86 protein-coding genes and 2 pseudogenes (2 of these 88 running past the window's edge) are annotated in these 115,343 nt (G+C 38.4%); 20 read left to right on the top strand and 68 right to left on the bottom strand.

Annotation, left to right across the window (positions count from 1 at the left end; translation table 11 throughout):
* From AC1TO5_RS08350 to AC1TO5_RS08285, 14 genes are all read right to left on the bottom strand, one after another.
* Positions 1-394 carry the start of a sensor histidine kinase gene (locus AC1TO5_RS08350; RefSeq protein WP_482062330.1) on the bottom strand. The gene continues 1,790 nt to the left of window position 1, outside the view, so the window shows 394 of its 2,184 coding nt (coding positions 1-394); it begins with the start codon at positions 392-394; the stop codon falls past the left edge of the window.
* Positions 372-1,064, bottom strand: coding sequence for a response regulator transcription factor (locus tag AC1TO5_RS08345; RefSeq protein ID WP_482062329.1), 693 nt, complete (start codon positions 1,062-1,064; stop codon positions 372-374). Before AC1TO5_RS08345 ends, AC1TO5_RS08350 begins: the two co-directional genes overlap by 23 nt.
* 226 nt (positions 1,065-1,290) lie before the next feature.
* Positions 1,291-2,313, bottom strand: a complete 1,023-nt coding sequence (locus AC1TO5_RS08340) for an HD domain-containing phosphohydrolase (RefSeq protein ID WP_482062328.1) — start codon at positions 2,311-2,313, stop codon at positions 1,291-1,293.
* Positions 2,314-2,390: 77 nt separating this feature from the next.
* On the bottom strand, positions 2,391-3,098 hold the full coding sequence (locus tag AC1TO5_RS08335) for an HAD family hydrolase (RefSeq protein WP_482062327.1): 708 nt from the start codon (positions 3,096-3,098) through the stop codon (positions 2,391-2,393).
* A 193-nt stretch (positions 3,099-3,291) separates the two neighbouring features.
* Complete coding sequence (locus tag AC1TO5_RS08330; RefSeq protein WP_482062326.1) at positions 3,292-5,853, bottom strand: beta-mannosidase; 2,562 nt, start codon at positions 5,851-5,853, stop codon at positions 3,292-3,294.
* Positions 5,854-5,940: 87 nt separating this feature from the next.
* Positions 5,941-6,933 (bottom strand): carbohydrate ABC transporter permease, encoded by a 993-nt coding sequence (locus tag AC1TO5_RS08325; RefSeq protein ID WP_482062325.1) that lies wholly within the window; start codon positions 6,931-6,933, stop codon positions 5,941-5,943.
* A 35-nt stretch (positions 6,934-6,968) separates the two neighbouring features.
* On the bottom strand, positions 6,969-7,868 hold the full coding sequence (locus AC1TO5_RS08320) for a carbohydrate ABC transporter permease (RefSeq protein WP_482062324.1): 900 nt from the start codon (positions 7,866-7,868) through the stop codon (positions 6,969-6,971).
* Positions 7,865-10,438 (bottom strand): DUF5696 domain-containing protein, encoded by a 2,574-nt coding sequence (locus tag AC1TO5_RS08315; RefSeq protein WP_482062323.1) that lies wholly within the window; start codon positions 10,436-10,438, stop codon positions 7,865-7,867. Before AC1TO5_RS08315 ends, AC1TO5_RS08320 begins: the two co-directional genes overlap by 4 nt.
* 13 nt (positions 10,439-10,451) lie before the next feature.
* On the bottom strand, positions 10,452-11,072 hold the full coding sequence (locus tag AC1TO5_RS08310) for a Yip1 family protein (RefSeq protein WP_482062322.1): 621 nt from the start codon (positions 11,070-11,072) through the stop codon (positions 10,452-10,454).
* Positions 11,069-12,553 (bottom strand): gluconolactonase, encoded by a 1,485-nt coding sequence (locus AC1TO5_RS08305; RefSeq protein WP_482062321.1) that lies wholly within the window; start codon positions 12,551-12,553, stop codon positions 11,069-11,071. The genes AC1TO5_RS08310 and AC1TO5_RS08305 overlap by 4 nt, the downstream gene beginning before the upstream one ends.
* Before the next feature lie 10 nt (positions 12,554-12,563).
* Positions 12,564-13,436 carry a carbohydrate ABC transporter permease gene (locus tag AC1TO5_RS08300; RefSeq protein WP_482062320.1) on the bottom strand — a complete coding sequence of 291 codons (873 nt, stop codon included), beginning with the start codon at positions 13,434-13,436 and terminating at the stop codon, positions 12,564-12,566.
* Positions 13,433-14,305, bottom strand: a complete 873-nt coding sequence (locus AC1TO5_RS08295; protein WP_482062499.1) for a carbohydrate ABC transporter permease — start codon at positions 14,303-14,305, stop codon at positions 13,433-13,435. The genes AC1TO5_RS08300 and AC1TO5_RS08295 overlap by 4 nt, the downstream gene beginning before the upstream one ends.
* Before the next feature lie 48 nt (positions 14,306-14,353).
* Positions 14,354-17,281: an extracellular solute-binding protein gene (locus AC1TO5_RS08290; protein ID WP_482062319.1), complete on the bottom strand. Its 2,928-nt coding sequence runs from the start codon at positions 17,279-17,281 to the stop codon at positions 14,354-14,356.
* Between the two features lie 98 nt (positions 17,282-17,379).
* A complete protein-coding gene (locus AC1TO5_RS08285; RefSeq protein WP_482062318.1) occupies positions 17,380-18,735 on the bottom strand; it encodes an ABC transporter substrate-binding protein in 1,356 nt (451 codons plus the stop codon).
* 311 nt (positions 18,736-19,046) lie between these two features.
* Between AC1TO5_RS08285 and AC1TO5_RS08280 the strand changes: the two genes are divergently transcribed.
* Positions 19,047-20,759 carry a sensor histidine kinase gene (locus tag AC1TO5_RS08280; RefSeq protein WP_482062317.1) on the top strand — a complete coding sequence of 571 codons (1,713 nt, stop codon included), beginning with the start codon at positions 19,047-19,049 and terminating at the stop codon, positions 20,757-20,759.
* 106 nt (positions 20,760-20,865) lie between these two features.
* Here AC1TO5_RS08280 and AC1TO5_RS08275 read toward each other — a convergent pair whose 3' ends face one another.
* Together AC1TO5_RS08275 and AC1TO5_RS08270 are read right to left on the bottom strand one after the other, a co-directional pair.
* Complete coding sequence (locus tag AC1TO5_RS08275) at positions 20,866-22,563, bottom strand: extracellular solute-binding protein (protein WP_482062316.1); 1,698 nt, start codon at positions 22,561-22,563, stop codon at positions 20,866-20,868.
* Between the two features lie 20 nt (positions 22,564-22,583).
* Positions 22,584-23,828 carry a glycoside hydrolase family 5 protein gene (locus AC1TO5_RS08270; protein WP_482062315.1) on the bottom strand — a complete coding sequence of 415 codons (1,245 nt, stop codon included), beginning with the start codon at positions 23,826-23,828 and terminating at the stop codon, positions 22,584-22,586.
* 325 nt (positions 23,829-24,153) lie between these two features.
* Here AC1TO5_RS08270 and AC1TO5_RS08265 point away from each other — a divergent pair, with 325 nt between their 5' ends.
* Positions 24,154-25,779 (top strand): response regulator, encoded by a 1,626-nt coding sequence (locus tag AC1TO5_RS08265; protein ID WP_482062314.1) that lies wholly within the window; start codon positions 24,154-24,156, stop codon positions 25,777-25,779.
* A gap of 155 nt (positions 25,780-25,934) precedes the next feature.
* Here the strand turns inward: AC1TO5_RS08265 and AC1TO5_RS08260 are convergent, their stop codons facing one another.
* The 14 genes from AC1TO5_RS08260 to AC1TO5_RS08195 all read right to left on the bottom strand — a co-directional run bounded on the left by AC1TO5_RS08260 (position 25,935) and on the right by AC1TO5_RS08195 (position 49,800).
* Positions 25,935-30,260: a carbohydrate binding domain-containing protein gene (locus tag AC1TO5_RS08260; RefSeq protein ID WP_482062313.1), complete on the bottom strand. Its 4,326-nt coding sequence runs from the start codon at positions 30,258-30,260 to the stop codon at positions 25,935-25,937.
* A gap of 392 nt (positions 30,261-30,652) precedes the next feature.
* Entirely contained in the window at positions 30,653-33,208 is a 2,556-nt protein-coding gene (locus AC1TO5_RS08255; protein WP_482062312.1) for a beta-mannosidase, read from the bottom strand.
* Between the two features lie 24 nt (positions 33,209-33,232).
* A complete protein-coding gene (locus AC1TO5_RS08250) occupies positions 33,233-34,702 on the bottom strand; it encodes a glycosyl hydrolase (protein ID WP_482062311.1) in 1,470 nt (489 codons plus the stop codon).
* Complete coding sequence (locus AC1TO5_RS08245) at positions 34,699-35,808, bottom strand: SGNH/GDSL hydrolase family protein (RefSeq protein WP_482062310.1); 1,110 nt, start codon at positions 35,806-35,808, stop codon at positions 34,699-34,701. The genes AC1TO5_RS08250 and AC1TO5_RS08245 overlap by 4 nt, the downstream gene beginning before the upstream one ends.
* 108 nt (positions 35,809-35,916) lie before the next feature.
* Positions 35,917-36,942: a glycosyl hydrolase gene (locus AC1TO5_RS08240; RefSeq protein ID WP_482062309.1), complete on the bottom strand. Its 1,026-nt coding sequence runs from the start codon at positions 36,940-36,942 to the stop codon at positions 35,917-35,919.
* Positions 36,943-37,022: 80 nt separating this feature from the next.
* The gene (locus tag AC1TO5_RS08235; protein ID WP_482062308.1) at positions 37,023-38,015 is read right to left on the bottom strand and encodes a carbohydrate ABC transporter permease; all 993 of its coding nucleotides are present in this window, start codon (positions 38,013-38,015) and stop codon (positions 37,023-37,025) included.
* 35 nt (positions 38,016-38,050) lie between these two features.
* Positions 38,051-38,950: a carbohydrate ABC transporter permease gene (locus AC1TO5_RS08230; RefSeq protein WP_482062307.1), complete on the bottom strand. Its 900-nt coding sequence runs from the start codon at positions 38,948-38,950 to the stop codon at positions 38,051-38,053.
* Entirely contained in the window at positions 38,947-41,520 is a 2,574-nt protein-coding gene (locus AC1TO5_RS08225; RefSeq protein ID WP_482062306.1) for a DUF5696 domain-containing protein, read from the bottom strand. Before AC1TO5_RS08225 ends, AC1TO5_RS08230 begins: the two co-directional genes overlap by 4 nt.
* Positions 41,521-41,535: 15 nt before the next feature.
* Entirely contained in the window at positions 41,536-42,156 is a 621-nt protein-coding gene (locus AC1TO5_RS08220; RefSeq protein ID WP_482062305.1) for a Yip1 family protein, read from the bottom strand.
* Positions 42,153-43,625: a gluconolactonase gene (locus tag AC1TO5_RS08215; protein WP_482062304.1), complete on the bottom strand. Its 1,473-nt coding sequence runs from the start codon at positions 43,623-43,625 to the stop codon at positions 42,153-42,155. The genes AC1TO5_RS08220 and AC1TO5_RS08215 overlap by 4 nt, the downstream gene beginning before the upstream one ends.
* A 10-nt stretch (positions 43,626-43,635) precedes the next feature.
* Positions 43,636-44,508: a carbohydrate ABC transporter permease gene (locus tag AC1TO5_RS08210; protein WP_482062303.1), complete on the bottom strand. Its 873-nt coding sequence runs from the start codon at positions 44,506-44,508 to the stop codon at positions 43,636-43,638.
* Positions 44,505-45,410: a carbohydrate ABC transporter permease gene (locus tag AC1TO5_RS08205; protein ID WP_482062302.1), complete on the bottom strand. Its 906-nt coding sequence runs from the start codon at positions 45,408-45,410 to the stop codon at positions 44,505-44,507. Before AC1TO5_RS08205 ends, AC1TO5_RS08210 begins: the two co-directional genes overlap by 4 nt.
* A gap of 15 nt (positions 45,411-45,425) precedes the next feature.
* Positions 45,426-48,332, bottom strand: a complete 2,907-nt coding sequence (locus AC1TO5_RS08200; RefSeq protein WP_482062498.1) for an extracellular solute-binding protein — start codon at positions 48,330-48,332, stop codon at positions 45,426-45,428.
* Between the two features lie 115 nt (positions 48,333-48,447).
* The gene (locus tag AC1TO5_RS08195; protein WP_482062301.1) at positions 48,448-49,800 is read right to left on the bottom strand and encodes an ABC transporter substrate-binding protein; all 1,353 of its coding nucleotides are present in this window, start codon (positions 49,798-49,800) and stop codon (positions 48,448-48,450) included.
* A 307-nt stretch (positions 49,801-50,107) separates the two neighbouring features.
* Between AC1TO5_RS08195 and AC1TO5_RS08190 the strand changes: the two genes are divergently transcribed.
* Positions 50,108-51,139, top strand: coding sequence for a LacI family DNA-binding transcriptional regulator (locus AC1TO5_RS08190; protein ID WP_482062300.1), 1,032 nt, complete (start codon positions 50,108-50,110; stop codon positions 51,137-51,139).
* 102 nt (positions 51,140-51,241) lie between these two features.
* Here AC1TO5_RS08190 and htpG read toward each other — a convergent pair whose 3' ends face one another.
* The 8 genes from htpG to AC1TO5_RS08150 form a co-directional block, all read right to left on the bottom strand.
* On the bottom strand, positions 51,242-53,122 hold the full coding sequence (gene htpG, locus AC1TO5_RS08185; protein ID WP_482062299.1) for a molecular chaperone HtpG: 1,881 nt from the start codon (positions 53,120-53,122) through the stop codon (positions 51,242-51,244).
* 121 nt (positions 53,123-53,243) lie between these two features.
* Positions 53,244-54,425 (bottom strand): sn-glycerol-1-phosphate dehydrogenase, encoded by a 1,182-nt coding sequence (locus AC1TO5_RS08180; RefSeq protein ID WP_482062298.1) that lies wholly within the window; start codon positions 54,423-54,425, stop codon positions 53,244-53,246.
* A gap of 133 nt (positions 54,426-54,558) precedes the next feature.
* Entirely contained in the window at positions 54,559-56,550 is a 1,992-nt protein-coding gene (locus tag AC1TO5_RS08175) for a FecR family protein (RefSeq protein ID WP_482062297.1), read from the bottom strand.
* Between the two features lie 20 nt (positions 56,551-56,570).
* Complete coding sequence (locus AC1TO5_RS08170) at positions 56,571-58,154, bottom strand: stalk domain-containing protein (RefSeq protein WP_482062296.1); 1,584 nt, start codon at positions 58,152-58,154, stop codon at positions 56,571-56,573.
* Between the two features lie 135 nt (positions 58,155-58,289).
* Positions 58,290-60,113: a CHASE2 domain-containing protein gene (locus AC1TO5_RS08165; RefSeq protein ID WP_482062295.1), complete on the bottom strand. Its 1,824-nt coding sequence runs from the start codon at positions 60,111-60,113 to the stop codon at positions 58,290-58,292.
* A gap of 188 nt (positions 60,114-60,301) precedes the next feature.
* Positions 60,302-60,676 (bottom strand): RidA family protein, encoded by a 375-nt coding sequence (locus AC1TO5_RS08160; protein WP_482062294.1) that lies wholly within the window; start codon positions 60,674-60,676, stop codon positions 60,302-60,304.
* An 83-nt stretch (positions 60,677-60,759) separates the two neighbouring features.
* On the bottom strand, positions 60,760-62,028 hold the full coding sequence (locus AC1TO5_RS08155) for an MFS transporter (RefSeq protein WP_482062293.1): 1,269 nt from the start codon (positions 62,026-62,028) through the stop codon (positions 60,760-60,762).
* 25 nt (positions 62,029-62,053) lie between these two features.
* Positions 62,054-62,512 (bottom strand): GNAT family N-acetyltransferase, encoded by a 459-nt coding sequence (locus tag AC1TO5_RS08150; RefSeq protein ID WP_482062292.1) that lies wholly within the window; start codon positions 62,510-62,512, stop codon positions 62,054-62,056.
* 216 nt (positions 62,513-62,728) lie between these two features.
* Here AC1TO5_RS08150 and AC1TO5_RS08145 point away from each other — a divergent pair, with 216 nt between their 5' ends.
* Together AC1TO5_RS08145 and AC1TO5_RS08140 are read left to right on the top strand one after the other, a co-directional pair.
* Entirely contained in the window at positions 62,729-63,196 is a 468-nt protein-coding gene (locus tag AC1TO5_RS08145; protein WP_482062291.1) for a ribonuclease domain-containing protein, read from the top strand.
* Between the two features lie 2 nt (positions 63,197-63,198).
* Positions 63,199-63,480: a barstar family protein gene (locus AC1TO5_RS08140; protein WP_482062497.1), complete on the top strand. Its 282-nt coding sequence runs from the start codon at positions 63,199-63,201 to the stop codon at positions 63,478-63,480.
* 59 nt (positions 63,481-63,539) lie between these two features.
* On the opposite strand, the gene AC1TO5_RS08135 is transcribed toward AC1TO5_RS08140, so the two are convergent.
* Positions 63,540-63,938, bottom strand: coding sequence for a helix-turn-helix domain-containing protein (locus tag AC1TO5_RS08135; RefSeq protein WP_482062290.1), 399 nt, complete (start codon positions 63,936-63,938; stop codon positions 63,540-63,542).
* A gap of 160 nt (positions 63,939-64,098) precedes the next feature.
* Here AC1TO5_RS08135 and AC1TO5_RS08130 point away from each other — a divergent pair, with 160 nt between their 5' ends.
* The 7 genes from AC1TO5_RS08130 to AC1TO5_RS08100 all read left to right on the top strand — a co-directional run bounded on the left by AC1TO5_RS08130 (position 64,099) and on the right by AC1TO5_RS08100 (position 72,423).
* Entirely contained in the window at positions 64,099-66,162 is a 2,064-nt protein-coding gene (locus AC1TO5_RS08130; protein WP_482062289.1) for a chemotaxis protein CheA, read from the top strand.
* A 64-nt stretch (positions 66,163-66,226) separates the two neighbouring features.
* The gene (locus AC1TO5_RS08125) at positions 66,227-66,712 is read left to right on the top strand and encodes a chemotaxis protein CheW (protein WP_482062288.1); all 486 of its coding nucleotides are present in this window, start codon (positions 66,227-66,229) and stop codon (positions 66,710-66,712) included.
* 87 nt (positions 66,713-66,799) lie between these two features.
* Positions 66,800-68,485 (top strand): methyl-accepting chemotaxis protein, encoded by a 1,686-nt coding sequence (locus tag AC1TO5_RS08120; RefSeq protein ID WP_482062287.1) that lies wholly within the window; start codon positions 66,800-66,802, stop codon positions 68,483-68,485.
* Positions 68,482-69,303 (top strand): CheR family methyltransferase, encoded by an 822-nt coding sequence (locus tag AC1TO5_RS08115; RefSeq protein ID WP_482062286.1) that lies wholly within the window; start codon positions 68,482-68,484, stop codon positions 69,301-69,303. The genes AC1TO5_RS08120 and AC1TO5_RS08115 overlap by 4 nt, the downstream gene beginning before the upstream one ends.
* An 18-nt stretch (positions 69,304-69,321) precedes the next feature.
* A complete protein-coding gene (gene cheB, locus AC1TO5_RS08110; protein ID WP_482062285.1) occupies positions 69,322-70,326 on the top strand; it encodes a chemotaxis-specific protein-glutamate methyltransferase CheB in 1,005 nt (334 codons plus the stop codon).
* A gap of 130 nt (positions 70,327-70,456) precedes the next feature.
* Positions 70,457-71,509, top strand: coding sequence for an LLM class flavin-dependent oxidoreductase (locus tag AC1TO5_RS08105; RefSeq protein ID WP_482062284.1), 1,053 nt, complete (start codon positions 70,457-70,459; stop codon positions 71,507-71,509).
* A 152-nt stretch (positions 71,510-71,661) separates the two neighbouring features.
* A complete protein-coding gene (locus AC1TO5_RS08100) occupies positions 71,662-72,423 on the top strand; it encodes a GNAT family N-acetyltransferase (RefSeq protein ID WP_482062283.1) in 762 nt (253 codons plus the stop codon).
* 107 nt (positions 72,424-72,530) lie between these two features.
* On the opposite strand, the gene AC1TO5_RS08095 is transcribed toward AC1TO5_RS08100, so the two are convergent.
* Positions 72,531-73,403, bottom strand: a complete 873-nt coding sequence (locus tag AC1TO5_RS08095; protein WP_482062282.1) for a TetR/AcrR family transcriptional regulator — start codon at positions 73,401-73,403, stop codon at positions 72,531-72,533.
* A gap of 234 nt (positions 73,404-73,637) precedes the next feature.
* Here AC1TO5_RS08095 and AC1TO5_RS08090 point away from each other — a divergent pair, with 234 nt between their 5' ends.
* Complete coding sequence (locus AC1TO5_RS08090; protein ID WP_482062281.1) at positions 73,638-75,140, top strand: DHA2 family efflux MFS transporter permease subunit; 1,503 nt, start codon at positions 73,638-73,640, stop codon at positions 75,138-75,140.
* Between the two features lie 139 nt (positions 75,141-75,279).
* Here the strand turns inward: AC1TO5_RS08090 and AC1TO5_RS08085 are convergent, their stop codons facing one another.
* The 4 genes from AC1TO5_RS08085 to AC1TO5_RS08070 all read right to left on the bottom strand — a co-directional run bounded on the left by AC1TO5_RS08085 (position 75,280) and on the right by AC1TO5_RS08070 (position 79,107).
* Entirely contained in the window at positions 75,280-75,711 is a 432-nt protein-coding gene (locus AC1TO5_RS08085) for a DUF1801 domain-containing protein (RefSeq protein WP_482062280.1), read from the bottom strand.
* 13 nt (positions 75,712-75,724) lie between these two features.
* Positions 75,725-76,699, bottom strand: a complete 975-nt coding sequence (locus AC1TO5_RS08080; RefSeq protein ID WP_482062279.1) for a cation diffusion facilitator family transporter — start codon at positions 76,697-76,699, stop codon at positions 75,725-75,727.
* A 281-nt stretch (positions 76,700-76,980) separates the two neighbouring features.
* Positions 76,981-78,252: a stalk domain-containing protein gene (locus tag AC1TO5_RS08075; protein WP_482062278.1), complete on the bottom strand. Its 1,272-nt coding sequence runs from the start codon at positions 78,250-78,252 to the stop codon at positions 76,981-76,983.
* Between the two features lie 378 nt (positions 78,253-78,630).
* The gene (locus AC1TO5_RS08070) at positions 78,631-79,107 is read right to left on the bottom strand and encodes a GNAT family N-acetyltransferase (protein ID WP_482062277.1); all 477 of its coding nucleotides are present in this window, start codon (positions 79,105-79,107) and stop codon (positions 78,631-78,633) included.
* Between the two features lie 153 nt (positions 79,108-79,260).
* On the opposite strand from AC1TO5_RS08070, the gene AC1TO5_RS08065 reads away from it, so the two are divergent.
* Positions 79,261-79,836 (top strand): TetR/AcrR family transcriptional regulator, encoded by a 576-nt coding sequence (locus tag AC1TO5_RS08065; RefSeq protein WP_482062276.1) that lies wholly within the window; start codon positions 79,261-79,263, stop codon positions 79,834-79,836.
* A 103-nt stretch (positions 79,837-79,939) separates the two neighbouring features.
* Positions 79,940-81,370, top strand: a complete 1,431-nt coding sequence (locus AC1TO5_RS08060) for a DHA2 family efflux MFS transporter permease subunit (RefSeq protein ID WP_482062496.1) — start codon at positions 79,940-79,942, stop codon at positions 81,368-81,370.
* A gap of 116 nt (positions 81,371-81,486) precedes the next feature.
* Here the strand turns inward: AC1TO5_RS08060 and AC1TO5_RS08055 are convergent, their stop codons facing one another.
* Positions 81,487-81,966: a DinB family protein gene (locus AC1TO5_RS08055; RefSeq protein ID WP_482062275.1), complete on the bottom strand. Its 480-nt coding sequence runs from the start codon at positions 81,964-81,966 to the stop codon at positions 81,487-81,489.
* Between the two features lie 111 nt (positions 81,967-82,077).
* On the bottom strand, positions 82,078-82,224 hold the full coding sequence (locus tag AC1TO5_RS08050) for a DUF3934 family protein (protein WP_482062274.1): 147 nt from the start codon (positions 82,222-82,224) through the stop codon (positions 82,078-82,080).
* A 248-nt stretch (positions 82,225-82,472) separates the two neighbouring features.
* Here AC1TO5_RS08050 and AC1TO5_RS08045 point away from each other — a divergent pair, with 248 nt between their 5' ends.
* A complete protein-coding gene (locus AC1TO5_RS08045) occupies positions 82,473-83,858 on the top strand; it encodes an MATE family efflux transporter (protein WP_482062273.1) in 1,386 nt (461 codons plus the stop codon).
* 172 nt (positions 83,859-84,030) lie between these two features.
* Complete coding sequence (locus tag AC1TO5_RS08040) at positions 84,031-84,894, top strand: lipoate--protein ligase family protein (RefSeq protein ID WP_482062272.1); 864 nt, start codon at positions 84,031-84,033, stop codon at positions 84,892-84,894.
* Positions 84,895-85,003: 109 nt separating this feature from the next.
* Here AC1TO5_RS08040 and AC1TO5_RS08035 read toward each other — a convergent pair whose 3' ends face one another.
* The 4 genes and pseudogenes from AC1TO5_RS08035 to AC1TO5_RS08020 all read right to left on the bottom strand — a co-directional run bounded on the left by AC1TO5_RS08035 (position 85,004) and on the right by AC1TO5_RS08020 (position 89,537).
* Complete coding sequence (locus AC1TO5_RS08035; protein WP_482062271.1) at positions 85,004-85,225, bottom strand: helix-turn-helix domain-containing protein; 222 nt, start codon at positions 85,223-85,225, stop codon at positions 85,004-85,006.
* A gap of 9 nt (positions 85,226-85,234) precedes the next feature.
* Positions 85,235-85,717, bottom strand: coding sequence for a DUF2975 domain-containing protein (locus AC1TO5_RS08030; protein ID WP_482062270.1), 483 nt, complete (start codon positions 85,715-85,717; stop codon positions 85,235-85,237).
* 142 nt (positions 85,718-85,859) lie between these two features.
* Positions 85,860-86,276: pseudogene (locus AC1TO5_RS08025) on the bottom strand (M48 family metallopeptidase); the annotation flags it as partial.
* A gap of 315 nt (positions 86,277-86,591) precedes the next feature.
* Entirely contained in the window at positions 86,592-89,537 is a 2,946-nt protein-coding gene (locus AC1TO5_RS08020) for a glycosyl hydrolase 115 family protein (RefSeq protein ID WP_482062269.1), read from the bottom strand.
* A gap of 149 nt (positions 89,538-89,686) precedes the next feature.
* Between AC1TO5_RS08020 and AC1TO5_RS08015 the strand changes: the two genes are divergently transcribed.
* Positions 89,687-91,387 carry an SGNH/GDSL hydrolase family protein gene (locus AC1TO5_RS08015; protein WP_482062268.1) on the top strand — a complete coding sequence of 567 codons (1,701 nt, stop codon included), beginning with the start codon at positions 89,687-89,689 and terminating at the stop codon, positions 91,385-91,387.
* A 219-nt stretch (positions 91,388-91,606) separates the two neighbouring features.
* Here AC1TO5_RS08015 and AC1TO5_RS08010 read toward each other — a convergent pair whose 3' ends face one another.
* From AC1TO5_RS08010 to AC1TO5_RS07980, 7 genes and pseudogenes are all read right to left on the bottom strand, one after another.
* Complete coding sequence (locus tag AC1TO5_RS08010) at positions 91,607-92,323, bottom strand: hypothetical protein (protein ID WP_482062267.1); 717 nt, start codon at positions 92,321-92,323, stop codon at positions 91,607-91,609.
* Between the two features lie 127 nt (positions 92,324-92,450).
* Entirely contained in the window at positions 92,451-93,533 is a 1,083-nt protein-coding gene (locus AC1TO5_RS08005; RefSeq protein ID WP_482062266.1) for an alpha/beta hydrolase, read from the bottom strand.
* 204 nt (positions 93,534-93,737) lie between these two features.
* Entirely contained in the window at positions 93,738-94,007 is a 270-nt protein-coding gene (locus AC1TO5_RS08000; RefSeq protein WP_482062265.1) for a CD3324 family protein, read from the bottom strand.
* Between the two features lie 13 nt (positions 94,008-94,020).
* Positions 94,021-94,959, bottom strand: coding sequence for a hypothetical protein (locus AC1TO5_RS07995; RefSeq protein WP_482062264.1), 939 nt, complete (start codon positions 94,957-94,959; stop codon positions 94,021-94,023).
* A 394-nt stretch (positions 94,960-95,353) separates the two neighbouring features.
* Positions 95,354-96,175: an acyltransferase domain-containing protein gene (locus AC1TO5_RS07990; protein WP_482062263.1), complete on the bottom strand. Its 822-nt coding sequence runs from the start codon at positions 96,173-96,175 to the stop codon at positions 95,354-95,356.
* Positions 96,176-96,359: 184 nt separating this feature from the next.
* Entirely contained in the window at positions 96,360-96,806 is a 447-nt protein-coding gene (locus AC1TO5_RS07985; protein WP_482062495.1) for a methyl-accepting chemotaxis protein, read from the bottom strand.
* Positions 96,807-96,899: 93 nt separating this feature from the next.
* Positions 96,900-97,358, bottom strand: a pseudogene (locus AC1TO5_RS07980) (protoglobin domain-containing protein); the annotation flags it as partial.
* A gap of 449 nt (positions 97,359-97,807) precedes the next feature.
* Between AC1TO5_RS07980 and AC1TO5_RS07975 the strand changes: the two are divergent.
* Positions 97,808-98,578: a helix-turn-helix domain-containing protein gene (locus AC1TO5_RS07975; RefSeq protein WP_482062262.1), complete on the top strand. Its 771-nt coding sequence runs from the start codon at positions 97,808-97,810 to the stop codon at positions 98,576-98,578.
* Positions 98,579-98,624: 46 nt separating this feature from the next.
* Here the strand turns inward: AC1TO5_RS07975 and AC1TO5_RS07970 are convergent, their stop codons facing one another.
* The 8 genes from AC1TO5_RS07970 to AC1TO5_RS07935 form a co-directional block, all read right to left on the bottom strand.
* Entirely contained in the window at positions 98,625-100,154 is a 1,530-nt protein-coding gene (locus tag AC1TO5_RS07970) for a glycoside hydrolase family 43 protein (protein WP_482062261.1), read from the bottom strand.
* A 113-nt stretch (positions 100,155-100,267) separates the two neighbouring features.
* Positions 100,268-101,278, bottom strand: a complete 1,011-nt coding sequence (locus AC1TO5_RS07965) for an endo-1,4-beta-xylanase (RefSeq protein ID WP_482062260.1) — start codon at positions 101,276-101,278, stop codon at positions 100,268-100,270.
* Positions 101,279-101,357: 79 nt separating this feature from the next.
* Positions 101,358-102,893 (bottom strand): glycoside hydrolase family 43 protein, encoded by a 1,536-nt coding sequence (locus tag AC1TO5_RS07960; protein WP_482062259.1) that lies wholly within the window; start codon positions 102,891-102,893, stop codon positions 101,358-101,360.
* A gap of 234 nt (positions 102,894-103,127) precedes the next feature.
* A complete protein-coding gene (locus AC1TO5_RS07955; RefSeq protein ID WP_482062258.1) occupies positions 103,128-104,843 on the bottom strand; it encodes a response regulator transcription factor in 1,716 nt (571 codons plus the stop codon).
* Between the two features lie 2 nt (positions 104,844-104,845).
* Positions 104,846-106,480 (bottom strand): sensor histidine kinase, encoded by a 1,635-nt coding sequence (locus AC1TO5_RS07950; protein WP_482062257.1) that lies wholly within the window; start codon positions 106,478-106,480, stop codon positions 104,846-104,848.
* A gap of 215 nt (positions 106,481-106,695) precedes the next feature.
* Entirely contained in the window at positions 106,696-107,574 is an 879-nt protein-coding gene (locus AC1TO5_RS07945) for a carbohydrate ABC transporter permease (RefSeq protein WP_482062256.1), read from the bottom strand.
* A gap of 12 nt (positions 107,575-107,586) precedes the next feature.
* A complete protein-coding gene (locus AC1TO5_RS07940) occupies positions 107,587-108,489 on the bottom strand; it encodes an ABC transporter permease (RefSeq protein ID WP_482062255.1) in 903 nt (300 codons plus the stop codon).
* Positions 108,490-108,581: 92 nt separating this feature from the next.
* Complete coding sequence (locus tag AC1TO5_RS07935) at positions 108,582-110,297, bottom strand: extracellular solute-binding protein (RefSeq protein WP_482062254.1); 1,716 nt, start codon at positions 110,295-110,297, stop codon at positions 108,582-108,584.
* A gap of 375 nt (positions 110,298-110,672) precedes the next feature.
* Here AC1TO5_RS07935 and AC1TO5_RS07930 point away from each other — a divergent pair, with 375 nt between their 5' ends.
* Positions 110,673-112,160 carry an alpha-N-arabinofuranosidase gene (locus tag AC1TO5_RS07930; protein ID WP_482062253.1) on the top strand — a complete coding sequence of 496 codons (1,488 nt, stop codon included), beginning with the start codon at positions 110,673-110,675 and terminating at the stop codon, positions 112,158-112,160.
* 75 nt (positions 112,161-112,235) lie between these two features.
* On the opposite strand, the gene AC1TO5_RS07925 is transcribed toward AC1TO5_RS07930, so the two are convergent.
* From AC1TO5_RS07925 to AC1TO5_RS07915, 3 genes are all read right to left on the bottom strand, one after another.
* A complete protein-coding gene (locus AC1TO5_RS07925) occupies positions 112,236-113,528 on the bottom strand; it encodes an endo-1,4-beta-xylanase (RefSeq protein ID WP_482062252.1) in 1,293 nt (430 codons plus the stop codon).
* Between the two features lie 91 nt (positions 113,529-113,619).
* The gene (locus tag AC1TO5_RS07920; RefSeq protein WP_482062251.1) at positions 113,620-114,582 is read right to left on the bottom strand and encodes a carbohydrate ABC transporter permease; all 963 of its coding nucleotides are present in this window, start codon (positions 114,580-114,582) and stop codon (positions 113,620-113,622) included.
* A 7-nt stretch (positions 114,583-114,589) separates the two neighbouring features.
* Positions 114,590-115,343, bottom strand: the 3' portion of a protein-coding gene (locus tag AC1TO5_RS07915; RefSeq protein ID WP_482062250.1) for a carbohydrate ABC transporter permease. The gene runs 149 nt beyond the window's last position; 754 of the gene's 903 nt are visible here — the last part of the coding sequence; the start codon falls outside the window, past its right edge; it ends in the stop codon at positions 114,590-114,592.

The raw sequence follows: 115,343 nt of genomic DNA, 5'->3' as shown, positions 1-115,343 counted from the left end.
TCCGTTCTTTGTCAGCTATTATCTGCGCTTTTATATCATCATCATTGGTAATCGTTTTCTTTATATCCTCTATTTTAATGAGAAATTCAAACTCAGCATTTAAGTTATCGATTTGGTACGTTAGATCTCCAACCTGATTTCGGTAATTATTAATTTCATATTCCGAAACAGTGATCGACCTTTTCGCTTGTTCCAATGTAATACTGTTTAACTCAAACCTATTTAAATTGTTTGCGAATTGAGCGAGCTCATATCTAAATTCAGGAGTCTGAAAATAATCCTTATGTACATAGCTACTACCTAAAGTAAAAAATGATAATATCCCACTTAGACCAAAAGTAAGTAAAACGATCCAAACAACTAAAGTAACTCTACTTTTCCATTTTGTACCCAATTCCCCATACCACCTTTAAGTATCTTGGATTTTTTGGATCAATTTCAATTTTCTCGCGAATTTTTCTAATATGGACGGCTACTGTATTTTCAGCGTTATAGCAAGGCTCCTTCCATACTTTTTCATAGATTTCAGTGATCGAGAATACCCGCCCTGCGTTAGTCATAAGTAATTCAACGATTTTATATTCAATGGGAGTAAGCTTCACGTGCTCACCATGAACCTTTACTTCTTTTGCTGGTTGATCTAACGTAAGTCCATTGAGATCAATCATTTTATTAATCCCTTCATAAGTACCTAAAGTAACATACCTTCTCAGCTGGGACTTCACCCTTGCAACGAGTTCCATTGGATTAAATGGTTTTGTGACATAGTCATCCGCTCCCATATGTAGACCTAGTATCTTATCCGCGTCCTCACTTTTTGCACTCAAAATAATGATAGGAATATTTTTGTTCTCGCGAATTTTATATGTAGTGGAGATCCCATCCAGCTTGGGCATCATAATGTCTAATATAATGAGATGGATTTGCTGTTCATTTATTATTTCTAGAGCTTCAATCCCATCCTTTGCTTTTAATACGGTAACTCCTTCATTTTTCAAGTAAATTTCAATAACGTCACGGATTTCCTTATCGTCATCAACAACTAGCACATAAAAATGATCCATATTTCACCCTCCATTCCAGCAGATATCTTTCATTATCTTCATTGTAAACGGAAAATCTTAACATTAGTTAACGTTAATTATGAAGACATTCTTAATATTTTCAACTTTTTTTCTAATCTGATAGTAAAGAGTTCATGAAAAACAAAAGGAGTATCACATCGTCTAATAGCAGACGATACAATACCCCTCTTCATTTATCCGTTCATTGGCTTGCTCATTTATCGATTTATTCATCCGCATCTAGCGAGCCATCTTCATATAAAGTTATAAATGATTCCACAATCGCAGGATCAAAATGCTTGCCACTTTGTTCAATGATTAATTCAATGGCAGCTTTTTGTGTCCATTTTTCTTTGTAAGGACGCTTCGTTGTTAATGCATCGTATACATCGACAACACTTACAATTCTTGCTTCAAACGGAATATCTTCACCGATTAAATGAAATGGATATCCTTCACCATTCCATTTCTCGTGATGATGCAATATTACGTTCTTCGCGACTGAAAACTCATTTTCAAATAACTCATCATCTAATTCGCCATAAATCTTCGTTAAAATATCAACACCGATTTGCGGATGCATTTCTATTATGATTCGTTCATACGGTGCCAATGAACCTGGCTTATAAAGAATACCTTCAGGAATAGCAGATTTACCGATATCATGCATAATACTTGCATTAACAATTTGCGATGTGTAGTGATAATCTAGCTGTGAATCGATTCTTTCATTATGTCGCTCTACAAGTAACTCTGTAAGATTTTGAACACGAATTAGATGATTTTCAATACCAGGATCACGAATTTCACAAGATATCGCTAGCACCTTTAACAGCGAGCCTTGTAGTTGGCGAACTCTCTTCTCATCTAAATAATGTCCACGCTCTAAATCCTCTAATACACGAAATACGCCAGCAAAATAAACTTCATCATCGATTAAATATGGAGTAATAGTAATAGACGAATGCCATAGAGCACCATTAGTTTTCCGATTGGTGAACACACCTGACCACGGCTGATGCTTCTCTAATGATGCTTTCATCTGTACATACGTCTCGACAGGCGTTAGCTTCGTTTTCAATATTCCAGCTTTTTTCCCGATGATGTCTCTTTCCTTAAATCCTGTAATCTGCTCATAGGCATCATTCACAAGGCAAATTCTATGAGTACTGTCTGTCACAATAACTGCATCTGCTAGAGTTAAAATTTGGTTAAAATGGCATATTAAACTCTCGTTCCTACTGCTCATCTATATCACTCTCACTGTTGTAATTTCTATCAATTGTCGTTTCAAACTATTAGATGATATGAACCTAAAGCGATAGTTCAAAGCACTAAATATTTCAAATCATTAAAGCTTGTCACTTCACCTTGTAGAGTAAGATTACTTTCTCGTTCTAGATTGCGATGATTGAACCATATCATGCTCCACCCTGCACTTGTTGCACCAATGACATCATTACGCCAGGAATCACCTACATATGTGCATTGCTCAGGTAATGTTCCTGTCCGTTCATTAATATACTGAAACATTCTAATGTCAGGTTTATCCCATTGATAGCTTCCTGAAACAAAGATACGCTCTACTGGAATAAGTTCATCTATTTTTAATGCTTTAATTTTACGCCATTGATGCGCTTCTGCACCATTCGTTAACACACCAACAATGAAACCTCGTTGTTGCAGCTCGACGATAAGCTCACGCGCATTAGGGAATAGCTCGATCTCAAATTGACATTCAAAATAGGTCAACTGAATACTTTCAGCCTGACCCGCATCAATGTCTATACCAAATTCTTGTAACGCAAATTGAAATCTATCCCTCTTCATCGCTTCAGTTGCCGAGCCTTCTTCCATTTTCCCCGCTCCACCAAGCTCAACTGAAATTTTATCGCTATAATATCGCATACGATGATAAGCTTCTTCATAGGGAAAGGACTCTATATGATCCACATATGGCTGTACTGCTTTTTGGAAAGGGATAAGATGATCGTATAGTGTGTCGTCTACATCAAAAAATATCGCTTTTGTCATAATAATCTCCTATTAACTAGTTCTCACTTTATTGTAGCAGAATATAACAAATTTAACGAACGTATCAACAGGAGTGCTAATAAGGAAAGTAACTATGAAGAAGAAAATGGAAATAATAGTTAATTCCATAAATAAGCCCGTAAGCTCCCACAGTTCAAGGGGCTTACGGGCTGTTAAATCCCATTCAATTTCGCTACACTTGCGCAGTTACAGCAGCATCTTGCACAATAAAATCGATCATTGATTTCACTTCTACTTTACCAGCATAATGACTAGCTCGATCCAATGTAGTAAAGGTTACTGTATAAGGTTCACCTGGAATAAGATCGAAATAATTATCAGACCATATGCCATCAACCTCCGATGTCAAGACAACTTGTTTGGCTAGTGACTTCGATTGCAATGTAACAATTGTTGCCCCGCTTTCGACCGTCTCGCTCACTTCAATCTCTGGTTGCTGCAACAGTAGATTTTGATTTTTCACGAAATAATAGATTGTTTGTGCTGTTTCTCCGCTATCAGCTGACCACGACGCACTGACAAACACCTCATCTTCATTATATCCATTCAGTAATTGCGAGATCGTAAGGCGCTTAACGACTTCTGACGTATTTACCGGATGATCAGCCTTAGATTGTTCCTCCCATAACACTTCACCTGATAGATCGCGCAATTGAACTAGTAATGTTCCACTAACAGATTGGAGCTTATCTGACACAAGGTAGATAGCTAGCTCCGTTTCCTCAACTTGTGCAGATAGTAATATACTCGCAAAACTGCGACGCGCATAATAGTTAAGTGCCTTCCAGCGACCATAGTAGTCAATTCCCGCCCATGAAGCAACCGGCCAACAATCATTCATTTGCCAATATAGTGAGCCCATGCAGTATGGCATTTTTCTGCGATGTGCTTCAATTGCCATTTGCATAGCATCTGCTTGAAGCACTTGACTTAGATATAAGAATCCTTTGAAATCAGTAGGTTGTGACATATACATATCCATATATTCTTTAATAAGACGATTTCCATCACCATTTTTCTGATGGGCCATCATTACCTTTGTATCGATTGCCAGATCAGATTCTTCGGCAAAGCTACGAATCGTACGATACTCTGGGAATGATTGGAACCCATATTCACTCATAAAGCGTCCTAGCTTAATTTGATAATTTTCAAATGGCTCTACATTATGCCATACTCCCCAGTAATGCACATCACCTTCATTGGTCAACGGATGTGCATGCTGCGCTTGATCGTGACTAACAGATACAATCGGAGATGACGGCCAATAATCAATTGTAGCGTGTAATTCTGCTACAACATCAGGTAATAGTTCATGAAAAATTTTCTCGTAATCTGCCCATATCTTTTCACGAATTGCTGGCTCGTAATCCTTCTTCCAGCCCCAGCCACCATGCTCATCATAATGCGCCCATGCAGAGTCGATCTCATTATTGCCACACCATAGTACGAGTGATGGATGATTACGAAGACGCTTCACATTATCTACTGCTTCTGCACGAACATTTTGTAAGAACTCTTCATCACCTGGATACATGCTACATGCAAACATAAAGTCTTGCCATACCATAATGCCATACTCATCACATAAATCATAAAATGCATCGGCTTCATAGATGCCGCCCCCCCATACACGGAGCATGTTCATATTCGCTTCTACAGCAGACATGATCTCAGCACGATAGCGATCCTCCGTAACTTCCGAGATAAAGCTATCATTAGGGATATGATTGGCTCCTTTGGCAAATACAGCAACTCCATTAAGCTCAAAGTGGAATGTTGCACCTGAGCCATCAGCATCTCGATCACGGACTAATTTAACGGTGCGTAGTCCTGTAGTAATCGTAGCTTGTGTCGAATGCGAAATACCTTCGTCCTGTAAAGTAACCACCGCATTAAACTGATAACGATTCGGTTCACCAAGGCCGTTACTCCACCATAACTTTGGCTCATTAATTGCCATCGGGAGAGTGAGAATATGCTCACCTGCTTCGACATCAGTAAGTAATTCCCAACTTTTACACTCTGACTGGACTTGTAATTGCAGCGAACCACTTTTCGCTACCGATACCGTTACTTTAGCTGCAAGCTGAGCTGATTGCGACGTAACTGATAATTGATCAATAAACAGATCTCTAACGATAACGCCTGACCAACTAACCAATTCCACTTCACGCCAAATCCCACTTGTAACAAAGCGTGGACCCCAATCCCAACCATAATGATAAGGTGCTTTACGAGCAAAAATACTAAGCTTCTGCTCACCTAATCCACCTAATTCAGATTGATCATTTGTTGCTGGTAAAGCATAGCCTAAAGCTTTCAATTTCGGTAAATCCTCTTGGATAGGAGAACGGAATAATATTCGAATGTGATTCTCTTGTTCGTGTAGTAAACCAGTTACATCAACTTTCCAAGTTCGGAACATATTATCCGCTAAAAGCACTAGCTTTTCATTAACGAATACATCTGCATACGTATCCAAACCTTTGAAATGAAGTTCTTGATGTTCTTCTTGTAAAAATTCAGCTGATGGTGTGAAATACGTCTCGTATTCCCAATCAAGCTTATCAATCCATTGTAGATCATGCTCATTCGTAGCATAGAAAGGATTCGGAATACGATCATTGTGCAATAGATCAGTATGCACACAACCTGGAACCGTAGCAGGCAACCAATCATTATCCTTCGCAGATTTGAAACGCCATGTATCTAATAACATCGTTTGGTCCATGATACATCCTCCAGTTTTTAGCTATTGTTGTTGTTTGTATGAAAACTTGCATCGTAAGCATTATCCAAACTTTTCATAACCGCTTATTTAACCGACAATACCGCTTCTTTCAATACTTTCGACAAAGTAACGTTGAACGACTAGATACAAGGCTAGTAAAGGTAAGATTGCTAGTAATATCCCTGTATCTACAACCATCGCTACGTGATTGGGATCAGCCTTGAATCCAGAACTATGCGAGTAGCCCATAAGCACTGGAATGAATTGATCAGCCTGTGATGGTAATGTAGCTACTTTCAAAGACATTAATTCCATTCCGCTCATAAACAGCGTCGTATAGAATGTATCATTGTACTGCCAAACGAAGCAGAACAACACAACTGTGATGATTGGTGGAATAGCATTAGGTAGCATAATCCGGAAGAAGGTTTGAATGCCACCCGCTCCATCGATGAAGGCCGCTTCCTCAATTTCCTTAGGTAAACCCTTGAAAAACTGTCGGAAAATATAGATGAACAAACCAGCCTTCAAACCTATCGCTGTTGCCGATGTAATAATCGATGGCCAATAGGTGTTAATCAGATTCACCCCTGGTTTCCCAGTAAACAATCCGATAATTCCAAGAAAATCAAAATTTTTGAAGTGTAAGTAATACGGAAGCATTAAGGTTGTCGTTGGCACGAGTATCGTAATAATAACTACACCAAACAAGATCCTATTACCTGGAAAATTAAATCTAGCAAATCCATATCCGGCTAATGCACAGCTTGCGGCCGTAAATAATGTCGTTACTACAACAAATACTAGTGTTTTCCCAAGCATCGGAAAGTAATCTAAGATTTGCATCGCCATTGTAAGGTTATCCCAGGTGAAATTTACCGGGATCATATAAATAGTAGGATTGTAGATATCTACTTTATCCTTAAAGGCTACCGCTATCTTTTGTATGATGGGATAAATAATGATGAAGGATATCCCAGTAATGAGTAAGCTTCGAAAGATGACGTAACATAAATCAAATAGTTTCTGTTGTTCGCGTTTTTTACGATAATAACGTGCCTCTGCAATTTCTTTGCTCATTACGATCACGCTCCTTTCATTGCGTCATTGAAGTATCAGTTATAGTGAATTCTCTTGGCCAAGACTACACCAATGATAGCCAGGAATCCAGCTACAACGACAGTGTATATCCAAGACATCGCTGCGCTCAGGCCGAAGTTTTGTGTTGTAAACGCAGTGGAGTATATAAGCGTCGTAATCGGACTGCCACTGAATGAATCGATTACTGTATAAATAATATTAGTCAAAATTAACGGGCTAATCATCGGAAATGTGATCTTCCAGAACGATTCATAGGCTGTGGCACCTTCCATTTTTGCAACCTCGTACATCGTATTTGGTACCGATTGTAGCGCAGCTAGGAAGATTAAGATTTGCACGCCAGAACTTGTAATAATCGAATAGATCGACAGAATAGCCGTAACAATATAATCTGCAAACGTTAACGGAATACCTATATCGAGCAAAGTGTATACGATAGAGGTTACGTTATACGAAGAAGTCGCACCTTGCATTTCTTCTAGATAAGTCGCGCTGCCGATTAGATTAATTAATCCACTTTTTTCCGCTGCTTCAATCGCATTGGAGGCCAAAATAACTGGCAAGAAAAAGATGGCACGAGTTAAGGTACGACCACGAAACTTTTGATTCAGTAACGTTGCCGAAAACAAACTGAAAAATAGTATCATCGGTACAGATAATATCATTTCCCAGACTGAACTCGTAAGAATACGATTGAAATTCGCGTCTACAAACAATGCGTTTCGAAAGTTTTCCCAACCAACTGATAGCAAGGAATAACCTTCTGGTTGAATTTGCAACTTCGTAAAACTGAATTTTACCGATTGAATGAGTGGCGTTAAATATAAGAATAGAAATCCAATAAGCCACGGTCCAATGAAGAAAAAGCCTAGCATGGAGCGCTTACGATATAGAGATATTCCTTTTAGCTTCATGAGCGCCCACCACCTACACTGTAATTTCTCGCTGCAACCTGTACACCATTCACTGCAACCGCTTGATCCGAATAATTGACAAAGATGCGAATTCCATTATTATAATGAACTTCAACTACATCTGGCTCATGAACGATGCGTTCAATAATCGTAGCATTACTAACTTCTACTAATACTTGATTAACTTCCTTATACATCGCTACAGCCTCTTCTAACCAAATTTCATATTGTGTAGAGAAATACTGATCATAATTTGTAAATTTCAATTCAGAGGAATCGTCATAACTCCATACGAAATGCGGATATGCCCCTTGCTCGATCGCAACTAATAGCTGTTCTTGTACACCTTGTTCATCAGCCAAGTTAATGGCTTTACTAGCATATGGAATATATCCATGAAGAACCATTTGATAGAAGGGAACCGTCTCATCCGCAATATTGAATTGACTGGATGAAGCTGGCGCATCCACAATATGATCTGCGTATGCCCAAGCATAAGCATGACCACCAATAATTAACGTTTCCTTCTCATCAGCTATTGTCCGTAAAGAACGCTGAGTAATTTGCTTTGCTGTTTCACGATGTACAACACGAGATACGCGATAATCGCCGCCAACTACATCTCCAAGATCTCGTAATGAAATACCTGTAAGCTGATAGCGATTATAGCTATCAAGAAACTCATCTACGAAATATGGAAGCTTTGAAGCTGACAACAAATAATAGTTGCCTAGATATGGACTCATACGATTAAGCGCGAGATTGATCGGATGCAGCTTTACAACCTCTCTTGTTACAAAGCGAGCAGCATCTGAAGATGGTGTAAATTTAATGTCCTCACCGTAAACGTATTGGAAAGCTACGTCTGGGAACAAGTTACCACCGCTATCTTGTAACTGAGCTGCTAACTTCTCAATATCCTTTTTATTACCTAAACTGTAATCCAACTTAATGTTTGTCGGTGTACTATGTCGTATCCCTTTATTAAACCAACCGATATAACGCATATTAATATTCTGAATACCCTGCTGATTTAGCTTTTCAGCTATTTCACCAGCTTCATTAAAGGTGGTCAAAGACTGAACATCACGATAGGGAACACCAAGCACAGTTTCACGCTTATCATAAGCTCCCAAAACATCCAGATAGAATGGTACATTGGATTGTTCTGCAAGTTGTTGCAAAGTCCCTGCCTCAACCAAATGTTCACGATAGCGCTCTGCCATACCACTATAATTCGCAGTATCTCCACTTAAGAAGCTATAGCGAACCTCAAGGTTACCGTTATAGCGCTCTTCATTCAAAATTTGAATTTCTTGATAAAGGGCGCCCGTATACAGCTCGAGCCAATCTTCACCGCGTAAACTGAATGAAGGATAGACATTATTATACGAATTTTTCATACCACTGATAGAGCCAGTAATGCTACCAATGCCTTCGCCAGCAGTCATCTCCGCAAACCATGCTGCGTTATTCTTTTTCATACCGAATACAGGCATTCTTGCGCTTTCACTGACCATTCCGCGTAACCAACGTGTATTATTCGGGTCCTCTCCGTATACGCGTTGTACATATTGTTCTTCCTTCACCTTACCGTTGTTCAAATAGATCAAACTGCCTGAGCCATCTGGTGTTAGAATATAGCCCTCATCTTCTTTGCCCGCAGCACCAAAGAAAGGTAACACATCAATGCTTCGAATGAGATACCCTGTCGCTTCTTGCACAGTTGCGACAGGAACCATAGCGACGAGTTGATCCCCATCAAGTGTATACTCAATGGCTACGGTAAATGTCGGATTTCCCGACCCATTACCTGCTCCTGCACCATTCTCTGCTTCGTCAAATGCCAAATCTTCCTCTGTATACCCTGCTTCCGCAAAAGCTTTGACCATCTTATTTAGTACAAGTTGCTTCCCTATCTGAGCATCCATACGTTCCATCAACTCTGGATTACCCTTCATTTCCATATAACGAACCTTCACATAATTTGCTGTAACTTCTGGCAAATTTGCTATGATCTTTGTTTCTAATCTTTCTTTGCTTATATATTTGGGTAGGGCATCGATTCCTTTAGACATATCTCCTAAAGTGTAGGTAACACGGACCCCATCCGTAATTTCCTCTGCCGTAAATTGTCCATTTTCAATACTTTTTTCAAAATTAGTGAACGTGAACAAATTACCGACTAGATCACGAAATTGCACGATAAGCTGTGAAGCTAGCAATGTCTTTTCATATGCTGAAGCAATACTATCTTCCTCTAAATCTTGCGGATTACTATACCATGTCTCCCTAGAAGCAAGATTTACTACCGCGATTTCTGTTGATTTTGTATTGTAGAATAATGCTAATTCACCGTTATCTGCCATAAGTTTCATGCCCTCTACCTGTGCAGTGCTTTTGGCTGAATTTGTATCTAGCTCTTGCCCTACCTCTAGTGCTTGGTCATGAGAAAAAGCCGTCAGATCTGTTACTGGGGCCCCTTTATTAATGATAAATACTGTGCCGATGATCAATCCTGCTACGAAGAGAACACCTAGCACCACGTATAATGCTTTTTTATTTTTCATGGTCGCCTCTCCTTTACGTACGGAACAAGATTTCTCGATAAACGTTATAGATGAACTCATAAATTTGCTGAATCATACTTAGTACAAGTGCGCCTAAAAAGACGATAATCCCCATAACTACGATAGTTAATCCAATTGTGACAATGGTCTTCAGCACAGTATATTGATGCACGGTCATAATCCCAATAAAGAGCAACCATACAAACCATATTGATGCTATAGAAATAAGGAGATAGTAAAAAGCAGTTTCCTCTTTCGCCATAAAACGACTAATGAATGTCATGGGCAAGTAGACAATAATAAGTGGAGTTAACGAGTAACCCGTTGCCATAACAATCTCCGTAAATTTCCCTTCACCGCCCATGAGAGTAGTAATAGACCAATTGGCAATACACCATAATAAAAAAGGGAAAATAATTGTAATAATGTCCATCACACTATTTAGGTATCTCGGATCGGAATAATTAACGAGAAATCCTGCATATTTCTTCTGTAAAATAATCGCCATAATGGTTAAAATGACGAGTAGATAGACGACTTTCATCTTACCTTTGTTGTCATATTTCAAATCCCAGAAGCTATCGAAAGGCTTGAAGATAACTTGTAGTGGGAAGTTTATGAAATCCTGTTTCATAATACTTGATCCCTCCCTACAGAATGACTGTTACTAGACTTTGCACTTTTCCCTCGTAGCTTGCGCCAAATGAGTAAGCATATCGCTGCAATTGCACCAGTAACAATGGTTGTCATAATGACACTAAAATATTCTTTCATCTCTTCACGACGGAAACGCTTGAAGGCTACCGAATATTGTTCGCGCTCCATACCTTGTTTGAAATAGAAGATCGCTTCTTCATTCTGCTTAGCCATAACAAGTGAACGTCCAATTCCAATGTAGGCCACATCATAATTACTATTTAGAGTAAGTATCTCTTTCCAAAGCGGAACTGCCTCTTTACTGTATCCGTTATAATGTAATCGAGAAGCCTCATTTACAAGACTACCGAATTTTGTAGGTTTGAATATCGAAATATTCGCTTTGGCACGATCCAGCACATAGTGATTTTTCCCATCGAATTCAAGCGCTACCGGTGTTTTGAATGTCCCTACCTGATTTCCATTTTTTCCGAAGATGTAGAGTAAATTCCCTTCCGCATCATAAGTAAATATTTTTCCTTGGTTACTATCTAGTCCACTATATAAGCCATCACCCAAATATTTAATATCGACAAATCGTGATGGACCTATGGAGCCACGGAAGTATATATCACCCATCACATCAAAGTATCCGTAACGCTTTAGTACATCTACTCCTGATGGATTCAGGCGTTTAATTGGCGTTTTCGAACTCAAATCAATATTTGTTGCATACACAAATCCCTTTTCATCCAGATCTAGGTTAGAAAATTCCGTTGGTATGAATAGCACCGACTTACTAAGTTGCTCTTTTGTGGAAAACATCCGCCACATAATCTCGTAATAGTCGCGCTTTACTTCATTCGTTCCGATATATCCTAAAAATGATCCATCCGAATCGAACTGCATAATTCCCTCAAACACACCACTCGCTACAACATAGATTCGTTTTGCTTCATCTACTGCGATTTTTTGTGGCACGAATTTGAAGCTCGCAGCAATAATATCAGATTGTGGGTGTTCAATTACTAGCGTTATTTGATATTGCTCATCAAACGCAATGACTTGACCAAGCACAGAATCTGCAACATAAAGTAAATTATCATGATCTACGAACAAAGCTGTAGGATTCTGAAAGTTGGTCATTACTCCTGCTGCGGACATATAACCCTCAATGACTTGTTCAACTTTCCAATCTTGATTCACAACAATAATTCGCTTGTTGCCTGTATCCGCAATGTACTTGCGCCCATCACTACCTAAAGCCAAATCACTCGGTTCATGCAACGGACCTATGTCTAAATCTAACCCAGTGATTACGTAATCAGGTACATAGGCCGCTGGTGAAGCCACTGCTTCTTCCCAGTAATTATAGTTATAAGCTTCATATGGCGTACTTGCCTTCACTGTATCGATCAGACTACTCGAGAAGAGAAGGGACGCCATGACGATAGCTGATATGGATCTCTTAATGAACATCGTTTCCCTCCTACTCTTTCATACCTGAAGATGCCATCGTCTCAATAATTTTACTTTGTGAGAAGACGAATAACGTAATTGGCACACTCATAAGAATTAGCGCTACTGCCGCAGCTGCTCCAGCCCGTGCAATACCACCATAAATAATCTGATTGGCCGCAAAGTGAAGACTTTTCAGCTGTTCACTGTAAATGAAGCCGTTACCGTCACTGCCCCAAAGAATTTGGAACTGTAAAATAATTAGAGTCAGCCACGCTGGCTTTACATTCGGCATAACAATCGTCCAAAAAATACGATATTCACTTGCCCCATCAATTTTTGCTGCTTCTAGTAGGGCATCTGGCATTTGCTCCATAAATTGCTTCATCAGATATAGACCCAGTGAATACGCGAATGCTGGGATAATCACTGCCCAATAGGAATCAATTAATCCTAACCAACTCATTACCATATAGTTCGGAATAGCTGTAACGGCTGGTGTAAACATTAAAGATAGAACAACAATTTGGAACAAGATTATTTTGCCTGGGAAGCGATGCTTTGCTAGTGGATATGCAGCTGCCGAAGCAAAAATAACATGACCGACAACACCCATTAACGTAATGAATATCGTATTGAAAATATAACGGCTAAATGGTACCCAAGATTCCCCTAATAGATTAAGTAAATCACTAAAGTTGTTCATCGTCGGGTTACGAACGAACAAGGTCGGTGGAAACAGGAATATTTCATCTAGTGGCTTAAATGCGTTATTGATCGCATACACCAACGGTAAAATCATAAATGCTCCAAAGAAGGCTAACACTGTAAATAAACTAAAGCTTCCCCAGAACGAGCGATTTACCCTCTTAGTGCGTAGCTTAAAGGAGAAGGGCATGCTCATTCACCTACCTTACGTAATAATTTTTGTACGATGAGGTTCGTACTTAACATGATGATAAATAGTACGGTAGCAATGGACGAAGCATAGCCCATCTCAAATCGTGTTGTACCATAATCTATTAGATGCGTTACGATCGTTTCGGCGGCGTAGTTCACACTTGGGAACCCTGCTAATGCTATCGAAACCTCAGCTACGGCCAGTGATGTCGTTAACTGGATAACCGCACCAAACATTAATTGTGGGCGCATGGACGGTAAAGTAATATACCATAGTTCCTGCCAACGATTTCGAATTCCATCAACTGCTCCTGCTTCATACAGCGTACGATCTACCGTTTGTAGACCAGCAATAAATGCTAGGAAACCTGTTCCAAGCGATAACCAAAGCTGTACGATAATAATAATTGCTAAAACATATTGTTCCTCTTTGAGCCATTGAATAGGCTCCATCAGAATGCCAAATTTAATAAGTAAACCGTTAGCAATACCGTAGCGATCCCCTGAGAAGATCATTAACCAAATAAAGAATACATTACCTGAAATCGAGGGCGCGTAGAATACTAGAGTCATTAATGCTCGCATCTTAGGCGACAACTCATTAATAATCCAAGCAAAAACGAAACAGGCAATATAACTTATCGGCCCTGTGATCACCGCAAATAAAATCGTATTTTTAATAGCGATCAAAAAAATATCATCCTCTAAAAATAGTCTGGAGTAGTTATGCCATCCAATAAATTTAGGGAATTCTAGCATATTGAAATACGTAAAGCTTAGAAACATTGAGATCATGACAGGTAGTATCGTAAATACTGCAAATAAGATCATATAAGGCGCAAGCAGTACATAGGATTGTTTATTTTTTTTCATTTCTTGCACTTTATAACTCCACCAATTTGACACGCTGTTCTCCCCTCCCTATTGTGGCAATCCAAACTCTTCTCGTTTGTTCACAATTTCATCTTGAATGTATTCGGTGTAGTCCATCAATGCTTCTCTCGCTTCTACTTGCCCGATCACAGTCTTATAGAAGGCATTGAATAGATGACGACCTGTGAAATAACCACCTGGAACTTCTGGAATTCCTACCACGTATTGGAATTGTTCTTTCAATTGTTTATAATCTTCAACTGGCCAAGGTAGGCTATCTAGCGCATTAATGTTCGCTGTTGGATAACGTGCTGCTGCGCCCATCAATCCTTCCATCTCACGACCGAATTTCGCTTGTGTATCGTCACTTGTCCACCATTTCATAAATTGCCATGCGGCATCTTTATCTTCCGCTTTTTCTAGCATCATGACGGCAGAACCACCGCTTGGGACTTGACGATTCGTTGCCCCATCCTCTTGTAATGTACCTGGCATCGGTGCAAATCCCCATAGTCCGCGAATTTCTGGTGCAAAGACCGTCAGCTGATTATATAAGGTGTAATCTGCGATTCCGATCGGCATCTGCCCCGTACGGAAGCGGTTTGCAAAATCATACTCACGCTCTAATTTGTAGTCGGTATAATACTCCGTCCATTGCTTGAACGTCTCGATCGCTACACGCGAATCCAGATCCGATTCTTTACCATCATTACGATAGAATTTCCCGCCATTTTGAAATAGTAATGCTGCATACAGAGAGTTAGGAGGAATGTTTTGCCCTTGAACAGCCGCTTGCTGGACTTGAGGCAATCCAAATTCCATATGATTTTTGCTTAATACAGCTAATAAAGCAGATACCTCATCCCATGTCGTTGGAACTGCTAGCCCCAGTTCTTCGAGCACATCCTTACGATAAAACATCATATTAAAGGTCTGTTGCTCAGGCAGAGCATATGCGCCATCTGAATATTGATATGGAACAACTGCACTAGAACGGAAACGATTCGCTACCTCATTAAAATCTGCAAATTGAGTCAAGTCCACTGAAGCGTTACGCATAGCGAAGTTTACCGGAATATCATTATCAATTTGCATAGCCACGTCAGGACCTTGCCCTGCTAATGTTGCAGGTAGGAGCGTATGCATCTGTACAAGCTTTAAATTCACGTTTATTCCTGTTTCTGATGTGAATGTTTCGTCGATCATCGCCTTCATCGTGTTAGCTTGATCGCGGCCACTACCAATCCAAACCGTTATCGTTCGTTGATCTTTGGAATCGGATACGTTACCGATACTGTTATAATCAATAAAGAATGAATTTGTGAATGTTTTCACTTCATGGATGGAGTTTGCCAAAAATCCTAACCCTTTTGCCTTCAAGTTCATATCAGGCGAGGATAAAATAACAGCGTCAATCTCGAGCGGATGTTCTCTAGCTTGTTGCACCCATGTACCTAGACCACCCGTATTCGTTTTATACTCGTTTAACTTACGGTGAGTATTTTCAGGTTTTTTGATCATTTCATCAAGTTGAACCGTCATCGATTTTAAGAGAGCTTCTTGATCACTAGAACCATCTGCAAGTGTTTTCAATTGCGCGGCAATAGCTGAAAGTCGATCTCTCTCGAACGTAAACGTCTCAATTAGATTGGGAATTTTTTCAGTGAGCTGATAGTCTCGATATTCATCTGGTTTTGTACCTGTAATCATAAGAATATTACGATACATCGAGTTAAGCTCATATAAGGAATCCTCAACCTGTGAAATAAGGTCGGCAAATGGTCCCAGTGTTACTTCCATGCGAAGCGTATGTTTACCCGCTGTGAAATGATACAAGTACGCATCATTATCCTGTGCAAGTGTTTCCAACCGATATCCACTCTTATAATTGAACCCAACTGCATTCATTTCTTGGAATGGTACTACGCCATCAATGGATAATTTTCTAGTAGAATAAATCCCTCTAACCCAATTTTGTTGGGTAATAAAAGATAAGTTGTACAAACCATCTGTTGGTACATCAATTTCCCATTCCACCCATTGACCTGGCATACGCCAATTAAATCCACCAATCGTATTTATCTTAATTAGAGAAGCGCTATATGGTAATACCGCTGCACTAGTACGTTCACTCACTGGATAGAGCGTAGGCGATGACTTTACAACAGCAGATTCCCCTTCGAAACGAAGCTCCAAGCCCGTTGTCTTAGCAATGCCTTCTTGCTCATACTTTTGTACTAACGTTTCATAGGTCGGCACCATCTGTTGTTGCTTCAATCTGAGCTCTTTCAAAATCATCGGTTCACGCGAAGCCTGGAAAGAAAGAGTATGAGTGCCTTTACTAAAGTAAAATTGGAACGGCTCTGTTATGTAGCCATTAGAATCTTGGACGATCTTTGTCGTCCATCTTGGAACTTCTATTTGCCTTGGGCGTAATTCATTCCCTTGATTGTCTACTTGAATTTCCGTTAATTCGTTGTTCCATAATCGATCAAATTGAATAAATTGTGCTTCTTCAAACGGAATCACACCATCTACTGCTACAATTCTTTCAATAGCAGAACTTTTGCCTTCTACAGGATAATACATTACTTCTAATTGATATAACCCTTCTTGCTCTACTTGAAACTTCCACTGCACAGTTCCTGTCTCACCAGTAAACAATGATAATCCTTCCATGCCTTCATACCGGTCTAACACTTCAAATTCTGTTCCAGTAACATGATCATATTGTGCGGCATCAATGACAATCGTACTGTCAGATTTTGATGTCGTCTCATAGTGAGATAAGTAGGTTGCGTAACTGTTAGGACCACCAAGAGACTTACTTAGAATATCTTTGTCATTTATTGATTGTTGATCATTTTGCTTTGAGAACACATTTACAATAAGGATGATTGCCACTAGTATTAGCACACATGCTCCTAATGTAACGGTTGCTTTAGCCTTATATAGCTTCCGATGCTGACTACTCACCAAGTTTCCTCCTCACTCCAGCTATTGCTATGCACAATTAGTGATATAAGAAAAGGGAAGGCATAAATGACTCCCCTTTTCTTCATTAGCTATTTCAATTAATTACTAAGCATTTTTATTGCAGCTTCTGCCTGTGCTTTGTATGTCTCAGCTGCTACAGCTGGAGATACTTTGTTAACAATAATATCGTTAACAAACGGCCATACTGGGAAGTCAGGGAATGCTGTGTCAAGTATAATTAATCCAGTACCAGCAATATGTTCACGAAGCATTGCTACATCATCTTCAAAACCATAGATACTTTCCAAGTAATCTTGACCTGAAAATTCTTCAAGCATTGGGATATCTAATGTTTCTTCATAGATTTTGTATATTAGAGCTGCATCTTTTACACCTTTACCGATAAATTTCGCATTTCTTAAAGAATCAGCATATGTGTAGTTAGGTAATTGATTAGGGCCTGCTGGAATTGGTACAATACCAAAATCGAAACTCAAATCTTTAAGATTCCATTCAGCAGTAGTGAACATTGCTACATCACCATCTTTGAATGTATGGTATTCATTCCAATCCAATGGATCACCAGTGCCAATTTTCACAACTTTGTCAACGTTATACAATTTATTTAAGAGTTCACCTGTTTCAATAGAACCTGCACTAGAAAGCTCTTCAACTAAATTTTCATCGTCAGCAATACGTACTCCGTTAGACGCTGCGAACTGTCTGTACGCATCAAGACCCCAAGTTGAGAAGCCATATATATCAGTTTTACCGTCGTTATCCGTATCTCTAGTAGCTAGTTTGGCAATTTCTAAAAATTTATCCCATGTCCATTCGCCATTTGCATACAATTCCTTTGGATCTGGAAGACCAAGTTGTTTGAACAAATCACGATTATAGTGAACGCCTGCACCTAAAGAGTTTGGACTTTCAAATGCATAGTAGTCACCAGCAATCGGTGGATATTTTTCAACTAAATTCCCCTCATTGTTAATATTGTTAGTAGAATCCGTAAATTCACTAACTGGAAGAATTAGACCTTGCTTAATAAGTGGTAATGCTCCAGCGTACTCCAGCTGCAAAATGTCGACGAATGGCTCGCCACTAAGAGTACTATTTGTAAAGTTAGGAATCATTTCTTCATATGGAACTGTTACAAATTCAATTTTCACATTGTATTTCTTCTCTACTTCTGCGATTTTTTCCAATCTGTTAATTTCTGATTGCGTTTCTCCTTGTGGTGTTAGATCCCACCAAGCTGCAATCTTAATAACACGACCATCAAGATTAGGTACATCCTCTAGTTGTTCGGTTGGATCCGTTGTTGCATCTACAACATTAGCAGGTGTTAACGTTGGAGTTATATTCGTTGAACCACCATTTCCACCACTACAAGCTGTAAGTACCATTACTAGACATAGCAATAACAATGAGAACCCTTTCAATTGACGCATTATTTTACCCCCCATTTTTTTTGTGCACTAGCAAAATAGACAAATGATGTTACTTACTTGAAGTGTACTCTCATAACATGTAACTTATTGTTATGCTTTGCAATATCATTAGTGCGTTTTGATATTTCATGTATTAACAATATTAATCGTACACTAACGAATAGCGGTGCTACTATAACAACTATTTAAACTCCATAACAATAAATAAACATTTGCTATTTTAGAGTTGTTTGCTTATTTACATATTGCGAATGAGTATGTAAGCTCAAAACAAGAGATACTCACACTAGATTTTCTGGAGGAGTTTGAAAATGAAAAAGGGAATATCAATTTTTAGGAAGTTGCTATTAGGTGTATTACTCATGTTCTTATTAATAATTGTTGTTTTTTGGATTATCTTTCGACTTAATGTTAATGACATTCAAAATGAACTTAAAAAAAATAAAATGTCTGAAATTAAATTTATGACATTTCAACTTTCAACTCAATTTGAGCAAGTACTAATGAATACTATTACAATGTCTGAGGATCCGTCGGTTAGAAAGTATCCTTATGCATTGCAGTTCGGTGACCAATATTCCAAATATGAAATAAAGTTAGCTATTATTGACAAGCTGACGCTGAACAGAGCATCTACTTTTTGGAATAATATAATTACTTTGTACTACCCTGATTTTTTGGAAACGATTTCATCTGATTCTTCGGATAGCGTTACCCACTATAACCTTCCAGATCAGCCATTTAACAAGTGGATTTTGAACATGAATGAGGATGGTATTGGTTATTATTCGAATTTAACGCAAAGTCATATTGCCCCGCTATTTATCGAAACGAGAGTATCATTAGATAATCTCCGTAAAATGATGCAGCAATATACGTCAGGGACACCGATGCTTTATGATTCTAACAGTAATGTGATCATCCAAGTTGAGACACGTGCACCACTGGATGATAGTATTAGCAGAATCATTCCACTAATAAAAGACGATAATGGTTTTTTGACAGTAAACGAGAACGGTACGGAGTATTTGCTTAGTTATATGAAATCCAACATGCTAGATTTGTATTTTATTGATTATCATCCTAAAAGACAATTTGTTAAAACGATTTCTCAAAATAATACTCTTTTCATTGTTGCGATCATTGTTTTACTAATGATTTCACTTATTTACAGCCTTCTACTAAAAAGGCAAGTTAAAACTCCGATTGTTACATTAAGAAAAGCTATAGGTCGATTTGAACGCGGCGACTTTTCAAGTCGTGTAAGTAATTCCAACACTGAAGAATTCAGAATGCTAGGTATTTCCTTTAACCGAATGGCGGAAAATACACAAAAGCTTATTGAACAGGTTCTATTTGGTGAATTAGAGGTGAAAGAAGCTCGATTAAAGCAATATCAAGCTCAAATCAACCCTCATTTTCTATACAACAGCTTACATTACATACAAAGCAAGGCTGCCATGGAGGATTATGAATCGATATCTGCCATGACGCTTCATCTCGGAGCTTATTATCGCTATAGCCATAAAATAGATTGTATAGATTCAACGATTAAGGATGAGCTCAATTTCGTTGAACATTACTTATCTGTCATAAAACTTCGAAAGCGTGCTTTGTCCTTTTCGATAGATATTCCAAGCGATATAAGCAATTATCCGCTTCCTAAGATGATTATTCAGCCGCTTGTTGAAAATTGTATTCAACATGGTATTGAGACATCCATCAATCCCGGACATATCGAGATAAAAGTCGAAAAAGTTGAGCAGGCTCTACACATTTTAATTATTGATAATGGGGTAGGTATGGATGATGAAAAGCTATCTTTAGTTAAGCAACGTATGGCCGAATCCGTAATCTCAGAAAATATCTCTGGAGTAGGGATTCGTAATGTTCATCAACGTCTTAAGCTCTATTTTGACATGCAGGCCGGACTCTCCATTACATCTGGATTATTAGAAGGAACATGTTATACGATTACAATTCAATTGCATGAGGAGCAATATGCTACAGATCTCATTAGTTGATAATCAATCATATGTGGTCGTTGACTTAGAGGAAACTAACTAACTCTCTTAAATTCGCAAATGCTAGCAAAAAAAGAGCGGCCTGATTGGCCGCTCTTCAAGTAGACTAGTCATATAATTTAATAGAGTCATACCATTCGTTTACTTCCTTCGTAATCTGCTCTCCTCCAAAAGCATTGTATTTTTCAACAAAAGAATCAAATTCATCGATAGAGGCCTCTCCGTAAATAATTTTATTTAATATGTCTTCCTCAAACTTTTTCAGTATATCACCTTTTGAAATCTGAGTCGGAGTAGGTGAACCTGAAAACATATTCATGATGACTGAATCCTTTTGATCGATGACAATCTTCGCAGCCTGCATTTGTTCAGGTAATGTATAAACTAATGTCTGCTCATACGGAGTTGATGGCTGTTCCCCATTAGCTAGTTTCGCAAGTCCATTAATACGCAAGGAAGGAATAATGGCTCCATCAAAGGTTAGTGTATAGCGGATTGCATCGACCCATCCTCCGGGGATCAAATCCCTTTCTTGTTCACTGAGTACTTCTCCATTAGGACCAATAGTGTAATCATATCCTTCTGCAAAACCAATGGAGAATGGACCTTCTCCATCTGGATTTGCCCAATGATCATAAAAATAATTTTGATAAACAAAAAATGCATCTTTATTTTTCATATTTTTATTGATTAAAACAGCACCAGCACTGATTGCTGTACCATGACGCCCAATCTTACCTTCAGGACCAGCCGGTAGTGGATATGGCTTATACTCGGAATTAGAAACATTAGCCTTAAGCTGCGAGATTGGCCAGCCTGTCATCCAATAGGGGCCAACTATAATTCCTGCAGTTCCTTCTGTGAATAACTCTGTAGCCTTTACTTCATCGTACAAACCCGCTTCTGCGGAAATATACCCCTTCGCCATCCATTCTTGCAGTTTCAGAAGAGCAGGCTTCATCTCTGGTTGAATAGAACCATATTGTAAACTACCATCGATCCCTACATTCCATTGGTTAGGCATTGTACCGAACATTCCAAACAACCAGCCTGTATCTGACATCCATGTATTTAAATTGTTTTTGAAGCCTATCGAGAGCCCTATCGTATCATTCATATTGTTCCCATCAGGATCCCCATTAGTAAAAGCCTCTAATACAATTTCAAGCTCCTCAAGAGTTTTTGGCGCCTTTAATTCCAACTTATTGAGCCAATCCTCTCGTATATACATAAGAGGATCACTATTATAGGCATTCTCCAAAATAGGAATCCCCATTTTTACACCATCACGAATATACGGGTTCCAAACCGTTGAATCTTCTGCCATCGCCGCCTTGTAAGTATCCGATGCATATTTATCGAACAACTCTCCAACATCGCTAAACTGACCGCTATCGATTAAATCATTAATAAGCTTATTATCTCCCCGAAAAACAATCATATCTGGAAACTCCTGCCCAGAGGATAACATCAGACGAATTTTTGTTGCATATGCATCATTCTGTTCACCTACTGTCCACAAATATTTAATATCAATTCCTAGCGTTTCTTTTGCCCATTTCGTGTGAACATTATTTTCAAGATTTTCACCATTTTTGAATTTCATATTCGTTGCGATTGGAAAAACCGTCGTAATCGTAACAGGCTCAACATATTTACCGTCCTCAAACTTAGCTGAATAAAAGGAAGCGTCAGTGCTATTCAACTCATTTTTATTCCTTCCACCTTCACAGGCTACAAGAGATGTAATAAACAATGCAGCTGTCAAAACAATAGCTAAAGGTTTCTTCAATATCATAATCATCCTTTCTTCCCCCACTGTGTTTATTGAGATGAGAAAATTGCCTCTATTAATTCCTCATTCCACTTAGCTGCTGAGCGATCATACACTCCGTAACCAGCGCCAAACTCCCAATAAGCCCAAGAGATCCCAAGTCGTTCTGCTTCCAAACGTACCGTTTTTGTCCAGGCCACTCGGGAAGCAAGATCCGCTGTTCGATAAGCACCAAATTCCCCCATAAACAATGGACGATCTTGTGTTTTTCCCCACTCTGCTGCACGTTCTAAATCTCGAATTAGTGCTTCCTTGCTCGCTGGATTATCGCCTGCAGTTTTTGTATTATAATCATTGAAGAAATTGTTAACCCAATCGATCTGCTTAGCAGCTTCATTAGGTTCAACCGGAGTTTCCGGAGGTCCCGGCCATACTAGCCCAGTAGTACCATATTCAGCCGTCATCCACTCAGCTCCTTGATGAGTGAAAAACATCGGACCATAATAATGGAATGTAGCAATAATATTTCGATCTTCTTCTGGAAGCTTAAGTTTATAAAGTCCATCAATACCATTCCACTCCACGCCACCGATAATTAAAGTACGTTGAGGATCATGCTCACGAATTACCTCTACCACCTCCAACAAATATTCATTCCATAAACTCGCTGTTATCAATCCATTTGGCTCATTAAGGATCTCGTAATATACATTTTCTGGTTGACTACTATATCTGCTAGAAATCTGACTCCAAATTGAGAGAAAACGATCCTTATTAGCAAAAGGGTCAGCTAACATTTCGTCAAAGTGATGTAAATCTACGATGACATTTAACCCCTGCATTAAGCTTTGTTCTATAACCCAGTCAACACGCTTCATGAAGGTCTCGTCCACTGTGTAGGGAGATTCCTGTGTCGTTTTATTTGAAAATCGTATAGGAACTCGAACAGAATCGAAACCTTTCTCCTTGATCAGCTCAAAATATTCTTCCTTAATCACCATATCCCATGCACCTTCATAAGGTGCCTCAAGTGCATTACCGAGGTTGACTGCTTTTCCAATCATTTTTGCCTTTTCATAAACATCCACGTTCATATTTGTATTAGCCTCCACTTCCATCGTCTCATTCTCCTTATTAGCATTAGATTCCGCGTTCAAATTTACGGAATCTACCTGATTAGCATCTTTATTTCTTACAGTATTATTTTCTTCAGAACTAGTACTGCAAGCCATTAATGCAAATCCGAAAATAATAATCATTAGCATTGCAACTTGAAACAACTTCTGCTTCTTCATATATTCAGCCCCCTATAAATAACTCCTTCTTCTACAATAGAAAAAGGGTCGCTCGTTGAATTATAGCCTCTAATAATTTGCACATAAATAACAAAAGTATTTACCCTATAACAATTTAACAACTTTCCAAATGACTATTCAAATTAAGATTTGACAAATAAGGGCACCACCTATAATGTTCAGTGTAAGCTCTTTCATTATTCTACTTATTATATAAAATCAATTTATTATTATTTAGTGACTCTATCGAATATATCTTACCATCTAAACATCCGATCTAGGTAACATATTGATGACGCTCCAAATAGAGAGAAAGAGGTAAAGGATGCTACAAATATTGCTCGTAGATGATGAACCCTATGTTGTGGATGACCTATCCATTACAATACCTTGGCAAGAACTCGGATTTGACCAAGTACATATCGCATATTCAGGAATGGCAGCACTCGAAATTCTTCAAAAACATCCAATCGATATTGTCATTACGGACATTAACATGCCGCAAATGTCCGGCATACAATTAATCGAGCAGATTCGCAGTAGTTGGAAAAATATTAAGTTCCTTTTACTGACAGGCTATGCCGATTTTTATTATGCAAAGCAGGCAATTGAACGTCAGGCAAGTGGCTATCTGCTAAAACCAATCACTACTGAACAACTTATTCATTCATTACTCGAGCTACAACAGGAAATACATCAGGAATGGGAGAGTTTGGCTTCATATCAACGATCTATGCAAACACTACATGAGCAACTACCGCTACTACGGGATAAGTTTTTGAATGATTTACTGCGAGGCAGAAAAATTTCAGATTCCCAGTTTGCGGAAAACACCGACAAATTTGATCTTCCTTTTTCTATTGGCGATACGACCGCGTTGCTTGTCGTTCGGCTTGAAGATTTCTTTCAAAGACAGGATTTGAATAGTCTTTTGTTGTTTGAATACGCTATCGTAAATATTGCAAATGAATTACTTCAGGAACACTTCCATTTTTGGTCTTGCAAGGATAGTCATGATTATCTTGTATTTCTAATTTCACCTAAACCTTCTATAAATGCTGGTAACGAGGATAATCTTCTGAAAAATGCTGCTTATCAGCTTCAAAAAAACGTAAGTAGCATTATTGGTGGAGAAATTTCAGTCGTTACGACTGGCTGGGGACCAATTCCGTTAAAAACTCGTACACTTTATCAGTCGGCTGTCACCACGGTCCATCAACGCATCGGTCCAGAGACAGGTGTTTATTTGTCCAGCGTAGCGGAAGAAGTAAACCTGCCCGACACACCAACATTACAATCTTTATACGAACCACCTACGCTGTTTCATTTATTTGAAACGAATAACTGGGATGCTCTTGAAGAAAAAATAGTAGCCATTTCCTTAGAATTAGGTAGCCGTGAAGAACTTTCACACGAGCATGTTCAAGAATCTAAATATTTACTAGAGGCTGCTTTCTTTTATTTCGCTCACCGGAACAACAAGCTGCTTGGAGAGATAATAGGACTACCTCATCTTGAGAACCGTACTATACATACACCAGAGCAACTTAAAGACTGGGCTTTAGGGGTCTTAACGCAGCTAAAAAAACATTTTGACTCCGACCGTAAAGATCGGCGCTCATCGATCATAGCCGGGGTAAAAGGGTTTGTAGACGATAACCTCCACTATGTATCACTTCATTCTATAGCAGATCATGTAAATCTACACCCTGTCTATTTATCGAAAATCTTCAAATCTGAGACAGGTAAACGTATCAGTGATTATATATTTTCAGCGAAAATGGAAAGGGCTACCTATCTTCTCACTCATACATCGTTCAAAATCTATGAAATATCTGAGCAGTTGGGTTATTCTAACGCGCACTACTTTATTAAGCTATTCAAAGAATATAGTGGACTTACCCCTCAGGAATTTAAAGACGTTAGGAAAACTCGAGGAAGTTTGTCATAAGCCTAAAAAATTCAATTATTATATGCTCTCCACCTAGTACAACACTAACCAATAAAACATGTGAATTCCGTCTTTCCAAGTGCCTGCATGAAAACAAGGCGATCTTTCCTCGAAATAACACGAGAATCGATCGCCTATTGGAAAATAACACTAGTTTAACTACCCGGTATAGGTCCCTCATTAACTAAGTTAATGTTATCGATATATACCGATGCAGCCCCGTCAAGTTCATCGATTTTTCCTAACTCAAAAGTAATTCTTCCGATACTCGTACCATCTGGCTCTACATCGAAGTAGAAAGTGTAAGTCTCATACTCGGTACCCAAATCAATAATTTCACTGCCATACCCATTCCAAGTATAATTATTCACTTCATCCAACCAACCTACACTAATATTCATTTTGCGGTCAATCGTGGACTTTGATGTAAACGTCAATTTGTATCTATCCCCCTTGTTATAGGGCAAACCCTCATAGTAAATTTGACGATCCCAACTATTCGAACCTGCCATGGCTACGTCAATTCGTAGTACGCCATCCTCATGCTGAATAGATAATTCATCATTTTCCGTCGAATAGCTATTCCAGCCTTTTATTCCAGTCGTAAAATCACCATTGGGAATTAGATTACCATCATCTACTATACCTACGCTTACCGGATTAACTTGAATCAGAGAAATATTATCCAGAGTAACGGTATGTTCACCCTCAATGCTGCCCAGCTTCCCCATACTGAATTGTAGTACGGCGGCAGACTCGTCGGAAGGCATAACAAAATAGTATTCAAATTCGGTCATATCGGAAGTCAACTCTATTTGGTTTTCCAGATACGTCGCCCAATTTCCATCATGTGTACCATCATGCTGCACTAGGGCAACAATATCTCGTGATACATCAGTTGCTGCTTCAAAATACAGTCTGTATACCTTTCCTGACTGCATCGGAATACCAGGTTGCTTCAACTGTACATGCCATGGTTCAGTTCCTGGGCCGCCTAGTTTAACCTTTAATTGCCCGTCTTCTACTTGCATAACTGTGCTTTTAACAGGATCTGTCTGTTCCCAATCCATCTTAAACAATTCCCAGTCATTAGAATTTTCTTGGAAACTACCGTTAACAGTCAAGTCCTCTGACAGCTCAAGCCATGCAAGGTCAAAGTCAGTTCCTTCTACTTTAAAAATATGAACGCCTTCAAGCAATTCAAGCTTTGGAAATATTATTGTCTTATATACTCCATCTAGATTATTGTCATCAATATTTTCGTTAACAACAGCTATTTGCTCTTCGTCTTCATTCCAAATACTTAAAGTGATTTTTGATCCAACATCATTACCTTTCACTCGAACCATCGGAATATAAGTACCACTGTTTACTTTTTGTTTGTATTTCACATAATCATCTGCATCGAAATCGGTTACATTCATACCTCCTTCACTACCAGCTATAAGTGTTACTCCATCCATAGCCCAATATGAATGGGCAGCCGTATGCAAATAGCTTTTGCCTTCATGCTCGGAAGGAGAATATCGTAGAATTAATCTAACATTATCGATGGCTACAGTACCTGCATGTTCTCCTAGCAGAAACTCAAGATTGGATGAAGATCCATTAGCTCCCTCCAAAATTTTCATATCGATCGTATAGGATTGCATTTCCGTTGTTAACTTGATCTCTGATCCGCTTATATACTCTACGCCCTCAGTCGTACCAGCATCTAATGCAATGTGGATCGGTCGATTTGTATCTGCCTTAGCGTCAAAAGTAAGCATATAAGACGCACCTTCCTTAAGTGGAAGATCCTTATGAACGAGCTTCACGTCATTAAGTGATGATCCACCATTTGCAATATTCACCTTCAATATCCGTTGCATATATGGTAATGCCAAATCATTTGTCACAGATGCTAGCGCTTCCGCTTCATTCAATGTTGAAAACTCCCAAAATGCTAATCGTTCTTGTCCTAAATCAAAGTTACCATTATAGATCAAGTTACCGTCTTTAAGAGGTTTACGCGGTTGTTTAACCCCATCTGTTTCTGTCACCTTTACATTCGTAAAGTAAGACGCAATCGTGTTTAATCCTAGATTGAACTCAAATCGAGCGTTATTGTCAGTCATGTCTTCCATTTTAAATGTGTATTCATAACTCTGCCATTGATCAGTTAACTCGAATGTACGTTCCTCCGAATAAGCTTTCCATTCGCCACCGAACTCAGTTAGCTTAGTCATAATGGAACGATCTGCATCCGCCTTAGCATCGAATGTTACCTTATAGGTCTTACCTTTTTTTAAGAAGATCGGTTGCTGCGTCAATTGTATCGAATAGAGTTGATCTCCTGCGGACGTTACTTCGACTTTTGCAGCCTTACCTTTGACTTGATCATCAACAATTGAAATACTTCCATCACCGTTTTCATTTACTATAAACTCCCAGTCGTTAGGCACATTATTATTATTCGCGCCCTCATTGAAAATTCCATTATAAATCTGATTGCCATCAGCAAGTGGCTCGCGCTGTGCTGTAATACCATTTGATGGATCTGGTCTATTCCCTGTCACATCAGGCCATAGTTCAAGGTTTTTATACTCATAGACACGAACATAATCGATATACATCTGATCACTCTCAAAGTCATCCCCTGGATCTCCTGGCCAATCTCCCCCTACAGCAAGATTCATAATCATGTAAAACGGACGATCGAACGGCGCTGGATATGTGTAGTACTCCGGCTGCCCTTCCCTTTTCGTTCCCCAGTCACTGCTCTCAAAAAATAAGTGTCCATCTACATAATATCGAATCAGCCCTGGTAGCCATTCCATTGTGAATTCATGATAATCGTCATTGAATGTCTGTCCCTCAGGTAGTACATATTCTTTTGTTTGCATAGTATGAGGGCTATCATAATGAATAGAGCCATGAACAGTACGAGGGTACTTATCTGCATGATCTGCATCACTCGCAACCGGTCCCGTTAACTCCATAATATCCATCTCACCGCTTCCAGGCCAAGGTCCGTACTGCTCAAACTCGTCTGTCGGCATCATCCAAATTGCTGGCCACATACCTTGTTGCACTGGTAGTTTTGCTTTAACTACAAATTTCCCGTATGTCCAATCACCTTTCAGCTTTGAAGTGACTTTACCAGAAGTGTAGTTACGTCCACCATACTCCTGTTTAAGTGCTGTTAGCTGTAATACGCCTTTATCTCCATCCTTTGCTAGCCTTACATTGTCTGAATGATAATATTCAAGTTCATTGTTGTAGACAGTTCCAGTATGCTCCACATTCCATTTTGTTGTATCTATCGCATTTCCATTAAACTCGTCATTCCATACTAGATTCCAATCGTCCACTTCATTATCAGGAACGGAAGGTTTAGTACTTGGAACAGAAGATGTATCTATAGAATTATTGTCGTTCACCTCGTTCGGTTGAAAATCTGCCCCTTTCACCAGCACTTTACCATTCAAAGTTACACCATCAGCATTGACACGAAGCCGACCAATAAATCCAGTGTTACTTATTACCGAACCATAGCCTTCATCAGCAATCTGCACATCGTCAACTTTTGAGCCTACTAATACATCGATTAGAGCTTTTCTTGCCATCAATATCCATTTCACGGAGGAGCCCGTATCTAACACCAAACGAACTCCATTCCCTTTTTTGTTCAACACGACACTATCTAGATGCGATTCACTGAAATGAATGGAATTAATGCCGCCTCCCTCAATGATTGTAGCTCCTTTAACTGTAACCCGATCGAAGAAGACATCTCCTTCTCCAACACCTTCAGTGATATAAAGATTACCATGGATAACTGTATTACTAAGTCTAATATCCGCACTCTGAATAACTGCATTACCTTGAATCTCTACTACATTGTAATTGTCTGCTTTGTATCCAAACCAACGAAATGCTCGATCCAAGAGGATAACAGCCTCGCCCCTTGTTAACGCGGCTATAGGATTAAGCATGCTGTTGACATCTCCATGCAAATATCCTTCAGATACTGCTTTCTTAACAGCAAATTGCGCATAATCTCCTATCGTATTGGCGTCCAAGAAGCCTCCAAGATCTGCATTACTGGAATAATCGTCCAGATGCATGGCACGTACAATCATAATTGCCGCATCCTGTCTTATGATGTTATCCTTAGGTCGAAAGCTCCCATCCAAATATCCGGTAATAATGCCAGCTTCGTGTACTTTAGCTACTTCATCAGCATACCAATCTGAAGTGTTAACATCCGTAAATGGCTCGACGCCTTCTTCACCATAACCAAATATGCGGTAAAGCATCACCGCGAATTCAGCTCGACTTATCGGTTGATCTGGATGAAACTCTCCATTAGGTAAGCCTTTAATTATACCTACCTTTCCGAGATTACTTACAGCTTCAGAAGCCCAGTGATCCGACATGTCTGAATAGCTAACTTGTGCTACACCCATATTCTCTTCGCTATGAAGTAACTTTGACACATTCACCTCGCTATTCGCATATGTTCCCGCTGAAAATAAAGAGACTCCCATGCATACCAACAAAATAACAGATATTATACGATACAAGCTGATCACCCCCATTTAGTGCGACGACTAATGCCAACGCTTATCTATTAGTATAAATTGGCTTAATATGACTCTATATACCAATTCATTAGTATTGATACCAAATTTCAAACTCAGACCTATAAAGAGATGTTTCTATGTAACCGTTGGGTTGATTCCATAAAAAAAGGCTACTGCAGACAGAATTCCCCCATAGTTATTGATGAGAACGGAAAGAGTTAATTTTACAAATAAGCGACTAATAGCCCGAAGCTCCTGTATATCAGAGCTTTCGGGCTGTTAATTTTCATTCGATTTCATTACATTTAAACAATTACCGTAGCATCCTGCACAATAAAATCAACCATCGATTTCACTTCTACTTTGCCAGCGTAATGACTATCACGATTAAGCGTAGTAAATGTTACCGTATACGGTTCGCCTGGTATAAGATCAAAGTAATTATCTGACCATATGCCATCAATCTCCGACGTCAAGACAACTTGTTTGGCTAGCGCCTTGGATTGCAATGTAACAATTGTTGCACCGCTTTCTACCGTCTCGCTCACTTCAATCTCTGGTTGCTGCAACAGTAGGTTTTGATTTCTCATGAAATAATAGATCGCTTGTGCTGTTTCTCCACTATTAGCTGACCATGACGCACTGACAAATACTTCCGCTTCATTGTATCCTTTCAGTAAATGTGAGATCGTTAGGCGCTTAACCACTTCTGACGTATTTACTGGAAGAGCGACCTCAGCTTGCTCTTCATATAACACCTGACCTGACATATGGCGCAATTGAACTTGTAATGTTCCACTAACCGATTGTAGCTTGTCAGAAACAAGATAGATCTCTAACTCTTCATCCTCAACTTGTGCAGATAGTAATATACTCGCAAAACTGCGGCGAGCATAATAGTTAAGTGCTTTCCAACGACCATAGTAGTCAATTCCCGACCATGAAGCAACCGGCCAACAATCATTCATTTGCCAATATAGTGAGCCCATGCAGTATGGCATTTTTCTGCGATGTGCTTCAATTGCCATTTGCATAGCATCTGCTTGAAGAACTTGACTTAGATATAAGAATCCTTTGAAATCAGTAGGTTGTGACATATACATATCCATATATTCTTTAATAAGACGATTTCCATCACCATTTTTCTGATGGGCCATCATTACCTTTGTATCGATTGCCAGATCAGATTCTTCGGCAAAGCTACGAATCGTACGATACTCTGGGAATGATTGGAACCCATATTCACTCATAAAGCGTCCTAGCTTAATTTGATAATTTTCAAATGGCTCTACATTATGCCATACTCCCCAGTAATGCACATCACCTTCATTGGTCAACGGATGTGCATGCTGCGCTTGATCGTGACTAACAGATACAATCGGAGATGACGGCCAATAATCAATTGTAGCGTGTAATTCTGCTACAACATCAGGTAATAGTTCATGGAAGATTTTCTCGTAATCTGCCCATATCTTTTCACGAATTGCTGGCTCGTAATCCTTCTTCCAGCCCCAGCCACCATGCTCATCATAATGCGCCCATGCAGAGTCGATCTCATTATTGCCACACCATAGTACGAGTGATGGATGATTACGAAGACGCTTCACATTATCTACTGCTTCTGCACGTACATTTTGTAAGAACTCTTCATCACCTGGATACATGCTACATGCAAACATAAAGTCTTGCCATACCATAATGCCATACTCATCACATAAATCATAAAATGCATCGGCTTCATAGATGCCGCCCCCCCACACACGGAGCATGTTCATATTTGCTTCTACAGCAGACATGATCTCAGCACGATAGCGATCCTCCGTAACTTCCGAGATAAAGCTATCATTAGGAATATGATTGGCTCCTTTGGCAAATACAGCAACTCCATTAAGCTCAAAGTGGAATGTTGCACCTGATCCATCAGCATCTCGATCACGGACTAATTTAACGGTGCGTAGTCCTGTAGTAATCGTAGCTTGTGTCGAATGCGAAATACCTTCGTCCTGTAAAGTAACCACCGCATTAAACTGATAACGATTCGGTTCACCAAGGCCGTTACTCCACCATAACTTTGGCTGATCTATTGCGATTGGTAAAGTTAAAACATGTTCACCTGCTTCGACGTCTGTTACCAATTCCCAGCTTTTATCATCTGATTGAACTTGTAATTGCAGCGAACCACTTTTCTCTACGGATACTGTTACTTTAGCTGCAAGCTGAGCTGATTGAGCTGTAACTGATAATTGATCAATAAACAGATCTCTGACAATAACTCCCGACCAACTGATCAATTCGACTTCACGCCAAATTCCACTTGTAACAAAGCGTGGACCCCAATCCCACCCATAATGATAAGGCGCTTTACGAGCAAAGATACTAAGCTTCTGTTCACCTAATCCACCTAATTCAGATTGATCGTTCGTTGCAGGTAAAGGATAGCCTAGCGCATGTAATTTGGGTAAATCTTCTTGAATCGGTGAACGGAATAAGATTCGAATGTGATTCTCTTGTCCGTGTAGTAAACCAGTTACATCAATTTTCCAAGATCGGAACATATTATTCGCTGAAAGCACTAGCTTTTCATTAACGAACACATCTGCATACGTATCCAAACCTTTGAAATGAAGTTCTTGATGTTCTTCTTGTAAAAATTCAGCTGATGGTGTGAAATACGTCTCGTATTCCCAATCAAGCTTATCAATCCATTGTAGATTATGCTCATTCGTAGCATAGAAAGGATTCGGAATACGATCATTGTGCAATAGATCAGTATGCACACAACCTGGAACCGTAGCAGGCAACCAATCATTATCCTTCGCAGATTTGAAACGCCATGTATCTAATAATATTGTTTGGTCCATGATACATCCTCCAGTAATTCGCTATTATTTTTGTTTAAATGGTAAATTTTCTAAAGTTATTACTCTAGGATCATTGTATACTTTATTGAGAAAACCCTTGCTGTTATGCTTACCATCCATAAGGAAATCACCGTTCCAAGTAATAAACAACCCCCAATTAGCTCCGTATTGTACCATAGCATCAGGATCAGGAATTGATCCATTTTCCATCATAGCAATGTATTTCGTACCGCTCGTTAGCTCGACAAGTTTGTCATAATAAGATGAAATGGCGCTGTGATCGCCCGCTACAGGATAGCTATCATAACTAACAATATCAACGACATCATCACCAGGATACCAGCTCGGACTTACTGAATTCCATACCCAGATAAGATTGTTCAGTTCATGCACATTGACAAAGCGATCATACATGATGCGATACAACTCAACAGCTGCTTCTGGGCCACTCGCTCCCCACCAGAACCAACCTCCATCAGCTTCATGCAATGGTCTAAATAGTATCGGTATATCATTAATTTTAAGAATTTTAATCTTCTCAGCAATGACATCCATATCTGATAGCAATAACTGATATTGCTCACTATTTTTATCTGCTAACGCATCTGTCAAATTGAAAGTAACAGAGTCAGTATAGAAACCTCTCCACCACTCTTTACCTGGTTCATTAATAAGACCTGTCGGTGCATTCCAATGCCATAAGAAGGAAACAATTCCCCCTTGCTTATGCCATGCAATAGCGGATTCAACCTCTGATGATCGTGAACCAAAAGCAGCTCTAGTAGGGGAATATTCAATAAAGTCAAAACCTACAATAGCAGGACGCTTACCCGTCATATTTTCTATATCAATAATATGAGTGTAGTTTTGTTGTCCAGATAATAGGTACTTTCCTGCCTGTTCATTCATGTACTCCATTAATTGTACTGCTTCTGGCGTAGCATTGGAATTGCTTAGTTGCTCAGTAATAGGAGCAGCCGCTAAGTCTGCTACATCAATACTTTGTAGCGCTACGTAATCAATATCAAAGTATCCCCAGCCTCTACGTATCGTTATCGTATTATCGCCAGCTTTCAGAAACAGACGAGTAGCCTTTACTTCAGTAAACGCCGAGCTTTCTTCAAAAATAACTTTACCGAACGGTTCATCATTCACATAAAGCTCAGACTCTTTATAACCACCCGAAGCACGATATCCAATCGTTAATTGATACATTTGTTCTTGATCAACATGTATAGGTATAACGAGGTGATCATCCTCATCGGTAAATGATGTTACATAACCATCACCCGAATAACCTGATGCAGATGTCGTCAATTCGGTACCACTTGTTTCACCCGTTTCCGCTTCAAAAATTAAGATTGGTGCGGTATTTCCTTCGGGCACCAGTTCTACTTTAACGACGACAGGTGTCACGATAACAAGGATTAGCGTCAAACATAATATTGCAATAAGAGCGATGCCTAGCTTCTTCTCATTTTTCGGTTGAGTCACGTAATAATCCCTACTTTCCCTAATCGAAAATAAGTTTCTTGAGTTCTTTCAGAATCTCTGTGCTGCACGACTAACTCAAATCGATGTTCACCCGGCTGAAGATCATCACCACAATCGAACAGTCTATACCATCCACTTGCGCCTACCCAATCTGGGCAATCACGATTCGATTGTAACCATGCACCACCATCTATTCGATAATGAAATTCTGCAGACTGATAACCGAAATCAAAAGCAAGCACTAGTCCCCTTCCTTCAAATACGAAGGCTAGAGAAGCACCTATCTCCGTAGTTTCTAGAATAGTATCAATCCATTCATAATCATGCCAGCGTTGTTCCAACCAACGTCCATTGGTAACTATTTGCGAGAAAGGTAATTCATACACCTGTTCCCAGCATAATGAATCTATTGGATGAATTAATCTATCATGTCGAATTTCATGACTAGTTAGCCTCGATATTTTGTCGCTAGCTTGAAGTTGCTTATGTAAAAAAGAAATGACGCACTCTGCATATATACGACTACCGAACTTCGATGGATGAATTCCATCCGGCAGCCATTCTTCCATTGATAGTCTACCTGACTTAACTTGATCTAGTCCGTACTTTCCTACCCAAATTGATGGTAATTGATAATACTTTGCTAACTGCTCAAACTCTTCAATAGATGGTGGATACAGTCCATTTTCCATCGGATCTAACATCGTATGACAGAATGTATATACTAGAATTAAATCTCTATCATCAGCTTGCAGTAGTTTTCTAATTAGTCCTTCTCTACTTCTATGACGCTTCTCCTTGGATGTGTCATCATCGTTAACAGCATACTCAATAAAGACTACATCACAGCCACGATCAATTAAATCACGTTGAACTCTAAATACGCCAAAATTACTACCTGTAGCTCCTATAGCCGCATTCTCTATCCGAAATCGTACATTAGGATACTTTGCTACTAACCATTTGACTACATACTCTGGCCAATTGGAACGTGGCCTACCATCTGTAATTGATCCACCTATAAACCCTAGAGTAACCGTACCGGAAGCAATCCCATGTTGAAAGGAAGTTAATGGTTCTCTCTCTATCCAATACGGAAGTGTCATCTCTAAATCTCCTTCAACTTTACATTAACAATTCATTACTTCATAAGAAAATGAAAAGTACATTAGAAGTAATTACTTTAAGAGGTTGTTCAGAAAGTAATCTTTCACTTATATCATTTCTTTCAGATTAGGTAATAAATCTCTAGTTACCGTTCTATTATCATTATAAAAATCTATCAGCGCTTTTCGCTGCGTATACTTTTCACTATAGCGCGCATGATCACCTTGCTGTTGATAGACATATTCACCGTACCATGTACAGTTCCAAAGCCATAATGCATCATCTTTCATCATTTCTGAAACAGATGGAATGACTCCATTTTCTGAGAGAGTAATTATTTTATTACCTTTTGAATATGAACGAGCTTGTAGAAAACGATCTAACTGAGCACGATAATCATGCTTTTCCGCATAGATATCTTCACCAATAATATCTACATACTCATCGCCTGGATACCAATCGTCATGTTGACCATTCCAAACCCAAATTAAATTATTCAATCCATGATGATCCGTTAGTCGATGGTACATATATTTCCATAGTTCAACACATGGTGCTGCTCCTTGAGCTCCCCACCAAAACCATTCACCTGATGCTTCATGCAAAGGACGCCATAATACAGGAATATCCTCCGCTTGAAGACGTAATAATTGCTGCGCTATCGCATCCATATCTCTGATCATTAATTGAAACAACTCAGATTCTTTGTCTGCCATAGCTTCGGCAAAATTGAATGTTGTAGCTTCAGTATAAAAACCGCGATCCCAGCTACGTTTAGGTGGAATATCAATTAAGCCAACTGGAGCATTCCAATGCCAACAGAAAGTGACAATACCTCCATCGTTCCACCATTGAATCGCTATATCCGTATCTTCACAGGTTGAACCGCGCTCAACCCGTGAAGGAGTGTAATTCATAAAATCAAATCCATATACCGCGGGATACTTCCCAGTCGTTTCCCGAATAACTTCAATCTCAGGATGACCAATAACACCGATCTGCTGACCAGAAAGTATCTTTTCACCGTATATGCTACAGAGATAATCCATTAACCTTCTTGCCGAAGCAGAAGCCTTTTCATTAATAAGAGTAGGCTGCACATCATAATGCATTGATTTGTTGTTAGTGTTCATTACCATCTCTCCTAAAACTTTTCATGGTTTTTATGAAAAGTTGCATCGTAAGCATAATCTAAACTTTTCATGTGCACAAATTATCCAACAATACCGCTTCTTTCAATACTTTCAACGAAATATCGTTGTACAACAAGATACAATGCTAGCAATGGTAGAATCGCAAGTAATATCCCTGTATCTATAATCATTGCCACATGGTTCTGATCAGCTTTAAAACCTGAACTAGGCGAATATCCCATTAATACGGGTATAAATTGATTGGCTTGAGACGGTAATGTCGCTACTTTCAAAGACATCAATTCCATGCCATTCATAAACAAAGTCGTATAGAATGTATCGTTGTACTGCCATACAAAGCAGAACAACACAACCGTAATAATTGGTGGAATAGCATTAGGTAGCATAATTCGGAAAAAGGTTTGTATTCCTCCTGCCCCATCAATAAGTGAAGCCTCCTCAATTTCCTTTGGCAAACCTTTGAAAAATTGACGGAATATATAGATGAATAATCCTGCCTTCAAACCAATTGCAGTTGCTGAGGTAATGATTGACGGCCAATAACTATTCAACAGATTAATACCTGGCTTCCCGGTAATCATTTCAACAATACCAAAAATATCAAAGCTTTTGAAATGTAAGTAATAAGGAAGCATAAGAGTCGTCGTCGGAACTAGTATCGTTACAATAACGAGCCCGAATAATATTCCATTGCCGGGAAAATTGAATCTAGCAAACCCATATCCAGCTAATGCACAACTAGCTACTGTACATAGGGTCATTACAATTACAAATAATAATGTTTTACCTAGCATTGGAAAGTAATCAAGAATCCCCATTGCTAACGTAATATTTTCCCAAGTGAAATTTACAGGTACCATGTAGATCGTAGGATTATAAATATCTACTTTATCCTTAAAGGCAACAGCGATTTTCTGCAATATTGGATAGATAATGATGAATGATATACCTGTAACAAGTAAAGTACGAAATGCTACATAAAGTAGATCAAATACTTTTTGTAATATTCGTTGATTACGATAATATCGTTCATCTGTATTTTCTTTGCTCATTACGATCACGCTCCTTTCATCGCTTTAAAGTATGATCAGTTGTAATGTATTCGTTTGGCAAGTACTACGCCGACAATTGCTAAAAATATTGTTACTACCAATGTATAGATCCAAGACATCGCTGCACTCAAACCGTAATTGTGTGTGTCGAATGCGGTAGAGTATATTAGGTTGGTTATTGGGCTACCACTGAAAGAGTCAATAATGGTATAGATAATATTCGTTAATATTAACGGACTCACCATGGGGAATGTAATCTTCCAGAACGATTCATATGAAGTAGCACCTTCCATCTTCGCTACCTCATACATGGAACTTGGTACAGATTGTAACGCAGCTAGAAATATTAAGATTTGAACGCCTGAGCTTGTAATAATGCTATATATTTGCAAAATGGCTGTAACAATATAATCTGCAAATGATGACGGTATACCAATATCAAGTAGCATATAGACGATCGATGTTACGTTATAGCTAGATGTAGCTCCTTGCATTTCTTCAACATAAGTTGCACTACCTATTAAGCCAATTAAGCCACTTTGCTCTGCAGATGCAATCGCATTAGAAGCTAATATTACGGGTAGGAAGAAGATGGCACGAGATAATGTCCGACCACGAAATTTCTGATTCAATAATGTCGCAGAGAACAAACTGAAAAATAAAATCATTGGAACAGATAATATCATTTCCCACACTGAACTTGTAATAATCCGATTAAAAGTAGCATCTACAAATAATGCAGTACGAAAGTTTTCAAAGCCGACCGGAAGTAAGGAATAACCCTCGGATTGAATTTGCATTTTTGAAAAGCTGAATTTAATGGATTGAATTAGAGGAGACATATAGAAAAATATTATCCCGATTAACCATGGACCGATGAAGAAAAAACCTAGCATCGAGCGCTTACGGTGCAGAGACATTTTGTTAAATTTCATGAGCGCTCTCCTCCTACACTGTAATTTCTTGGTGCGATTTGCACACCGTTCACCGTCACTGCTTGATCGTTATAATTGACCATAATGACTTGACCATTATCATATTGCACTTCCACTACTCCTGGCTCATGAACAATACGTTTGCTAATTGTCGCACTACTTACTGTTGCTAACACATCATTAACTTCGCTATACATCGTTACAGCATCCTCCAGCCATATTTCATACTGCGTAGAGAAATACTCATCGTAACTAGTAAATTTCAATTCTGAGGAATCGTCATAGCTCCATATAAAATGTGGATATGCTCCTTGTTCGATAGCAACTAGCGTCTGATATTGTGCATCTTGCTCATCAGATAAGTTAATAGACTTACTTGTATATGGAATGTATCCATGTAATACCATTTGATAGAATGGTACTGCTTCATCCGTAATATTAAAATTGCTAGATGAAGATGGCGCATCGATAATATGATCTGCGTATGCCCAAGCGTATGCATGACCACCAACAATTAATGTTTCTTGCTGCTCAGATATGTGCTGTAGTGATTGCTTTACAACTTCTTTCGCTGTTTCACGATGAACAACTCTTGATACTCGATAATCTGCACCTAGAACATTGCCTAGATCACGTAAAGAGACCCCCGTTACATTATACCGACTATAGCTATCAAGATACTCATCTACGAAATATGATAATTTGGATGGTGATAGTAAGTATTGACTCCCTAGCATTGGACTCATCGAATTAAACGACCGATTAATGGGATGTAATTCCACAACTTCTCTCGTAACAAAGCGTGAAGCATCAGATGATGGTGTGAAGCTCAGATCATCTTTATACATCAACTGAAATGCAACATCAGGGAACAAATTACCACCATTTTGTTGTAATTGTGCAGCTAATTGTTGAAAATCGTCTTTATTACCTAACACGGAATCAATCTTTGTACTAGTTGGTGTTCCGTGTCTAATGCCTTTGTCGAACCAGCCGACGTAACGCATATTCACATTATTAATTCCTTGGCTACTTAATTGCTTTGCAATCGTACCGGCTTGTTGGAAAGTAGTCAGTGAATCGATGGCACGATATGGTACACCAAGAAACGACTCACGTCTATCATATGATCCAATGATATCAAGGTAGAATGGAACATTCACTTCTGATGCTAGCTGCTGTAATACACCTGCCTCAATAAGATGTTCCCGATAACGTTCTGCCATGCCACTGTAATTTGCATTCTCTCCACTTAAGAAGCTATAGCGAACTTCAAGATCACCATTATATCGCTCTTCATTCAAGATTTGAATGTCTTGATATACGGTCCCTGTATATAGTTCTAGCCAATCTTCACCACGCAGGCTGAATGATGCATATACATTATTATAAGAGTTTTTCATTCCGCTAATGGAGCTAGTAATACTACCTATAGCTTCACCATTCGTCATTTCTGCTATCCAACCTGCATCATTGCGTGCCAATCCAAACACAGGCATTCTTGCACTCTCACTAACCATACCGCGCGACCAACGACTATTATTCGGATCATTACCGTAAACACGTTGTACATATTGTTCTTCTCTCACTTTACCGTTGTTCAAGTAGATCAAACTTCCTGAACCATCTGGTACGAACATATACCCTTCATCCTGCATACCTGCAGCACCAAAGAATGGCAATATATCAATACTACGGATTAGATAACCAGGAGACTCTTCAATCGTTGCTACAGGAACTTTGGCAACTAATTGATCCCCATCAAGTCGATATTCAAGAGAAATCGTAAACTTCGGCTTTTCTGCAGTAGGACCTGCTCCTGCACCATTCTCTGCCTCGTCGAATGCCAAATCCTCCTCGGTATAGCCGGACTCTTCAAATGCTTTGATCATTTTATTAAGTACAAGTTGCTTTTGCACTTGCGCATCTAATCGTTCCATTACACCCGACTTATCTTTCCTCTCTATATAACGTGCTTTTACGTAATTAACTGAACCCTCAGGCAAGTTAGCAAGAACTTTTGTTTCAAATCTTTCTTTACTAATATATTTGGGCAGTGCATCTATTCCTTTAGATACATCGCCTAATGTGTAAGTGATACGTACACCATCAGTAATCGACTCTACAATAAATTGCTCGCTTTCAATGCTTTTATCATAATTAGATGAAGTGTATAAATTCCCTACCATATCTCGGAACTGCAAGATAAGTTGTGAAGATAATATTGCTTTTTCATAAGTCGAAGCTAGACTATCATCGGCTCGATCCTGCGGATTACTATACCAAGTTTCGCTAGTGACAAGATTGACCACAGCTATTTCCGTTGACTGTTCGTTGATGAATAGTGCTAACTCACCATTGTCCGAAACAAGCTTCATACCATCTACTTTTGCTGAGCTTTTGGCAGTAATTGAGCTCAGTTCTTGCCCTTCTTCAAGTTGTTCACCCAGTGCAAATGCAGTTAAATCTGACGTAGGTGCTCCTTTATTAACTATCAATAGTGTGCCGATGATCAATCCTGTAAGAAGGAGAGCACCGAGCACCACATATAAAACTTTTCTATTTTTCATGGTTGCCTCCCCTTTTTACGTTCGGAACAGCATTTCACGGTATACGTTATAAATAAATTCATAGATTTGTTGAACCATACTTAATACAAGTGCGCCAAGGAAAACGATAATCCCCATCACAATGATCGTTAGTCCAATTGTGATGATTGTTTTCAATACGGTGTATTGATGTACTGTCATTATTCCAATAAAGAGCAGCCATAGGAACCACAATGATGCAATCGAAATAAGCAAGTAGTAGAATGCCGTCTCCTCTTCTGCCATAAACCGACTTATAAAGGTCATTGGTATATAAACAAGAATAATCGGAGTTAGCGAGTATCCTGTCGCCTTTACAATCTCTAAAAATTTCCCTTCACCACCCATTAGCGTTGTAATGGACCAGTTGGCAACACACCATAGTAAAAATGGTAAGATTACGGTAACGATATCCATAATACTATTGAGTGTACGAGGATCGGAATAGTTAACAAGAAAACCTGCATACTTCTTCTGTAGAATGAAAGCAAGAATTGTTAGACCGATAAGAGTATAAACAACTTTTAACTTACCTTTGTTTTCATACTTCATATCCCAGAAGCTATCGAACGGCTTGAAGATAACTTGTAGTGGGAAGTTGATGAAATCATGCTTCATAACGCTTGATCCCTCCCAACGGAATGACTGTTATTATTTCTACGCAACTTGCGCCATATAAACAAGCCAAATGCTGCAATGGCAATGATAAGAATCGTTGTCATCATTACACTAAAATGTTCTTTCAGTTCTTCACGACGATAACGCTTGAATGCAACAGAATATTGTTCACGCTCCATACCTTGCTTGAAGTAGAAAATTGCCTCCTCATTCTGCTTCGCCATAACTAATGAACGTCCAATTCCGATATATGCTACATCATAATTACTATTCAGTGTAAGTATCTCTTCCCAAAGCGGAACAGCTTCTTGACTATATCCGTTATAATGCAAACGAGATGCCCTATTAACGAGACTTCCAAACTTTGTAGGTTTAAGTATTGTAATATTAGCTTTGGCCCGATCCAATATATATTGCTTCTCTCCATCAAATTCAACCGCGACAGGAGTTTTGAATGTTCCCATCTGATTGCCAAGTGCACCATAGATATAAAGTAAATTGCCTTCTGCGTCATATGTAAATACTTTACCTTGACGTCTATCTAATGCACTATAAAGACCATCACCTAAATATTTAATATCAACAAAAACAGATGGTCCTACTGAGAATCGAAATAAAATATCTCCTCTTACATCGAAATAACCGAATCTTTTCAATACATCTTCTCCAGAAGGATTCAATCGTTTAATCGGTGTTTGTGTGTTCAAATCAATATTAGTCGCATAAACAAACCCCTTATGATCGACATCAAGATTAGAAAATTCAGTAGGTATAAATAACACCATCTGACTGCGTTGTTCCTTCGTAGAAAGTGATCTCCATAAAATTTCGTAATAATCACGCTGAACTTCATTTTTTCCGATATACCCTAAAAATGATCCATCAATATCGAATTGCATAATTCCTTCAAACACACCATTCGCTACGACATACATACGTTTTGCTTCGTCTACGGCTATTTTTTGTGGAACGAATTTGAACCCGGCAGCAATAATATCTGATTGCGGATTTTCAATAACAAGTCTCATATTATACTGGTCATCGAACGCAATAACTTGACCTAATAAGGAATCTGTCACGTACAGTAAATTATCGCTATCTACATATAAACCTGTTGGATTTTGAAAATTCGTCTTCATTCCCGCCAAAGTTGTATACCCTTCAATAATCTGCTCAACTTGCCATTGTTCATTAATAACAACAATTCGCTTATTTCCTGTATCCGCAATATAAATTGTACCGTCACTACCTATTGCCATATCATTAGGCTCTAATAATGTGCCTATCCCTAAATCCATCCCATATATCGTTTTCTCAGGTATATAAGCTGCTGGAGAAGCAACGGCCTCTTTCCAAAAGTTATAGTTATAAGCTTCATAGGGTGTGCTTGCCTTCGCCACATCGATCAAACTACTCGAGAAGAGAAGGGAAGCCATTACGATAGCTGATATCCATTTCTTAATGAACATAATTTCCCTCCTATTCCTTCATACCAGATGATGCCATCGTCTCAATGATTTTACTTTGTGAAAATATGAATAATGTGATCGGTACGCTCATCAGAATTAGCGCTACTGCCGCTGCCGCACCTGCCCTAGCTATTCCACCATATATAATTTGATTCGCTGCAAAATGTAGACTTTTTAGTTGTTCACTATAAATAAATCCATTTCCATCACTACCCCATAAAATTTGGAATTGTAAGATGATTAACGTTAACCACGCAGGCTTTACATTTGGCATAACAATTGTCCAAAAAATACGATATTCGCTTGCTCCATCAATTTTGGCAGCTTCCAGTAGTGCATCTGGCATTTGCTCCATAAATTGCTTCATTAGATATAGGCCAAGCGAATATGCGAATGCGGGAATGATAACAGCCCAGTATGAATCAATAAGTCCTAGCCAGCTCATTACCATATAATTCGGAATTGCTGTAACTGCTGGTGTAAACATTAGAGATAAAACAACAATTTGGAACATGATTTTTTTGCCTGGAAAGCGATGCTTTGCGAGCGGGTATGCTGCCGCCGAAGCAAATATAACATGACCGACAACACCCATTAATGTAATGAATACCGTATTAAAGATGTAACGACTGAACGGTACCCAAGATTCTCCTAATAAATTAAGTAAATCGCTAAAGTTGTTAAAGGTCGGATTACGTACGAACAACGTCGGTGGGAACAAAAATATTTCATCTAATGGCTTAAATGCATTATTAACCGCATACACCAAAGGCAAAATCATAAATGCTCCAAAGAAAGCTAGTATGGTAAATAAACTAAAGCTCCCCCAGAACGAGCGATTTACCCTTTTTGTGCGTAATTTGAAAGAGAAGGGCATGCTCATTCACCTACCTTACGTAATAATTTTTGTACGATGAGGTTTGTACCTAGCATAATAATAAATAGTACGGTAGCAATGGAGGAGGCATAACCCATCTCAAATCGCGTTGTACCATAATCAATTAAATGGGTAACGATTGTTTCTGCTGCATAGTTCACACTCGGGAACCCAGCTAATGCGATCGATACCTCGGCGACGGCCAGTGAGGTCGTTAACTGGATAACCGCACCAAACATTAATTGTGGACGCATCGAAGGCAACGTAATGAACCATAATTCTTGCCAACGATTACGAATCCCATCTACTGCGCCCGCCTCATAAAGCGTACGATCTACCGTTTGTAGACCAGCAATAAATGCTAGGAAACCCGTTCCCAGAGATAACCATAATTGAACGATAATAATAATTGCTAGAATGTATTGTTCCTGCTTCAGCCATTGAATGGGTTCCATCAGTATGCCTAATTTAATAAGAAAACCATTAGCAATACCGTAGCGATCACCTGAGAAGATCATTAGCCAGATGAAAAACACATTACCTGAAATTGAAGGCGCATAGAATACTAGCGTCATAAAAGCTCGTAGCTTAGGAGATAGCTCATTAATAATCCAAGCAAATACAAAACACGCAATATAACTTATCGGACCTGTAATCACTGCAAATAGAATGGTATTTTTGATCGCAACTAAGAAAATATCATCCTCTAAAAACAGTCTGGAATAATTATGCCAGCCAATAAATTTAGGGAATTCTAGCATATTGAAATATGTAAAGCTTAAGATCATCGAGATCATTACAGGTAATATTGTAAATACTGCAAATAAAATCATATACGGCGCTAATAGGATATAGGATTGTTTGCTGCGTTTCATTGCTTCCCATTTCGTGCTCCACCAGTTGGACATGCTGTTCTTCCCTCCTTATTGTGGCAATCCAAACTCTTCTCGTTTGTTGTCAATCTCATCTTGAATATATTCGGTATAATCCATTAAAGCTTCCCTAGCTTCTACTTCACCAATAACCGATTTGTAGAATGCATTGAATAGATGACGACCAGTGAAATAACCACCTGGCACTTCAGGAATACCAACTACGTATTGGAATTGCTCTTTCAATTGCTTGTAATCTTCAACCGGCCAAGGTAAACTATCAAGCGCATTAATGTTAGCCGTTGGATAACGAGCTGCTGCACCCATTAATCCTTCCATCTCACGACCGAATTTCGCTTGCGTATCGTCGCTAGTCCACCATTTCATAAATTGCCATGCGGCATCTTTGTCGTCAGCTTTTTCTAACATCATTACAGATGAGCCACCACTTGGTACCCGGCGGTTAATTGATCCGTCCTCTTGCACTGTACCTGGCATTGGTGCAAATCCCCATAGACCACGAATTTCTGGTGCAAATACAGTGAGCTGATTATAAAGCGTGTAATCTGCAATTCCGATTGGCATTTGACCTGTGCGGAAACGGTTTGCAAAATCATATTCACGTTCTAATTTATAATCAGTATAATATTCTGTCCATGTCTTAAATGTTTCAATAGCTAGACGTGAATCAAGAGCCGATTCCCTGCCATCGTTTCGATAGAATTGACCACCGTTTTGGAATAATAACGCTGCAAAGAGTGAGTTAGGTGGAATATTCTGACCTTGAACTGCCGCTTGTATCACTTGTGGCATCCCAAACTCCATATGATTTTTACTTAATACTGCTAGTAAAGAAGATACCTCATCCCAAGTCGTTGGAACTTCTAATCCCAGCTCCTCCAACACATCTTTACGATAGAACAACATATTAAATGTTTGCTGCTCAGGTAAAGCATATACTCCATCAGAGTATTGATATGGGACAATTGCGCTTGAGCGGAAGCGTGTCGCTACCTCAGCGAAATCTTCAAATTGCGTTAAATCAACCGATGAATTACGCATGGCAAAGTTAACTGGAATATCATTTTCAATTTGCATTGCAACATCTGGACCTTGCCCTGCTAACGTTGCAGGTAATAGCGTATGCATTTGGACAAGCTTCAGATTGACGTTAATCCCTGTCTCCGATGTGAACGTCTCATCAATCATTGCTTTCATCGTATTCGCTTGGTCACGACCGCTACCAATCCATACAGTAATTGTCCGTTGATCTGCAGTATCAGATACGTTGCCGATACTGTTGTAATCAATAAAGAAGGAATTAGCAAACGTCTTTACTTCATGCGTAGCTTTAGCCATCAAACCTAATCCATCTACTTTAATCTTCTCATCTGGTGAAGTTAGTAGAATGGCATCGATCTCAAGTGGATGTTCTCTAGCTTGTTGAACCCATGTACCTAGACCACCCGTATTCGTCTTATATTCCGTTAACTTACGATGAATATTTTCAGGTTTTTTGATCATTTCATCAAGTTGGACAGTCATTGTTTTCAATAATGCCTCTTGATCGCTGGAACCATCAGCTAACAGTTTCAATTGAGCTGCTACAGCTTTTAATCGATCACGTTCGTTCGTTAAATTCTCGATTAAATTAGGGATTTTATCCGTAAGTTGATAATCACGAAATTCATCAGGCTTCGTTCCTGTAATCATAAGAATACTACGATAGGTCGAGTTTAGTTCGTATAAAGAGTCTTCAACCTCTGAGATTAGTTCGGCAAATGGACCTAGTGTAACTTCCATACGAATCGTATGTTTACCCTCAGTGAAATGATATAAATACGGATTGTCATCTATACCGAGTGTTTCGAGACGATAACCACTCTTGTATTTGAAGCCCACTGCATTCATTTCTTGGAATGGAACTTGACCATCAATATAAAGTTTTCTAGTAGAATAAATTCCTCTAACCCAGTTCTGCTGAGTTACAAATGATAGATTGTACAAACCATCAGTAGGAACATCTACTTCCCATTCCACCCATTGTCCTGGCATGCGCCAGTTAAATCCGCCAATTGTATTTATTTTTATTAGTGAAGCGCTATATGGTGATACCGCTGCACTAGTACGTTCACTAACGGGATAGAGTGTAGGAGAAGATTTTACAAGAGCAGATTCACCTTCGAGTCGAATCTGTATTCCTGTTGTCTCTTTTATTCCTGCTTGCTCATATTGTTGCAATAACGATTCATAGGTTGGTACAGCTTGTTGCTGCTTCAAGCGTAATTCTTTCAGTACCATAGGCTCGCGAGAAGCTTGGAACGAAAGGCTATGTGTACCTTTACTAAAGTAAAATTGGAATGGCTCTGTTATGTAGCCATTAGAATCTTGAACGAGCTTCGTTGTCCATCGCGGAGCTTCGACTTGCCTTGGGCGTAACTCATTCCCTTGATTATCTACTTTAATTTCGGATAATTCGTTATTCCACAATCGATCGAATTGGATAAATTGTGCTTCATCAAAAGGAATTACGCCATCAATAGCAATTATTCTTTCGATGGACGAGCTCTTTCCCTCAATAGGATAGTAAAGCACTTCTAATTGATATAGTCCTGCTTGCTCTACCTCAAAATCCCATTGCACAGTACCTGTCTCACCTGTGTAGAGTGCTGAACCTTCTATCCCTTCAACCTGCACTAGTTCAAACTCAGTTCCAGCCACTTGAGCGTACTCTGTTGCATCAATGACGATCATTGAGTCAGGTTGTACTGTAGATTTATGCTGAGAAAGGTATGATGCATAGCTATTATCTCCGCTTAGAGACGTTGCCAAAAAATCATTAGTAGTCGGTATGACTTGATTGTCTTTATTTGAAAACGTATTCACAATAAGGATGGTTGTCGTTATTATGAGCAAGCATGCCCCTAATATAACGATCGCTGTAGCCTTATTTGGCATCCTATGCTGACGGCTCACCCAGTTTCCTCCTCACTTCAGCTATTGCTATGTACAATTATTGGTATAAGAAAAGGGAAGGCATAATACACTTCCCTTTCTTAATTAATTCATTCAATTAATTACCAAGTTTTAGTACTGCAGCTTCTGCTGGACCTTTATGAGTCTCCGCAGCGGCAGAAGCACTAACTTTATTAACAACAACATCATTTACAAATGCCCAAGTAGGGAACTCAGGGAAAGCGTCATCAAGAGTGATTAAGCCAGTGCCAGCAATGTGATTACGTAACATATCAACATCATCTTCGAAGCCATACATACCCTCTAAATAATCTTGACCTGGATAATCTTCAAGCATTGGAATATCAAAAGTTTCTTCGTAGATTTGATATACTAATTTTGCATCTTTAACACCTTTACCAATAAACTTTGTAGCAGCAGCTGAATTGGCATATGTGTATTCTGTTGTTTGGCTCGGACCTTTAGGAATTGGCACAATTCCAAAATCAAAAGTCAATCCGCCTAGATTCCATTCAGCTACTGTAAACATTGCTACATCGCCGTCTTTGAAAGTGTTAGATTCATTCCAATCCATTGGATCACCGGTACTAACTTTTACGACTTTATCTACATTATATAGTTGGTTCAAGAACTCGCCTGTCTCAATAGAACCTGCACTAGACAGCCCTTCAACTAAATTTTCCTCATCAGCGATACGTACACCGTTAGATACGGCGAAATGTTTATACACATCTAGACTCCATCCAGCGAATCCAAATACATCATTTTTACCGTCATTGTTCGTATCTTTTGTTGCTAGCTTAGCAATCTCTAGGAATTTATCCCATGTCCACTCACCATTTGCATACAACTCTTTCGGGTCTGGAAGACCAAGTTGCTCGAATATAGCACGATTATAGTGCATACCCGCACCAAGTGATGTTGGATTGTCGAATCCATAGTAATCACCAGCGATTGGTGAATACTTCGTTAACAAGTTACCTTCGTTATTAATGTTGCTTTCTGAATCGGTAAATTCACTAATAGGTTGAATTAGTCCTTGCTTAATAAGTGGTAATGCTGCTTTATACTCCAGTTGTACGATATCAGCGAATGGTTCGCCGCTAAGTACACTATTCGTAAAGTTTGCAACAATTTCTTCAAATGGAACGTTCACGAATTCGATCTTCACCTTATATTTTTCCTCTACTGCTTTAATCTTTTCTAGTCTGTTAATATCTGATTGTGTTTCACCTAGTGGAGTTAGATCCCACCAAGCAGCAATTTTAATGACACGTCCATCAAGATCGTATGTTTCTTCTGGCTCAGGTGCTGGAGTTGGTGTTGTTTCTTCTACTGGATTAGGTGTTGGAGTTGGTGTAGCATTAGCTGGACTTTTACCACCACCACAAGCTGTAAGTACCATTACTAGACAAAGAAGCAAAAATGAAAACCCTTTCAATTTACGCATTGTCGAACCTCCCATTTTTATTATGTTTAGGTCACACCAACAAAACTGGACAAATGATGTAAAATAAATTGTTGCACTCTCACATAACGCATCTAAATTTGTTATGAGTTGTTATTTTGTTAGTGTTTCTTTACATAACAAATATTAACATAACCCTAACAGTTTGGTCAATATAATAATTTCCACGAATGAAATTAGTATATCGCATAATTATTTACATTTCATATATAATATCGTTGCAAAACGATAGCTACCATGCTATGTTTGAAATAACAAAAATAACAAACGAAGCGAAGTGATCCATTGCATGAGAAATAAGATAACGATACAAGATATAGCGAATGAAGTTGGCATGTCCAAATACGCAGTCTCTCGAGCTTTATCTGGAAAATCCGGTGTTAGCCCTGAAACAAGACAATATATTGTTCAAAGTGCGGAACAATTAGGTTATTTTAAAGATAAGCCTTTAAAGAAAGTTTATTCTCCTATTGTAGAAATCCCATCTGAAACATGGACTGGTACCATACTTGTTCTGTTCCCTAACATTCCATATCAAGATACGGAATCTTTATATTGGGGACCTCTTTTCAATGGTATTTCTACTCGTTTGAATCAAAAAGGGGTTAACATTCTTACATTAACTGAACCTCCTAATGATTCTATTTTTTCCTTATTGAATCCCGATGCCATTAAGGGCATTATTACACTTGGTTCAATCGCTGCTTCGATATTGCTAGATATACAGAGTCTCAATATACCGATCATAATGGTAGATCACCTTGATTCGAATTTGCAATGCGATACCATTTTTTCAGATAACATGATAGCTGTTCAACAAATTATGAAACAACTGATAAGTGATGGATACCGTAAGTATCAATTTATTGGAAAGATTCACGATGCACACAGCTTCAATGAACGCTGGTTAGCTTATCGTACTGCTTTAGAAGATCACAATATCGAGCTGAATCAGAATCCAATACTAATCTCGCCCACTTTAGAGCATATACAAGATGCAATTCTAGAAGCTGTTCAACAGGATGGAATTCCTGAAGTGTTTGTATGCGCAAACGATACTACCGCAATGTTCACTATCGAGGCACTAAATGGCATTGGCATACAAGTGCCTCGTGATTGTATCCTTACAGGCTTTGACTATACCTATCCTGAATTACCTTTATATGCAACCGCTAATGTGAATAAAGAGATTATAGGTAGTCGTGCTGTAGATCAATTGTTCTGGCGTATTATCAACCCGAATCAACCCTATGAACGCAAACTATTAAGTGCGGAACTAATCTTAAATAGACAATACAGCAAACCTTTGCAAAAAATATAATCAACAAAAAGAGGAAGTAGAGACCAGCCCAACGGGGCCATCCCTGCTTCCTCTTTCTATATATTGAACGTCAGCATAATCATCGTGATCACAAGCGAACCCCTAGACCATTACGCGACAGATATTATTGCTCAGCTCAACAGGATCCTCAATCGATAATCCTTCAATCAGTAGAGCTTGGCTATACAACAACTGTGTATATAGAGCGAATTTCTCTTGATCACTACCGTACGCTTGTTGTAGCGCGCGGAACACATCATGATTAATATTGATTTCCAATACTTTATCCGCTTGAACACCATTAGCATCAGGCATTGCTTTCAAGATTTTCTCCATTTCGATGGACAACTCGCCTTCGGAAGAAAGACATACGGGATGACTTTTCAAACGTTTCGAAGCTTTAACCGTTTTGATTTTGCCATCAAGTAAAGATTGCATACCAGCAAATAATTCTTTTGTTTCCTCAGAATCTGCTTGCTCCTGATCTTCGCTGCTATTCACATCGAAGCCCAGATCTCCACTAGAGATCGAACGGAATTCTTTCTCCTTGTAGCTTTGGATTACTTTAAGAGCAAACTCATCAATATCATCCGTTAAATACAATACTTCGTAGCCTTGATCTATTACAACTTCAAGCTGTGGCGATTTTTCGATTCTCGCTACAGATTCACCTGTTGCATAGTAAATATATTTTTGATCTTCTGGCATACGTTCAACATATTCCGCAAGACTAACAAGCTGGTTTTCTTTGGAAGATGTGAACAATAGTAGATCCTGCAAGTCGTCTTTATGCATACCATAATCATTGTATACGCCAAATTTCAATTGACGACCGAATGATGCATAGAATTTCTCATATGACTCACGTTCGTCTTTCAATAAGCTTTGTAGCATAGATTTGATTTTGTTTTTAATGTTCTTCGCAATTAGTTTCAATTGACGATCATGTTGTAATAACTCACGAGAAATATTAAGCGATAAATCCTCTGAATCAACCATACCTTTCACAAATCCGAAATAGTCTGGAAGTAGATCAGCGCATTTCTCCATAATTAGTACGCCATTAGAATATAACTCTAACCCTTTTTCATATTCCTTCGTGTAGAAATCATATGGTGGGCTTTCAGGTAAAAATAGAATGGCATTATATACAACAGCCCCATCTGCGCTAATATGAATATGCTTCAACGGCTTATCGAAGCCATAACGCTTGTCCATATAGAAGAGATTGTAATCATCATCTGTTAGTTCATTTTTGTTGCGACGCCATAGAGGTACCATACTGTTAAGTACTTCTTCTTCCACAACCTCTTCAAATTCACCTTCAGCATCCGCTTTTGGTTGTTGTGAAGCAATATCCATCTTAATCGGATAACGAATAAAATCAGAGTACTTTTTAACAATAGCTTTCAAGCGATATTGTTCCAGATACTCATCATATTGTTCATCTTCCGTGTTTTCTTTAATATGCATAACAATTTCAGTACCAATTGTTGCTTTTTCAGCCGCCTCGATCACATAACCGTCTGCACCATCAGAAACCCAGCGATATGCTTCATCACTGCCTAGTGCACGCGATGTTACAACTAACTGATCAGCAACCATGAATGAAGAATAGAAACCAACACCGAATTGACCGATAATGTTATGTCCATCTTGAGCTTCATTTTCTGATTTGAATGCAAGCGAGCCACTCTTAGCAATTACGCCTAAATTATTATCTAGCTCTTCCTTCGTCATCCCGATACCTGTATCCGTAATCGTTACTGTACGAGCACTTTTATCGATTGAAATTTTGATGAAATAGTCCTCTTTATTGAATACTAATTGATCATCAGTTAACGCCTTATAATAAATTTTATCCATAGCATCACTTGCATTAGAAAGTAATTCTCTAAGGAAAATTTCCTTTTGTGTGTAAATGGAGTTAATCATCATCTCCAATAGTCGTTTGGATTCTGCTTTAAATTGCTGTTTAGCCATCGTGATTCCAATCTCCCTTCAACTACAATCATTAATTTGTATTAGCACTCTGTCTACTTGAGTGCTAATACTAGTTATATACCATATATCAATTTCCAATGTCAATATTTAAGCGATTAATTTACTTTCTCGTATTGTGGGCATGCAGAAGCGTATAACGCTCAATCCGAATATGATGTGCTTGCTCTAAACTTAATTTACAAAGCTCTGGTGAAATACCAAGCTCAGCAATCGTTGTAGGTCCACCCACTTTTTCAAGTAAATCAGTTAATACTTGCGCACTTGGAAGCTCATTCAATAATCGCTTAATTTCTCCCCAATGCTGCGTGACAGCTGGATTAACATCTGACTGTAGACCGAAATCCTGCTCAGCCAATTGATGGTATAGCGAAGCGATGACAATACAGCTTACGCCAACCTTCGCCCCATGCAATAACTGCTTGTAACCTTGCTTAATAAATTCCATCTCCCAATAGTGTGAAAGATGATGTTCTGCTCCAGAAGCTGGATGCGACTTCCCGAATATTAACATTGCAATGCCTGATTCGATAAGCGCACTCATCAGATGTGCAACACCCGCTTCTTCTCCAGCAGCAATACTATCCGCTGCTCGTACACATTTATGAAGTGCGTTAACCGTAATTTCATCTGAAATAGGCAGATACGGCTCATTATTCGTAAGACTGCCGAATTTCCAATCGAATAACGATGTATATTTGCCTAGAATATCACCAAAGCCTGCGGCGATAAGTGACTTAGGTGCTTTAATTAATATAGCTAGATCCGCAAATACAGCATCCGGACCAATCGCTACGATTGTTTTTTTGAATCCTCTAATAATGATTGGTGCACCTTTGGAGTTAAAGCCATCAACAGACGGTGCTGTTGGTACTGATATGAACGGTAATGATACCGTATGCGCTGCATAACGCACGACATCATGAATCGTACCGCTTCCTACAGCAATCACAACTTCTGGACCATGCTGTTGGATCGCTAATATAAGCTCTACGATAGTCTGCTCGTCTGCAATGACATCGCCAACTTTATTTGCAGTAAGTATTGTAGTTGTAGCCTCGATAGTACCATCTTCATTAAAGTTTCGCTCTAATTGCTTTGCTGCTACTTCATAGGTTTTACTATCCGCAACAAGCATAACCCGCTTCATCCCGCGTTGTTTCACATAGGGAACAAGCTTCGACAATGCACCTGTTTCAATCATAATAGTATCCATGCCAATACTTTCACGCATCTTGGCATCTAGCTGCTCCATAATAGAGTTAATGTCTTGTACATAGTTCATCCTGATCTCTCCCAGCACATATGTAATGTATAAAAGGAGACGTCCCCTTACTCGAGTGTCGAGCAGGGAGTTGTCTCCTTCATTATAGCTATTTCTTGTTTATTCGTCTAAACAACTACATTACAAATCCGAATCAATACCATTGAATGGACATGATATTGATTAGATATGTCTCTGTAATGCCATCTCTTTCATGTTCTAATTCATATTGGATAGAATTCACACCAAGAGATAGAGAGTTCCTATAATTATTTTCGTCTATTCTTTCAAAATCCGAACTACTCACTCCTCCATCTTTCACTGCTAGCTGTATCTCATCGAAATAGTTTATTTTTTCAATTCGTAAATAAGGATTCGACAGACCAGTAATATCGAGGTTGTCTATCGTAATAAAATAATTATAATCTGGAGAACCTTCAGTAATTGTATAGCCGATAAGAAGATCATCAGCATAATCTTGACCGTCATCGCTTTGATAAATATTAATTGGCACGTCGTATACAATCGGTACAATGGTAGATACATTCAGCTTGAACACCTGTGGTTCTGCTATTTGATTGTGCTTAACGGTTACTAAGAACTCCAGTTCAGTTTCATGGACCTCCAAGCCCTGTCTGAATTTACCATCCCCGAAACCGTGATCGTCTAACGGTGCACCATCAAAAGTAACCTCTACTATTTCCAATGATGGGTTTGTTGATCCAAACTGAAGATACATCATATCTCCAGCTACTTGAATCGGTTCATCAATAGATAGTTCCTTAAAAAGATCGCCATCTCCGCGAGTGTAGCTCAATTCCGTAGGACTTTCATCATTAACAACAAACTCAACTTCGAACGGCTTCTCTATTTGTGGCCATGTTGGTGGCTCTATAGGCCCTGGAGTTTCTGTCGGCCCTGGAGTCTCTGTAGGTCTCGGAGATCCCGATGAACCGCTATTAGAGTTCCCCTGATCCGGTTGTTGCTCATCTAATCTCTCTTGTTTCTCACGTTCATATTTATCTCTTTCAGCTTGGCTAAGCTTCTCAAGCCATAGTTTTTCTAATGCATCAAGTCGATCCTGCTTCAATTTATCCTCTTTAGCTTTTTGTTGGCTAGCTAAAAAGTCTTTTTTTAATGCATCTTGTTTTGCTTTCTCAGCCTTTAATTTTTCTAGACGCTGTTGCTCACTTAATTTCTTAGCTTCAAATTCCCAGTCAACATCGTCTTGATTTTGATGCAATTCATTATTAGCCAATTGCTGCTCTTTGATTTTTTGTTGTAATTCTAATAGATGATTTCCTTCTATTTTATTCTGCTTAGATGCCTCTTCTGCTAATGCAAGCAATAAATTATATACATTATCAGTATATTGATTTTCTGATAGCGGCAATTGCTGAACTTCCGTTGGAAAAGCTGTCGTTGTAAATGATCCCATTAGCTCTTGGTTTTCATTTATAATTTTTTGTGCGCTTTCCAAGATCATTTGCATCACTTCAGAACTCGTTGATGCTAACATTTGCGCTAATACTTGATTATCGATCGGAATAATTCCTAATCCAGCTTGATTATCTACAGTCAATGCTGACGCTGGATAGACATAAAACTGATCCGTATTATTATCGCTTCCTGTAACATTAACATTTCCCGACAATACCGCAAGCGATGGTAATCCTGTATTAGGATCTACACCTACAAAGAAGTTTGTGCCTCGCACACCCATAATGGCAGTCGGAGTTTCCAATACAAATTCATCATCTTTATTTTTAATCGATTTTACATCGACCCATGCTTTTCCTTGGAGCATACTTACTTTTGTTGTTGTACCACTTTTATTAGACAACTTACTAAAAGTTACCTTTGTACTGCTCTCTAATATGAATGTATCGTCTTCTGATGTTCCATTAGAAAATTTCAATACAACTGAACTTTTCTTACCAGTAGTTACGATATCACCTTGATTCAAGCTCATTCCTTTGAATCCTTTAAGTGTCTTTTTACCACCAGATTTTTGAACCTCAACTGTGCCTTCCATCTTTGATATGATTGCCACTCTTGAAGTGGCCGCTTCAGCTGTTCCAATATGGCTAAATATCGATACCGTCAAAAATATAGCCATAAGCGTTACTATACTCCATCTTTTCAAAGTAATTCCTCCTTCGCACATTATGGGTTGAATATTTTATGTCTTATAACAACGTTACTGTTCGCTTGATCCCATTGCACATCATATCCAAGCTGCTCTGCAAAGAATCTCACTGGTATTAATAATCGACCTTCCGTTAACATAACGGAATTATCCATAAGTAATTCACTGCTCACACCATTTTCCAGCTTTATCACGCGATTACTTGATGAAGAGAATGTATAGGTCAAGTTCTCATCAACGATGACTTCATATTGCTTTGACTCTGCCAAATAGTTGACATTCAAACCGAGCTTCGTAACGATCGCTCTCAATGGCACATACGTGCGATTTTTTTCGATCATTGGAGCAACATCGGTTTCTAGCAGTTCGTTATTTACAATAATATGAATGAGGCCAGCTTGATCTACTGTTTCTGGAATAATATAAGATTGAACGACTCTTATTCTATTGTTAGATGAATCAGTAATCGCGATATCTCCATTGGCTAATTCGATGACATCGGTAGGCTCATTCAATGCTGCCGAAGATAGTATGCCATCAGCGAAGCCATATTCCTCACCAATACCAGCCACCGTAGTTACATTTCCATTATGAATGGCACGAACGACATGATTAAGTGTATCTGCAACAAGCACTACACCTGATTGTGTTACCGTAATACCCGCTGGAGAGGATAGACGCGCAACGGATACTGCTCCGTCAACATAAGCTCCTTCCATGTACAGCTCGTTGCTATCATATATGCCATTGCCCGCTACTGTCGATACCGTATTCGTAGCAAAATTGATATAGCGTATACGTTGATTCCCCTTATCACTAACATATAGATTATCTTGATCATCTATAGCTAGACCAGTAGGCTCATTGAACATAGCTTCAGCCAAAGAACCATCTGCAAAATCGCCACCATACTCTAGTACACCAGGATAATATTCAACTACTCTGTCCGATGCCTTATTCAAAGTTGTAACATTGCCCTTCGTATCTATTTTACGAATAAGATGATTAAGCGTATCTGCAACATAGACGTTACCTTGACTATCAACAGCAACATCCGATGGATAATAGAAGCCTGCTGCTGAACCTTGCCCATCTTGATCACCAGGCTCCCATGAACCAGCAATGGTTGTAACCGTACCTTCCTTAGTTATAAGACGAATACTATGATTATCCGTATCAGCAACATAGATTTGACCTTGTGCATCCATCGCAAGTCCACCAGGTGATTGATACATAGCTACATCAATAGCACCATCTCCATAGCTTCCTACCGGCATCGAGGATTCATCAAAATCTACAATATGACCACTTAAAGTTGTCAACTGATCGTTAGCTAGTAATCTAATTTTATGATTTTTGCTATCACTAATTAGTAAACTACCATCTGGCTGCTGCAGTAATGAAGTAGGATAGAATAGTGACGCATCTGCAGTGGTACCGTCGTTAAAATCAGCCTTTGATTGCCCTACCTTTGTACGTAATTCTAGTAATCCGCGCTTACTATCGAGCGCACCCTCAGCTTGCACAACGAATGGTGTTGCCACAGCCATCAGGCATGCAGATGCGATCACGATATATTTTTTCAAAATCTGATGTTTCATCTCATTCACCAACCTTATATTTTTTCAATTTTATTACTCTTCCTAATGATATTTTTCATGGTATAAGCTTACTCTACTAGTAACTATACAGATTCACATACTGCATTTCAGTAATCTAGCTCTCATTTCTCAAACTTATTTCAGCTTCAATAATTCATAAATGGCGATTGGCTGTGATTTTCCTTTGAACATTTTCTCAACTCCATCGCCATATTCGAAGCTATTACTGGTCGCCTTGTAAACCTCCTCTGATACCATGATCTGGCCTGCAACAGTACCAGACTCAATCCGAGAAGCAATATTAACGCTATCACCAATGGCTGTATAATCCATTCGTAAATAAGAGCCGATGTTACCAATAACGACATTACCAGTATGAATCCCAATACCAATATTAACTTCAACGCCGTATTTTTCTAGTAATTGCTCACGTATCGGATTCATATTTTGTTGGATTTGATATGCCGTTAACACAGCCATTTTTTCATGATCAGCGACATCAAGTGGAGCATTGAACAGAATCATGGCGGCATCACCGATAAATTTATCAATCGTACCGTTGTTCTCTAATGCAGTTTTTGTAATCATCGTAAATTTCGTATTCAATACATCAACAACTTCAGCAGGAGTTAATTGCTCAGAAAGTGAAGTAAAGCCGCGAATATCAAGGAATAAAATTGTAATTCGCTTTGATATCCCACCAATTTGAATATCCATTCCTTGTTTCACAATATCCTTTACTAGATCAGGCGAGATGTATCTTCCAAACTGCCTTGTAACAAAGTTTTTCTGAGATTGTTCCATATATGACTTCAAGGATACATTAAAAACATAAGCAATCAGCATCGCTTCCAACAAATATACGATACTAATGTGATAGTTCAATTGTTGATAGCTATATTGCTGAGCAAAATAAATGATAACTATACTCAGTATGACCATACTAAATGTGTATAGGTTCTTGAAGCGCCAAGGCAATAACATGAACAATATGTAGGCAATCGCGATTAAAATTAGTTCCACTACGTTAGGAGCATATTGAATATAACTGCCTTGCAGCAATTGATTAGCAATATTCGCATGAACATAGACTAGCTTTGTATCACGTTCAAGTGGTATTGGTCCGGAATCTTGTCCGCTATCACCTGAAACACCCGTTGCCGTGGCACCCACAAATACAATTGCATTTTGGAATGTTTCCGGAGGTATGTCGCCATAAAGGACATTAACAAATGGCACGGTTAAATAATCATCCGTAACCAAATCATAAGCAATCGTCATCGTATTTTTCGCAATAGGATCACTTGTTTTCTGACGATCTGTATATTCATCGTAGAAAGAGAGATCCGCACCTGTCATTTCTACCGCCTTGTAGGCTAATGAAGGAATTATCGTTCCATCAGGGGCTTGAATCTTCAGCCAAGCTTGTCTTATGACCCCGTCATGGCTAACGACACGATTAATGTGAGCATGATGTGTGTATTGTGCTAACAGATCAAATGGATAAAATACATGAGTCGTTTGTAAATATTGATCTTTATGAACTACCGATGTTTGAAATACATCCCCTGTCGTAACACCGACCATCGGCAAGATGACATTATCATATGAAGCGAGAGCTTCTGCAAATATGGTATCGCTTTCTTCATTACTCGCATCACTAAATGTAATATCAAATGCGATAGCTGCTGGTTCAAAGCCATCTTGATTCACCATTTCGAGAAACGAAGCATATACAGCGCGATCCCAAGGAAATTGTCCCAAAGCTTCAATAGATTCATTATCAACGGCAACGACAACAATATGAGGATCAGGATCATGACTTGCGGATTGCTTCATATTAATATCTAACAGTATCGTTTCTACTTTTTGAAAACCATGGAGTTGATAACTGAAAAAAACGATGAGTAGCAGTATAGTATTGACAATAATAAATGTTCTTCTAATTGTTGATTTCAAACCATCCCCACTTCCTGTAAATAGGCTATATAACTATAGTAAACTAACTATAGTTCACGTCAATAGCAATGATAGATTTATATGCATTTAATGCAAAAAAAATCCTTATAATCCAATGTCACCATCTAGTGATAACACATTGATCTATAAGGATTTCTAGAGCTTCGAATAGTGCATAAGCCGATCGATTATAATTGAACGATAACTTCAATTTCTACAAGTGCATCTTTCGGTAATCTTGCAACTTCAACAGCACTGCGTGCCGGATAAGGCTGTTCGAAAAAGCTTGCGTAAACTTCATTAACAGAAGCAAAGTCGTTCATATCTTTCAAGAATACTGTAGTCTTAACAATTCCACTCATTGTAGCTCCAGCAGCTTCAACGATCGCTTGCACATTTTCAAGAGATTGCTTCGCTTGCTGGGCAGCAGTAGCTGGGAAAATATTGTTAACAGGGTCCATTCCTAATTGACCAGACGTGAACAGTAGATTACCTACCTGTACCGCCTGTGAGTATGGTCCAATCGCTTGTGGCGCTTGCTCCGTATGTATTGCTTTTTTCATCTTCATTCTCCCTTTCGCTTTTGCACATATCTCGATACATATTCATTCATTATATTTTATCTATTTTTATCATATATAGCAAATTAGTGCTGTTTATGAGGCCTATGAAATGCTAATGGAGCTACGACTGTTCCGAGTACAAGCAGTACCATTCCGAGCATGAGAAATAAGCCATACTGTTGAATCCAAAGCGGAAAAACCTTCAACTCTTTGAAAATGGTTCCGCCAATTGTTGGTCCAAGAAAACCAGCTAAGCCAGTAATTGCGGAGAAAACTGCAATATAAATAGGACGCTCAGCTTTCGGCGAGGAGCCGATCATAAAAATAAAAATTTGTTGGTTATAGCTGCCTAGACCAAATCCAAGACAAATAAAAATAAATATTAGTACAAGCAATTGTGGCAAAAATGCGAGTAACCCCCATAATAATGCCGCTGCTGCAAGAAACGGTAATGACGATAATAGTAATGTCCGTTCGCTATATTTTCGCGATAATTGCCCACAAATATAGAAGCCCAACATAGAAGCAACCGTTTGCAAAATAACTAGATTAGCTACCGTCTGATAACGTACTCCCAACATATCAAGCATCACATATGAGAAAAAAGGATGCGTCATCGTAATGATAAATGTCCAAATGGTTAGAAATATTAGTCCTTTAAAAAAGATTTTATCTAGAAAAGGTCTTAATACAAACGTTCCTACCTTCATTTCTCGCGGCTTTTCAAATTCTGGATTTGGATATCTAGTAAAATATATAATATTCATAACAACTGTTATACCTGCAAGTATGAACATGATGTTGAATCCAAGCGCACCTTCATATCGATCGATAATGACTCCTGTAATATATAATCCAACACTATTCACGGCGCTCGTAATCACATTGCGAATTCCGAAGTATTTTCCACGCAATTGACCTGGTACCATATCGGAAATTAACGAAGTCCAGATAACGCCTGCAAACGCGTTTATAGAGGAGTAAAGCAAGAAAATAACAATAAATACCGTTAGCCAAATTTCCTTAGGAAACACAAATGGAATTAGCCCTGTCATCATCCCGATTACACGATGAGCTGAAGCAAATAGTACAAAGGAACGTTTGCGATTTTTCAGCCTTTGCATATACATCGCGGACAATATTTGCAATAGATTAGCGATAGCTGGCACAGCAAGCACAAGACCAATTTGTTGAGAGTTTGCCCCAAGATATAGTAAATACGCTGTTAAAAACGGGCCTGAAAGCATTGTAAGCAATAGCATTGCCCATATCCCTTCAATTACTGCCATTTCCATCCCTTGTCGGTATGGAGATTTAAATTTAGCTGCTTGCGGTTTCAATGAAAAGCGCATGTGCAAACCCTCCTGGGTAGGTCAATTATGATTGGTTATTAAGCTCCAAACGCATTTGTATATGATAGATTCCATCTTCTATATATGGCTGGGACTCTACCGCAAAGCCAACTCGCTCATAAAAGCGTGTTAATTGTTGCTGGGCTGAAATCGTAATGACGTCTCCGTGCCAATGAGACGTGACAAATGCGATGGCTCGCTGTAGCATTTGTTCTCCGAAACCTGATCCTCTTAGCGCTGTAGTAATAATGACGCGACCAATCGAATAAGTTGGATAGCTTACACCTTGATTCAGTATTCTCAAATATCCCACCAGCCGTCCCGCTGCATCTCTTAGCTGCAAATGATAGGCCTCAAGATCCTTATTATCACAATCTGAATATATGCTTTGTTGTTCAACAACGAATACATCCGTACGCAATTTTATTATTTCATATACTTCCACATTTGATAATTGTAAAAATTGCTTTATACTCCACTCCATAATCATTAGCTCCTTTGACCGCTAAACCTTGTTGTATTATTGAACTTATACTGTAATTGGACCCTTTTTCTCTGCGTGCTATTGATAACATCATACTATGGAACTCGCAAAAAAAATATGGCTTTATCGGTATAATTTATATCCTTTTTTGCCTTGCTTGAAACGATCGCTTATACTTAACTTGACCATACAATACTGATCGGAGCGATAACTTTTATGTTGACAAAATTATTACAAACAATAGGCAACAAACTACTATTTTCACTCTCATTGCTCTTCTTCACATCATGTCTGTTACTAGCTGGCTGCAGTGAATTATTAGTTAATGAAGATTCAACTACTTCGCCCTTAACTAGCTTCGAAGATGTTGCTGCTTATATACGAGATAATGGAGAACTGCCTTCTAACTTTATCAAGAAAAAAGATGCGGAAGCATTAGGTTGGGTCGCTTCTAAAGGTAATCTGCAAGAGGTTGCTCCTCATATGAGCATTGGTGGCGACAAGTTTGGAAATCGAGAAAGGTTATTACCAAAAGCGGATGGACGAATATGGGTTGAAGCAGATATCAATTATGCAGGCGGTCGTCGTAATGCCGATCGCATTGTATTCTCTAATGATGGACTCATCTACATGACAACCGATCATTATGCTAGCTTTACCAATATTACTGAGGAGGACAAATAGTGATGCGTGGCGTTATTGAATTGCGAACGAGTGATGCTAAGCGCTATGATGACGTTCATGTCTGGTTAGCAGAGAAGTTAGATTTACCCACTACATATGGACGTAATCTTGATGCTCTTTGGGACTGCTTAACAGGCTATATTGAGCTTCCATTAACGATTATTTGGATCAATGATGATGAAAGTACTATAGATTATTGTGCATTTACCGATTTATTGGAAGAAGCGTCTCTTGAATGCGAAGAATTAAGCTTCAATTATGGACTAGACGCTCTCAGCGAATAAGTAATAGCTCACACCCATTCCATTGTGGAATGGGTGTTTTTTATAAAGGAAGTTCAATATTACGAATCCTTCGCATAAGGAATTTCAGTTCGTTGAATTGCCTCAGCAAACTTAAGTAACTCTAACAAATCTTGTTCATTCATGCGGAATGCAACATCCATTAAGCTTGCAAATAATTCGGGATTCGCAGCATATTCTGCTCGTATATGCTCGCTATAGCCTTTTTCATTACTAGCCTCTTCTTGATTCGCTTCTACCCCCATCAACAGCCAATCAATAGATACATCGTATGTTTGGGCAATCGTTATTAACGCTTGCGCACCTGGTACAGAGTTACGTGTTTCTGATTCCCAATCCCCTACATTACCTGCCGAAACTCCAATTTCTTTGGCAAATCCCGCCATCGTATAACCCTTATCTTTCCTAAATTGTCTAATCCTCTTTTTGATCTCTTTCATATTTGCACCTCCATTTTACTATGTTGTAAAAATAGAATATGGTTTACATATTGTGTATAATCGTATTTACGATTATACTAAATGAAACTTGGACATTGCAACTATACTACATTATTCCATTTGTAGATACTTTTATGTGAAAGGATGTTATGTTTTCAATATGAGAGAAACAGACCCCATATTTGAAATGTATATTCATGAATCAACACAAATGATAGAGCTTACTGAGGCTATCGTTCTTGATAATGAACAACAAAACACTTTGACCGATGATGCGATTAATGAGATTTTTCGCAATATGCATACGTTAAAGGGCTCGTCTGCCATGATGGGCTTTACAGGAATTACGAATACTGCACATGCGCTTGAAGATCTATTTCATCTTCTAAGGGTAGATCGTCAATTCGAATATAGTTTCACTGATCTTTCTAATATTATTTTGCAATGTGTAGATTATTTCAAAGAAGAAATTTTAACTATTGCTAATTCTACAAATTCATTTGAAGAATCCACTACTTCGCTCACAATGATTGCTATCATTCAGCAATTTATTCAACACTTGCAGGCGGATTCGGTAAGTACGCTAACTGAGAGTACTACTTTTATAGAAGAAAACAATGTTTTAACGACTTACTTGGCCCAGTTAAAATTTACTGATGACTGTCAAATGGAAAATATTCGTGCCTATCAGACAGTACACCAGCTTGAAGCTCATATGATTGACTACTCACACATACCCGAACTGTTAATCGAAGATGAAGGTAGTCAGCAATATATTCGTGAGCATGGATTTCAGCTTACTTTCCGCTCGACCCTTACCCGAAGCGAGCTAGAGCAAAGCATTCAACAAACGGCTTACTTAGCTAGTGCAGAATTAACGATCCTAGATGTTGAAGCAATAACTAGCGAAAGTAATACACCTTCATTAACGACTACAGCTAGATTACCTTCAGTAGAACAATCCAATAGCTCCACTCAAGAACAGTCATTGAATCCATCTACCGCTCCACAAGCAACTGTCAGTGTGAAATCATCTGTTATAAGTGTTAATGTACAAAAGCTAGATCGATTGATGGATTTGGTTGGTGAGCTAGTAATATCGGAAGCTATGCTTAATACTGAGCTAACTCGCGAAGATGGCCCTATTGAAGCAAGACAAGCTTCACAAGCTGCACAGCGCAATCAACTACGCAAAATTACAGGTGAATTACAAGATACTATAATGGCCATACGGATGATTCCATTATCACCAAGCTTTCATCGGATGCGCCGCTTAACACGAGATATGTCGCAAAAGCTGGACAAAGAAGTACATATTGAATTGATAGGGGAAGAAACAGAAATTGATAAGTCTGTTATCGATCAGATCACTGACCCGCTTATGCATATTGTGAGAAATGCTATCGATCATGGAATCGAGCAACAAGAGGCTAGAATAGCTAAAGGTAAGGCTCCCATCGGTAAAATTACGTTAGAGGCTCGCAACATCGGTAGTGATGTGTTACTTCTCATTACAGATGATGGACAAGGAATCGATCGTGAGCGTCTCGTCCAAAAAGCAATGAGCGCTGGCTTAATTTCCCCACATCAGGTTGAACTAAGTGATCGTGAAGCATATCATCTTATTTTCCACCCCGGGCTATCAACGAAAGAGGTCATAACTGAATTCAGTGGTCGAGGCGTTGGTATGGATGTTGTCGCCAAAAATATCGAACAAATCGGTGGAACGATCTATATCGATAGCGTACTAGGAGAGGGTACATGCATTACGATCAAGATCCCATTAACACTAGCGATCATCGATGGAATGACTGTACGCGTAGGCGATTCCCAGTATACATTGCCTACAACTTCTATTAAAGAATCATTTCGACCTAGCGAGCGTGACCTGCTTTCCGATCCTGACGGCAATCTAATGGTCATGGTGCGCGGCGAATGTTATTCGATCATTAATTTAGCGCAATATTTGAATCAGCCTAGTCAATATAATCATCCGACAGAAGGCATCTTAATTATGATTGAAAATGAATCTCGAACGATTTGTCTGCTCGTTGATGAGCTTATCGGTCAACAACAGGTCGTTATTAAGCCATTACCTACTTATTTCAAACAATTCAAGCGACTTAATGCTTTCTCAGGCTGTACACTGCTTGGCAATGGGAAAATAAGTATCATTCTGAATATGGCTGAGCTTGTCTCAAGCAACCATACGAGTAGTGTCTAAGCACTCGTTTCATTCTATATATTCACATTTATTATAGATTCACTTTGAAGGAGGTTTATCGGATATGTCACAGCTTCATACACAACATGTGGAAGAGGATGAGCAGAAGGACAAGTATCTCGCATTTAATCTAGGTGAGGAGAGCTACGGTATTGAAATACGCTATGTAACTGAGATTGTTGGTATTCAAAATATTACTGTTGTTCCTGAGGTTCCTCAATACATTAAAGGTATTATTAATTTGCGCGGCCAAATTATTCCGGTAATGGATGTACGTTTACGATTTAAGAAGCCTTTCCAGCCCTACAATGATCGTACCTGCATTATCGTCGTTCAAATCGGGCAGATCGATATCGGACTAATTGTAGATAGGGTCGCAGAAGTAGTTTCTATACCTAATGCAAATATAGTCCCGCCACCAGAATTTACGCAATTAAGCAATCAATATATTCAAGGTATTGGTAAGCTTGATGATGAAGTAAAGCTACTGTTAGATTGTAATAAACTAATTCATGAGCAGGATACCGAATTAATCGAGCAAATCCTGTAGTATAAAGATTCAAATATGAGATTAACTATTTGAAATGCAGTCATTCAAACTATTATAAATATTGACACATCAATGGAGGTATTACATATGAATTGGTTTAACAATATAAAAATCGGAAACAAACTAATTAGTTCATTCGTATTGGTTGCGATTATTGCGGGTGTTATCGGTACAGTATCAGCTTTAAATTTGAATAAAATTAATAATGGTTATATTGATATGTACACAACTGACGGGTATCCAGTCGGTCAATTCGGGAAAGTCGGTATTGCTTTCCACGAGAATCGTGCTCTCCTTCGAAGTATTATAATGACAACTGATCAGAATAAGCAACAGCAATATCTCGATCAAATTGACAATAATGATGTTATAAATGAGAATGCTATAAAATCTATCGCTGCTACATTAAGCTCTACTACTCATCATGAAAACTTTAATGAATTAAAAACTATTGATGCTGAATACAAACTAGCTCGTAATGAAATTATCGCAGAAGCGAAAGCAGGTAACATCGAAAAAGCAACAATACTTTTAGAAGATGCTAGTGCTATTATTACCAAAATGAATGAAGTTATTAATAGTTCTTTCGAGGATAGACAGACCTCTGCTATAGCAACGACAGGGATACTTACTAAACAAGCTAAAACAACGATTTTCACTTTAATTATTATTGTAGCTATTGCTGTAATATTTGCTATTTTACTTGGTGTATTCATCTCTCGTAATATTAGCCGTCCTGTTAATCGTCTTGTTGATACTGCTAACCAAATTGCTGATGGTAATTTGCATGTTGAAGTTAGTATCAGTTCGAAGGATGAAATTGGCCAATTAGCTGTCGCTTTCCAAAAAATGATTAATAACTTGAATGATGTGATGAACAATGTCCGCTCTGCTTCTGATCAAGTGGCAACAGGAGCCAAGCAAATGTCTGAATCCAGCATAATGCTTTCACAAGGAGCTACCGAGCAAGCAAGTTCAGTTGAGCAGCTTACCGCTTCATTAGAAGAGGTTTCAAGTCAGATCAACTCCAATGCGAGCAATGCACAGGAAGCTAACCAATTAACACAGCAATCAAAAACAAATGCATTACAAGGGAATAATCGGATGCAAGAGATGCTTGTAGCAATGGACGATATTAATGCATCTTCATCCAGCATTTCAAAAATTATTAAAGTCATTGATGAAATTGCCTTCCAAACAAATATTCTTGCACTTAATGCCGCCGTTGAAGCTGCTCGTGCTGGTCAACATGGTAAAGGTTTTGCGGTCGTTGCAGAAGAAGTTCGTAATCTAGCAGCTCGCTCAGCTAATGCCGCAAAAGAAACGACAGAGATGATTGAAGGCTCTATTCAAAAAGTAAATAACGGGATGAAAATTGCTAATGACACTGCTAGCGCTTTGAATCATATCGTCGAGGATATTACGAGAGTAGCTGAGCTAGTCGGAGAAATTACTGATGCGTCTGGCAATCAAGCTTCCGGTATTTCACAAATTAATCAAGGATTGTTCCAAGTATCTCAAGTTATTCAGACGAACTCTGCAACCTCTGAAGAAAGCGCCGCTGCAAGTGAAGAACTTAGTGGACAAGCTAATATGATGAAGGAACAAATTAGCCGCTTCAAAACTCGAGAGGTCAATAACTATAATTACAATCAATCTTATCAGCAGTACAATTATCCATCGAACTCTTCCCAACTAGATCAAGCCTTTGCCAATACTGCAGCGGAATTAGCGCCAATCAGTATAAGCGATAAGGAGTTTGGAAAGTATTGACTACAATCAATATTAGCAATCAAGAATTTCAGCAACTCGCTCAATATATTCATACCCATTATGGCATTCACCTGAAGGAAGAGAAGAAAACATTACTTGTAGGTCGATTGCAGCAAGTACTCCATAAGCTTGAAATGAAAACTTTTTCAGAATATTACTATTATCTCGTAACCGATCGTACCGGTAATGCCGCGAAATCACTTATTAATCATATTTCGACAAACCATACCTTTTATATGCGAGAATCTGATCATTTCTTTTTCCTGCGAGATCACTGTCTACCGAATATCTCGCCGCAGCAAAGTAATCGAGATATTCGGATATGGTGTGCAGGCTGCTCTTCAGGTGAAGAAGCCTATACACTGGCAATGATACTTGAAGATTTCTATGGCTCGCAAACGCCTAGTTGGGATAAAAAGCTACTCGCTACAGATATTTCAACTCAGGTGTTGGAAAAAGCTATAACAGGTATGTATAGTGCTGATGCGATTGAATCATTACCCGCATTATGGCGCACCAAATATTTTCGTAAAATATCCAATCTACAATATGAGATATTACCAAAAATTAAAGAAGAGATACTATTCCGTAAATTTAACCTTATGGCTCCCACTCTTCCTTTCAAAAAAAAGTTTCACGCCATTTTTTGTCGTAATGTTATGATCTATTTTGACGGTCCAACGAAGGACAAGCTCATTCAGCAGTTTTACGAAGCAACAGAGCCTGGGGGATATTTATTTCTTGGTCTTTCTGAGTCCATTGATCGCAACTTGTTCGGATATAAATATATTCAGCCGTCAATATATCGCAAAGTATAACAAAGAAAGGGTAATCGAATGAATACACCAATCCGTTTACTCATCGTAGATGATTCTATCGTATTTCGTGAAGCTTTGGCTAAAGGCTTATCGCATGAGCCACTGATTCATATACTTCCAACAGCAGCTGATCCCTTTGATGCCATTGCGAAGATTAAGCAATATCAGCCTAATGTAATTGTAAGTGATATTGAAATGCCAGGTATGAATGGTATTGAATTTATTAAAAATCATGTACGACCTATGAACATTCCCACGATTACATTATCGGGTCTACATGATCTCAAGGATTTATCGTTGCGTGCAGGTGCATCAGCTTTTCTAGCAAAACCGAAATCGATTACGAATGATGAAGTCACGAAATTTATTAAAGAGCTTTTAATGTTAATTCTTAATCTTGGTAAAGTACAAAATCCACAAGATGGCGTGCAAATTCAAGACTCAGAACATCGAGATATGAAAGGGAAGCTCATTGTCATTGGTGCTTCCACAGGCGGAACAGAAGCTATCCACCATGTACTAACGAATCTGCCAAGTAATTGTCCGCCAATTCTAATTGTACAGCATATTCCCCATGGCTTCTCTCGCATGTTTGCGCAGCGATTAAATGATGCCGCACCAATGCAAGTAAAAGAAGCTGTTCATGGCGATCGATTGCGACCTGGATTAGCACTTGTTGCACCAGGTGATAAGCATATGCGACTTAAAAGACATCAGCAGCACTACTTCGTAGATTGTCGTGAAGGTGAAAAGGTGAATGGTCATACACCATCTGTTGACGTACTGTTTCATTCTGTTGCGCACACAATAGGGTCACAAACGATTGGAGTTATATTAACTGGTATGGGCCGAGATGGTGCAGAAGGTTTGCTACAGCTTCGTCGTGTAGGTGCTAGAACATTGGCACAGGATGAGGAAAGTTCCATTGTATATGGAATGCCCAAAGCCGCAGTTGATATTGGGGCTGTAGAAAAGCAAGTTGCACTCGGCCGGATAGCGCAGGAAATATTACTTGCACTTTAGCTACTCACCACTAATACAAAGACGCTGTTTTCGGCAGCGTCTTTTTGGCGTTACTTGAGTGCAAGTTGCTTCTTCTTATTAATTATGTTTTTATTAATAAGAGAAATGTAAGGGAAGACGGAGGTACATAATGACACATCAACCATTTCAATTTGGCATTTATACTTTAGCTGACCTAGGTCAAGATCCACATACCGGTGAGATGATTAGTGCTAGAACAAGAGTTGCTGAAATTATAAAGTTAGCACAATTAGCGGACGAGCTAGGGTTGGATGTGTTTGGGCTTGGCGAACATCATCGACTAGATTACGCCATATCATCAACTGCCGTTACACTTGGAGCGATTGCCCAAGCAACGAATAAAATCCGTCTCACAAGCGCCACAACCGTTATTAGTACGGTTGACCCGGTTCGTTTATATGAGGATTATGCTACTCTCGATTTGATTTCTAATGGACGAGCTGAAATAATTGCAGGTCGTGGCGCATTTTTCGAATCTTTTCCACTGTTCGGCTACAATCCAGACGATTATGATGAACTATTTGCAGAGAATACAGAACTGTTTCTTCTACTCAATAAGAATGAACGTATAGATTGGGAGGGGCATTTCCGTCCTTCCCTACATAATGCTGAAATTGCTCCGCGTCCTCTGCAGGCAGAAATACCTTTATGGATTGGTGTTGGAGGTAGTATCTCAAGTGCACAGCGTGCTGCAAAATATGGTTATGGTATGACGCTCGCCATCCTTGGCGGTGAAGTCACTTCTTTCCAACCACTTGTAGATACCTATCGAGACACTGCTTTACAATTAGGAAAAACGAACGATGAGATGCGAATTGCTGTAACTGGGCATACATTCATTGCAGCAAATGGTGAAGAGGCGAAAGAACAATATTTTCCCTACTACGCGAATTACAAAAACTATGTTAATGCACAGCTAGGTAAAAGCAATTCGTTTACACGCCAGCAATACGAGGATATGACCTCGGCACAAGCTCCACTCTTTGTTGGCAGTCCAGAACAAATTGCTAATAAAATATTATATCAGCACAAACTGTTTGGTCATACTAGATTTATGGCTCAGCTTGATATTGGTGGCTTACCATACGATCTTGCTGCGACAAGCCTTGAATTATTAGCAACTAAAGTAATTCCTCTCGTTCGCGCACAATTAGAGTATTAACACTTTACTTAGCCAGGAACATTTGCAGAGTTGGAGAAAACTATAATAAATGTGCATCCTTTCATGATGATTGGATGCATATTTATTATGCCTATTGAATACTTATACATAATATTGTATGATTATACATGGATAGAAGGAGCGTGACCTATATGGTTTTACAATTAGAACATATTGAATCGTTAAGCCTTAATCATTGGCCTGCACTGCATACGAAAGAAATCGATGGTTGGAAACTTCGTACAGCTAATGGATTTACCAAGCGAGCTAACTGTGTAAGTACATTGCCTGGCGGTAATGAAAATATATCTGAGAAAATCGCTCAGTGTGAACAGTATTATGATGCGATCCAGCAGCCGACAATATTTAAGCTAACTCCATTTTCTGAGCCTAATCTTGATGATGCATTGGAGCAGCTTAACTATATCAAGCAAGATGCTTCATTAGTGATGGCGATGTCATTAGATGATTTTCAACCGCTTGATATGCCCAATCTGCAAACATCTGATAATGTATATTTCTCTTTGCTTCAACATATCTCTATTAAATGGATCGAGCAATATTGTCAGCTCAGCGGCACATCGGAGCACTTAATTCCAACTATTATTGATATGATGGCAGCCATACAAGGTGATATTATATGTAGTAGCTGCATCTTGAACGATGAGGTCGTAGCTGTTGGATTAGCAGTTGTTGATAACCAATATATAAGCTTGTATAACGTCGTTACAGCCGAGCATCATCGCAATAAAGGAATTGCTGGAGCACTTATTACAAAGCTATTGAACACTGGTATGCAAAATGGTGCACTTACAAGCTATATACAAGTGCTATTAGACAATCCCTCTGCACTTCATTTGTATAAGAAGCTAGGTTATCTTGAACAATATCCGTACTGGTACAGAATCAAATAAAGATTAAACAATACAATAAAAGCATCTTTCGAATGATCGCGAAATTGTTCGATCATCGGAAGGATGCTTTTATCGAGTTTACATTTATAGTCGCTTTCATTCATTGCTTACCGTTTTTGAAAATGCCAAGTTTCACTCATAATTTCTCTTGCTTGGTTATATAATACGCTTCCTTTGAAGGAATCGAGAAATGGCTGTAGCAATGCACTAATAACTGCATCTCGTAATGGCTCTTGTTCAATTTCAAATCGTAAAGAAGAAGCTAAATCTAATTGTGGTTTAGTTAATTTGAAATTTTGTATCAAATCATCATAAAGTAATAATACTTCTTCACGCTGAATTTTATCTTGGTTCATCGATACTTTCAACAATACTAATTTTTCAGTATCGAGTACTGCAGTATTTTCATTTATTAAGCAATTAATAATAATCTTCATATATTGGTATACTGATACAGCAACTGTATTAACATTTAATCCACGTTGATTGATGAATTTCCCAGTGAATAATAAGTGCTGCTGCATACCATTGCAAATAACAGCAGCTTCGAATGCATGGGGTCTTAATCCCTCTCCAAATATTTCTACTAATCGATTAGCTAACCACTCTAGTTCAACCATTTTGTAATTAAGGACAAGCTTTTTCAATTCACTATCTCCAGAATGAAGAAGTTCTTCGAACATGGCACTTAAACCACGCTTTTCATTAATACGAATAATAATGGAAGTCTGTTCGATAAGTAAATTAATATCCTTTGGATCCTTACCTAGTTGAAGTTCGCTTTGAAGCAAGCTTGCTTCACTTCTAATTTGTTGTAAAATGGCACTTACACATTCATTTTTGGAAGAAAAATAATTATAGAACGTTCCTTTAGAAATACCTGCGCGCTCTATAATATCTTGGATGGACGTCATTTGAATGCCTTTTTCTAAAAAAAGCGCCTGAGCATGCTCGACTACCATTTTCTTTCGCTTATTCATGTAGTGCCTCCTAATTTTTTTCGCTAACCTGCCGAAATAGTGCCTACGAGCTTAATATAGCCTCGAAAGCATATGCAAAGTTTAACTGTATTACGATAAGTATAACCTTTATATCGTTCGTTGCACAAGGATTTTGAACCACGAGTACAAAAAACTTGTAATTATTGTACCCATGATATAAAATCGTTAAGTAACTAAAAATTTTAGATCTAAAAGATAGGAGAAAACAATAAGATGAGTCAACATTTACAACAGTTAAAGAAACCCCCTTATTTTATGCTTGCTATATTGTTTTTTGGAGCTTTCGTTTCTTTTCTGAATAACTCATTAATGAACGTTGCATTACCAACAATAATGGTCGACTTTGGAATGGAAAATTACACCACCGTACAATGGCTTACAACTGGCTATATGCTAGTCAGTGGTGTACTTATTCCAGTATCTGCATTCTTACTTACAAGATTTACCAACCGTGCTCTATTCATTACCGCAATGACGTTATTTACACTTGGTACGGCTGTTTCTGCAATCGCACCTAACTTCGGAATATTATTAACAGGTCGTATGATCCAAGCTGCGGGTTCATCTGTTATGTCACCATTATTAATGAATGTCATGTTAATAAGCTTCCCGCGTGAGAAGCGTGGTGCCGCTATGGGCGTGTTCGGTCTTGTAATGTTCGTTGCCCCTGCTCTTGGACCAACATTGTCAGGATATATCGTTGAATATTACGATTGGCGTGTTCTGTTCGGGATGATTTTACCATTTTCTGTTATTGCCCTTGTTCTTGCCATCTTCAAACTGCAAAATGTTATGCCAACGAGAAAAGCTTCACTCGATTACTTATCGGTTGTACTTTCTACGCTAGGCTTTGGTAGTTTACTTTATGGTTTCAGTTCTGTAAGTTCAAGTGCTGATGGTTGGAAAGATCCAATCGTTATTACAACGATTGTCGCTGGTGCCGTAATGATTATATTGTTCGTACTACGACAAGTGAAATCTGATAAACCGCTATTGAATTTATCCGTGTACAAATATCCAATGTTTGCACTAGGTAACGTTATCTCAGTTGTGAACGCTGCTGCTTTATTCGCTGGCATGATCCTTACTCCAGCCTATATGCAAACAGTTAAAGGTATCGCACCACTTGATTCTGGATTAATGATGCTGCCAGGTGCCATTATTATGGGGATTATGTCTCCTATTACTGGTAAATTATTCGATAAATTCGGACCACGGTTGCTTGGTATTATAGGTCTTGGTATTACTACTATCGGAACATATCAAATGACATTCTTTGATCTTGATACATCAAACGCATATATTATTTTAGTCTACTCTGTGCGTATGCTTGGTATTTCAATGATCATGATGCCGATTATGACCAATGGTTTGAATCAATTACCAACACGTCTCAATCCACATGGTACAGCTGTGAATAATACGATTCAACAAGTAGCTGGTGCAATTGGGACTGCTATCTTCGTAAGTATTATGAACTCACACTCAAAACAAAGTGTAACTGAACAACTAGCTGGTATTGATCCATCTACACTGGCTCAAGAAGAAATGGCTCATATTACTAAGCTTGGAATGCTTGAAGGTATTCAATATACATTCTTGATCGCAACATTCACTACTCTTGTTGCCTTTGCTCTTACGTTCTTCATAAAACGTGTTGATGTTAGTAAAGAAGCTCTTGCCAAAATTGAAGGCGAAGAAAATGCAACTTCATAACATTAATTACTAATACTTCGGAATATTTATAGCCGTTGCAGCATACACTATTAATGGACACGGAAGTAAACTAATAGAAGGCACCTTACTCATTTCAATTATGAAATGAGTAAGGTGCCTCTTTGTATTGAAGCATCCCTTATTTGTTATTGCTGCGGTACGTTGTCCGTAAATAACTAACCGATTCCTTAATAAATTGTTGTAGCACTTCGATATCAATATCAGCTACTTTATTAATGTAAACACAGCCTTTACCTGCGGTATGCTTGCCAAGCTGCTGTAGAAGTTCATCTCTTACTGTTGCTTCTGTAGTAAAGTAGAGACTAGTTTTCGCTTTACGCGGAGAAAATCCGACTAATGGAGCCGTTCCCGAATGACCCGTCGCATAAGTATAATGATATTCACCGAAGCCAATAATAGTTGGTCCCCATAGCTTTGCTTCATATCCTGTCACTTCTGTAAATAAATCTAGTAAGCGATAAGCATCCTCTTTCTTTGGTACACTTTCGACATTTTCAATAAATTCAATTACACTATCGTCCGTCTGTTTTGTTTTCTGCTCATATGCCATGCAAATCCCTCCATTACTTCGCAGGAATCGTATTCGTCCATGACACGACACCGTCATGTTCTTCGAATTCAATAATAACATCTGATATACCATTCATTGCATGTATTTTATTTTCTATTCGATTTTTAATTGCAATCGCTTCGGCTAAAGTAATGGTTAAATCTATCTCAAGTTTCATTTCAATATGATAATCTTCGCCTTCTTTCATTGCGAATAAAGCACGGATATTTTTGATTTCTGGATTAGTGAAAATATATTCAGCTATAATAGCCTCCATCTCATCATCCGCTTCACTTAGAACACCTTTGGCATTATCTAAGAATACTTTACCAACAACATAGAACATCATTAACCCGATAATAATGGATGCGACACCTTCTGATGTATGCCATCCAGCGAAATAAGAAAGCAATATACCGATAATCGCTATAATACCACCAATTGTAGCAACTAGATCCTCCATAAATACCAGCTTAGTTGCAGGCTTTGAACGACCTACATTAGCAAAGCTTTTCGAAACAATACCGAATAATCCTTTCGCTTCCACATTGACTTCATGTAATACTTCCTTCATTGCTTTATACATAACGATCGCTTCTAATATTACAGCGATGCCTAGTACGATTAGATTAATAACGATCGATTTCCCGGTAGACGCTACAGGATGGAGAATATGATGATAACCTTCTTTAATTGCTTCATAACTCATAATTCCAACAATAAGAACTGCTCCGAGTAATACCAAATTAACTAATCGTCCAAAACCATTCGGATATCGATCTGTCGGCATTTTTTTACTTAATGCACTACCAATGTATACAAAAAATTGATTTGCTGCATCGCCAATTGAATGCATCGTTTCGGCAAACATCGCTACATTTCCAGTCATCGTGAATGCAATACCTTTAATAATCGAAATAATTGTATTAACAATTGCAGCAGTTAATGCTGATTTATTCCCTTTTTTTAATAAGCCTTCTTTTTTCATAAACCCTCCCGCAATAACTATTACACGCTCACATTAATATGATTAGCATTTGCATCTCTTAGTAAATTTATGAGCAGAATATGCAGATCATGTTCTCATAATTAAGCATGCTTCATTATCTTTCTTTTTTATACATTTTTTCACTTTATAACTTTTAATATATACTTATTTTCAAAATTTGACTATGAAAATTTTCCAATAAAAAACACGAAGGTTCTCTTCATAAAGAACCATCGTGTCCGAGCGAATATTAGAGTTAAATAGTTGTATCAACATACAAACTATTGAGTAGTAATTATAATAGTTTGTGTATCACCGTTCCATTTGACCTCAGCACCTAATGCCTCGCTAATAAAACGAAGAGGTACCATCGTATAGGAATTCGTCGTTTGCGCTGGAACAGCAAGCTTAATCTCTTGGCCGTTTTTCAGAACGAGAGTACTTCCGATCTTCAAATTGATCGTCGTATCCCCTTTCGTTGCCAGTACGGACTGCTGCTTCTGATTCCATTCAATTGTTGCTCCTAGTCGCTCGAAAATTGCTCTCATAGGAACTAACGTATTTCCTTTTATAATAATTGGCGATTGCTCGAATTGCTGCAGCTCCCCATCGATGAATACTTTGATCGAGTTAAAGCTGATGTATAATGGCTTTAACTGAATCCCGCTTCCAAATAAGCTGTCCCTTAGAGAAGAAATATCTTCCAAGCTTGTTGTGCGCTGCTTTATAAGTTTATTCACTGTTTCATCGCGCAATTCCTCGACATCACTAATTGTACGATTTCTTAGCTTCTGGATTGTATTTATCGCAGAATTGCGTGCTTCTTGCAATTCCTCGTCACCCGTCTTTAAAATGCTTTCGATACTCTTCTTCGTGTTTTCAAGGGTGGTGTATTCACGCTTATAGCTCCACATCGTGCCCGTTGAATAATCAGGGTTGCTTTCATTGCGAAGCTTCCACATTAAACTAGTTGAGTAGCTCGGATTAACAGTATTAGCATATTTCCACATTGTGCTAGTGGAATAACTTGGGTTAACCTCATTTTTATATTTCCACATTAAACTCGTACTGTAATCAGGATTGATCTGAGTTTTTAATTTCCAGTGCAAGCTAGTGGAATAGTCTTTATCGCTTGCCTTACTATACTTCCACATAGCTCCCGTAGAATAATCAGGATTAATTTGATTTTTATATTGCTTAAGCTTTGTCTTATAAGAATTTCCTGCTCCATATTTAGCTTCAAGTTTTTTATAGTCCGCATTAAAAACTTCCTCTAAATAGCTTATATCTTCATTTAACAATTTTTCTAATAACTTCTGCTCATCGGACGATTTCCGTAAAAAATGTTCATAATTATTTTCTTCTTTTTTTAAATCGTCTTTGTATTGTCTCGTGAACTTATCTTCAAGCGCCTGATACTTTTCCTCGATCTGATCGATAAAGGTTTTATCATAGTTGGCTGCTTGCAGTTTCCCACCCGGTACTACCATTGAACCGATCATGATCGCTATTGCTAGAAGTAGATAATAAAATGAACTTATTTTTTTCTTCATGTAAACATTTCCCTTCGTTGACCGTAATGTTAAATATATACACTCCTAATAACCCTCTATTCGTTTATAGAATGAAAAAACCTTCATTTCATCCATTAATCGAAACTTTTTTACTAAGAGATTAGGTATTAAGTTGGATAAATCCCCAAAAAGCTGTGAATGGTACAGCTCAGTGAGGATAATCCATATTTAACATTACGTCAATCAATCTCATAATGCATAATTCGAGATTTGGGGAGGTACTCCATTTTCTATCTCTTAAATGTTTTAATCCCATTAGCGCCTGGATAAAATCCATATTGATCCACAGATTGATAGACCACATAATTCTCTTTCATATCTTCTCTACCCGTACAACTGCTCAATTGTAATATTGAGCTAGTTATATGTCATCCATACTGTACTTCCAATCGTTTCAAAGCCTTGTTTGTACCAGAAGTTTCTTGTTTTGTCCAAAGAGTATACATATAGTTTCTTCTTAGCGTAATTCTCTTTCACCCAGTTGATGTAGAATGCTGCATATCCATTACCTTCATAATCTTTCATAATATCTAATGCTTCAATGAAAATGAAATCTGCTTGATCACTTATATCGACATAGAAATCTTTTTCCAAATACTTCTCATCAGCATTGAAATAATCTTTTTCTGCTTTATTAATTAGTTGATTTCCACGTTTGTATTCCCAAATAACAGCATAGCCAACCATTGTATCGTCTACTTCAATAATATGAATATCTTTCGGTAATTCCGATAGGTCCTTCCTGCTTAATTCGCCTGCATGGTATGTATCTAACATTTCACTTAGCATATTTTGTATTTCTTGATCGAATGGTTTTACTACTATTTTAATCAAAGTACTGCTCCTCTTAATTACATTATTTTGTTGCTATAGTATAGCACAATGCAGTTAGCTTTATTATCCCATAATTTCCTTTGACAACTAATGATAATTTAAATTATCATTAGTAGACCGGTTTATATAATCTATAGAAAGGACTATTCAAAAATGACTGTAAAGCGAAATTCTCGTGAACTTCTAATCGAAGCTGCATCCAAGTTGTTTCGAATCCGTGGATATTATGGCGTTGGTTTAAAAGACATTTTGAATGAATGTGGTGTACCAAAAGGCTCACTATATCATTACTTCCCTAATGGTAAAGAAGAATTAGCCATCGCAGCAATCAACCATACCAAAGAAATGGTAATCAACGGCATTCAGGAAACCTTTAATAAAATTGAGGATCCAATAGAAGCGATACAAGCTCATATTATACAACTCTCTGAGATTTTCTCAGAATCGGATAATTTATTAGGGGTACCGATCGGAACAATAGCCGCTGAAACTTATTCTACTTGTGAGCCGATTCGAAAAGTATGCCAATCCGTTCTCGAAACTTGGCAATCATTATTTGTGATAAAATTGTATGAATCAGGCTATAGTAAGCAACAATCTAAAGAATTAAGTATTGTAATCAATGCCTTAATTGAAGGTGGGATACTTTTTTCTCAAACAACACACAGTGGGGAAACGCTGAAAATCATATCAGAAAAAATCCCTCTATTATTAACAAGAAATGATTAAGTAGTCAATCAAGGAGATATGAAAAGTTAGGTTTATGCTTTCGAAGCTACTTTTCATCACAGAGAAGCTGCTCAAAGAGATATGAAAAGTTGTAGGAGGAAATATAATGACAGCAAGTGCAATACAACAGCAGCAAAATATTAGAACAGCGCCTATTTTGATTTCATTTTTGATTGCAGGGTTCATTGGGTTATTCAGTGAAACTGCGTTGAATATGGCTTTAGGAGATTTAACCGCATTATTTGGAATTAGCTACTCTACCGTACAATGGCTTACAACAGGATATCTGTTAACTTTGGGTATACTTGTCCCAGTATCTGGACTTTTACTACAGTGGTTTACGACTCGCCAATTATTTGTTAGCTCATTAGTGTTCTCTATTATCGGAACGTTAATCGCAGCGTTAGCACCAAGCTTTGCTATACTTATGATTGCTCGCGTTATTCAGGCAATCGGAACAGCGTTGCTATTGCCACTTATGTTCAATACAATTCTTGTCATATATCCAATCAACAAACGTGGTGCGACGATGGGCTTAATGGGGCTCGTTATTATGTTCGCTCCAGCGATTGGTCCATCCATCTCTGGATTAATTATCGAGAACCTTAGTTGGAATTGGATCTTCTGGATTTCACTTCCGTTCTTTGTTCTGGCATTGCTGTCTGGATTGAAATATATGCAAAATGTTTCAACCATTACTAAACCAAAAATTGATATTCTTTCTATATTACTATCAACAATTGGTTTTGGTGGATTTGTGTATGGTTTTAGCAGTGCTGGCGAGAGCGGCTGGGGAAGTCTGACCGTAATTTCTACAATTATCATTGGCCTTGTTTCTTTATTATTATTCTCAGTTAGACAATTCAAGATGGACAAGCCAATGATTGATTTACGAGTATTTAAATACCCTATGTTTACTCTAGGATTATTAGCTGTTTTCTTAACTTTCATGATCATTATGTCGTCCGCAATTTTATTGCCAATGTATTTGCAAACGGGTCTACTACTAGCTGCCTTCTCTGCTGGTCTTGTCCTTCTACCTGGTGGCGTATTCAACGGCTTAATGTCTCCAATCACTGGTCGTATATTTGATAAATATGGTCCTAGAGGACTTGTTATCCCTGGATTCACTATTATGATTGTGATGTTATTCTGTCTAGCTAATCTTTCTACAGAAACATCAGTTATTATCATTGTCCTTATGCATGTATTTCTAATGATCGGGATATCTATGGTCATGATGCCCGCGCAAACGAATGGTCTTAATCAGCTGCCGAAAAATCTATATCCAGACGGAACTGCGATTATGAATACATTACAACAAGTATCAGGGGCTGTTGGTACTGCTATTGCCATGACGATTATGTCAGCATCTAAAGATAATTATATGAAGGATGTTGCTGATCCTTCTGATCAATTGGCCAATGCCGCTGGCTTAACAGCTGGAGTTCAAGATGCCTTTATTTTCGGATTAATTCTGGCATGTATCGGGCTGGTCCTATCTTTATTTATCAAAAAAGCGAATAATGAATAATTGCATTTTTTGATTGCTTTGTCAGCAACATTATAGCCTGTTACATCAAAAAAACTTACAAGCATTTTGTACTTTATGCTTGTAAGTTTTTTATTGTGTTTCTTATAAATATAGAATTATACTTTGGACATTTCCTTCGTAGGACCCATAATTCCAGGAACTGTAAGACCAGCTTGTCGTAACAGCACTGTCATCTGACCACGATGATGCGTTTGATGATCGATCAATGATCTAAGTAATTTACCTCTAGTTGTCGGACCTGCAAAACTTTGAATTTCTTCAACAAGCTGCTCTTCTGTTAATTGACTTGCTTGCTCAGTAATTGCTTGAACAACCTGTTCATATCGAGCTGCAAGATCAGCTACATTAGTAGGAACGGGCTCATTATGGCCTGGCGAAGGAATGTTCTTCAGACCTACTATGCCACCGAAAAAGCCAGTAGAGCCTGCTAAATGCCATGCCAACCATCCAAGTGAATTATGACCATCCACAATAGACTGATCCATGTTTTCATTCTTAATGGCTTGAATCACTAGTAATGTTCCGTTTGATGATGCATTCCAATCCTCTAAAAAATCTGTAATATTTCGATACATGCTATACACCCCTTATACATTTCATTATATTAAGTCTACTAGCCAATATTTGATTTGTCCAATATAAGAAAAAAACTCCCAATGATATGATTGGAAGTTAACTCCACTCGCTTAAGGAGTTGAAGTTGGTTTTGGTTTTTTTGTACCTTTACTCTTATATGGTTTTGGTGTGTTCGCAGCTTTTCTTTCCGCTGTCTGCCAACGATTCCACCCTTTTTTCCCAGTTCCTTGACCAGTACCGCCTTTGCCCTTACTCAACTTATCACTCCGTTATGAGATCTACCAACTTAGCTACTTAGCCTAATTAGCGATTTCTTTTGCTTTCTTTATTGTAACAGATTCCATGTCACTCACCAATAGTCGCTTTTTGGATTGACCAACAACTTCATCTATTCGTTAAAAGCAAACATTTTTTTTCTGTTAATCTATTATTTTTAATGAAATACATAGTTAACTGTGCTAAGATACCTCTTGGCTTATTGATTGGAGAAGAAGAGAGGTTATTAATGACAACAGACAACATCAAGCCAATAAATGTTAATAAAGGGAAAGATAACAAAGAATTCAATCTCTTCTACTTAACATGGCCAATTTTTCTAGAGCTTTTCCTATTTATGCTTATGGGCATTGTGGATACACTTATGCTCAGTGAAATATCGGATGACGCAGTATCAGGCGTAGGAGCAGCAAACCAATTGATTCATATCGCCATTCTGATACTCGAAGTTATTGGTAATGGAGCATCGATCGTCATTGCTCAATATATTGGATCACGAAGATTTTTGGAAGCATCGCGAATTTCCGCTCTTGCTGTAACACTTAATCTGGTCGTCGGTTTAATTATTAGTATCGTATTTGTATTAATGGGGGAGCATTTGCTTTCAGCGTTAAATCTTCAAGGTGAAATACTCGACAATGCCAAAAAATATCTTGCAATAGTCGGTGGCGGTATTTTCCTGCAAGCAATTATTAATTCGCTTGCCGCGATCATTCGCGTACATGGCTATACGAAGCAAGCGATGCTCGTATCTCTGGGAATGAATATCGTTCATATCTTTGCCAACTATGCATTAATATTCGGACATTTCGGTATGCCTGCATTAGGTGTAGAAGGTGCTGCTATTTCCTCTGTATTGAGTCGTGGATTAGCTATTATCGTATTCTTCTGGTTACTGTATCGTATTATGGAAGTACGAATTGAATTCAAACATTATTTCTCATTATCAAAAGCCTATATTTCCAAAATATTAAGCGTCGGAATTCCTGCTGCTTTAGAACAGGTTATGTATCAAACTTGTCAAATTATTTTCCTTTTTTATATTACTTTCCTAGGCGATGCATCGATGGCAGCAAAACAATATGCGGGTAACATTTCTATGTTTATCTATTTATTTGCCTTCGCGATTGGAATCGGTACTTCTATTATTGTCGGACGATTCATCGGAGCAGGACGACAGGATGATGCTTATCGAAGAGTATGGAAAAGCGTCATCTCTGCAAGTATCGCTACATTAGTAATGGTTGTAGTCGTTATCGTATTCCGATTCCCGTTAATGTCGATGTTCACAGACAATCCGGATATCATTAAACTTGGTGCTAATGTGTTGCTTCTAAGTATCGTTCTAGAAACAGGAAGAACGATTAATATTATATTAGTAAATTCATTACGAGCATCTGGTGATGCCAAATTCCCACTTTGGGTCGGCATGTTTACAATGGTCGGAATGAGCTTACCGCTAGGTTACTGGTTTGTATTCCATCTCGATATGGGACTCGCAGGCATTTGGCTGGCTATAGCTGCTGATGAATGGGCAAGAGCAGTAATTATGTCGATTAGATGGAAAAGTAGAAAATGGGAAAAACATGCACTTGTTAATCCTGCAGAACATTAGAGTGTAGCAAATTGAAGGGTCTGGCTCAAGTTGAGTCAGGCCCTTTTTAAGGTTTAGTTTTTACTTTCACACTTATTCCCCATTAATATCGTATGACTATTCTACTATTAGCATTTATAATAATAAAGAGACAACACGTATAACTCGTAAATCTTAAAAAGGAGTTTATGAAATGTTCAATGACGAAACTATGGCCTGGGCCAACTCCATACAAATCATCGATCGTAGTGATGAATTATTCGAAAGTGATCCTCTATATGCCTTTGCGTTAGATGAACTTCTTTGTAAGGAAGCTCAATTAAGTAATACAAGCTTTTGTCATATATGGAGACACCCTAGTGCTTTTATATTAGGACAACGCGATAGTCGCTTGCCTAGTGTCGTTCAAGCGATCCAATGGCTCGAGACTCAAGGTGCTGTTCCTATCGTTCGTAATTCTGGAGGAGCAGCCGTACCACTTGATCTAGGGGTAGTCAATATTTCGCTTATTTTCCCAAAGACTACAGCTGTGAGCCAGCATTTTCACCAAGACTTTGAAAAAATGTATACCCTTATTCGTGAAGCATTATCATTTACCGGTTTGTCTATAGATAAAGGAGAAATTCAAGGCGCATTTTGTCCTGGTGATTATGATCTGAGTATTTCTGGTCGCAAATTTTGTGGAATTGCACAAAGACGACAATTGCATGCATACAGCGTACAGGCATTTATTCTTGTTAGTGGAAGTGGTGCTTCGCGGACACAATTTGTGAGAGGCTTTTATGATCGGGCTGCACTTGATTCTCCATTAGAAGTTTATCCACAAGTAACTGATGGAAGTACTGCCAGCCTGGAAGAGCTTGCTCATTTAGGTGAAAATTCAATACATATTTTCATTGATGCAATCAAGCATACACTTACTCGAACGCAATCTCAAACTATGACAGAATTCAGCTTAAATGATAATGAGCAAGAACATTCTTACATAACAATTCCACATCCCGAGACGGTTCGAGCCGTAGCTAATAAACTACGCAATAGATATAGTATACTTTGAATTGGTGGGTACACATTATTGGTACTAACGATATATTAAGTAAAAAAAAGTATACTAAAAAAAAGGAAGGAAACAGAGTACATTAACTCTGTTTCCTTCCTTTCATCATTCATGAACTCGTTTCCTTGTCTTCCTCATATGCTAGAATGTCTCCCGGCTGACATTGTAACGCTTTACAGATCGCTTCAAGCGTAGAAAACTTAACTGCTTTTGCCTTCCCATTTTTCAATATCGAAATATTTGCCATCGTGATTCCAACTTTATCAGTAAGTTCAGTTACACTCATTTTTCTTTTCGCTAACATCACGTCTATATTCACGATAATCGCCATATTTTCACCTCATACCGTAAGTTCATTTTCTTCTTTGTAGGCGATTGCTTCTTGTAGCAATCTTTGGAGTACCGCTGCAAATACAGCTATGATCATCGCACCTACTGGAACGAACAATCCAACAAATATGACTCCAGGTGCATCATCTAATTCTGCAAAAAGGAAAAACAATGGAAAGACTAATACGTGTAATACAATAATCGCAACAGCATCATGCTTTATTTGCTTCAAAGCTCGAACAGATAATTGCGAAAAAGCCAAATTTCTATCAATATTACGAAGTAGCTTAAATGCTTGGTACAAAGCACGATAGTACGGAATCACTGATGCGTATAAGAGAACGTACACAACATACTTCAAATATGGATAGTCAGGCAAAATTTGTTCCACCGTTTTCCCAATCTCAGGTACTAGAAAGATACACATAACAAGAACGGGAATCCCTAATAGAAATACTGCGATTTTCAAAAACAATGTTGATACATGTTTCATATAAGCACCTCACAAAAAATATTAACAAAGTGATCATATCATATTTATTATCGTAAAACAATAAATATCAATCATAAAACAATGTGTATTTATCTTTATAGAATATCTGTTTCTCATTCTGAACATTGAGCAATGCATTAATTCAAAAGGTCATATGATGACCGTATTGCGTCAAAAACTGTTCCTTATCTTTGTAATCACGCATAATACTTCCCACTCGTCTCCAAAATGAACGATCATGATTCATATGCGTTAGATGACAAAGTTCATGAATAATGACATAATCAATCACTTCAATTGGAGCCATTGCCAAGCGATAATTAAAGGTTAACTTTTTATCCGAGCTACAGCTGCCCCATTTCGTTCTAGACTCTACGATGTCAATACTTTTTGGCTTTACTTTTAATTGTAGTTGATATATTTTTATTCGCTCGGCAATAACCTTCTTACAGCTTGCAAAATAAAACTTTTTAAGATTAATGTTAAGTTGTTCTTCATTCAAATCTGTAGTCTCTATTAACTCATGCAAGTCATAATATTTCCCCAAATGCAAAAATTTCATTATCATCATCCTTATTTCTTATTTACCGAAAATATCACCGGAAACAAACTCATCTTACAGTATGATTTCAACACTTTCTTATTTACAAGTATGCAAAATAGAATACAGTATGTCCACTTATTGTTCTTGTAGGCACAGCCCTATGTTTTGAAATAGAAATACATTTAGCAAATGATGTAATGCTTGATAGCTTCATATTCATTCTTATAATCATGCAAAATCGAGGCAACCTCCTAAGAGATTGCCTCGATTTTTCTACTTGGTTATATTCTTTTTGACGGAATAAACTCACATTATTACATTTACCTATACTTACTTATGATTTTTCATATCCATGTAATAATCTAGATCAGACAAATGCTGTTCTGTCTGCACGGCTAATCTTGTGTTAGGACGGTTACTCCCAACATAATAGCTTTCTGGTGGGCCAAACCATGTATGAGGTAACTCTTGCTTCGCAAGAACTAGCTTTTGAATAACTAAGCCCGCATCAATACTGTAAATTTTAATAGAGTGAACACCTTGCTCTAAATTATGGATAGACGCTGATTGATGAATATTTTCAATAACTCCCCTACCCCAGCTACCCTTACTAGGATGGCCTGCGATAAAGTGCTCTGCCAAGGAATTAACAATAACCTCTTGATGATCATCGACAGTGACGACATACTTTAGTTCAACAACAGTCGTTAGATTATTCGTTGGCGCAGTAAACAATGTGATTGTATACTCCCCAGGTTCATTAATTTGAACCTTATATTCTACATATGGTGATTCCATAATAGATAATGGCTCATACACATCAGGGTACACTTTTAGGGCCGATAGATGCTTCCCGTAGTTCTCAATGAGCTGCCACTGTCTATTCGATTTTGAGGATATATGGAAAGCATGTTCTGCTTCAATGGATACTACACCATTATGTTCAATAAAGGTCATATTCGATAATCCACTTATATCGATCCATTTCGCTAAAACATTTACTTTAATCGATTGCCCTGCACCATTAATTACTAATTCCGCTTGTGCGTCACCCTGCAGCTTACTCCAATCTACCGATACCAATATTTGCTTTCCAATATCAATGCTACCTACGGCGCTATCAACATTCAACCAATCTACAGTAGTTGTGATTGAATAGGAAAATGATTCACTACCTCCATTACTAATCAACAAACTATAGCTCTCATTATTAATATTTGTAAAAGCTGGTAGCGTCGCATTGCCAGTCGTATATGGCTGCTGACACCCTTCAATATCTAGAATCATTTTCCCTTCTTTATCAAGAGCAATATATTTTGCCGTAGGATACTGCCAGCCATCTGCGTTCCAGCTAACAAATCCAATATGCGGCGAAGACATCATGCCATTCCATTTGCCATCTGCTATTTCTTTGTTATACTTTCTCTCAAGCCATTGATCCGCTTCAATCGCCTGTTCTATCAATTTTGCATACCAATTAGCATAGCTACTTGGATTCTCACGATTTGCAAACTTTTCATTAAAGGCTACACTCGTATGCAAAATATGAATATTTGCGGTAGCAACTGCTGGATAACCAACTAGCTGGTAATAAGAATCCTTAGCAACATCTGGAATATCCTCATCATCGTATGCTCGGTTTGCCAAATCAAACGATTTTGCGAGTACCTGCTCCGCTTCATTATAATGCTCCGTGCTATAAGTATGCTGATCTAACAATTCTGGCTTGCAGGTACTATTCATCTTCGTGTAATCCTTTAAGATTGACGAAATTTTTTCAAGCTTCCCTACAGTAACATGCTCTCCAAACTGCTGCTTCACCCAATTATCAATATAAGCTGATGTTTGGTTCCGTCCATTTTTACCATAGGTATCAAAGTCGTAGGCCAAGTCCATAAAATATGAGATTGGTAGTTCTTGTGGTTTTAGATCTCCGACATTCACAATCCAAATATCTTGAATGCCATACTCATAGGCCATCGTAAGCTGCTCCCATGTTCGCTCAAGCTGTGTCGAATTAATCCATTCATAAGAGCGAGGTCCCCCATGATAATCAAAATGATAATACATTCCCCAGCCTGACTTTCTATCGCGACCTTCGACATTAGGCAATGTACGTACATTTCCAAAGTTGTCATCACAAAGCATAATCGTTACATCTTCTAACTCATTCCATTTCTCCAAGCCTTCAACTTCTTCGTTACCATGCCAGCATCTCTCTACTTCCTTATAGACCATTAAAACCTTTGGAGCATCTGCAAGATCCTTCTCTTCCAATATCTTTTTCTGAGTTAGAATAATATCCTTCAGAAGCTCAATATTTTCAGCAAGATCAAGCCTTAGTGAGGAGTCACGTTCTCCTCGCATTCCAAGCGTAATAATGTTATCGAAGTTTTTATTCCGCTCTACACCATCTTCCCAAAACTTTGATATTCCTTCTCTATTTACACGGAAATCCCAATCATACTTCTGAGCATATTGCTCGTATGTCTTGGACCACTCCTCACCAGAACGACACATAGGCTCATGATGCGAAGTTCCAATAACGATCCCATATTTGTGTGCAAGTTCAGCATTAGCCAAGTTATTTCGTTGTCCATCTTCACTAAATATGGCACTCCACATCGCAGGCCATAGATAGTTACCTTTTAGTCTTAAAATTAACTCAAACACCTTACCATAGAACAATTCATTGAAGCCACCAAATTGATTATTCACCCAATTTCCAAGCGATGGCCATTCATCATTAAGAAATATTCCTCTATACTTTACAGATGGTTCTTTGGAAACTATATTTAATTGAGTTATCTCAATTGAGAGATCTTCTTTTTTGGCAGGTGCTACATCTGCCCAATATACCCACGGACTAATTCCGATCAGCCCTGATAAATGATATGTACCATATATAGCACCTCGCTTATCGCTACCCACGATAACAACTGCATGATCAATTCCTGCCAAAGGCTGTTCTATATATGCAATCTTGAATACTTCCCACTTCCCCTGAATATCTGTTACATCAAGTTTGTTTTCACGTACGAACTGATCAATTAAAGCGTTATTGCCTACTGAGCCTATAATCAATACAGTCCCAGCAAGTTGATTGAAATCGGAGCTAACCTTCAACGTTTTGTTAGTAATTAGCTGTACATCTTGCACAAATGAATTCGCAATAAGCTCCAGCCCTTCATAATCAGGTCCATTTCTATCAATGTAAATCTGTGCAGTTTCTCGACCTTTCACTAAATCTAGATGTAACGTTGTCGTACTTCTCATCTCAATTTCTCCTTCCAATTTCACTAGTCATTGAATCTATCGCCGTATAATATTATGTAGGTTTAGCGATACTTAACATACTTTAACAGGTTTTCATTTCAATTAGTACCCATTAAAATATAGATATAACTTTGAAAAGGATGATTTATATGGCCAATGATTCCCTGCAGTATTCAACAAAAACAAGAAAAGGATTTTATTTTCTATTAGATTCTATTATTGAAGCTACAGCACAACCAGACGGGAGTTTTCGTCAAGAAATCTATATGGAGGGTCGTCTCGTGGACATGGCTAAACATGCAAGTAGAATAGCCGATGATACGCTGTTAGAGCTATTAAAAAGTTGCAAAGGCTTCCGCCAATTAGTACATAGTATTGGCATATCAGTCCAATGTGCTGAGGCGGATCAACTAAATATCCCCTTCAACTATGAAAATTGGGGCAAGACGAACAAATACGAGACTGGAACACGGATGCAAGCGTTATGTCCAACCGATGGCTCTGAAGAGATTATCCTTCTGAGTGATTACGATTGGTCAGAAGAAGATGATGTGCCTGGCAAGCTTAGCTTTGAATTTTCACGTGCAGGTGCGTTAGCCACCGTAAGCGTATTTTTATACTTTAATGAAGGCTTTGAGTCTCCTCAACAGGAAGACAATGGTCCTATTGACCCTAACTCACCTGCCTATCACAACATGATCAGTAAATCACTACTACAACTCGGAAACAACACACGATTAAAAAGAGCTATCGATAAAGCACGAACAGGTGAGGATGTCACTATTGCCTATATTGGAGGGTCAATTACAGAAGGCGCCAGCGCAAAACCTATTCATAATGCCTGCTATGCCTATCAATCGTATGCAAGCTTCAAACAACGATACGGTAAAGATAATGGAGAACATATTCACTTTATTAAAGCTGGCGTAGGCGGAACTCCATCGGAGCTTGGCATGATTCGCTACGAAAGAGATGTACTAAAGCATGGCGCTGCTCAGCCAGATATCGTTATTATTGAATTCGCTGTTAATGATGCAGATGATGAAACGAGGGGAGCTTGCTACGAAAGTCTAGTGCTTAGAGCACTACAGGAGCAAAATGAGCCTGCTGTTATACTACTGTTCAGCGTATTTATTACGGACTGGAATTTGCAGGATCGACTTTCACCCGTCGGCAAGCATTATGATCTGCCGATGGTTAGCATTAAGGATGCATTAGTCGAACAATTTGATATGACGAAGCAAGAAGGACTTGTCGTTACGAAGCAGCAATACTTTTATGATATCTATCATCCTACAAACATTGGCCATACGATAATGGCAGATTGCTTAGGTTTCTTAATTGCTGAAGCTGATCGTAGTGTTCAAAGTGAACAGGATATTGACTTGAATAAGCAGCCGATTATTGGTAATGATTTTGTTCATGTAACGTTACTCGATCGCATTCATAACACACATCTCGCGCAAATTTGTGAGGGTAGCTTCCAAGCAACAGATATTGATTTACATCAGGTGGGGCTAGACGATCAAACCATCCGTACACCTCAATTTCCAAACAACTGGATGCATACTATAGAATCGGGCAGTAATAGCTTTATGATGAAACTGCATTGCAAAAGCCTTCTACTAATATATAAAGATAGCGGCAGTAATGAGTTTGGAAGTGCAGATATATTGGTGGATGGTAAGCTAGCAACAACGGCGGATCCACTTCTGATTCAATGGACACACTGCCATCCTATCATTGTATTCAACGAGCAAGAAGCAACGGATCATACTATTGAGATCCGCATGTCAGCAGGCTATGAGGATAAGCGCTTCACGATACTTGGCTTTGGAGTTGTCCAGTAAGAAAAGATAATAAGTAACCACTGCAACCCAGCTGGCACAAACAAAATAATATAGCTAGGCTATAACAATTTCCCACTGAAAAAGTATTGTTCATGCGAAAAAGGTACAATCATTCACGAAAAGTGAGGAGATTGTACCTTTTTCACCTAGTTCAACAACTGGATTCTTACCTGTAGTATCCTTATCATTGGCCGTAACTTCATACATTCCTTCCCAACTTTACGGTAGTGTGAGCGTGAAGTGATTTTCTTTGTCTTCATAAGAAATGCCATCCATATCCGCACCAATCATTGTTCCAGTATCATCCGGGTCTTTCAAAACAATTTTCGAAATAGCCCAGTAATCGGATGACTCCCTATGTATTCTTTCTACTGTAATGGTGGCATTGCCTGTATCAATGGTTTCAGTCATAGTTATTAGTGGGTATTCAAAAGAAATTTCAATCGTATCAGCTGTTACTTCCTTAGATTGTAGCTTTTCAACCTTTCCCATACGAGGGCTGGAACCACCAGTTACCCAGAAATTTTCTTCGAATTGCTGCTTCGTTTGTTGACGTAGCTCTGGTGACAGAACAGCATATTGCATAGCACCACTTCTACTCTGAACTCCCTTAATCCAAGTCTGAACAGCTTCTTCTGGAGTTGCAGCAATTAGCGCATTCTCTAGACTATTCACTTGCATTGCCACATTAGATGATTCTGGTGTCGTGACAAAGATATTCTTATCCTTATAAATTACTTCTCCATTGAATTGATCCACGATAGATCTTAGAGATACCATTGATGTACCATTCACCACATTCAATTTCAATGCGCTACTGTCAAATTCTATATTATTAATAAAGATCCGTATATCGGGTGATTTGGCCAAAACCGCACCCGACATCATAAGAAAAACTGCACATGAAGCAATGATAATCTTCGATTTCTTCTTCAATTGACACTCCCCCTAATTAATAGAAATATATGGTTCTATATATAGACGGAGATAATGAGATTTAAGTTACAACTTATGTGGCGTACTTTAGAATTCTTGTTATTTGGTTGTACTCGTTGTTTGCGCTCTAAGTTCTTCCCTCAAGCGTCTTCCTAACAACATTGGACATTAATTGATCATTACAATCTCTAAATGCCAATCGACTAAAATTGTAGGCACCATTATTCCAAACATTGAAGTCATGAATACCATCTTTAATTAGAATTTGATAATAATGAGCGAGATCATACCCCGCTTGATATAAAAGCTGATCTGTCGAATTTAAAAAACTGTTATTTGCGATTCCATCTTCACTACCACAGGTAGTGTATAATAATTGAAGCTTATGGGCGCATGACGCCAGACTAGCTCCAAGAGTCTTGCCGTCACTCGACGTAGGTGCGTTAGAAAAAGCTCCCACATAATCAAATAAATCTATCATCCCAGGGGCAAGTACTGTCTTATCTAGCCCGTTGTTCCAGGGACTCTCTGTTCCAGTGAATAGCGTGGAATCTTGTCTATAACCCCCGAGAATTAAGTTCAGAGCTTGCATCCCTCCCATTGAAAGCCCAGCAATCGCTCTTCGGGTGCGGTTAGATATTACACGCTCAGGTGATGTATCCGTAATATCTGCGTAGGTATTATAGTTTAATTCTATAAATGGAATTAGGTCGTTTCTCAGTTCATAATCGAAATAATAGAATCCTAACATATTCGTTCCCTCGAAATTGAAGGAACTGTCCGTCCAGTCGTAGGCACTTCTTCCATTGGGAAATACGATAATTAGCGGATCTATATCGCCATTTGCGATGAGATTATCAAATATATTGCAAATGACGAATCGATCGTTAACTTTACCGCTACCTCTTAACCATTCATATTGATCCCCGCCTACTCCATGAAGTAAATACAATACATTGTATTTGACGGTTTTGTCGTTCGGGTCATAACCTGCTGGCAAATAGACGTTACATTTCTTTATCAGGGCTTCACCCGTAACGACTTCTCTTCCAGCTTCACCGATATCGATATTTTCAGCTGTTACAAGCTGTCGAGATAGATTAATATAATTGCTTACCTTATAGGTAACCTCTTGAACCGTACCTTGAAGTTCTTTATTAACCGCACCTACATATTCTTTAGGTAATTCCGTCACATTGATGTTTATCATGAATTATTATCGTCCCTTCAGCTATATATTTGTCCACAGTAAGTAAAGATTATGAAATTTCGTCTCATTAGATCAATATTATCACGTGGATTAAGGGGCGGTAACCTTACAAACTTCATATCTTTGCCTATGAGGCTCTTTAGAATGCTAAACTTAATGCCATGTTCATGTGTGCTGTAAGCGAAATAACGTATGAAGTTTTCCCTAATCACTTTGCCTTTCATAAATAATCCCTCTAATTCGCTCCTCACTTAAATTGAAAATTACAGCCAATTTCGCTATGCTTAATCCTCCATAATATCTTCGGGTTATTTCTTCATTTCGCTGTTCCATTTCATCCCGAATCCCCGTTGAAGTTCCCCAGTTTTGACGTTCGGTTTGTGGAATATAGATGTGTTTTCCTTTTACATACTTTTGAATTTCTTTAATTAAACTTTCTGGCAACACTTCTTTGGCATTAACATATTTTCTCATAATGATAATCCCTTTATATATTTCTATGAAGACGGAGTATATTAGCATTTTCAAAATTTTCGTTATGGAACCCCTCGGTAACCATCGCTGCAAAAACATTAAAGTTTTTCAATGTAATTCGAGTAATAACATGATATATATTTAATTGTTTCATCGAAAACAGAGTACCTATCAGAAATCTTCTTATTTCATTATGATTCAAAAGATATTTCGGTCTCACATGCAGTCCGAACGAATAAGCATTGAGGAATTCATTATCAGTACCTCTATTACTTAACTCAACCCTATAATAAGCAATACCAGCAATTTCATTCGATACTTGATCTCTAAGCGTGAGTATTACTTGATCTGGATTTCTATTTGAAGAATATTGATCTTGAAATAACCCTGCCATTGCCTCTTCTCCATCTTCAATCAGAACTCGCTTAATATCATCATAATTCATTTCTAAAGTTGGCTCTATACCTGTTAAATCCATGTGCTCGGGTTCATTCCACTCTCTTAAATCCAGTAATAAAGTGACATGCCCATACTCATCCGCAATAAACCCTAGCTTCTCCCATAAAGATATCCCCTTATTTCTCACTTGCCCAAACTTCGTAGAAGTAAATACAAAGATTTTAGTTCCACCTATTTCTTGAATATAAGACCTGCACTTATTCAATAAATCTTCAAGTATATTGTCAAAACCATCTAGAAACCCGAATGTAAGATAACCATTTTTTGTTACCTTTGAAGGAGAAACTCCCATGAAAGCTATGATTGTATTGTCCTTTAAAGCAATATAACCATTAATTGAGTTATCCGGATTACAATATTCTTTTTTCAATTCTTCTCCATCCCCAATAAATGAGCCCTTTTCATTACCTGAAAATCGTTGAAGAGTATCGTTAATTAAGTTGTACATGGTTTCAAAGTCATCAGTTTCCTTCACAGCTCTAATCTGAATCATGCTCTTTATCCCCTTTCGTTCCTACTACTCATATTATCGCAAAAATTGACGTCGAATAAAATATCGTAGATTATTATAAAAATAATCAAACAATTGATTATTATATTGCTGATGAGGTTTATCAATATTCGCAATCCAAAGCTAACGTTACCCGTCAGTTCAATCTTTAATGACTTCTGATTTGACCAGCCCATAATGAACTAAGTATTCATAAATGCCAGACTTTAAGACTTGTTAATTGTATGCATTCGCGAATTGGGTAAAAATCCTGTCTGAGAATTGAACAAAGGGCTACCTCTCGGCAGCCCTTTCATTATTGAACTATAGGTAACAATAGGTAAGCGTTTAAGTGATCTCCAGCTTTTCCCCATCTTCATACTTAAACCTCTTCCCATTATTCCTTCCAGGGGTCTTCCTGCAGTCTTCCGTAGGCTGCACCAATGCTGCTTCCTTCCAACAGGCAGGCCTTGATTTTTTTCTGTAAGGATGTATGTTCTGGAAATTCGTGTATTGGAATATCAGTTCTTCCATAAACCCATCTGATAGAGCTATCGTTCGTATCATCTACACTTATCAAGTCGAATGCCTTCTGAAAGCGGACTATATTCGAGCTCTCCAGCAGCAGCTTAGCAAGGACTGGAGAAAGCAGCCAGGAATCACATACCATATCCGACTGTCCATACTCCGGAAAATATTTCAAGAAAAATTCCCTAGCTTCCTCATATGAATTCCGCAAACTCTCGCGCCTCATATCCGCATCAGCGGGGATATGTATATTTATTAACTTCTTTTCTTCCTTCTCGATCATTTCATATTCAAGTGCACCGATTCGGAATTCGCGAAGTGAAATCTGTCTTGGAAACCACCATGCCCACGTGAATGCATATGTCCCATACACCTCGTAATGTTCCTTAATAAATCGGGTACAGAACTTTATCGTATCCGTAAAAATTGTCTCGCTGATTCCTCTTTTTTCGTATTCCCTATGTGTCACTACTGCACGTAGAAGCATAAAAGTGAGCATTTTGCTCCCATCCGGATCCTCTCCCAGAACCTCCGCTATTTCTTTAACTCCCTTTTCCCAGGTAGATGGATCATACAGAGCAGCAGAAAAGGACTTTATTGTTTTCTCATCAAATCCGCCTGCAAAGTCAAGCACTTTTCTTGTCATTTGATCCGGTAAGCAAATACTTTCACACACTTCTTTTAAAGTCATATTTATATTCTCCTGTATCAGATAATAGCAACATTACGTTAATTTAGGGGGAAAATCCAGCCGGATCATGGTTACAAATCAAGATATACTTCCACATAACTGCCCATTAGCTTAATGAGTAACGTCAGTCCGTTACTGTATTACTTCTGACATTACGTCAAATAGTTTAATCTTCTTTTGTTATCTACTTCAAACTATCTAATTCTATCGTTACTTTTTCAATTAACTGCACAAAAGAAGCTAATTCTTGAGATCTTTCTACTTGATTATGAGAATAGAGCGAATTATGTTCTGAGTCTCTTTTCACTTCGGTAAGTGTGGAATTAATATTGTTTAATCGACCTTCAATCGTTCCTAGTGAATCCTTAGAACGATGTGCTAGCTTTCTAACTTCGTTCGCAACGACTTCAAACCCTCGACCGAATTCTCCTGCTCTTGCCGCTTCAATGGCAGCGTTTAAGCCTAGGAGATGGGTTTGATCTGCTACTTCCTTCATCATCTCACCAATCTGATGAATAGATTCGACCTCTTTGTCCAGATACAGTACATTTTGATGCGTTTTCTCTTGATAATCAGCATTTTTAGCTACAGAATCTTCAATCGATTCGCTACTATCTTTCAACTGTACCATTAGAGAAACCAATTCTTGAACTGCGGAGCTGACTCCAGTTAGCAAATGATTTTGCTTTTCTAATAGACACTCAATCTTGGCTTTTTCATCAGTTTCATATGCTTCTAGCACTAATTGTGAATCAAAATTAAACATTTTCGTCAAAGAATGAACTATATCGATCCATTCATCTGGCATCAGCTGTTTAAACATCAATGTAGCAATATCCAAATATATAATATATGTACCCAAATACCAATTCGTCGTTAGACCAATTTTGGAGTGTATCTTTCCGATAAACAAACGTCTCTCAACAAACTCTTCATCGATTAGTCCAAATGCCATCGAACGGAAATACCATCGCTGTGTCTCCTTTAAGCGTTCCAATGTACTATGTCGTTCTATAATAGCGCATAATTCAGGTTCAGCTACTATCTGTTTATATAGTTCATCGACTAGCTGATCGACAATAAGTTCAAATTCCTTTTCTTTGCTTTTTAATAAACTCAAATCTGCTTCAGTAATACCAATATAACTAATTTGTTGTTGTCGTGCTGGTCCAAGATTAATCATAAATGGCACACTCCCCTCATCCTGTTATTTCATGGTAATATTCATTACTTTACAATATATTAATAATTATCATACCGCAAAAGATTAAGGGTGAACACCATGAACATGTCGAATGTTTAGATTTATCGAATTAAATAGTATCACTCTCAATAAATTAGCCGTTCATTTCTCACCTAGCGAGGAATGCTAAGTGAAAAATGAACACGATATGTCATCTCGAAGCCGTGCTCACCCTCTAATGTCCAATCCGCTTGAGCACTTATTACCTTTCCATCTTCAAATACATAGTTTGTAGAAACGATATCGTAAGTTGTCCCGAATCTGTTAACTAGTAAACGAATGTAGCAGGAGCAAAGATTTGCACATTGTGAATCCCCCCCATATTTCCCATAATTAAAGCGTATACAATTATTACTCAACATAGCTTATACTGCTAAGGGGGATATTCCATGTTTAATATACTGCTTGTTGATCCGAACGATTCTTCACTCCAGCAAACAACGAATCTAATCGAGCGATTAGACATTAATGTTAACGTAACTGCTCATACTACTCAATTCGATCATGTAACTCAGTTCATTGAGTTACAATCGTTCTCACTTATCGTAATTAATATTAAAGGCTATAATACTAGCGGACTTTTACTTTGCAAAAAAATACGTTGCAAAAGTCGTATTCCTATTATTCTTATTGGTGGTAAGAATGACTTTCAAATTGCCAGAAAAGCATTAACATATCAAATTAATGACTATCTAACTGTCCCCTTGTGCGAAGCAGCATTCAAGTCTAGCTTGCAAACTATTAAGCAAACGCTTACAAATTATTATTCACTTGAAGCTAATGATTCACCTCAATCATGGTTTCATAACAAAAAAGAGGAGCCCTCTGCTTCGATTATTGATACCATCAAAAAATATGTACAGGATGACCTCCATCAAAATATAACATTAAAAAAAATATCAAGCATGCTTCATTTTAATTGTGCTTATTTGGGGCAAAAATTTAGATTGCATGAAAATATGTCCTTTAATGAATATTTACTTCAGCAAAGAATGGAAAAAGCAAAGTTTCTGCTGAAGAAGACTGATATGAAAATATATGAAATTGCCAACGAAGTTGGCTACAGGGAGATCGATTGGTTCTATAAAAAGTTCAAGCAATATACTGGATTAAGCTCCAATGAATATCGTAAGAAACACGAATATTCTCAAGCAAATTAATTTTTCGAGACAAAAAAACACCAGCTATCTGGTGTTTTTTCTATTTCTATTGGATCAACGTATATGCTCCATCAATTAACTTCATAAAGTGGAAATAGTCCACATCAATAAATCCACCTGGGTGCACGGCTGCATAATTATATAGACCGATGCGATAGCCCATAAAATGATCCAATGTATATTTCATTGCTAAAGGATGACCAATTTCACTCCATTGTCCTTCTTCTGTACCATAATAAAACTTAGCGATATCTGTACTATTTTCAAAGTTAAATTCAATTTTGAGATAGACACTACTATACTCATATGGAATAGACTGGACTATATCCTCCATGCCGTCGCCGTTGTTTACACTCATTACAACCGCTTTATTGCCAGCGCTATCTATCTTCACACCGACAGTCCCGAATAAATTTTGTAGTGCAATTAAGCCAGCATGATCACCAGGCTTCATATTAGAAAGATCGATTACAGTCGTTGCGATGCAGGCGGGACCTTCCGTCCGTTGCGTTAGCGTATTACGAGCCTTCAATACACTATCAACAACATTGCCAGTCGTTAGCCGCAGATGGCTTGCCCGTGCCGTTACAGACCAAAGCTCGTTATTCGGATTATGGTTCCATTGCCAATTCAATGCTAGCTTATTAGCTTTGTAATCGAACTCGTCGCTAATGACAATTGGTTTCGCAGCTGTAGAGGGGAAGTCTGTTGTAAACTGCTGCGGAGCCTTACCATCTATGCCAATAACCGGCCAGCCATCATGCCATTCCATTGGCAATACGACTGGAATTCTACCAACCGCATCATGATCCTGAAATAGTAATGTATACCATTGATGATCTGCAGTTTCAACAACACCACCTTGAGCAATTCCTTTGTTGCGATAGCCCATATCATCATCCAAAATAATTTTCCGTTCATATGGTCCTAACAGCTGACTAGAACGATAGCATACTTGCCTGCGACGCTTATTGCCTACTGTCGGCCATTCAATAAAAAATAAATAGTACACTCCATCTATTTTATAAGCATGACAGCCTTCACATTGCAATCCAATACCTTCACTTTCAGTTTCGAGTAATAGTTGGACTATGCCACCCTCTTTGAGACCAGTTGCATCTTCTGTTAACTCGGTAATATAAATACCACCATTTCCGTAAATTACAAACACTCGATCCTCGTCAAATAGTATGCTCGGATCATGGAATAAACCTTTAATTATGGAGCGCTGCCAGCTTCCATTTTCAACATCATCAGTTCTGTACATATAGAACTGATGCGCATCATTGCTTGAAAAACAAACATAGAATATACCGTTACGTTCGCGTAAACTAGCTGCCCAAGATCCTTGACCATAAATGTTTTTCCCATCAATCATATTATGAGCATCATTATCCTCGAAACTATCATACACGTAATTAACAATATCCCAATTCAATAAATCCTGTGACTTCATAATTGGACAGCCAGGCATAGTATGCATACTTGTACTTACCATATAATAAACATTGCCAACACGGATAATATCAGGATCCGGTACATCAGCCCAAATAATTGGATTAGTAATTTCCATCATTCACTCTCTCCCTCTACCGCTGTATCGACCGGACTCATCACACCAGCTAATAATATATCGTACTGTCGCAGCATAATAGAGCAGCTACTTCCCATTAGATTCCATTCGTAACGCTATTCATTATTAATGACACTCCAAAATGACTTCTTCGGCTGATGCTTCGTATCGAATAGAAACGGCCAATTCTTCCGATTTTGTACCGGAAAATAATCTAGCCATGTATAATCATCCGCTGCACCCCAAAATGTTACCGAAGTAATGTGCTTGCTATACTCCCTAAACACTTTGAATATTTGATCATATCGCTCCGCTTGTTTTTCGAGCATAGCTTCTGTTGGAGCAATACAGTCGGTTCGCCGATCATCGAATTGGAACATCGATATATCCATTTCAGTAATATGCAATGTTACATCTAAGCTTGCATACTGTTCAATCGTGCGGCGAATATCATCCATAGTAGGATGATCTAGATTCCAGTGTGACTGCATACCAATACCATGAATAGGTACATCCTTCTCCTTCAACGACTTCACTAGACGATAGATTTTATCCCGCTTTACAGCATCACATTCATTGTAATCATTATAGAATAGTAAGGCCGTCGGATCAGCAGCATGAGCATATTCAAATGCTTTAGCTATAAATTCTTCCCCTGCTATATCAAGCCACTTTGATGGACGCAACAACTCATTACCACTGTCAGATACTGCCTCATTAACAACATCCCATGCATAAAATTCTCCTTTATAGCGTGTAACTACAGTATCAATGTGAGTTTTCATACGTTCTAATAATGTTGCCTCATCAACAATACCACCCGAACGTTGTTCAAACATCCAAGCAGGAGTTTGATTATGCCATACGAGTGTATGACCTCTGACCCCCATACTATTTTCCTTTGCGAAGGCTAGCATTTGATCTGCAGCTTCAAATTGAAATTCTCCTTCTATAGGCTGTAAACGTTCAAACTTCATCTCATTTTCCGCTGTTATGCTATTAAAATGTTGCTTCAACAATTGCTGCTGAATATTAAGCGTCCTTCTATTCACTGCTGCCCCAATCAAAAAATACTTTTCATATTCCTCATATAACTTTGGCAAGCTTTTATTTTGTAGCGTGTTCATAATAAGCTACCTCCTATTTATTCTTTTCAGTTTATTTTCAGCAAATAATAGAAATGTAAACTATGTCGATTCGGCAAATTTATTTCTCTATAGAAAATTCATTTCCTTCGTAGTCAAACCAATTAAAATCAGCAGGAGATATAGATTTCACTCCATTACCAGTTGCGTACATCGCGAGCATCACCCCTGTGAATCCACCAGCTACCTCTGTCGCAAGCATTGCACATTCTCCTTGGCCAAATGAAATCGGACTTTGAGTACCAATCGTAGCTTCAAAATAATAATGCCATTTATCTGCTCTAACGGTTAATACAACGGAATCAGCTGACAATGGGAGCTCATTCTCAATCTTCCATAAGCTGCCCAGCCTTCTGCGGAATATAAGCTTGCGCTCGCCTGCAACGCGTGTCACAGCAAGCTCATAATGAAATCTTTCATTCATATAGACAGTAATCCCTGCTTCTTCACCATCATGCTGCGGTTTAAATGTAAGCTGAGTTGATGCTTCGAATGAAAAATGCTGCTGTCTTCTACCAACAAATGCCGGCGTACCGCAATCATTCAGCGTGTCAGCAGAACCATGTAGCGTCAAGCCTCCTTCCTTACTGTTCAATTCATATTTTTCTTTATTAGATGAACGTAATAAATTCCATTGTGGCGCTAGTGTAGTTGTATTAAACTCATCCCGAATTGGCAATTGTAGCTTTGAATTTACATTTAACCCTTCAGCCGACATTACCTCACTAACTGTACCGTTCTCGCCAATAATCGGCCAGCCCTCCTCGGTCCAAGAGACAGGTGCAAGATATGTCTCTCTCCCTAGATGATGACGATTCGGATATCCAACAGGACGAATACCAAGGAATACAGCCCACCAAGCTCCGTCACTTGTTTGCACAAAATCCGCATGCCCAGTAGCATGAATTGATTTCGCTTGACTGCGATGCGTCAAAATCGGGTTATAGGGGCATGCCTCAAATGGACCCTCTACCTTCTTACTTCTTGCTACAGTAACCATATGACCATATTCGGTGCCACCTTCGGAAATAAGGAGATAATACCAATCTCCTCTTCGATAGAGATGTGGCGCTTCTGGATATTGTCCGCCTGTTCCTTGCCATACAAAGGTATAGTCTGTTAACCTTTTTCCATTCTCAATATTAATTCGGCTTTGATAAACTCCAATCCCCGTTTCTGAATTTCCCCATGCCGTTGAAAAATAAACCGAGCCATCCGCATCGAAAAATAAATCCGGATCAATTCCTGGCTGATCGACGTAAATAGGATCTGACCAATCACCAGTTGGATCATTCGTATATACATAAAAGTTCCCACCAGCAGATATATTGGTCGTTACCATATAAAACGTACCGTTATGAAAGCGAATCGTAGGAGCATAAATACCGCCTGAACTTCGTGCCTGCTGCAACTCTAATTGCTCAGGACGTGTTAAACAATGTCCTATCTGCTCCCAATTTACTAGATCTTTACTATGAAAAAGCGGAACTCCCGGAAAATATTCAAATGAGCTCGTAACTAGAAAATAATCATTACCACTTCTACAAACACTTGGATCAGGATGAAATCCACTGATTACAGGGTTACAATAATTCATATAATAGCACTCCTTTTCTTCCTATATGAATGAACTATATCGTTTCCTAGAATGAACGACAACCTGTTGAAAAGCGGCACATTCACCTGCCTAGTTATAGGTACGTAACAAAGCTTTCCACTAATTATTTTTACATAAATGAGTAAACAAGTAAGATAGGTATAGAAGCAACTATCGTAACGGTCGCCCTAATGAGTAGCCACTGCCTCGGGTCGATCATTTTTTTGAAATCTATTACATATTTAAAATATACTTCTCTCTGTATTCCTGTGGAGAATGGCCAGTTGCTTTTTTAAAAAAGCGAGTAAATGAGGTAGCACTTTCATATCCGACTTGCCGAGCAATATCATTTATTCGAAAATTTTGACTCTTGAGTAAATGCTTCGCTTTTATTAAACGAGTTGAATCAATAAACTCAGTCAAATTCCTGCCAGTTTCCTGTTTATAGATGCGTGACAAATAAGACGGATTCAAATGTACTTGTTCCGCTAATCTAACTAGCGACAAATCTTCATCCAAATGATCATTAATAAATTCTTTTAAAAAGTCGATGATATTGTCCGCCCGTTTCTTTTGCTCTATTTTTTGCATATTCAAAAGAACAGAAGACAATTCCATCAGGTGTAACGCCGCATCATTCCAAGTATCAAATAGATCCGTCCGCATCAGTTGGATCTCTCCAATCTGAAATGCTACCTTTTCATTGAGTCCCCATCGATTGATGTAAGACATCAGATACAGGGACACAGTGTGAAATGCTTCCTGCGCAATGACGTTATTTTTACTGCGGATGCCTCTTAATGGAATAAGGAACTGCTCCAATGCTTCGTAAAAATTCTCCCTTTGTCCTGATTCCAAATACTGCTCAATGATAGAAAGATTTTTCAGTTTGAGTGCCTTTGCCAGCTTCTTGCCTTCCACGCATTCTAGATCAAAGTTATTGTCAGTGACAGTATCATCATGTATATTCTCATTGACCTCACTGTCAATCAAAAGTATTTTATTTTCGACACCTATCCGGTAGTTTAGCAAATGTTGTAACGAATGATATTGATTAGAGACCGCATCCCAGCGGCTTGCCTTACTACCAATCGTAAAGCTGATTGGCATACAGAAGTTCTCCTGTGAAGCAGATTGTATAACTTCCAATATGCCTTTAAGAAAGGAAAGTGTCTTATCGTAAAAAAGCTCCATCATTTCCGAATCCACTGAATTTGTGCTGAATAAGGATTCTTTTGGCTGCACAAAAATAACAAAACGACGATTTTCGTCTAATATAATGACAATATTCAAATGGGTGGCTAAATATCTTTGAATAATTTGCCGAACAGAATATAGCTGTTGCATCTGTTGCATGTAGTCGCTATTCTCAGGAAATTTGTCGATCATGCCCAATACTAGAGTAATAGGCCACTCCACATTAAGAGATATCGATAGTTGTTCGAATTGCTCCTTCATAATTTGCACGCTGCGATTTCCCTTTAAAATGCACATTAAATAGTCTTTTTGAAACAAATCAAGTGCCATATGAACTTGTTCTTTTGCATTGCGGATTAAATCTTCTGTTTTGATTTCTTTGCGAATTTTGGATATATTCTCTTCTACAACTTCAATAACTTTTTCGATATCTTCGGATTTTAGAATATAACTAACATCCCTGTGCTGAATGGCCTTGTATACAAAATCAAATTCGCTATGACCTGTCAATAATATAACTTTACACTGAGGCCATCTTCTAAAAACTTCATCCATTAGTTGTAATCCGTTTATTTCGGGCATATCGATATCAGTTAGTACAATATCAATTCTTGTTCTGTTGAGCCACTCAATGGCTTCTTCACCACCATAGGCCTTATAAACATCAAGATTCAAATGATCCATGCCACGAAAAATTTCGTAAAGATGATTCACAATAATTTCTTCATTATCTACAATTAATAATCTGTACATGCTCAAACCATCACCTTTGGGTTAAGTCGCAACGTCACTTTTAAACCGCCCATTGAGCTTCGCTCTAAACGTAATCCGTTATCGTCGCTGTAAATTAATCGAACTCTTCTATGTATGTTAATTAGACCCGTTGTTTCGCTACTTGTCTCATCGTAAAAAAGTTTTTTCATGAGTTCCAACTTCTGATCAGATAAACCCGTTCCATTATCTTCAATGATAACGCACAATGCACGATCATCTAACCGAAAGCTTATCGAAATAACAGCCTTTGCTCTCGTGTTTTCAACAGCATACTTGAATACATTTTCGATGATGGGCTGGATGATTAGTCTAGGAACTTGTAAATCTCTAACCATCTCTGGACAATCTTCAAAATTAACTGTCAATCTACTAGAAAAGCGTACTTGCTGAATTTCAGTATAAGTCCGAGCGTGTTCAACTTCCTCATGCAATGGTAAGAAATCTGAATCATTCTTAGTAATAAATCTGAAATATTCGCCTAGAAGTTTTGTAAATGGAATTAAATTTTCATCTTTTAGCTTGGCCATAGTATTAATTAAAAACAGACTATTATATAGGAAGTGTGGACTAATTTGTGACTGTAATTGCTTTAACATCGATTTTTGATTGAGAATCTTTTGCTTGTATACCTGATCAATCAAAGTAGATACATTTTCAACCATGGAATTAAATCCTTGGTACAAATAACCAAACTCGTTTTTTTTGTTGACCTCGATATGAACGTTGAAGTTTCCACTCTCTACACGACGAAAAGATGCAACAAGCCTTCTCATAGGCTTTTGAATTAAATTGTATGTATAGATAGAATAGAGTACTAAAACTAACAAACCAACACCAGTAAATATCCACAACCAAATATAAAAATCTTTGACAGGAACAAAAATTAATTTCTCTGGGATGTAACGTAATAAAAGCATATTAAGATAATCCGACTTAACGGAAACAACGTAAATGTTTTGACCGTCAATCTTACTATAATGAGTGGTACCGCTTTCAAAATTAGTATGGTTTTCTATAAAATCATCCAGCATAACCGTCTCATCATTACCTTTTCCAGGTATCACCATTTGATGGGTTAAGTCTATTAAATAAGTACCACTATTCTCATATATATTAAACTGCCCTAGCGCTTCTTGTAACGCTGCGGTGTTAATTTCAATCTCTATCATGTATTTTTGAGATAAGCTAGATTTTCCAGCTTGCAGCGTAGTCAAGTAAAGTTTGTCTTCATACTGCACCAGTTGAGCACCCTTTTCCCCCTCCGGCACCCGAAGTAACTCGAATTTATCCATATCAATAGGACTTACGGAGTTGGAGGAGGAAATCGTTTTTTGAATCGGGAGGATATGTACACTTACGTCAGTAATGTAGGAATTACTGTTATGAATCGAAATTAATCGCTGATGAAGTATTCTCATACTTTCCACTATCTCATATTCATTCATAATGGAATAACGAATGGCAAGCTTTTCGAGATATTCATCATTGAGACTATCATATTGCAAAATTTTAATACGTTCTATTTCATCTTCCAAACTTTCAAGATAAAACGATACCTGTGCAGTTGTAGAATTTATTATTTCATTCTTTACTGTATTTAAGCTCCAATTATACATATATATTCCTGATATAATAATTAGTAGGATCGCGAATAGAAATGTCGAGATCAGTCTTATGAAGATACTTTCTCTGATGTGCAGCTCCCCCTTATACATGTAACATTATTCATATTTTATAATTATGGTATCATAAAATATGATTATTATGTAGTTAAATGTATTAAGAAAAAAAGGAGTTCATATTCTACTAACGTTTTGTTTCAATTAAGAAACTAACCTTTAACACTACCTACCACCATGCCTTTTACCAAGAACCGCTGCATGAAGGGATAAACGCAAATAATTGGCAATGCTCCCAGAAATATTTGAGCGGAGCGCAATGTTTTGTCTGATATGGTTGCCATTAGTTTTGCTTCCTCTGGTGTCATAGTACTGAAGGATTTTTGAACGACAATGGTCTGAATATAACTTTGAACAGGATAATTGCTAGGATTATTCATATATATTAATCCATCAAACCAACTATTCCAGTGAGTAACAAGTGAAAATAGTAGTATTGTAGCTAATGATGGTAAAGATACTGGAACATAGATTTTCCAAAGCGTTGTCCAATGCCCTGCACCATCAATAAAAGCAGCTTCACTTAATTCCTTTGGTATCATACGGAAGAAATTCAACATTAAAATAACACTAAACACTGGCACAGCGGTCGGTAGTACAAGTGCCCAGATTGTATCTATCAATCCTAACTGGATAACGACCATATATGATGGGATTAGCCCTGCACTGAATATCATTGTAATGAAAAAACTCCATGAATAGAAGGTGCGGAATCGGAATTCACCTTTTTCTTTAGAAAGCGGATAGGCTATCATTATTGTAAGTAATAAATTAATAGCCCCCCCTAATATAACGCGTTGCAAAGATATACCTATTGATTTCCAGAATGCAGCGCGCTGTGCCACAAACTCATAGGCAGCTAGTGTAAACCCTTTGGGCCACAATGATACCGTACCTGTTGCAGCAATAGAGCTTGAGCTTAGCGAAACAGCCAGTATGTGAATCATTGGAATGAGACATATCAATCCAACTAGCAACAAAAAGAAATTATTAAAGAGTCCAAATAAGTCTATTTTCTTTCGTATATGCATGATAAATCCCCCCTAAAAAATTCTATAATCCGCAACTTTGTATGCAACGAAATATGACACAGACACTAGTACAAGCGCGACAACAGATTTAAATAATCCTACTGCAGTTGCTACACCAAATTGTGCGTCCAACAAACCTATTCGATAAACAAAGGTATCGAGGATATCTCCACTTTGATACACCATTGGGCTGTACATATTGAAAATTTGATCAAAACCAGCATTGAGTAAATTCCCTAGATTAAGTACCATAAGAAGAACAATTACCATTTTCATTCCTGGTAGTGTTACATGAAACGTCTGCTTCCAGCGATTAGCTCCGTCGATCTGTGCTGCTTCATATAAATCCGGGTTTATTCCAGTAATCGCGGCCAAGTAAATAATCGTTCCATATCCAAATTCCTTCCAAGTATCTGTTAATATCATGGTTATCGGGAACCATTTGTTATCCCCGAGGAAAAAGATAGGATCAAAACCAAACAACTTGACTACTTGATTGACCAAGCCATTATTTGGCGATAAAACTTCAATAAAGATACCACCTAGTACTACCCATGATAAAAAGTGGGGTAAATAAATGGCCGTTTGAACTCCTCTTTTCAAAGCCATATTCTTAACTTCGTTTAGAAGTATGGCAATAGCAATCGGTACTAGTAGTCCTAGAATGATTTTCATGACCGCAATATAAAAAGTATTCCACATAATATCATTGAAACTGGGCAGGTTCATTACATATTCGAAATTACTCAGACCAACCCATGCTTGATCACCAAATAAGCCCTTGGCTGGAATAAACTTTTGGAATGCAATAATGATACCTCCCATAGGAAGATAACTAAAGATGAGTAAAAATAAAAATCCCGGCAATATCATTAAATGCAGTGGTATTTCTCGGTTCAAGATTCTTTTTTGCATATGCTTCACCCTGTTCTATGTTTGACATTATGAATAGGAAGAGAAAGGATGCTTTTTAGGAATAGTAGCATCCTTTCTCTTTCAAAATTAATCTATTTTACTGAAGCGTACCACTCATTGACTTCTTTAGTCATATCCGCTCCGCCTAGCTTATTCCAGTCAGCAACGAACTTGTCAAACTCATCGATTGAAACTGCACCCATAATTAGCTTAACGAATACCTCTGTTTCCAGAGATTTCAATGTAGACTGTTTTTCCGTCATTGTAAGAGTAGGTGGACCAGCATAGCCCTCTAGCATCAGTAGATCGTTATCGATATATTTAACCCCATGTCTGAATACGCCGTCTACGCCGTAAATTTTAGGCCAACCCCATTGAGTCGAATCTCCATTTTCATATGCCACAATGTTGTTATGAATAGATAACGGTTCGCCGGTCAACTGATCTAATGTATTATTAGCACGAGCTGTCTCAAGATCTCTAAACGCAGTAATATTTTTGTAAGGAGGGTACGGTTGTACTGGTGAATATTTCCACACACCTACTCCTCCATTAGCTACTGGCATATAGTAATAATCAAAATCACCCGTTTCTCCCCAAACTAGTTCTACGTGAAGATTAAACATTTTGATTAATGCCTCTGGATTAGAAAATCCTTTTTTAACAACCCAGAATTCAGTAGCTCCGAAATTTTGAGGTGATAGAACTGGTTCCCCATCGACTGATACTAAAGAATATCCTTCCCAATTTGCATCTGGATCGTTCTGATAGTTGCTAATAAGCGGATACATTGGGTTCCATTGTGCACCGAAGTCCATGCCGACCTTACCCGCTGCAATAGTTTCCGCTACTTTACCGCCATCTTTTACACCAAATTCCTTATCAATTTGACCAGCCTTATACATAGTAGATAGTACTTGCAACGATTCCTTTACTTCTGGGAGTGTACTACCCCATACTAAATTACCTGAACCATCGTCTATCCACATATTAGGGTAAGCGTGGTATCCGGCGAAGAACCCTTCTAACCCCATGGCACCTCCGTAAAGTTCTTTTGTAATAGCAAGGCCATAAGTATCATCTATATTGTTACCATCTGGATCTTGAGTTGTGAATGCTTCGCTGATTGCAACGAGATCATCCATCGTTTTTGGGGCTGGAATTTCTAGTTTTTCTAGCCAGTCCGTACGAAGCCAATGATATACACCATCACCGTAGACTTCTGGGATACCGACACCCATCATTTTCCCATCAATTTTTGGCGCATTAAGAACAGCAGGGCCTTGAACGTCGTAATATTCCTTCAAAAGATCGGATGCATACGGATCCCAATATGGTGTCAAATCCTCTATCATATCAGCTTCAGCCAATTGCTTCATCTGAGCACCAGTTACACGAAGCATGTCAGGAAGTGATCCTGAAGTTAATGTAACGTTCATTTTTTGAGTATATGCATCTCCACCACTTACCGTCCAATCGTATTTCACATCAATACCTAATTTTTCTGAGTACGCTGTCAGCCAGCGATTGTCTTCCACTGTCTCTCCTGGTGTTTTAGGAATGATATTATCCTGCATATCATTGTCCACATCGCGAGCGAATCTAATTGTAAGCGCTTTATCGTATTTGCCTAGTGGATCGTTGTCTCCCGCAACTACTCCGGTAGACTCATTCCCTGAGTTATTTACCGTCGGACTAGCTGAAGGTTGATTTTTTGGTGAATTGGAATTACATGCTGATAAAACACTTGTAGTCAAGAGTAATGTAGCTAAAATAGTAATTGATCTCTTGTAAATAGAACGTTTCAAAATTATTTCCCCCTTATAATATACGTCTATGCTACAAGTCATTATCAACTTCCAACAGTATTGTAATCGTTCATAATTTTGTTGTGAGCTGTAGTATGACCTGAAACTTTCTTTACTTTAACCTAAAAAATAACAATACGCTATTCTCTAGTTATTACAATTTCAACATTCTTATACTTCATTAATCGAAATCCACATATCCAATTTATACTACCTTATCATTTGTTTACAATTATGATGTAGAGCCATTTTTAGATTGCAATCGCTTACAATAAAGCGCTATATTAGTAATGTTTATCTATATTAAGCAATAAACTAGATTCACATTCAAACTTTGTCAGTTCACAATATTTTATTGTATAGGAGAGGATATTCATGGCTTTAGTATTTATTAATGCAGGTCGAAAGTATTCCAAAATCAACAAAAATATTTATGGTCACTTTTCAGAACATTTAGGTCGTGGTATTTATAATAGTATTTTTGTTGGAGAAGATAGTCCTATCGACAATGTTCGTGGAATACGTTCCGATGTTGTTGAAGCTTTACGACATATAAAGGTTCCGGTATTACGGTGGCCCGGTGGATGCTTTGCTGAATACTACAATTGGAAAGACGGCGTTGGGCCTGATCGGCAGCGCATCGTTAATGCCGGCTGGGGCGGGGTTGTAGAAGACAACTCCTTCGGCACTCATGAGTTTCTGGATCTTTGCGAACAAATTGGATGTTCTGCTTATATCGCCGCAAATGTTGGCTCTGGTACGCCTCGAGAAGTAAGTGAATGGATTGAATATATGACCTTCAGCGGTGAATCACCAATGGCAAATTGGAGACGTCAAAACGGTCGTGATAAACCATGGAAAATCGAGTTCTTGGGAATTGGTAACGAAAACTGGGGATGCGGTGGGAATATGCGACCGGAATACTATGCAGATATATACAAACGCTTCGAAACATTCGTCCGCAATTATGATGATAATAAGGTTTTTAAAGTTGCTTGTGGCGCCGATGGAAATGATTATAAGTGGACAGAAACCATGATGCGCCTTGCAGGAAAAAATATGAATGGTCTTTCATTGCACTATTACACCATGCCTAAATATTATGAAACCGAAGAATACCCTTGGGAGGATAAAGGACCTGCAGTAGGTTTTGACAAAGGGAACTATTACCGTACATTAAGGCGGGCACTGTATATTGATGAACTAATTCTCAGACACAAGCACGTAATGGATCAATACGATCCAAATCACAACGTGTCGATTATTATGGACGAATGGGGAACTTGGCATGAAGCCGAGCCTGGGACTAATCCTTCGTTCCTTTATCAGCAAAATACGATGCGTGATGCAATTGTTGCTGCATTATCATTGAATATTTTCAATACTCACAGCGATCGGGTCCATATGGCCAACCTTGCACAAATGGTAAATGTACTTCAATCCGTGATACTGACAGAAGGGGAGAACATGGTACTTACTCCTACTTACCACGTATTCGATCTATTTAAGGGACATCATGACTCTACACTTATTGAAAGTTACGTACAGCAAGATTTGACTGGTACAGAGGAAGCTTCAGTGCCTGCACTGCATATTAGCGCCTCTGAGAGAGCTGATGGTCAGATTCATGTAACTGTTGTTAACCTATCTGTAGATGAGCCACAACAGGCACAATTCATGCTTGCTGGAAAGGAATTCTCTACTGCAGAAGTTCGTTATATCTCAGGCGATATGAATAACCATAACCAATTTGGTCAAGCACCTCAGGTAGATATTAAATCCATGTCAGATATCAAGGTGAAGGACAATTGCTTGCAGATTACCCTTCCCTCCTGCTGTGTTGCGGAAATTATTCTAGATTAACTGTAATTATAGTGGTGAAAAAGCAGCAGTCAACTTCTGACATGCTGCTTTTAAATACCAACTTATATCTGATTATTATCTCGTAGACGGATCGACAACAGCCCAAAATGCTTGCTTTGCATGTAACTGCTTATCGAATAGAAAAGGGGCTTCCGTACGAGTAATTGGGAATGTACTTAGCCAAGTATGATCATCTGCCATTCCCCAAAATACTACTCCACCAATAATATCCTTATGTTCTTTAAACGCCTCAAACAATTCAGCGTAGCGGTCAGCCTGCTTTTGAACGATATGAGCCGGAATTTCTTCACCAAAATCACTGCGGTCATTCCATACATACAAGCTCATATCTAGCTCAGTTACTAGATTATCAAGACCCAGTTCAGAAAATTTTTCCATTGATTCAATAATCGAGCCAATCGGAGGCCAATCGATATTAATATGAGTTTGGTGACCAACACCATCGATTGGTACATCTTTGTCCAGCATTTCTTTGACTAGTTCGTATAAACGGTCTCGTTTAACTACATCATCTGTACCATAGTCGTTAATGTATAGCTTAAGATCAGAACCTCCCGCTTCTCGTGCTACACGAAATGCAGTTTCGATAAATTCTGTTCCTGTAATTAGGTACCACTCACTAGCGCGCATGCCATCTGGATCACCTGGCTCGATAACTTCATTCACAACATCCCATGATTTGATATCATCTTTGTAGCGACTAACAATTGTTCGTACATGAGTGTCTAGACGTTCAAGCAGCAGTTTCTTGTTCTCCTCACGCTTACCATCATCTGTCTCATCCACCATTGGGTTTCCTTCTACATCTTTAAAGAACCAATCACCTACTTGAGTATGCCATACTAATGTATGGAAACGAACTTCCATATTATTCGCTTTTGCAAATTCAACAAGTTGATCTGCTTGCGTCCAATTAAAGTTACCTTCTGTAGGCTGAAGTGAAACAGGCTTCATCGCATTTTCAGCTACAAGCCAATTGACATGCTTTTTAAGTAAATCTGCCTTTAGTCCCGCTGTTTGAAAAGGCTCGATCGCTGCCCCAATTGGGAAAAATTCCGAATATACTTCGTATAGTGAAGGAATATCTTCTTCTACTGATGGCTCCACGACTTCCTTAACGATCACTTCAGCAGTCGGGCTAGGCTCCGGCTCAATCGTTGGCTCGATGACTACATCAGCAGCTTCATCTTCAACATTTCCAGCCTCATATTGTCCGTTTTTTTCAGTAATCGCATTATTATTGTCTGCTTGATTATTACTTGTAATACTAACAATAATCATAATCAAAGCAATAATGACAACAACACCAGCAATAGCTAATATTTTTTTATTGTATTTGGGATTCACTACTTCAGCACCTCCATAGGAAATTAGAAACGCCAAGCGCGAACTAGTTCAACAACTACGTTCCACGCTTGGCGTTCTACTTGTCTACTATTTATCCGACAATTCCTGTACGTTCAATACTTTCTACAAAATATCTTTGCACGAATAAGTAAATAATTATTAACGGTAAAATTGCTAGCAATATTCCTGTGTCCTGAATCATGCTCAAATAAAACGGATCTACAGTCGCCCCAACTCCACCTTGGAGAGTAGCGGACACATTATAAGGTAATGAAGCCAATTGCGTTGACATGACCTTTCCGTTCGTTAAATAGGTCGTCGTAAAGAAACTATCATTCCATTGCCATACGAATGAAAAGAGCGCAACCGTAACAATGGAAGGTATTGCGTTAGGTAGCATAATGCGAATGAATGTTGAAGGGACACCTGCACCATCCATATATGCGGCTTCCTCAACCTCTTTCGGTATTCCCCTAAAAAATTGCCTAAAAATGAAAATATATAGTCCTGCTTTAAGAGAATTTGCCGTAATAGACGTTAGAATAAATGGCCAATACGTATTTAATAGATTGATAGATTTCCCTCCGGTAATCAAAGGAATGAGCCCCAATAGTGTAAAGTCATTCATATTAAGATAAAGAGGAATCAAAATCGTCGAAGGTGGCACTAAAATCGTAAGAATGACGCCACCAAAAAGTAAATTGCTACCTCTAAATTTAAGTCGGGCAAATGCATAGCCTGCCAATGCGCAAGATGCCGCAACTAGAATGGTCGTTCCCCCTGAAAGCGCAAATGTGTTAAATAATGTTTTCCAATAATTCATAATAGACATTGCCAGTCTAAAATTTTCTAGCGTATAAGTCTCTGGAATCCACACCACAACAGGTGAATAAAGATCGGATTTATCTTTAAACGCTGTTGAAATCTTCTGAATGATCGGGAACAGGATAACGAATGATAGACCTGTAATTAGTGTCAGTCTCACGAACGACCAAATCCAACGCTTCCACTGTTCCAGTGACAATAATTTACCTACAATCTTCAACTCATTCATCCTCCTTCTAATCATAATAGAATACCCTTTTGGATACTATGTATGAACTGGTCAATAAAATAATTGCAATCGCCAGGAAATATATCCATGCCATCGCCGAGCTGAGACCAAAGTTGAATGAGGTAAAGCCCGTTGTCCTGATTAAATCTGTCATTGCATTTACGGAAAATGAGTCAATAATTGTATAGATCATATTCACAAAAATTAGTGGACTCACCATAGGAAAAGTGATTTTCCAAAAGGACTCATATCCAGTAGCCCCCTCCATAGTAGATGCCTCATACAACTGAGGAGGAATCGTCTGGATTGCTGCAAGGAATATTAGTATTTGTACCCCAGATTGGCTAACAATCTGATAAATACGGTCAACTGCCCCTGTTAAATATTGAACAATTATTTCACTTACTCCTGCTCTAAGCATCATTCTTTCTAGTTCAAAAGCGCCCATCGCACTAGCAAAACCAGCTCCGATATTCTCATCATTAACGGCTTGAATCAAGCTTGAGCTTTCCAGACTAAGGATGATTCCTGAGGCCAAGATGACAGGTAAGAAAAAAATTGATCTTGCAAAAGCTCTTCCTAAAAACTTCTGATTCAGCAGTACCGCTACAAAAAGACTGAATATGACGATTAAAGGAACGTTAACGAGCATATTCACAATAGCTTCCACTAATGAACGGTTAAAACTCGTATTAACTGTCAGTGCATTAATAAAGTTATCAAAACCTATAAATTTGATGTTTAAGCCTTCCGAACTAGAT

It is taken from the genome of Paenibacillus sp. Y930, from assembly GCF_056786375.1.
Note: the sequence above shows the minus strand (reverse complement) of the source record. Positions and strands in the feature narration are given on the sequence as shown.

Coding starts and splice junctions, on each gene's coding strand:
- AC1TO5_RS08345 (WP_482062329.1), bottom strand. CDS start 1,064: ATGGATCATTTTTATGTGCTAGTTGTTGATGACGATAAGGAAATCCGT.
- AC1TO5_RS08340 (WP_482062328.1), bottom strand. CDS start 2,313: ATGAGCAGTAGGAACGAGAGTTTAATATGCCATTTTAACCAAATTTTA.
- AC1TO5_RS08335 (WP_482062327.1), bottom strand. CDS start 3,098: ATGACAAAAGCGATATTTTTTGATGTAGACGACACACTATACGATCAT.
- AC1TO5_RS08330 (WP_482062326.1), bottom strand. CDS start 5,853: ATGGACCAAACGATGTTATTAGATACATGGCGTTTCAAATCTGCGAAG.
- AC1TO5_RS08325 (WP_482062325.1), bottom strand. CDS start 6,933: ATGAGCAAAGAAATTGCAGAGGCACGTTATTATCGTAAAAAACGCGAA.
- AC1TO5_RS08320 (WP_482062324.1), bottom strand. CDS start 7,868: ATGAAGCTAAAAGGAATATCTCTATATCGTAAGCGCTCCATGCTAGGC.
- AC1TO5_RS08315 (WP_482062323.1), bottom strand. CDS start 10,438: ATGAAAAATAAAAAAGCATTATACGTGGTGCTAGGTGTTCTCTTCGTA.
- AC1TO5_RS08310 (WP_482062322.1), bottom strand. CDS start 11,072: ATGAAACAGGATTTCATAAACTTCCCACTACAAGTTATCTTCAAGCCT.
- AC1TO5_RS08305 (WP_482062321.1), bottom strand. CDS start 12,553: ATGTTCATTAAGAGATCCATATCAGCTATCGTCATGGCGTCCCTTCTC.
- AC1TO5_RS08300 (WP_482062320.1), bottom strand. CDS start 13,436: ATGAGCATGCCCTTCTCCTTTAAGCTACGCACTAAGAGGGTAAATCGC.
- AC1TO5_RS08295 (WP_482062499.1), bottom strand. CDS start 14,305: ATGAAAAAAAATAAACAATCCTATGTACTGCTTGCGCCTTATATGATC.
- AC1TO5_RS08285 (WP_482062318.1), bottom strand. CDS start 18,735: ATGCGTCAATTGAAAGGGTTCTCATTGTTATTGCTATGTCTAGTAATG.
- AC1TO5_RS08280 (WP_482062317.1), top strand. CDS start 19,047: ATGAAAAAGGGAATATCAATTTTTAGGAAGTTGCTATTAGGTGTATTA.
- AC1TO5_RS08275 (WP_482062316.1), bottom strand. CDS start 22,563: ATGATTATGATATTGAAGAAACCTTTAGCTATTGTTTTGACAGCTGCA.
- AC1TO5_RS08270 (WP_482062315.1), bottom strand. CDS start 23,828: ATGAAGAAGCAGAAGTTGTTTCAAGTTGCAATGCTAATGATTATTATT.
- AC1TO5_RS08265 (WP_482062314.1), top strand. CDS start 24,154: ATGCTACAAATATTGCTCGTAGATGATGAACCCTATGTTGTGGATGAC.
- AC1TO5_RS08255 (WP_482062312.1), bottom strand. CDS start 33,208: ATGGACCAAACAATATTATTAGATACATGGCGTTTCAAATCTGCGAAG.
- AC1TO5_RS08245 (WP_482062310.1), bottom strand. CDS start 35,808: ATGACACTTCCGTATTGGATAGAGAGAGAACCATTAACTTCCTTTCAA.
- AC1TO5_RS08240 (WP_482062309.1), bottom strand. CDS start 36,942: ATGAACACTAACAACAAATCAATGCATTATGATGTGCAGCCTACTCTT.
- AC1TO5_RS08235 (WP_482062308.1), bottom strand. CDS start 38,015: ATGAGCAAAGAAAATACAGATGAACGATATTATCGTAATCAACGAATA.
- AC1TO5_RS08230 (WP_482062307.1), bottom strand. CDS start 38,950: ATGAAATTTAACAAAATGTCTCTGCACCGTAAGCGCTCGATGCTAGGT.
- AC1TO5_RS08225 (WP_482062306.1), bottom strand. CDS start 41,520: ATGAAAAATAGAAAAGTTTTATATGTGGTGCTCGGTGCTCTCCTTCTT.
- AC1TO5_RS08220 (WP_482062305.1), bottom strand. CDS start 42,156: ATGAAGCATGATTTCATCAACTTCCCACTACAAGTTATCTTCAAGCCG.
- AC1TO5_RS08215 (WP_482062304.1), bottom strand. CDS start 43,625: ATGTTCATTAAGAAATGGATATCAGCTATCGTAATGGCTTCCCTTCTC.
- AC1TO5_RS08210 (WP_482062303.1), bottom strand. CDS start 44,508: ATGAGCATGCCCTTCTCTTTCAAATTACGCACAAAAAGGGTAAATCGC.
- AC1TO5_RS08205 (WP_482062302.1), bottom strand. CDS start 45,410: ATGTCCAACTGGTGGAGCACGAAATGGGAAGCAATGAAACGCAGCAAA.
- AC1TO5_RS08200 (WP_482062498.1), bottom strand. CDS start 48,332: ATGCCAAATAAGGCTACAGCGATCGTTATATTAGGGGCATGCTTGCTC.
- AC1TO5_RS08195 (WP_482062301.1), bottom strand. CDS start 49,800: ATGCGTAAATTGAAAGGGTTTTCATTTTTGCTTCTTTGTCTAGTAATG.
- AC1TO5_RS08190 (WP_482062300.1), top strand. CDS start 50,108: ATGAGAAATAAGATAACGATACAAGATATAGCGAATGAAGTTGGCATG.
- htpG (WP_482062299.1), bottom strand. CDS start 53,122: ATGGCTAAACAGCAATTTAAAGCAGAATCCAAACGACTATTGGAGATG.
- AC1TO5_RS08180 (WP_482062298.1), bottom strand. CDS start 54,425: ATGAACTATGTACAAGACATTAACTCTATTATGGAGCAGCTAGATGCC.
- AC1TO5_RS08170 (WP_482062296.1), bottom strand. CDS start 58,154: ATGAAACATCAGATTTTGAAAAAATATATCGTGATCGCATCTGCATGC.
- AC1TO5_RS08160 (WP_482062294.1), bottom strand. CDS start 60,676: ATGAAAAAAGCAATACATACGGAGCAAGCGCCACAAGCGATTGGACCA.
- AC1TO5_RS08155 (WP_482062293.1), bottom strand. CDS start 62,028: ATGCGCTTTTCATTGAAACCGCAAGCAGCTAAATTTAAATCTCCATAC.
- AC1TO5_RS08150 (WP_482062292.1), bottom strand. CDS start 62,512: ATGGAGTGGAGTATAAAGCAATTTTTACAATTATCAAATGTGGAAGTA.
- AC1TO5_RS08145 (WP_482062291.1), top strand. CDS start 62,729: ATGTTGACAAAATTATTACAAACAATAGGCAACAAACTACTATTTTCA.
- AC1TO5_RS08140 (WP_482062497.1), top strand. CDS start 63,199: ATGCGTGGCGTTATTGAATTGCGAACGAGTGATGCTAAGCGCTATGAT.
- AC1TO5_RS08135 (WP_482062290.1), bottom strand. CDS start 63,938: ATGAAAGAGATCAAAAAGAGGATTAGACAATTTAGGAAAGATAAGGGT.
- AC1TO5_RS08130 (WP_482062289.1), top strand. CDS start 64,099: ATGAGAGAAACAGACCCCATATTTGAAATGTATATTCATGAATCAACA.
- AC1TO5_RS08125 (WP_482062288.1), top strand. CDS start 66,227: ATGTCACAGCTTCATACACAACATGTGGAAGAGGATGAGCAGAAGGAC.
- AC1TO5_RS08120 (WP_482062287.1), top strand. CDS start 66,800: ATGAATTGGTTTAACAATATAAAAATCGGAAACAAACTAATTAGTTCA.
- cheB (WP_482062285.1), top strand. CDS start 69,322: ATGAATACACCAATCCGTTTACTCATCGTAGATGATTCTATCGTATTT.
- AC1TO5_RS08105 (WP_482062284.1), top strand. CDS start 70,457: ATGACACATCAACCATTTCAATTTGGCATTTATACTTTAGCTGACCTA.
- AC1TO5_RS08100 (WP_482062283.1), top strand. CDS start 71,662: ATGGTTTTACAATTAGAACATATTGAATCGTTAAGCCTTAATCATTGG.
- AC1TO5_RS08095 (WP_482062282.1), bottom strand. CDS start 73,403: ATGAATAAGCGAAAGAAAATGGTAGTCGAGCATGCTCAGGCGCTTTTT.
- AC1TO5_RS08090 (WP_482062281.1), top strand. CDS start 73,638: ATGAGTCAACATTTACAACAGTTAAAGAAACCCCCTTATTTTATGCTT.
- AC1TO5_RS08085 (WP_482062280.1), bottom strand. CDS start 75,711: ATGGCATATGAGCAGAAAACAAAACAGACGGACGATAGTGTAATTGAA.
- AC1TO5_RS08080 (WP_482062279.1), bottom strand. CDS start 76,699: ATGAAAAAAGAAGGCTTATTAAAAAAAGGGAATAAATCAGCATTAACT.
- AC1TO5_RS08075 (WP_482062278.1), bottom strand. CDS start 78,252: ATGAAGAAAAAAATAAGTTCATTTTATTATCTACTTCTAGCAATAGCG.
- AC1TO5_RS08065 (WP_482062276.1), top strand. CDS start 79,261: ATGACTGTAAAGCGAAATTCTCGTGAACTTCTAATCGAAGCTGCATCC.
- AC1TO5_RS08055 (WP_482062275.1), bottom strand. CDS start 81,966: ATGTATCGAAATATTACAGATTTTTTAGAGGATTGGAATGCATCATCA.
- AC1TO5_RS08045 (WP_482062273.1), top strand. CDS start 82,473: ATGACAACAGACAACATCAAGCCAATAAATGTTAATAAAGGGAAAGAT.
- AC1TO5_RS08040 (WP_482062272.1), top strand. CDS start 84,031: ATGTTCAATGACGAAACTATGGCCTGGGCCAACTCCATACAAATCATC.
- AC1TO5_RS08035 (WP_482062271.1), bottom strand. CDS start 85,225: ATGGCGATTATCGTGAATATAGACGTGATGTTAGCGAAAAGAAAAATG.
- AC1TO5_RS08030 (WP_482062270.1), bottom strand. CDS start 85,717: ATGAAACATGTATCAACATTGTTTTTGAAAATCGCAGTATTTCTATTA.
- AC1TO5_RS08020 (WP_482062269.1), bottom strand. CDS start 89,537: ATGAGAAGTACGACAACGTTACATCTAGATTTAGTGAAAGGTCGAGAA.
- AC1TO5_RS08015 (WP_482062268.1), top strand. CDS start 89,687: ATGGCCAATGATTCCCTGCAGTATTCAACAAAAACAAGAAAAGGATTT.
- AC1TO5_RS08005 (WP_482062266.1), bottom strand. CDS start 93,533: ATGATAAACATCAATGTGACGGAATTACCTAAAGAATATGTAGGTGCG.
- AC1TO5_RS08000 (WP_482062265.1), bottom strand. CDS start 94,007: ATGAGAAAATATGTTAATGCCAAAGAAGTGTTGCCAGAAAGTTTAATT.
- AC1TO5_RS07995 (WP_482062264.1), bottom strand. CDS start 94,959: ATGATTCAGATTAGAGCTGTGAAGGAAACTGATGACTTTGAAACCATG.
- AC1TO5_RS07990 (WP_482062263.1), bottom strand. CDS start 96,175: ATGACTTTAAAAGAAGTGTGTGAAAGTATTTGCTTACCGGATCAAATG.
- AC1TO5_RS07985 (WP_482062495.1), bottom strand. CDS start 96,806: ATGGTACAGTTGAAAGATAGTAGCGAATCGATTGAAGATTCTGTAGCT.
- AC1TO5_RS07975 (WP_482062262.1), top strand. CDS start 97,808: ATGTTTAATATACTGCTTGTTGATCCGAACGATTCTTCACTCCAGCAA.
- AC1TO5_RS07970 (WP_482062261.1), bottom strand. CDS start 100,154: ATGATGGAAATTACTAATCCAATTATTTGGGCTGATGTACCGGATCCT.
- AC1TO5_RS07965 (WP_482062260.1), bottom strand. CDS start 101,278: ATGAACACGCTACAAAATAAAAGCTTGCCAAAGTTATATGAGGAATAT.
- AC1TO5_RS07960 (WP_482062259.1), bottom strand. CDS start 102,893: ATGAATTATTGTAACCCTGTAATCAGTGGATTTCATCCTGATCCAAGT.
- AC1TO5_RS07955 (WP_482062258.1), bottom strand. CDS start 104,843: ATGTACAGATTATTAATTGTAGATAATGAAGAAATTATTGTGAATCAT.
- AC1TO5_RS07950 (WP_482062257.1), bottom strand. CDS start 106,480: ATGTATAATTGGAGCTTAAATACAGTAAAGAATGAAATAATAAATTCT.
- AC1TO5_RS07945 (WP_482062256.1), bottom strand. CDS start 107,574: ATGCATATACGAAAGAAAATAGACTTATTTGGACTCTTTAATAATTTC.
- AC1TO5_RS07940 (WP_482062255.1), bottom strand. CDS start 108,489: ATGCAAAAAAGAATCTTGAACCGAGAAATACCACTGCATTTAATGATA.
- AC1TO5_RS07930 (WP_482062253.1), top strand. CDS start 110,673: ATGGCTTTAGTATTTATTAATGCAGGTCGAAAGTATTCCAAAATCAAC.
- AC1TO5_RS07920 (WP_482062251.1), bottom strand. CDS start 114,582: ATGAATGAGTTGAAGATTGTAGGTAAATTATTGTCACTGGAACAGTGG.